This is a genomic window from Pseudomonas sp. stari2 (assembly GCF_040760005.1).
GTDB lineage: Bacteria > Pseudomonadota > Gammaproteobacteria > Pseudomonadales > Pseudomonadaceae > Aquipseudomonas.
In genome coordinates, this window is record NZ_CP099760.1 from 2,238,351 (window position 1) to 2,353,693 (window position 115,343).

Below are 115,343 nucleotides of genomic sequence, written 5' to 3' on the forward strand. Positions count from 1 at the left end.
CATGACCCTGGAAAACCTGCATTTCCCTCGGGAGCTCATTGCTCGTGCGGCGGAGTTGAGTGCCCGCTATGGCAAAACCATCCCGACCTGCCAGGCCATGCTGGTCGAGGGTGGCGAGGTCGGCGGGCATGAAGCGCGCGAGTGGACGCTGGTGCGCAAGGACGGCAGTCATTTGCCGGTGAACATGCTGGCCACCCCGGTACTCGACGAGCAAGGGCTGTGGGTCGGGCACCTGGCGATCTGCATCGACATCACCGAACGCAAGCGCGTGCACGAAGCCCTGGCGGCACGGGACGTGTTGTTGAAGAAGCTCAGCGCCCATGTTCCGGGCGGGATCTATCAGTTCAAGATGGAGTTCGACGGACGCTTCAGTGTGATCTACGCCAGCGACGGCATCCGCGAGATTTACGAGCTGGAGCCGGACGTGCTGTTGCTCAACGCCGAAGCGATCTTCACCCGCATTCATCCGCAGGATGTCAGCCGCGTGCGCAAGTCGATCCGCGCCTCGGCCGATAACCTCAGCCCGTGGCGCGAGGAATATCGCGTGCAATTACCCGAGCGTGGCCTGCGCTGGGTGCGCGGCGAAGCGACCCCCGAGGAACTGCCGGGCGGCGGCGTGCTATGGCATGGCTACATTTCGGACATTTCCGACTTGAAGCGGGTGGAGGAAGAACTGCGCGCCCTGTCGGTCACCGATGCGTTGACGGGTATCCACAACCGCCGTTATTTCCAGGAACGCCTTACCAGCGAAATGGCACGGGTCGAGCGCGGAGGTGGCGAATTGTCGGTGATCATGCTTGATATCGATCATTTCAAACGGATCAATGACCAGTATGGCCATGCGGTCGGCGACCGGGTGTTGCAGGCCGTGTGCGAGCGAATCGGTCATCGCCTTCGGCGTACCGACGTGTTTTGCCGTTTGGGCGGCGAGGAGTTCATGGTGTTGTGCCCGGACATCGACGGTGAGCACGCCTACATGTTGGCCAGAGAATTGTGGCAGGGCTTGCGCAGTGCGCCGGTAGATGTGGTCGGTGTGGTGACCGCGAGTTTCGGAATTGCCAGTTGGCGCCCGGGAGAGGGGGCTGATGCCTTGTTGCTGCGGGCTGACTCAGGGGTGTACGCGGCGAAGCAGGGCGGGCGGGATCGGGTCGAGCGGCAGATGAACTGAATCCATCTGCCGTTGACCCCCAGCGGGAGCGAGCTTGCTCGCGAATGAGTCAGCAAGGTCTGTGCATCTTCATCGACCGACTGGACGCCTTCGCGAGCAGGCTCGCTCGCACACTGTTTGTGGGGTGCTTACAGAACCGAAGCTGTCTGTGGCATTTTCGGCTGCTTATAGAGATCCAGCAGCACCTGATCCAGCACCGACGATGCACCGAACGGTGCCTTGTCGTTGAGGATCGCCACCACCGCCCAGGTATTGCCGTTGACGTCGCGGCTGAAGCCGGCGATGGCGCGCACGGTGTTCAGTGTGCCGGTCTTGACGTGGGCTTCACCACGCATCGCGGTAGTCTTCAGACGTTTGCGCATGGTGCCGTCGGTGCCGGCAATCGGCAGCGAACTGATGTATTCGGCGGCATACGGGCTGTGCCACGCGGCTTGCAGCATGGCGGCCATTTCCCGGGCGCTGACGCGTTCGGCACGGGACAGGCCGGAGCCGTTCTCCATCACCAGATGCGGCGCAGTGATGCCTTTCTTCGCCAGCCACTGACGGACCACGCGTTGCGCGGCCTTGGCGTCATCGCCGTCGGCGTCGTTGCGGAATTTCTGGCCCAGGCTCAGGAACAGCTGCTGAGCCATGGTGTTGTTACTGTATTTGTTGATGTCGCGGATGATTTCCGCCAGGTCCGGCGAGAACGCGCGGGCCAGCACTTTGGCGTTGCTCGGCGTCGGGGCCAGGCGATCCTTGCCCTGGATGCTGCCGCCCAGTTCCTTCCAGATCGCCCGCACGGCGCCGGCGGTGTAGGTCGCGTGGTCGAGCAGCGACAGATAAGTCTGCGAGCTGCAGCCTTCGCCCAACTGACCGGCAACGGTCACGGTGACGCTGCCATCGGCCTGCGGCACCGGGTTGTAGCGCACGCCACCGGTGCACTGTTTGGAGTTCAGCGCCTTGACGGTGTTTTCGATGTTGATGCTGGCAATCGGCGGTTCGACCGAGACCAATACCCGGCCATTGTCATTGCGGGCCACGAAGCGCAGGGCCTTGAGGTTGACCAGCAGCGAGTCGGGCTTGACCAGGAACGGCTTGTTCTCGTCGTTGCCGTCATCATTGAACTCAGGCAGTTGCGGCTGAATGAAGAAGCTGCGGTCCAGCACCAGGTCGCCGGTGATCTGAGTCACGCCGTTGGCGCGCAGGTCGCGCATCAGCAGCCAGAGTTTTTCCATGTTCAGCTTCGGATCGCCGCCACCCTTGAGGTAGAGGTTGCCGTTGAGGATGCCGCTGTTCAGGTCGCCGTCGGTGTAGAACTCGGTTTTCCACTGATGGTTGGGGCCGAGCATTTCCAGCGCCGCGTAGGTGGTGACCAGTTTCATGGTCGAGGCCGGGTTGACCGATACATCAGCGTTGTACACGGTCGGTGTGCCCGGGCCGTCCAGCGGCACCATCACCAGCGACAGGGCGCTGGGTTGCAGCTTGCTGGCCTTTAGGGCTTTTTCGACGTTGGGGGTCAGAGCGGTATTGATGGTGGCAGCTGAAACAGGCAGAGCCAGCGGCAGAAGAAGGCCGGCCAGGAGCAGAGGACGCAACGATTTGATCATATGAAATAAAACCCTACAGCCGAGGGGAAAAAGACGAGGACATGGATGAAAAGGCCCTCAGTGGTCATGAAAGTGTCGGCATTATGCCCCAAGGTGTAACAGCTTGTGCCTCTCGCAAGGGGGGCAATTCGTTATTTTTTTACGGGCGGTCGCACGCTCGTCCCGGATAGGCGGGCAATCGCCGCCTTAAACTGGTAAAGTGCCGGCCGTTATTACTTAAGAGGATTGTTCCAATGGCGACTAACCGTTCCCAGCGTCTGCGCAAAAAACTGTGCGTCGATGAATTTCAAGAGCTGGGTTTCGAACTGAACCTGGGCTTCAAAGAAGACCTGTCCGAAGAAGCCATTGACGCTTTCCTCGAAGCATTCATCAAAGAAGCCATGGAAGCCAACGGTCTGGGCTATGTCGGCGGCGACGACTTCGGTCTGGTTTGCCTGCAGAAGCGTGGTTCGGTTTCCGAAGAGCAGCGCGCTGCTGTTGAAGCCTGGCTGAAAACCCGCTCCGAGCTGACTTCTACTGAAATCAGCCCGCTGCTGGACGTTTGGTATCCGGAAAAGCCGATCAACGCGGCCAAGTGATACTGAAAAAAACGGCGACCTGAGGGTCGCCGTTTTTTTATGCCTGCGTTTTAACCAGGCCTCAGGCCTTGCGCCAGTTCAGAATCAGCAAGGTCAGCACCCCCGCGACAATCCCCCAGAAGGCCGAACCGATGGAAAACAGCGTCAGCCCCGACGCCGTGACCATGAAGGTGATCAGCGCCGCTTCCCGTTCCTTCACTTCGGTCATGGCAATGCTCAAGCCATTGATGATCGAGCCGAACAGCGCCAGCGCGGCGATCGACAGCACCAGCTCCTTGGGCAGAGCGGCAAACAACGCCGCCAGCGTGGCGCCGAACACCCCGGCAATCCCGTAGAAAACCCCGCACCACACCGCTGCCGTGTAGCGTTTGTTGCGATCCTCATGGGCATGGGGCCCGGTGCAGATCGCGGCGCTGATCGCTGCGAGGTTGATGCCGTGGGAACCGAACGGCGCCAACAGCAGCGAGGCAATGCCGGTGGTGGTGATCAAGGGCGAGGCCGGGACGTTGTAGCCGTCGGCGCGCAGCACGGCGACGCCAGGCATGTTCTGCGAGGTCATCGCTACCACAAACAACGGAATGCCGATGCTGATGGTCGCTGCGAGGGAGAAGTGCGGCGTGGTCCAGACCGGGGTTGCCACTTCCAGGTGAAAGCCGCTGAAATCCAACAATCCCATGAAGCCCGACAACGCAGTGCCGATCAGCAGCGCGGCAAGCACCGCATAACGCGGCGTCAGGCGTTTGACCAGCAGATAAGTGAAGAACATCCCCAGCACCAGGCCGGTGCGGTGCTGCGCGGCGACGAAAATTTCGCTGCCGATCTTGAACAGAATCCCCGCCAGCAACGCGGCCGCCAGAGAGGCCGGGATCTTTTTCACCAGACGTTCGAAGCTGCCGGTCAGGCCGCAGATCGTCACCAGCACCGCGCAGGTAATGTAGGCACCGATGGCTTCGCCGTAGGTGACGCCGCCCAGGCTGGTGATCAGCAGGGCTGCGCCGGGCGTCGACCAGGCAATGGTGATCGGCGTGCGATAGCGCAGCGACAGGCCGATCGAACACACCGCCATGCCGATGGAGATCGCCCAGATCCACGAGGAAATCTGCCCGCTGGTCAGGCCCGCGGCCTGCCCGGCCTGGAACATCAGCACCAGCGAACTGGTGTAACCGGTCATCATCGCGATGAATCCGGCGACGATGGCGGAGGGCGATGTGTCCGCGAAGGGGCGCAGTCGGGTGTGGGTGATTTCGTTCATGACAGCGGCGTTCCTTGTTCAAGCCACGGATTTCGGGTTTAAGCCTAAACTCAAACGTAACGATGCGTTGCAATACAGCCGAAGTCACAAACAGCCGTACAGTCGTGTTGCCACCTTCCATTGTGTACAATCGCGCTGTTTTTTACGCGATACTTGCCAGCGACCCACTGTGCCGTATTACAGTCACGGTCAATTCGCCGCAGTTCTTCCCGACTCGAGTGCCCATGAACGAACAGTTGCAACCCCTCAAGAAACAACCGCGAGCAGGCAAAGCCGGCCGCAGCGGAACCCAGGACGATATTGTCTATGCGCATATCTTCGAGGCTATCCTTGAACAGCGTCTGGCGCCCGGTACAAAGTTGAGCGAAGAAGCGCTGGGGGAAATTTTCGGGGTCAGCCGTACCATCATTCGCCGCGCACTCTCGCGCCTGGCCCATGAAGGCGTGGTGCTGTTGCGGCCGAACCGTGGCGCGGTGGTGGCGAGCCCGAGCGTCGAAGAGGCGCGTCAGGTGTTCCTTGCCCGGCGTCTGGTGGAGCGCGCTATCACTGAACTGGCGGTGCAGCACGCCACGGCCGAGCAGATCGCCGAACTGCGGCAGATGGTCAACGATGAACGCGACAGCTTCTCTCGTGGCGATCGCGGCGCTGGCATCCGCCTCTCGGGCGAGTTCCACCTGAAACTGGCCGAAGCGGCGAAGAACGCGCCGTTGATCAGCTTCCAGCGCAGCCTGGTTTCGCAGACGTCGCTGATCATCGCCCAATATGAAAGCGGCAACCGTTCGCACTGTTCCTACGACGAGCACACCCAATTGATCGACGCCATAGAAGCACGCAACGGCGAACTGGCGGTGGACCTGATGATGCATCACATGGATCACATCGACAGCAAGCTCAACCTCGACGAGGAAAGCGCTTCGGACGATCTGCATGCGGTGTTCTCGCATCTGTTGCAGACCAAGAAGCCGGGGCGCCCTGCGGCCAAGCTCTAAAGCGAATCGACAGGCAATAAAAATCCCCCGGACTGAAAAGTACCGGGGGGATTTTTTTGTCTGCAGAAAACTAACGCTGATGTACCAGCGCACCCGCCGCATAAGTCTGGGCAACGGTGCGGTCATCGCCCAGCGTCATCAGCACGAACAACGTCTCGGCAATATTGTTGGCCTGCTTCAAGCGGTAGCTCAGCAGCGGCGTGGCGTTGTAGTCCAGCACCAGGAAGTCGGCGTCGGAGCCCGGTTGCAGGTTGCCGATCTTGTCTTCCAGACGCAGCGCCCGCGCGCCGCCGAGGGTGGCCAGGTACAGCGACTTGAACGGGCTCAGGCGCGCACCTTGCAGCTGCATCACTTTGTAGGCTTCGTTCAGGGTCTGCAGCAGCGAGAAACTGGTGCCGCCACCGACGTCAGTCCCGAGGCCGACGTTCAGTTTGTGCTTCTCGGCCATCGGCAGGTTGAACAGGCCGCTGCCGAGGAAGAAGTTCGAGGTCGGGCAGAACGAAATCGCCGAGCCGGTTTCCGCCAGTCGTGCGCATTCGTCGTCGCACAGGTGCACGCCGTGGGCGAACACCGAGCGCTCGCCGAGCAACTGGTAGTGATCGTAGACGTCGAGGTAACCCTTGCGCTCCGGGAACAGCTCCTTGACCCACTCGATTTCCTTGAGGTTCTCGCTGATGTGGGTCTGCATGTACAGATCCGGATATTCGGTCAGCAACTGGCCGGCAAGGGTCAGTTGTTCCGGGGTACTGGTCGGAGCGAAACGTGGGGTGACGGCATAGTGCAGGCGACCCTTGCCGTGCCAGCGCTCGATCAGCGCCTTGCTGTCGACATAGCTGGATTCAGCGGTGTCGGTCAGGTAGTCCGGGGCGTTGCGGTCCATCATCACCTTGCCGGCGATCATCCGCAGGTCGAGCTTCTCGGCCGCTTCGAAGAACGAGTTCACCGATTGCGGGTGCACGCTGCCGAACACCAGTGCGGTAGTCGTGCCGTTGCGCAGCAGTTCCTTGATGAAAATGTCCGCCACTTCATCGGCGTGGGCCTTGTCGCCGAACTGGCTTTCGCACGGGAAGGTGTAGGTGTTCAGCCAGTCCAGCAGCTGTTCGCCGTAGGCGCCGACCATGCCGGTCTGCGGCAGGTGGATGTGGGTGTCGATGAAGCCCGGGGTGATCAGGGCATCCTTGTGATGCGTGATCTCGATGTCCGCCGGCAGGCTCGGCAGCAGTTCGCTGGCGTGGCCGAGGGCGCTGATCTTGCCGCCATCGACCACCAGCAGGCCGTCCTCGAAATACTCGTAGGAGGCTTCGATGCCAACCTCGGCAGGGTCGGCGATGCTGTGCAGGATGGCGGCGCGGTAGGCTTTGCGAGTCAGAGGCATGAGGGTTCTCTAATCAGTTTGAGGCTTTGAGTGTGGCGGCCTGACTGCGGCGCGAAACCGGCAGCAGTTTGGCAATCGGTTCGGCGCTGGCGGTGTGCTGGCCGAAATTGGCGTTATAGGTGGCGATGATCTCGCCGGCGATGGAGATGGCGATTTCCACAGGCAATTTGCCTTTGACTTCGCTGATGCCCATCGGGCAGCGCATGCGTTGCACGACGCTGGCGTCGAAGCCACGGTCACGCAGGCGGTGTTCGAACTTGGCGCGTTTGGTTTTCGAGCCGATCAGGCCGAACCAGGTGAAGTCGTTGCGCTTGAGGATCGCGGCGGTGAGTTCCAGATCCAACTGATGATTGTGGGTCATGACGATGCAGTAGCTGCCGGCGGGCAGGTCGTCGATTTCATCCGCAGGCTCCTCGGCGACGATTTTGCGCACGCCGTGGGGAATCTGCTCGGGGAATTCCTCTTCCCGGGAATCGATCCAGCGCACCCGGCAGGGCAGGCTGGCGAGCAAGGGTACCAGCGCGCGACCGACATGACCGGCGCCGAAAACGGCGATCTGCGCCTGCACCTGGCCCATCGGTTCGAACAACAGCACCGTGGCGCCGCCGCAGCACTGGCCCAGACTGGCGCCGAGGCTGAAGCGCTCAAGATGAGTGTCCTGCTTGCCGCTGGCGAGCATCTCGCGGGCGATCTGCATGGCTTTGTATTCCAGGTGCCCGCCACCGATGGTGTCGAACGTCTGGCGGGCGCTGACGACCATTTTCGAGCCGGCATTGCGCGGCGTCGAGCCGAGCTCTTCGATGATCGTCACCAGAACGCAGGGTTCGCCCTGGTTCTGCAGGTCGGCGAGGGCGTCGATCCAGTTGTACATATCTCACCTCTCAGATCGTTCCCACGCTCTGCGTGGGAATGCATCACTGGACGCTCCGCGTCCGCTGTTCAGGATGCGACGCAGAGCGTCGCGGGCTGCATTCCCACGCAGGCGTGGGAACGATCATCAAACAACCTCGGTTTCAGCTTCGACGGCCTTAACCGCCTTGAGCTGGCGCATCTGCTCGCAACCCCACAACACCCGCTCCGGGGTCGCCGGCGCGTCGATCTTCGGCTGATGCTTGTAGTCGCCGAGGCTGGCCACCGCATCCTTGATCGCGCACCACGCGGCGATACCGAGCATGAACGGCGGCTCACCCACAGCCTTGGAGTGAAACACTGTGTCTTCCGGGTTCTTGCGGTTTTCCACCAGTTTCACCCGCAGGTCGAGCGGCATGTCCGCCACGGCCGGGATCTTGTAGCTGGCCGGGCCGTTGGTCATCAGCTTGCCCTTGTTGTTCCAGACCAGTTCTTCCATGGTCAGCCAGCCCATGCCCTGGACAAAGCCGCCCTCGACCTGGCCGATGTCGATGGCCGGGTTCAGCGAGGCGCCGACGTCGTGGAGGATATCGGTGCGCAGCATCTTGTACTCGCCGGTCAGGGTGTCGACGATCACTTCGCAGCACGCCGCGCCAAACGCGAAGTAGTAGAAGGGCCGGCCACGGGCCTGGCTGCGGTCGTAGTAGATTTTCGGGGTCTTGTAGAACCCGGTGCTCGACAGCGAGACCTGATTGAAATACGCCAGCTGGATCAGCGCTTCGAAGGTCATGATGTGGTCGCGCACACGGACGTGGCCGTTGTGGAATTCCACGTCTTCTTCGCTGACCTTGTAATGCCGCGCCGCAAATTCAACGAGGCGTTGCTTGATGATTTCCGCCGCGTTCTGCGCGGCTTTACCGTTCAGGTCGGCACCGCTGGAAGCTGCCGTCGGCGAAGTGTTCGGCACTTTGTCGGTGTTGGTCGCGGTGATCTGCACGCGGTCCATTTCCACCTGGAACACTTCGGCCACGACCTGCGCGACTTTGGTGTTCAGGCCCTGGCCCATTTCCGTGCCGCCGTGGTTCAGGTGGATGCTGCCGTCGGTGTAGACGTGCACCAGCGCACCGGCCTGGTTGAGGAAGCTGGCGGTGAAGGAAATGCCGAATTTCACCGGGGTCAGCGCCAGGCCTTTTTTCAGGATCGGGCTGTTGGCGTTGTAGCGACGGATCGCTTCGCGGCGTTCGGCGTACTGGCTGCTTTCTTCAAGTTCGGCGGTCATTTCTTCGAGCATGTTGTGCTCGACAGTCTGGTAGTAATGGGTGACGTTGCGTTCTGTCTTGCCGTAGTAGTTGGCCTTGCGCACGGCCAGCGGATCGAGGTTCAGGTGACGGGCGATGGCGTCCATCACTTCTTCGATCGCGACCATCCCTTGCGGACCGCCGAAACCACGGTAGGCGGTGTTCGATGCGGTGTTGGTCTTGCAGCGGTGACCGTTGATGGTCGCATCGCCGAGGTAGTACGAGTTGTCCGAGTGGAACATCGCCCGGTCGACAATCGAGGCCGACAGGTCAGGTGAACATCCGCAGTTACCGGCCAGATCCATCGCAATCCCGTGCAGGCGCCCGGTGCTGTCGAAGCCGACGTCGTACTCGACATAGAACGGGTGACGCTTGCCGGTCATCAGCATGTCTTCGACCCGTGGCAGACGCATCTTGGTCGGCTGGCCGGTGAGGTGCGCGACCACTGCGCACAGGCATGCCGGGCTTGCGGCCTGGGTTTCCTTGCCGCCGAAACCACCGCCCATGCGGCGCATGTCGACCACGATCTTGTTCATGGATACGTCTAGGACCTCGGCCACCAGTTTCTGCACTTCGGTGGGGTTCTGGGTCGAGCAGTAGACGATCATGCCGCCATCTTCGGTTGGCATCACCGAAGAGATCTGGGTTTCCAGATAGAAGTGTTCCTGGCCGCCGATGTGCAGCGTGCCTTGGATTCGATGTTCAGCGGTGGCCAGGGCGTTGGCCGAATCGCCGCGCTGGTGGGTGTGGCTGTCGAGCACGAAGTGGCGTTTGCGCAGGGCTTCGACCACGTCGAGCACCGGTTCCAGATCTTCGTATTCGATGATCGCGGCCATCGCAGCCTTACGTGCGGTTTCCAGATCTTTCGCGGCCACGGCCAATACCGGTTGGCCGACGAACTGAACGTCATCGATGGCCAGCAGCGGATCGCCCGGCAGCAGCGGGCCGATGTCTTTCAGGCCCGGCACGTCTTCGTGGGTGATGGCGATGCGCACGCCTTCGAAGGCATAGCAGGGTTTGGTGTCGATGCTGATGATTTTCGCGTGGGCGCGATCCGACAACCGTGCGTAAACGTGCAACTGGTTGGGGAATTCCAGGCGGTCATCGATGTACTGCGCTTCACCGGACACATGCTTGGCGGCGCTGTCGTGCTTGACGCTGCGGCCGACACCGGTGGTCAGGTCCCTGGCGAACAATTCAGCCAGTTCAGCTTGTGTTTTCTCTACGCCGTGATGGTTAGACATAAGCGGTCACCCGAGTCTCGATGTGCGGTGTTTGCAGTTCGATGAAGTATTTGCGCAGCAGGTTCTGCGCGCTGAGCAGGCGATATTCCTTGCTGGCGCGGAAGTCCGAGAGCGGGGTGAAATCCTCGCCCAGCGCGGTGCAGGCGCGTTCGACGACAGCGTTGTTGAACGGCTGACCGAGCAACACGGCTTCGCAGTGAGCGGCGCGTTTCGGGATCGCGGCCATGCCGCCGAAGGCGACTCGGGCGTCGGTGATCACGCCGTTTTCGACGCGCAGGTTGAACGCGGCGCAGACGGCGGAGATGTCATCGTCCAGACGCTTGGAGACTTTGTAGGCGCGGAAGCGCTGCTCGGCCGTGGCACGAGGGACGATGATCGTCTCGATGAACTCGCTTTCCTGACGCGCGGTGACCCGGTAATCGATGAAGTAGTCTTCCAGGTTCAGCGTGCGGCGGGTTTCGCCCTTGCACAGCACGATCTGCGCGCCGAGGGCGATCAGCAGCGGTGGTGAGTCACCGATCGGCGAGGCGTTGCCGATGTTGCCACCAAGGGTGCCCTGGTTGCGGATCTGCAGGGAGGCGAAGCGGTGCAGCAGTTCGCCGAAGTCCGGGTACTCGGCGTTCAACGCTTCGTAGCAGTCGGAGAGGGCAGTGGCGGCGCCGATTTCAATGCGATCCTCGAAATGCTCGATGCGCTTCATTTCGGCGACGTTGCCGACGTAGATCATCACCGGCAGGGTGCGGTGGAACTGAGTGACTTCCAGCGCCAGATCGGTGCCGCCGGCCAGCAGGCGGGCTTGTGGATAAGCGTCATAGAGATCGGCCAGGTCGGCTACGGTCAGCGGCACCAGGCAGCGTTTGTCGCCGCTGTTGAGTTCGCCAATCGATGTCGGGGCAATGGCTTTGAGGCGGGCGATGGTTTCCGCTTCACGGGCGTCGAACTGATCCGGTTGCTTGCCGCAGCAGGATTGCTCGGCGGCGGCCAGAATCGGCCGGTAGCCGGTGCAGCGGCAGAGGTTGCCGGCCAGCGCTTCGTGGGCCTTGGCATGATCCGGTGCATCGCTGTTCTTTTGCAGGGCGAACAACGACATCACGAAGCCGGGGGTGCAGAAACCGCACTGCGAACCGTGGCACTCGACCATGGCTTTCTGCACGCTGTGCAGTTCGCCCTGGTGCTTGAGGTCTTCGACGCTGATCAATTGCTTGCCGTGCAGCGACGAAACGAAGGTCAGGCACGAGTTAAGGCTGCGATAGCGGATGTGCTCGCGGCCATCGTCATCCGTCTGCAACTCGCCGACCACCACCGTACAGGCGCCGCAGTCACCGCTGGCGCAGCCTTCTTTGGTGCCGGATTTGCCCACGTGTTCACGCAGGTAGTTGAGCACAGTCAGGTTCGGGTCCAGGGCGTGCTCGCTACGGAGTTCCTGGTTAAGTAAAAACTGGATCACGGAAGGCCTCGCAGACTCATTATTGTTGTTGAGCGACTTGAGCCGAATTTAGCAGGTCTGACTTTTCGGTCAATGGTTTTCTGACTTAAAGGTCAGGAAAAACTGTTTTGTCGCTCAACCACGTGTCTCTTCAGTATTGACCCTCATTGGATCAAGCGCTTTTTTGCGGGATTCGTGCCAAAAACCGCTGTGCGGGCACTCCGCCATGACCGCGCATTGCGCTACACTGCGCCGCTTGTGCAGATCGAAGAGTTTGAAGGACAACCATGACGTTCAAGGCGCCGGACAGCCTCGCCGAGCAAATCGCTCACCACCTCGCCGAACGGATCATTCGCGGCGAAATGAAGCCGGGTGAGCGCATTCAGGAACAGAAGGTCACGCTGGCGCTGAACGTCAGCCGCGGCTCGGTCCGCGAAGCCTTGCTGATCCTGGAGCGCCGTCATCTGATCGCGATCCTGCCGCGCCGCGGTGCCCACGTCACCGAGCTGACGGCGCACAAGGTGCAGAGCCTGTGCACGTTGATGAGCGAGCTGTACATCCTGCTCGGCAACGCAGTGGCCAATGGCTGGCAAGTCCAGGCCGACATGGCGCCGTTCGTGCAGATCCAGCAGCGTCTGACCGCCAGCTACGAGCGTCAGGACATCCGTACCTTCGTCGATGACAGCTTCAACGTGATGCGCGCCGCGTATCCGTTCGCCAACAACCCGTACCTGCAGGAAACCGTCGAAAACCTGCAACCGGCCATGAGCCGTGCATACTTCCTCGCGCTTGAACAGCGCAAGGCCGAGATGAGCGAGTTCCTCGAACTGTTCGAGCGCTTGCTGGCCGCCGTCCTCGCCCGTGACCTGCCGCAGATCCGCATCGTGCTGACGGCTTATGCCCAGCGCAGTTGCGATCTGGTGGTGTCCGCCCTGACGGTTGCCTGACCTTGCGCCTCAAGTGCATCAAACTGGCGGGGTTCAAATCCTTCGTCGACCCGACCACGGTGAACTTCCCCAGTAATATGGCGGCAGTCGTCGGGCCGAACGGTTGCGGCAAGTCGAACATCATCGACGCCGTGCGCTGGGTGATGGGCGAAAGCTCGGCCAAGAACCTGCGCGGCGAGTCGATGACCGACGTCATCTTCAACGGCTCGACCAGCCGCAAACCGGTGAGCCAGGCGAGCATCGAGCTGGTGTTCGACAACTCCGACGGCACGCTTTTGGGCGAGTGGGCGGCGTACGCGGAAATTTCGATCCGCCGCAAAGTGACCCGCGACAGCCAGACGACTTATTACCTCAACGGCGCCAAATGCCGTCGCCGCGACATCACTGACATCTTCCTCGGCACCGGCCTCGGCCCGCGCAGTTACTCGATCATCGAGCAGGGGATGATCTCCAAGCTGATCGAGTCTAAACCGGAAGACCTGCGTAACTTCATCGAAGAAGCTGCCGGCATCTCCAAGTACAAGGAGCGCCGGCGCGAGACCGAAAACCGCATCCGCCGTACCCACGAAAACCTTGCCCGTCTGACCGACCTGCGCGAAGAACTCGAGCGCCAGCTCGAACGCCTGCATCGTCAGGCTGAGGCGGCGAAGAAGTATCAGGAATTCAAGGCCGAAGAACGCCAGCTCAAGGCACAACTGTCGGCCCTGCGCTGGCAGGATCTGAACGATCAGGTCGGTCAGCGCGAGTCGATCATCGGCAACCAGGAAATCAGCTTCGAAGCCTTGGTCGCTGAGCAGCGAAATGCTGACGCAGCGATTGAGCGCCTGCGTGACGGTCACCATGACCTGTCCGAGCGCTTCAATCTGGTGCAGGGGCGCTTCTATTCGGTCGGCGGCGACATCGCCCGGGTCGAGCAGAGCATCCAGCACGGCCAGCAGCGTTTGCGCCAATTGCAGGACGATCTGAAAGAAGCAGAGCGCGCGCGCCTCGAAACCGAATCGCACCTGGGCCATGACCGCACCTTGCTGCTGACCCTCGGCGAAGAGCTCGATCAACTGACCCCCGAGCAGGAAATCACCAACGCCGCCGCCGAAGAGGCCGCCGCGGCGCTGGAAGATTCCGAAGCCGTCATGCACGGCTGGCAGGAGCAGTGGGACGCCTTCAACCTGACCGCCGCCGAACCCCGCCGTCAGGCCGAAGTGCAGCAGTCGCGCATCCAGCAGCTGGAAACCAGCATGGAGCGTCTGGCCGATCGGCAAAAGCGTCTGGGCGAAGAGCGGGCGTTGCTCTCGGCCGATCCGGAAGACGCGGCGATCATGGAGCTCAGCGAACAGCTCGCCGAGTCCGAAGCCACCCTTGAAGATTTGCAGACCAGCGAAGAAGCCCAAGTCGAAAAGCTTGAGCAACTGCGCCAGGAATTGCAGCAGGCGCTCACTGCACAGCAACAGGCGCAGGGCGATTTGCAGCGTTTGAACGGTCGCCTCGCATCCCTCGAAGCCTTACAGCAGGCCGCGCTCGATCCGGGTACTGGCACCGCCGAATGGCTGAAGGAGCACAACCTCGCCGAACGCCCGCGTCTGGCCGAAGGCCTGAAGGTCGAGGCCGGTTGGGAGCTGGCGGTGGAAACCGTGCTCGGCGCCGACCTGCAAGCGGTGTTGGTGGAAGACTTCGGCGGTTTCGATTTGTCCGGTTTTGCCCAGGGCGATCTGCGTTTGCTCAGCCCCGGCAACGACGGCGTGCGCGTGGCCGGCAGCCTGCTGGACAAGGTCGAGGCGCAGGTTGATCTGTCGCCATGGCTGGCTCAGGTCAAACCGGTCGACAGCCTTGAGCAGGCACTGGCCCTGCGTGGCCAACTGGCTGCCGGGCAGAGTTTGATCAGCCGTGACGGTTACTGGGTTGGCCGGCATTTCCTGCGGGTACGCCGCGCTAGCGAAGCCGAAAGCGGCATGCTCGCGCGCGGTCAGGAAATCGAAGCGCTGCATGCGGAACGCGAAGAGCGCGAAGCCACGGTCGAGGCCATGGAAACCCGTTTGCAGACTTTGCGCGCGCAACAGCGTCAGCAGGAAAACGGTCGCGAACATTTGCGTCGTTTGCTGCAAGACGAAGCTCGTCAGCAAGGCGAGCTGAAAGCTCAACTGTCCGCCGGTAAAGCCAAAGCCGAGCAGTTGAACCTGCGTCGCACCCGACTCGACGAAGAACTGGTCGAGCTCGCTGAGCAACGCGAACTGGAACACGAAAACATCGGCGAAGCGCGGATCCAGTTACAGGACGCCCTCGACGCCATGGCCCTCGATACCGAGCAGCGCGAGTTGCTGCTGGCCCAGCGTGACAGCCTGCGCGAACGCCTCGACCGCGTGCGTCAGGAAGCCCGTCAGCACAAGGATCATGCGCATCAGTTGGCCGTTCGCCTCGGCTCACTGCGGGCGCAACATGATTCGACACGACAGGCGCTTGAGCGTCTGGAAATGCAGGCCGAGCGTCTCACCGAAAAGCGTGAACAGCTCAGCCTCAATCTGGAGGAGGGTGAGGCACCGTTGGAAGAGCTGCGCCTCAAGCTCGAAGAGTTGCTCGACAAGCGCATGAGCGTCGACGACGAACTCAAGACCGCACAGATCGCCCTGGAAGACGCCGACCGCGAATTGCGCGACGCGGAAAAACGCCGGACCCAGGCCGAGCAGCAATCGCAATTGATCCGTGGCCAGCTCGAACAGCAACGCATGGAATGGCAAGCCCTGACCGTGCGCCGCAAGGCCCTGCAGGATCAACTGCTGGAAGACGGCTACGATTTGCACGGCGTGCTCAACACCCTGACCGCCGAGGCCAGCGAAAAGGAGGCCGAAGAAGAACTTGAACGCATCGCCGCGCGCATTCAGCGGCTGGGCGCGATCAACCTCGCGGCGATCGACGAATACACACAACAATCCGAACGTAAACGTTATCTGGATGCGCAGGACGCCGATCTGGTCGAAGCGCTGGAGACGCTGGAAAACGTCATCCGCAAGATCGACAAGGAAACCCGTAACCGTTTCAAAGATACCTTTGATCAGATCAATGGCGGTTTACAGGCGCTTTTCCCGAAAGTTTTCGGTGGCGGGCGCGCGTATTTGGAACTGACGGGCGAAGATCTACTCGATACAGGGGTGACGATCATGGCGCAGCCGCCCGGAAAGAAGAACAGCACCATCCATTTGCTCTCCGGCGGCGAAAAAGCCCTGACCGCACTGGCGCTGGTTTTTGCGATCTTCAAGTTGAACCCGGCGCCGTTCTGCATGCTCGATGAGGTTGACGCGCCACTGGATGACGCTAACGTTGGACGCTACGCACGATTGGTCAAAGAGATGTCGCAGACCGTACAGTTCATCTATATCACCCACAACAAGATCGCCATGGAAATGGCTGAGCAGTTGATGGGCGTAACGATGCACGAGCCGGGTTGTTCGCGACTGGTAGCCGTGGATGTCGAGGAGGCGATGGCGATGGTGGATGCCTGAGCCGGCGCTGTCGGAAAAGGTATTTGTAGTCTGTAGGACATATTTACCGGCTTCGGCTTGCTGGCCAATCGACATAATCGCGCAAGCCAATGAGACAGACGGTGTAAAGTTGTCTTTGGTCGTGCTAGTTTAATGTCAATTTTTCGTATACGTGGGCAAAACGCCTGTCAGAACATAGAGTTGGCGCCACGTTTTAAAGCGGTTTGCACATTGTAAACCCCTTATTTTTCAGCATTTTTTATAGAGGCACGGGATTACATGGAAATCGGTCTGCGCGAGTGGCTGATCGTCATCGGCATCATTGTGATAGCCGGTATTCTTTTCGATGGCTGGCGCCGTATGCGCGGCGGCAAGGGAAAACTGAAATTCCGTCTTGACCGAAGCCTGTCCAACCTGCCGGACGAGGACACCAGCGCTGAGCTGTTGGGCCCGGCCCGCGTGCTGGACACCCATAAAGAGCCGCAACTGGACGAACACGATCTGCCATCGGTGAGCATGCCGGCCCGCGAAGCACGAGAGCCTCGCGAATCCGGTTCCAAGCGCGGCAAGCGTGGCAGCAACGGTCCGGCCCAGGGCGACCTGAACCTCGATCTGGATCTGGACGGCGGTCCGAGCTTCAGCAGCCGCGATGATGATTTCGTCGAGCCTGCCGCCAAGTCGTCGCCGGCAGTGGCCGATAAAGATCAGCCGCAAGCCGAAGAAGTGCTGGTGATCAGCGTGATCTGCCGCGACCCGGCTGGCTTCAAAGGCCCGGCACTGTTGCAGAACATTCTGGAAAGCGGTCTGCGTTTCGGCGAGATGGACATTTTCCACCGTCACGAAAGCATGGCCGGCAACGGCGAAGTGCTGTTCTCCATGGCCAACGCGGTCAAGCCGGGCATCTTCGATCTGGACGACATCGACCATTTCAGCACCCCGGCGGTGAGCTTCTTCCTCGGCCTGCCAGGCCCGCGTCATCCGAAGCAGGCCTTCGACGTGATGGTCGCAGCAGCCCGCAAGCTGTCCCAGGAACTGAACGGCGAATTGAAAGATGACCAGCGCAGCGTCCTGACCGCGCAGACCATCGAGCACTACCGTCAGCGCATCGTCGAATTCGAACGTCGCGCCCTGACCCAGAAGCGTTGATTGAAAAGGTTGCCTCGCAATAAAGGGGCAATCGGCAAAATAGATTGAGCAGCCTCGGCTGCTCTTTTGCTTTATGAGAGAACACCCATGACTGCCGCCAAAGACCGCATTCTAGAGCTGCGCGCTGAACTCGATCAGCACAACTACCGTTACCACGTCCTCGATGAGCCGAGCATTCCGGATGCCGAGTACGACCGGTTGTTCCACGAGCTCAAGGCGCTGGAAGCGGCCAACCCTGAACTGATCACCAGCGACTCGCCGACCCAACGCGTCGGCAGCGTAGCATTGACCGCATTCACTCAGGTGCGTCACGAAGTGCCGATGCTCAGCCTCGGCAACGCCTTCGAAGAAAACGACATGCGCGAGTTCGACCGTCGGGTGACCGAAGGTCTGGACCTGCCGGCCGATGATCTGTTCGGCGGTGGCGCGGCGGTGGAATACAGCTGCGAGCCGAAACTCGATGGCCTGGCGGTCAGTCTGCTGTATCAGGATGGTGTGCTGGTACGCGGCGCCACGCGTGGCGACGGCACCACCGGCGAAGACATCAGCGTCAACGTGCGCACCGTGCGCAACATCCCGCTGAAGCTGCACGGCGAAGGCTGGCCGGCGACGCTGGAAGTGCGCGGCGAGGTGTTCATGTCCAAGGCCGGTTTCGAGCGTCTCAACGCCTCGCAACTGGAAATCGGCGGCAAGACCTTCGCCAACCCGCGCAACGCCGCCGCTGGCAGCTTGCGCCAGCTGGATTCGAAGATCACCGCCAACCGTCCGCTGGAGTTCTGCTGTTACGGCATCGGCCAGGTCTCTCACGATATTTCCGACACCCACATCGGCAACCTCAAGCAACTGCAAGCCTGGGGCATGCCGATCAGCCACGAACTGAAACTGGCCAAGGGCATTGGCGAATGCCTGGAGTACTACCGCGATATCGGTGAACGCCGTAACTCGCTGGCCTATGAAATCGACGGCGTGGTGTTCAAGGTCAACAGTATTGCCGACCAGCGCGAACTGGGCTTCCGCGCCCGCGAACCGCGCTGGGCCATCGCGCACAAATTCCCGGCCATGGAAGAGCTCACCGAACTGCTTGATGTGGAGTTTCAGGTCGGCCGCACCGGCGCCGTCACGCCTGTGGCGCGCTTGAAACCAGTGAAAGTTGCCGGCGTCACCGTGGCCAACGCCACGCTGCACAACATGGACGAAGTCGCCCGGCTGGGCCTCATGATCGGCGACACGGTGATCATTCGCCGCGCCGGTGACGTGATTCCGCAAGTGGTTCAAGTGGTCATCGAGCGCCGCCCGGAAGATGCGCGACCGGTGCAGATTCCCGAAAGCTGCCCGGTCTGCGGATCTCATGTCGAGCGCACGCAACTGGTCAAGCGCAGCAAGGGCAAGGAAACCATCAGCGAGGGCGCGGTGTATCGCTGTGTTGGCCGACTGGCCTGCGGTGCGCAGCTCAAGCAGGCGATCATTCACTTCGTTTCCCGTCGGGCGATGGACATTGAAGGCCTCGGTGACAAGAGCGTCGAGCAACTGGTGGACGAAGGTCTGGTAAGTTCACCTGCCGATCTTTACGCGCTGAAGTTCGACGACATCGTCGACCTCGAAGGCTTTGCCGAGGTGTCGAGCAACAAGTTGCTGGCCGCCATCGAAGACAGCAAGAAGCCGGGTCTGGCGCGGTTCATCTATGCGCTCGGCATTCCGGATGTTGGCGAGGAAACGGCCAAGGTGCTGGCGCGTTCGCTGGGTTCGCTGGAGCGCGTCCAGCAAGCCTTGCCGCAAGTGCTGACGTACTTGCCGGACATCGGCCTGGAGGTGGCGCACGAGATCCACAGCTTCTTTGAAGATGCGCACAACCAGCAGGTGATTACCGAATTGCTGGGCCATGGTTTGCAGATTCAGGATCAGGGCGAGCTGGGCGCCGAGTTTGCCGCAAGCACTACGCTGGGCGGCTTCCTCGACAAGTTGAACATTCCTTCGGTGGGCCCGGGCGGGGCGCAGAAACTGGCGGACAAGTTCGAATCGCTGGAAGGGGTGATGAACGCTGACTGGCTGGACATGCGCCAGGCATTGCCGGAGAAACAGGCCAACTCGGTTCGCGGGTTCTTCGCCTTGCCCGAGCATCGTCAACTGGCCGAAGACGCCGAGAAGCAGTTGCGTGATTTCGGCATGCACTGGCAGAGCGAAAAGAAAGTCGTCGAAGGCTTGCCGCTGGCCGGTGAGACCTGGGTGCTGACCGGCAAGGTCGAGCTGATGAGCCGCGACGTCGCCAAGGAGCATCTGGAAAGCCTCGGCGCCAAGGTCGCCGGTTCCGTGTCGGCCAAGACCCATTGCGTGGTCGCGGGGCCGGGCGCCGGGTCGAAACTGACCAAGGCCAACGAGCTGGGCGTGAAAGTGATGGATGAAGAGGCGTTTATCGCGTTCCTGAAAGGACACGGTATCAGCGCTTAACCGATGATCGTTCCCACGCAGAGCGTGGGAACGATCTGCGCGCAGGAATGATCTAGTCTTGGCAAGCCCCAGGGAGAGATCGCCATGTACCGCTTTTTCGAGCAGCTCAGTTCCCGCATCGTCGCGCCGTTCATGGGCGAATCCTCGCGCAACAGCAAAGTCTGGCCGTGCCGCTGCGGCCAGTCGCTGTTCTTTCGCAACAGCCAGTGCCTGGCCTGCAACGCGGCGCTGGGTTATCAACCGGAACACAGTCGGCTGACCTCGCTGCAACCCGGGCCGCAAGAGGGTACCTGGACGCTGGACGTCGATCCCGAAGCCGGGCTGTTTCGGCGTTGCGCCAACCTCGACACTCCGGCCGCCTGCAACTGGCTGCGGCCCGCCAACGATCACGACACCCTGTGCGCGGCCTGCGCTCTGAATCGCACCATTCCCGACTTGTCCGTCCCGGAAAACCCCGAGCGCTGGCGCAAGGTGGAAATCGCCAAGCGGCGACTGGTGGCGCAACTGATTGGCCTCGGCCTGCCGGTCATCCCGAAAACGGTCGATGAAGAAACCGGCCTGGCGTTCGATTTCATCGGTGTCGATCTGGAGGGCAATGCTCCCATGACCGGCCATGCCAATGGCTTGATCACCCTCGACATCGCAGAAGCCGACGACGCGCACCGCGAGCAGGTCCGGGCGCAGATGCACGAACCCTATCGCACGCTACTCGGGCATTTTCGCCATGAAGTCGGGCATTACTACTGGGATCGGTTGATCGCCAACGGCCCCTGGCTCGGTTCATTCCGGAACCTCTTCGGCGACGAACGCGCCAGTTATGCCGAGGCGCTGGAGCGGCATTATCAACAGGGCGCGCCGGCGGACTGGTCGCAGCATTACGTCAGCGCCTACGCCACCATGCACCCGTGGGAAGACTGGGCGGAAACCTGGGCGCATTACCTGCACATGATGGACGCGGTCGATACGGCGCTGAGTTTCGGCATGAGCGCCCGGGAGATGGATCTCGACTATCAGCCGTTTCCGTCGAGCACGCTGTACGACCCCGAGCATCCCGGCGGCGCTGCGTTCCTGTCGTTCGTCAATGCGTGGATCGAACTGGCGGGCATGCTCAACGAACTGTCGCGTAGCATGGGCCAGCCTGATTTCTATCCGTTCGTCCTGCCGCCAGCGGCAATCGCCAAGCTGCACTTCATTCATCTGGTGATCCAGCAAGAGGGCGGCCGTGCGGACGAGGTGCTTCAGGCGCAATAGCAAGTGCTTGAAGCCCTTCATATTTTTTATCTGCAACCAGCGGTTGTAACTTCGTCTCAGATAGGTACAATGGCGCGGCTCGCCGACAGGCGAGTGTCGTTATGGTGACCCTATCGGTCCCCCCGCAACGATTACCCGTGAACCTGGTCAGAGCCGGAAGGCAGCAGCCATAGCGGGAACATTGTGTGCCGGGGTGTGGCTGGTAGGGTTACCACCTTAACGAACGCCAAACGAATCAACACCGAACTGCATGGGTTTCGCCCACTGCGGTTTTTTTATGCCTGCGATTTGGCGTTCGAATCAGCACAACCTGTGGGAGCGAGCCTGCTCGCGATGACGCCGACACGGGGTAATCATTTGCTCTTCAATCCCGCATACTCGCAGCCACCGAACTAAATGAAGAGTCTGGCCAGGAACAACCTTGTAAGGTCTGCATCCTGACCGCGAGGTTTTATGCTCCCCGAACATTCCGATTTATCCAGCCCTGTGTTTTTGCCCGTCACGGATGAAACCTGCGCGAACCTGTTGCAGGCGAGTGGCACCAAAGCCCTCGAAGCCCTGACCGATCCGGAATTGGCGGCAGTGCTGGTCATCCAGAATCTGGTGCAGACGACAGAGCAGGATCTCGGCGCCGTGGCGGCAGAAAAAATTCTGGCCAAGCTCTTGTCCTGGGCTGCCGAAAAGCGGCAGTCAACAACGGCAGGCCTGCTGTCGGAAGCACAGCGACTGTTCGATCCGCGCAAACTGTATTTCGGCCTGAAAGTTCTCAAACCACTGAACCTGCGTTTCCTGCTGCCCGAAGAAGTGTCCGCACGCGACTACTTGTTGCCCGATGGTCAGTGGGATTTCGAATACAAAGTCCGGCGTCATCGCAGCCATGACCCGTTCAGCCAGCCGATAGTGACGCCCCGTTACCGCGAGCGCTGGTTGAGCCCGGCACAGGACAAACTGGTCAGAACCTTCCGCGCCAACCTGGACGAAGACCTCCACGTTCAAGGTTACGCGGGGATCGGCAAAAGCCATCTGCTGGTGGCGTTGCTGGAGCATCTACGCCCGGAAAAGACTCTGTTGCTGGCGCGCACCCCGGCCAAACTGGAGGTGCTTCGCCAGCGGATGGTGGGGCCGAGCGAGAAGAAGGCCGGCAAGACCTTCCTGGCGTTTGCGCAGTCGCTGATGCTCGGGCACAGACCTCAGGCGCAGGGAGGGCGAATCCCGACCCGGCAGGCGCTGGCGCAGGAACTGAATATCTTCGGTTTTCGTCATCACGACGGGCAGGCGACTCTTGAACTCTGCCTCAAAGTGATCGAACGCTACTGCCGCTTCCGCGATCACACCTTTTCGGCGAAGCATCTGCCGCATTTCAACCAGCCGCTCTCCAGCGTCGAAGCTCAGGTGTTGCTGGAGTATTCGAGCCGGGTGTGGGGCTACCTTGAGCTCAATCCGGCATGGGGCAGCCAGACCGGGTTCGAAGCGCTGCTGGTGATCAAACGGGCCTGCATTGCCGGTTGCGTGGTGCCGGCGCGCTATACCCATGTGCTGATCGACGAGAGTCAGGACATTCCCGGGTCGTTGTTGCAGATCATCGAACGTGGTCGCCAGGTGTTGATCACCCTCGGCGACGAGTATCAACAGGCCAGCGGCGTGCCAGTCAAGCGCCACCGAGAGGTTCGCCAAAGCGATATCAGCTATTCCGTGCGCTCGGGCCGCAATGTCGAACGGCTGGTCAACCCGCTGATCGCCCGGCACTCGCAGAAGGGCAAGATTCCGTTCGAAGGCGCCAGTGATGCTGACGTCGTTATCAAGGAATACCCGGAAGGCTTCGTGCCGTCAGAAGGTTGCGTGGTGCTGACGGCATCGCCGTGGGACACCATGATCTGGGCCATCCACCTGCACGATTCCAACTGCAAGTTCAGATTCCCGGACAAGCTAACTCAGGATGATCTGAAGCATTTCATGGCCACTGCCATCGAGTTGTTCAAACCGGAATTCTACCGTTCCGAATTCAGCGAAAACGGCGTGCATCCGTACTTCAGCGACTTGCCCGACTGGCAAGCGGTGTGCGACGCGAACCGGTTCGACGAGTCGTTTCTGCGGGTCAGGGCCAAGCTGGAAAACGGCTTCATGATTGCCGATCTGACACGCCTGAACCGAATGATCGACAACACTGGCAACGGCTGCATGCTGATGCTGGCGGAAGAGGCGGGGGGAATGGAGTTCGACAAGGTTCTGCTGACTCCCGGCCTGCTGACCAATGAGAAATTCAAGGATGCCTATGCGTTCGATCAGCGGATCTGCGCCGTGTACATCGCCATTTCCCGCGCCAGGCTGAAGCTTTACGTGCCGTACGATGTGGTTGCCTGGGTCGAATATCACGAATACCAGAAATTCCGCGATACGGCGGGGCACTGATTATTCGGCTCGTTTGCGCAGGGTCATGGGGCGCTTTCGGGGGCGCCGGTATACAACCGGATAATGTCATCAATCTCCCCCGACATTTTCATCCGCAGCAACGTTCTCAATATCCGCTGCACCGGCACGACCGGGTCGTTGCGGACGTAGCAACCGACCTGCTGCTCCTGCAACACCGCCACCCCTTGCAGTTGTTGCCCCGGCAGCAGGCGCTGGTTGAACCAGTCCAGTGTCCATTGGTTGCTCACGGCGTAGCGGTATCGGCCGGCCAGCAGCTTGTCCAGCACCTGTTCCTGGTTGCGCGCGTCTTCGCGCCATAAGCGGTCGGCGTCGAACAGTGGTTGCAAGGTAGGATAGCTGTAGCCGAGCACGGTGCCGATCGACTGGCGGGGCAGGTGGGCCGGATCGACGCTGGAGGGTTGATCCTGGCGGCTGATCAGCAGATCACGCTGGAAAAAAAGCGGAATGCTCCAGATGTAATCACCGGACTGGTTCGGCAGCCAGGATTGCGCGGCATAACAGCGCACGTCGACTTCGCCGTGTTCCATGGCGTTCTGCACCCGGGTGCGGGGCAGGACGTGAAACTCTGCTGGCATGCCGACCTGGGTCGCGAGGCTGAGCATCATGTCGTAAAGAATGCCTTGGGTCGGTCGGCCACGTTCATATTGCACCAGCGGCATCGCCCAGCTGTCGGCCATGGCAAAACGCAGCGGCGGCTGCGCGGCCATCGCGTTCAGGCTGATTCCCAGTATTGCCCCCACGGCCCACCGCATAAATGCTCCGGTAATTCCCGTTCCCGTGCCGACAAATGCCTCCGCCCATGCAGCTTAGCCAGAATAGAAGAGCGCACCGGATGCAATTTTGCCCTTGCTCCGCTAGCATTAGCCGCTTCTGCTTCCTTTGCCGCGACGGTTTTCGATGAGTTATCAGGTTCTTGCACGTAAATGGCGTCCGCGCTCGTTCCGCGAAATGGTCGGCCAGACCCATGTGCTCAAGGCTCTGATCAATGCCTTGGACAGCCAGCGCCTGCACCACGCCTACCTGTTCACCGGGACGCGGGGCGTCGGCAAGACGACGATTGCGCGGATCATCGCCAAATGTCTGAACTGTGAAACAGGTATCACTTCAAGCCCTTGTGGCGAGTGTTCGGTGTGCCGCGAGATCGATGAAGGCCGCTTCGTCGACCTGATCGAGATCGACGCCGCGAGCCGGACCAAGGTCGAGGACACCCGCGAGCTGCTCGATAACGTGCAGTACGCCCCGAGCCGCGGGCGCTTCAAGGTCTACCTGATCGACGAAGTGCACATGCTCTCCAGCCATTCCTTCAATGCGCTGCTGAAAACCCTCGAAGAGCCGCCGCCCTACGTCAAGTTCATCCTTGCGACCACCGACCCGCAGAAACTTCCGGCAACGATTTTGTCGCGATGCCTGCAGTTCTCCCTGAAGAACATGACGCCCGAGCGTGTGGTCGAGCATTTGACTCATGTCCTGACCGCCGAAAACGTACCGTTCGAAGACGACGCACTGTGGCTGCTCGGCCGCGCGGCCGACGGTTCGATGCGTGACGCCATGAGCCTGACCGACCAGGCCATCGCCTTCGGTGAAGGCAAGGTGCTGGCTACCGACGTACGGGCAATGCTCGGTACGCTGGATCACGGCCAGGTTTACGACGTGCTGCACGCACTGATCGAGGGCGACGCCAAGGCGTTGCTCGAAGCCGTGCGCCACTTGGCCGAACAAGGGCCGGACTGGAATGGCGTGCTCTCGGAAATTCTTAACGTGCTGCACCGCGTCGCCATCGCCCAGGCCTTGCCGGAAGGTGTCGACAATGGTCACGGCGACCGTGACCGGGTGTTGGCGCTGGCCCAAGCCTTGCCGGCCGAAGACGTGCAGTTCTATTACCAGATGGGCCTGATCGGCCGCCGCGACTTGCCACTGGCGCCGGACCCGCGAGGCGGTTTTGAAATGGTGCTGCTGCGGATGCTGGCCTTCCGGCCGGCGGACACGGCGGATGCCCCGAGGCAACCGCTAAAGCCAGTGGGGATCAGCCAGGCCACAGTTGATTCCGCAAACTCAGTGGCTGCCGCGCCGAAACCTGCGCCGGTAGTTGCTGCGGCTGTTGCGCCAGCGCCAGCGCCGGTGGTTGCACCTGCGCCTGCTCCCGAGCCTGCTCCCGAGCCTGCCCCGGTAGCCCCGGTGATTGCGCCTGAACCCGTACCTGAGCCGGAGCCCGAACCGGTCGCTGTCGAAGAAGTCGTCGATCTGCCGTGGAATGACCCGGTAGAACCAGCGTCTATCCAGCAGCCAGCGGTAGAGCCGGTTCTGGAAACCACCGCCGAGCAGCCTGATCTGCCGCCAATGCCGCTGCCGACCCCGGACAGCGTCGTGCCGGATGCGCCTGAATGGGCCGCTGCGCCGATCCCCGAGCCGTCCGTGGCCGAAGTCGATGCCTTTACGCCGGGCATGGACATGGACGACGAGCCGCCGCTCGACGAGGACTACATCGAGCCGGACATGGATTCGGCCTACAGTTACCTCGACGATCTGGCCAGCGAACAGGCGGCCGATCCGGTTCCGGAGCCCGAGCCGGAACCCGCCGCCGCGCCGGCCACCGGTCTGGCCCTGCAATGGCTGGAGCTGTTCCCGAAACTGCCGATTTCCGGCATGACCGGCAGCATCGCCGCCAACTGCACGCTGATCGCGGTCGATGGCGACAACTGGCTGATGCACCTGGACCCGGCCCACAGCGCCTTGTTCAACGCCACTCAGCAGCGTCGTCTGAACGATGCCTTGAACCAGTACCACGGTCGCACGATCAACCTGAGCATGGAGCTGATCAAGCCCGAGCAGGAAACCCCGGCCCAGGCTGCATCCCGGCGCCGTGCCAACCGTCAGCGCGAGGCGGAGGAGTCGATCCACGGCGATCCGTTCATCCAGCAGATGGTGCAGCAGTTCGGTGCGGTCGTGCGACACGATACTATTGAACCTGTCGACGCCCTGGTCAGCCAGGGCTAATAACTGAAGGCGTTTGGCGCAAGTCGCCGGGCGCTGTATTGATCCAAGTACTTTTGAGGTGATTACCATGATGAAAGGTGGCATGGCCGGCCTGATGAAGCAGGCGCAGCAGATGCAGGAAAAAATGGCCAAGATGCAGGAAGAACTGGCCAACGCAGAAGTCACCGGCAAGGCCGGCGGCGATCTGGTCACCGTGGTGATGACCGGCCGTCATGACGTGAAAAAAGTCAGCATCGACCCAAGCGTTCTGCCGGGCCTGGACGAAGACGACCGCGAAGTGGTCGAAGATCTGGTGGCCGCTGCCGTCAACGCCGCCGTGCGTCAGATCGAAGCCAACAGCCAGGCAAAAATGGGCAGCATGACCGCTGGCATGAACCTGCCGGCCGGTATGAAACTGCCGTTCTGATTCGCCTTCGGGTGGCAGATGAGCTACAAAAAATGCCAGGCATCGCGCCTGGCATTTTTGTTTCCGGCTGACGAAACATCGAACGCGCCATTGCTGCAACGGTCTGCTCCCTATACCTACGGATTCACTGCTCACAGGAGACGCTGACATGTCCGACCCTCTGACCCTCAATCAACGCTTCGTGCTGGCCTCGCGGCCGGTGGGCGCGCCGACGCCCGAGAATTTCCGTCTGGAGCGCGAGGCGTTGCCGGATCTTGAAGATGGCCAGATACTGCTCAAGACCCTGTACCTGTCGCTCGATCCCTACATGCGCGGACGCATGAGTGACGCACCGTCCTACGCAGCACCGGTACAAATCGGTGAGGTGATGACCGGTGGGGCTGTCAGTCGGGTCGAGCAATCGCGTCATCCGAAATTCCAGGTCGGCGATCTGGTGGTCGGCGCCACGGGCTGGCAAAGCCACAGCCTAAGCGACGGTCGCAACATCATCCCGATCCCTTCGGGGCTGCCGAGTCCGTCGATGGCCCTCGGTGTGCTGGGCATGCCGGGTATGACCGCTTACATGGGGCTGATGGATATTGGCCAGCCGAAAGCAGGGGAGACCCTGGTAGTCGCTGCTGCGTCGGGCGCGGTCGGCTCGGTGGTGGGTCAGGTCGCCAAGATCAAAGGCCTGCGCGCCGTCGGCGTGGCCGGTGGTGCCGAGAAGTGCAAGTACGTGGTCGAAGAGTTGGGTTTCGACGCCTGTATCGATCACAAGGCGCCGGACTTCGCCGAACAACTGGCCAAGGCATGCCCGAAAGGCATCGACATCTATTACGAAAACGTCGGCGGCCATGTCTTCGATGCGGTCGTGCCGCTGCTCAATCCCAAGGCGCGGATCCCGTTGTGCGGCCTGATCGCCGGCTACAACGCCACCGAAGTGCCGAAAGGCCCGGATCGCTTGCCTGCCTTGCAACGCACCCTGCTGACCAAGCGTGTACGCATTCAGGGCTTCATCGTGTTCGACGACTACGGCGACCGTCAGCCGGAATTCATCAGCGCCATGGTGCCGTGGGTGCGCGAGGGCAAGGTGAAATTCCGCGAAGACGTGGTCGATGGCCTGGAGCAGGCGCCGCAGGCGTTTATCGGTCTGCTGGAGGGGCGCAACTTCGGCAAACTGGTGGTGCGGGTCGCCCAGGACTGAGGATTTGACGCTGGCCGGAGGCGCGGGTATAAACCGCGTCTCGTTGTTTTGTCGGACTTTTTCCCCATGAGCTTCAGCCCTTTGATTCGCCAACTGATCGACGCCCTGCGAATTCTGCCGGGCGTGGGTCAGAAAACTGCCCAGCGTATGGCGTTGCAGTTGCTCGAACGTGACCGCAGCGGCGGCACGCGCCTGGCCCAGGCCTTGAGCCAGGCCATGGAAGGGGTCGGACACTGTCGCCAGTGCCGCACGCTGACCGAAGACGATTTGTGCCCGCAATGCGCCGACACCCGCCGCGACGACACGTTGCTGTGCGTGGTGGAAGGTCCGATGGACGTGTACGCGGTCGAGCAGACCGGGTTCCGCGGCCGCTTTTTTGTGCTCAAGGGGCACCTGTCGCCGCTGGACGGGCTCGGCCCGGAGGCCATCGGCATTCCGCAACTGATGGCGCGGATTGAAGAGGCGGGCACTTTCACCGAAGTCATCCTCGCCACCAACCCGACCGTGGAAGGTGAAGCGACCGCGCATTACATCGCGCAATTGCTCAACAACAAAGGCCTGATCGCCTCGCGTATCGCTCACGGCGTACCGTTGGGTGGTGAACTGGAACTGGTGGACGGCGGCACGCTGGCCCACTCGTTTGCCGGGCGCAAGCCGATTTCCCTCTGATCTACACAATCCGGTTGAAAACCAAGCAAGCGCTCGGTTAAGTTCGGCGAACCCTTCCATGGAGTTCGCCGATGCCCGCCTTCCAGGAATACTTCGACCCCAGCCACCAAATAGTCCGCGACAGCGTCAGACGTTTCGTCGAGCGCGAGATCCTGCCGGACATCGACGCGTGGGAAGAAGCCGAAAGCTTCCCTCGTGAGCTATACCTCAAGGCCGGTGCGGCCGGCATCCTCGGTATCGGTTATCCCGAAGCGCTGGGTGGCAGTCACGAAGGTGATCTGTTCGCCAAGATCGCCGCCAGCGAAGAACTCATGCGTTGCGGCTCCGGCGGGCTGGTGGCCGGGCTTGGTTCGCTGGATATCGGTTTGCCGCCCATCGTCAAATGGGCCCGGCCCGAAGTGCGTGAACGCGTTGTGCCTCTGGTACTCAGCGGCGAGAAAATCAGTGCGCTCGCGGTGACCGAGCCGGGCGGCGGTTCCGACGTCGCCAACCTGCAGACCCGCGCCGTACGTGATGGCGATCATTACCGGGTCAGCGGCAGTAAAACCTTCATCACCAGTGGCGTGCGCGCCGACTTCTACACCGTCGCGGTGCGTACCGGTGCGCCCGGTTTTGGCGGCATCAGCCTGCTGCTGATCGAGAAGGGCACGCCCGGTTTCTCCGTCGGCCGGCAGCTGAAGAAAATGGGCTGGTGGGCGTCGGACACGGCTGAATTGTTCTTCGACGATTGCCGGGTGCCTGTGGGAAACCTGATCGGCGCGGAGAACATGGGTTTTGCCTGCATCATGGGCAACTTCCAAAGCGAGCGTCTGGCCCTGGCATTGATGGCCAACATGACCGCGCAACTGGCGCTGGAAGAGGGCCTGAAGTGGGCGAAGGAGCGTGAGGCGTTCGGCAAACCCATCGGCAAGTTCCAGGTGATCAAACATCGCCTCGCCGAAATGGCCACGGCGCTGGAAGTCTCCCGGGAGTTCACCTACCGGCAGGCGGCGAAGATGGCGGCGGGTCAGGGCGTGATCAAGGAAATCTCCATGGCCAAGAACTTTGCCACGGACACCTCGGACCGCATTACCACCGAAGCGGTGCAGATTCTCGGCGGGCTGGGTTACATGCGCGAAAGCCTGGTGGAACGGCTGTATCGGGATAACCGCATCCTGTCGATTGGCGGCGGGACGCGGGAAGTGATGAACGAGATCATCAGCAAGCAGATGGGGCTTTGAATGATCGTTCCCACGCGAGCGGGAACGATCGGCGTCGCGGTGTTGCTTACTTATCGGTCAACGCAAACTGCGTCAGGCAGAACGTCGGAATCCCCATGTCCTCAAGGCGCTGCGAACCACCCAGCTCCGGCAGATCAATGATCGCCGCCGCTTCGTGAACGCGGGCGCCCATGCGGCGGATCAGGTTGGCCGCCGCGATCAGCGTGCCGCCGGTGGCGATCAGGTCATCGAACATCACCACCGAATCGCCTTCGCACAGACTGTCGGCATGCACTTCGAGGAACGCTTCGCCATATTCGGTCGCGTAGCCTTCAGCCAGCACGTCCGCCGGCAGTTTGCCTTGCTTGCGAAACAGCACCAGCGGCTTGTTCAGCTGATAGGCCAGCACCGAACCGATCAGGAAACCCCGCGCATCCATCGCGCCGATGTGGGTGAAGTCAGCTTCCACGTAACGGTGGGCGAAGCTGTCCATCACCAGGCGCAAAGCCTTGGGAGACTGGAACAGCGGGGTGATGTCGCGAAAGATCACGCCCGGTTTCGGGAAATCGATCACAGGGCGGATCAGGGATTTGATGTCGAAGGAGTCGAAGACCATCGTCGAGGTGTCCTGGCAGGGCTGCAAACGGCGCAGTATACCCGCGGCTGAAACGATACGCTCGGCCGCGGGTCGAGATCACACTTCGAGCGAGCCACCGGCCAGGGCGCAGAGCTGGATCGGGTCGAGGATATGGATTTCCTTGCCCTCGGCGGCGATCAGTTCGTTCTGCTGGAAGCGGGTGAAGACCCGGGACACGGTTTCCACCGCCAGCCCCAGATAATTGCCGATTTCATTGCGCGACATGCTCAGGCGGAACTGGTTGGCCGAGAACCCGCGAGCGCGGAAACGGGCCGACAGGTTGACCAGGAACGTGGCGATGCGCTCGTCGGCAGTCTTCTTCGACAGCAGCAGCATCATTTGCTGGTCGTCGCGGATTTCCCGGCTCATCACGCGCATTAACTGACGGCGCAGTTGCGGCAGTTGCAGGGCCAGTTCGTCGAGGCGTTCGAACGGAATCTCGCAGACCGAAGTGGTTTCCAGCGCCTGGGCGGAAACCGGGTGCTTCTCGGTGTCCATGCCGGACAGCCCGACCAGTTCGCTTGGCAGGTGGAAGCCTGTGAGTTGTTCTTCGCCGGTATCGCTCAGGCTGAAGGTCTTCAGGGCGCCGGAGCGTACTGCATAAACGGAATCGAAGGTGTCGCCCTGGCGGAACAGGAACTCACCCTTCTTCAACGGGCGGCCACGTTTAACGATTTCGTCCAGCGCATCCATGTCTTCCAGATTCAGCGAAAGTGGCAGGCAGAGAGGGGCCAGGCTGCAATCCTTGCAATTAGCCTGGTTGTGAGCGCGCAGTTTAACTGGCTCGGACATTTCTTAAATCCTTGTGGGAAAACACACATAAGCCGTAAGGGTAACCCAGGGGAGGACATTCAGGCCAGCCTGCGGCGAGATTGCTCCCACGGGCAAAAAGCCGCATGGCAAAGCGCAGACTTGTTGATATGGGTTGACCCGCAAGGAAATGGCTTGATGGTGCGCACGCAATTGACGACGGTTCAGATCACCCGCGAAAAACGCTGGCGGTTCTGCTGTTCCAGATACGCGTCGAACACCATGCACACCGAACGCACCAGCAGGCGCCCCGCGGGCAGCACGTTGATTCCTTCGCGATCCAGTTCGATCAACCCATCCTTTGCCATGTCTTGTAACTGCGGCCAGAGCGTACCGAAGTAACCCTGGAAATCGATGTTGAACGTGCGCTCGATCTCGGGGAAATCCAGACTGAAATTGCAGATCAGTTGCTGGATCACCGCGCGGCGCAAGCGATCATCGGCGTTGCACACCAAGCCACGACTGGTGGCCAGTTGCGCGCCAGCCAGGGTGTTCTGGTAGTGATTGAGGTCGCTGCTGTTCTGGCAGTACAGGTCGCCGATCTGGCTGATGGCCGACACACCCAACCCAATCAGGTCACAATGACCGTGGGTGGTGTAGCCCTGGAAGTTGCGTTGCAGGGTCGATTCTTCCTGAGCAATCGCCAATTCATCGTCGGGCAGGGCGAAGTGGTCCATGCCGATGTAGCGATAGCCGGCGGCGGTCAGTTGTTCGATGGTGCGTTGCAGCATTTCCAGTTTCTGCGTCGGGCTCGGCAGTTCGTTGCCGTTGATCCGTCGCTGTGGCATGAAGCGCTCCGGCAGGTGCGCATAGTTGAACACCGAGAGCCGATCCGGTTGCAGGCTGATGACTTCCTCGACGGTACGGGCGAAGTTGTCCGGGGTCTGCTTGGGCAGGCCGTAGATCAGGTCGATGTTGATCGAGCGAAATTGCAGGGTACGCGCCGCGTCGATCACCGCGCGGGTTTCTTCCAGGCTTTGCAGGCGATTGACCGCCCGTTGCACCGCCGGGTCGAGGTCTTGCAGGCCGATACTGACCCGGTTGAAGCCCAGTTCCCGCAGCAGGCCCATGGTCGACCAGTCGGCTTCACGTGGGTCGATCTCGATGCCGTAATCCCCGGAGTCATCGTCCAGCAGATTGAAATGTTTGCGCAGGTGCGCCATCAGTTGCCGCAATTCATCGTGGCTGAGAAAGGTCGGGGTGCCGCCGCCGAAATGCAGTTGCTCGACTTTCTGCGCCGGGTCGAGGTGGCAGGCGATCAACTGGATTTCCTGCTCGAGCCGTTGCAGATACGGCAGCGCGCGGCCGCGATCCTTGGTGATGACCTTGTTGCAGGCGCAGTAGTAGCAAATGTTCGCGCAAAACGGCACGTGCACATACAGCGACAATGGGCGCAGGGCCTTGCGGCTGTCGCGTAGGGCATGAAACAGGTCGAAGGTGCCGACCTGACTGTTGAATTGCACGGCCGTCGGGTACGAGGTGTAGCGTGGCCCCGCCAGGTCGTAGCGGCGGATCAAATCGGTGTCCCAACGAATGGCGTCGAGCATGCGGGCATTCCCCCGGATAGGCTGGCAGTGTGAGCGAGTCTAGGGGAGGGCGTGGCGGGGCATCTTGATTTGCATCAAGCCTGGGTCAGTGGCCCATCAGCCAGTGCTGGTGCGGCCCCGGCAGGGTCCAGATACCGAACAGGATCACCAGTAATCCCCCGGCCATGCGCACGCTGCGTTTGCGCAACAGTGCCGTGACCCGCTCGGCCGCGAGGCCGGTCGCCAGCAATACCGGCCATGTGCCGAGCCCGAAGGCGAGCATCAACAATGCGCTGTCGAACGCATTGCCCTGACTGGCCGACCACAGCAACGTGCTGTAAACCAGCCCGCAGGGCAACCAGCCCCACAACGCGCCGAGCAACAGGGCCCGGGGCAGGCTCGACACCGGCAGCAAGCGGTTGGCCACCGGTTGAATGTAGCGCCACAGTCCGCGCCCGAGGCTTTCGATGCGGGTCAGACCGCTCCACCAGCCCGCCAGGTACAAGCCCATGGCGATCAGTAGTAACCCGGCGAGCACGCGCATGAACAACGCCGCAGGGCTGTTGGCCACGGCCCATCCGGCCAATCCGATCAGCAATCCGGCCGTGGCATAACTGAGGATTCGCCCCAGGTTGTAGGCCAGCAGCAATCGAAAGCGTCGGCTGCGTTGTTCCTTGGGAATCGCCAGGGTCAGCGCGCCCATCAGGCCGCCGCACATACCCAGGCAATGCCCGCCACCGAGCAGGCCGAGAATCAACGCAGACACCAATAGCGGCGCCAGTTCAAGCATGGGGCGGCGCCTTGTCGTCCGGTCTGGTCGGGTTGGCTTCGTCCACCGCGGCGGTGTGGTTCGGGTCCTGGTCATCGAACAGGATGCTGTGGGCCGGGCCGTCGAGGTCGTCGTACTGGCCGCTGTCCACCGCCCAGAAGAAGATGTAGACGGCGATGGCCACGATCAGTAGCGCGGCCGGGATCATCACGTAGAGAGCTGGCATCTGTACTCCATGCCCGCGCGGCTCAGGCCGGCAGCGGGCGGGTTTCTGACGTGGCGTTGACGGTCGGCGCACTCGGCAGGCGAGTCAGGCGCAGGGCGTTGAGCACCACGGTCAGCGAACTGATCGACATGCCGACGGCGGCCCACACCGGAGTGATCCAGCCGAGGGCGGCGAACGGCAACATGAGGCCATTGTACAGCGCGGCCCACAACAGGTTCTCGATGATTACCCGGCGTGTGCGGCGGGCAAGCGAAAAGGCTTGCACCAACGCGTCGAGACGATTGGACAGCAGCACCGCGTCGGCACTGGTTTTCGCCAGATCAGTGGCCGAGCCCATGGCCACGCTGATGTCGGCAGCGGCCAGCACTGGCACGTCGTTGACCCCGTCACCGAGCATCAATACCTTGCGGCCGTTATTGTGCAGTTGTTGCAACACTTGCAGCTTGTCGTCCGGGCGCAGGCCGCCCCGGGCCTCGTCGATGCCCAGTTCGGCGGCGACACTGGCGACCATCGGCGAGCTGTCGCCCGACAGCAGCAGCGTGTGCCAGCCGCGCGCCTTGCACGCGGCGAGCAGGGCAGGGGCGTCGGCGCGCAGGCGATCATCAAGGACAAACCACGCCAGCGGCCCTTTGCTGTCGCCGAGCAACAACCATTGGCCCGGTTCGTCGGGCATAGAGGGCACAGGCGCACCGCTGAGGTCACAGACAAAATCCGCCTGGCCAATGCGCAATCGCTGTTCGCCGACCAAGCCTTCAAGCCCGACTCCCGGCGTGCTGTGAACCTCTTCGGCGGCCAGCGGCGCCCGGCCGAAAGCCCGGGCAATCGGGTGTTCGGAGCGGTTCTCCAGCGCGGCGGCCAGGCTCAGGCAATGATCGCTGTCGACAGCGCCGAGCGGGCGGATCGAACGCAGTACCAGACGTCCCTCGGTGAGGGTGCCGGTCTTGTCGAAAATCACGGTGTCGATCTGGTTCAGGCCTTCCAGCACATGGCCGCGCGTGAGCAACAGGCCAAGTTTGTGCAGGGTGCCGGTGGCGGCGGTGAGCGCGGTCGGTGTCGCCAGTGACAACGCGCACGGGCAAGTGGCGACCAACATGGCGAGGACGATCCAGAACGCCCGCGAAGAATCCAGTTCCCACCACAGCAGGCCGATGGCGGCTGCCGCGATCAACGACAGCAGCAGAAACCATTGCGCGGCACGGTCGGCGATTTCCGCCAGTCGTGGTTTCTCCGCCTGGGCGCGATCCAGCAGGCGAACGATGGCCGACAGCCGCGTGTCCTGACCCAGCGCCTGCACTTCGACGGTCAGCGCACCTTCCACGTTCAGCGTGCCGGCGGTGACCGCATCGCCCAGTGTGCGCGGCTGTGGCAGGTATTCGCCGGTCAGCAGCGATTCATCAATACTCGACTGGCCGTCGAGGATCTTGCCGTCCGCCGGCAGCACAGAACCCGGTTGCACCAGCACCCGGTCACCGAGGCGCAGTTCGCTTAGCAGGATGCGTTCGCTCTGGCCGGCGGCGTCGAGGCGCAGGCACGAGGCGGGCAACAGATTGACCAGTTGCGCGGTGGCGGCAGCGGTGCGTTCCCGGGCGCGGCGTTCCAGATAGCGCCCGGCCAACAGGAACAGGGCGAACATGCCCACCGCATCGAAATACAGCTCGCCGACTCCGGTGATCGACGTCCAGATCCCGGCGACATAAGCCGCTCCGATCGCCAGCGATGCCGAAACGTCCATGGTCAGGTGGCGAGTGCGCAAGTCGCGCATGGCGCCTTTGAAAAACGGTGCGCAGCTGTAGAACACGATCGGCGTGGTGAGGAACAGCGCGACCCAGCGCAGGATGGTGTGCAACTCCGGGCTGAGATCGATGTTGAATTCCGGCCAGGTGGCCATGGTCGCCATCATCGCCTGAAACCACAGCAGTCCGGCGACGCCGAGTTGGCGCAAGGCGAGGCGGTTTTCGCTGGCCAGTTGTTCGCTGGCACGGTCGGCCTGATACGGGTGCGCCGCGTAGCCTATGTGGCGCAGTTCGCCGAGGATCTGGCTCAGCGGCAACTGAGCGTCAGCCCAGCGCACATGCAGGCGATGATTGGACAGGTTCAGCCGCGCCTCGGCCACGGCGGGCAGGGTGCGCAAGTGTTTCTCGATCAGCCAGCCGCACGCGGCGCAACTGATGCCCTCCATCAACAACGTGGTCTCAGCCAGTTCACCTTCGTGACGGACGAAGGGTTGCTGCACGTCGGCGCGGTCATACAGCGCCAGTTCGTCCACCAGTTGCACCGGCAGTGCTTCAGGGTTGGCCGAGGCTTCGCTGCGGTGCTGGTAATAACTGTCCAGCCCGCCGGCGACGATGGCTTCGGCCACGGCTTGGCAACCCGGGCAGCAGAACTCGCGGGACTCCCCGAGCACGACAGCGGTGAAGCGGCTGCCCGCCGGAACGGGCAGGGCGCAGTGGTAGCAGGGGAGTGGGGTGGTCATCAGGAGAGTTGCTTACTTGTCCAGGTCTTCCGCGCCTTGCAGCGGTTCGTCACCGAGCAGCAGATCCTTGTCATGGCTGACCACTTCTTCCTCGAACATGCGCCACACCTGGTCACCTTGCGATCCGAGCAACTCAACAAAACGACGGCCTTCAACCTTGTCGTTCACCTGGCCAATGTAACGACCCTGCTCGGTTTCACTGCGGGTCAGGACAATCTTGCGATCCTTGTCTGGCTGGGTCGGCGAGATAAGGTTCAGTTCCAGGGTTTTCGGCTGGCTGTCGCCGCTCAGGCGCAGGTCGACTTCCCCGGTGATGTCGTCCAGATGAACGTTGGCGCGCATCTTCAGGTTCTGCGCCAGCAGTTCGCGATCCAGCGAGCGGTTGATGCCCTTGCCCGCCTCGTAGTAGTTGTCGTTGACCAGATTGTCCGGGTTGTTCACCGCAATGGTCACCATGGACAGCGTCAGGGTCACCGAGCAAGCGAGGATCCCGATGATGATCCACGGCCAGAGATGCTTGTACCAAGGGCTTGCGGCGTTTGCTGCGGGCATGTTCAGTTCTCTCAACGATTTTGTGGGCCGATGAACCGGCTCTTGGCTTCTACGTGGACGCTGTCGTCATCGGCATCCTTGAGGATGAATTTTACCTCGTTGGTGCTCGACGGCAGTTGTTCGGGCGCGCTCGACAACTCGACCGGCATGTTGAAGATTTCCCCGGCCGGTACCTTGATCTCGCGCTTGCCTTGCAGGCGCAGATCCGGCAGCCCGGCGGCTTCCAGCAAGTAGGTGTGGTCGCGCTGATCCTTGTTCATGATCTTCAGGCTGTAGACGTTTTCGATCCGGCCTTCCGCGTTTTCACGGTACAGCACGCGGTCCTTGCTGACATCGAAACCCACCAGCGAACGCATGAAGAATGCCGTCACCAAGAGACTGATCATCGCCAGCAGCACCACGGCATAGCCGATCAGGCGTGGACGCAGTTTATGGGTCTTCTGGCCGGACAGGTTGTGTTCGGTGGTGTAGCTGATCAGCCCGCGCGGGTAATCCATCTTGTCCATGATGCTGTCGCAGGCGTCGATGCAGGCGGCGCAACCGATGCACTCGATCTGCAGGCCATCGCGAATGTCGATGCCGGTCGGGCAGACCTGGACGCACATGGTGCAATCGATGCAGTCGCCCAGGCCCTGAGCCTTGTAGTCGACGCCTTTCTTGCGCGGGCCACGGCTTTCGCCGCGACGCGGATCATAGGAAACGATCAGGGTGTCCTTGTCGAACATCACGCTCTGGAAGCGCGCATACGGGCACATGTAGATGCATACCTGCTCACGCAACCAACCGGCGTTGCCGTACGTGGCGAGGGTGAAGAAACCGACCCAGAAATACGACCAGCCATCGGCCTGGCCTGTGAAGAAGTCGAACACCAGTTCACGGATCGGCGAGAAGTAGCCGACGAAGGTCATGCCGGTGACGAAACCGATCAGCAGCCACATGGCGTGCTTGGCGAACTTGCGCAGGAACTTGTTGGCACTCATTGGCGCCTTGTCGAGCTTGATGCGCTGGTTGCGGTCGCCTTCGGTGACCTTCTCGCACCACATGAAAATCCACGTCCACACGCTTTGCGGGCAGGTGTAGCCACACCAGACCCGGCCGGCATACACCGTGATGAAGAACAGGCCGAACGCGGCAATGATCAGCAGGCCCGAAAGCAGAATGAAATCCTGTGGCCAGAACGTGGCGCCGAAAATGAAGAACTTGCGCTCCGGCAGGTTCCACCACACGGCCTGGTGGCCGCCCCAGTTCAACCACACCGTACCGAAATACAGCAGGAACAGTGCCGTGCCGCCCATCATCCGCAGATTGCGGAACAGGCCGGTGAAAGCACGGGTGTAGATTTTTTCTCGAGAGGCGTAAAGGTCAACGCTGTTGTTCGCGTTCTTGTTGGGGGGCGTGACGTCGTGTACCGGAATCTGATTACTCATCATTGCATCCCACGGCAGTGGAAAAATGCCTCGGTCGATACGTGCCGGCCGGGGTCAGAAAGGGTGTTGCAGTGGCGCAATGATACGCCTGTGATGCCGACGAACGGGTGCGACCTTTGGTCGCGTTGGGGAAAAATCTTGAATGGTGTAGCGAATGTCGCAAAGCATGATGCAGATCAATTGACTATAGACGATCTCTGATCCTGCTTTCGCGAACGGCTCCCCGGATTGTGCCGACGTCACGTCAGCTTTCCACCACCAAGACTGTCCAGCCTGCTGTTTTGATTCTTCCCGGTACGTTCGACGGATTTCGTGTCGTCGTTGTGGTCTTTTGCTGGCGTATCTCCAACATCCCGATAGCCATAAGTGAAATCATCACGGGGCTGCACACAGTCGTGATCGGATTCTCGCATCGGTTTTCGTCCTTGAAATGAGTAGGTCGTTTGTCAGGCAGAGGAGCAAGCTACAGGGCACATCATTGATCGTCCATCGAGCATTCGTCTCAAATCATGAAGTGGCTGGAATGCAAAACGGCCCCGCCAGTTTTCACTGACGGGGCCGTTTTTTGCTTCAAGCGTCGGCCTTACTGAGCCTCGGCTTCCGGTGCTTTTTCACCATGGGACAGGCTGTAAACATACGCTGCCAACAAGTGAACCTTGTCGTTGCCTTGCAGTTGTTCCTGAGCAGGCATCTGGCCCTGACGGCCGTAACGGATGGTCTGCTGCAGTTGCGCGAAGCTCGAACCGTAGATGAACGCGGCCGGGTGGGTCAGGTTAGGGGCGCCCATTGCCGGGGTGCCTTTGCCTTCCGGACCGTGGCAGGCCACGCAGTTGGCCGCAAACAGTTTCTGGCCGTTGGCCGGATCTGCCTTGGTGCCTTCCGGCAGCTTGCGACCATCGAGGTTGGTCAGCACGAACGCAGCCACGTCGGCCACGCCTTGCTCACCGATCACTTCCGCCCAGGCCGGCATTACCGCGTGACGACCGCCCATGATGGTGGTCTTGATGGTTTCCGGCTCGCCGCCCCAGCGCCAGTCGGCGTCGGTCAGGTTAGGGAAACCATAAGCGCCCTTGGCGTCGGAGCCGTGGCAGACCGAGCAGTTGGAGGCGAACAGGCGGCCACCCATCTTCAGGGCTTGCGGATCCTTCGCCACTTCCTCGATCGGCATGGCCGCGAACTTGGCGAAGATCGGACCGAACTTGGCGTCCGAGCGAGCCATTTCCTTTTCCCACTCGTGCACGCCGGTCCAGCCGGTCTGGCCGTTGGCGAACGGGGTCTGCTTTTCGTTATCGAGGTAGTTGTAGCCCGGCAGCAGACCTTTCCAGCTGCCCAGGCCCGGGTACAGCACCAGATAACCCAGGGCGAACACGATGGTGCCCACGAACAGCATGAACCACCATTTCGGCAGCGGGTTGTCGTACTCCTCGATCCCGTCGAAGGAGTGGCCGACCGTCTCGTCGGTCTGCTCGGTGCGCTGGCCCTTGCGGGTCGACAGCAACAGCCAGGTCAGGGAAAAGATCGTACCGAGACTGAGGACTGTGACGTACAGACTCCAGAATGTAGTCATTCTTTGTTACTCCTAGAAGCTTGCTCGACGTGCTTGATGGCTTCGGGATCATCCGCGAAGGGCAGCAAGGTCGCGTCTTCAAACTCCGACTTGCGCTTGGGGCTGAACACCCACAACGCCAGGCCGATGAAGGCAACCATCACGACAACGGTGCCCAGGCCTCGAATCATCCCGATATCCATTAAGAATCACCGTTTGCTTTTGATGATGGTGCCCAGGCCTTGCAGATAGGCCACCAGCGCGTCCATTTCGGTTTTACCCTTCACAGCGTCTTTTGCACCGGCAATGTCTTCGTCGGTGTAAGGGACGCCGAGCGTGCGCAACACTTCCATTTTCTTGGCCGTGTCTTTGCCGTCGAGCTTGTTTTCCACGAGGAACGGGTAAGCCGGCATTTTCGATTCAGGCACGACGTTGCGCGGGTTGTACAAGTGCGCACGCTGCCAGTCATCGGAGTAACGACCGCCGACACGGGCCAGGTCAGGGCCGGTACGTTTGGAACCCCACAGGAACGGGTGATCCCAGACGCTTTCACCAGCGACCGAGTAGTGGCCGTAGCGTTCGGTTTCGGCACGGAACGGACGGATCATCTGCGAGTGGCAGCCGACACAGCCGTTGGCGATGTAAACGTCGCGGCCTTCCAGTTCAAGGGCGGTACGCGGCTTCATGCCTTCGACCGGCTTGTTGGTGACGTCCTGGAAAAACAGCGGAACGATTTGGGTCAGGCCACCGACGCTGACGGCGATGACCATGAAGAAGGCCAGCAGGCCAATATTCTTCTCGACAGCTTCATGCTTCATCAGTGAGCTCCAACTACGGCGATCTTGGCGGCGGCTTCAGCTTCAGCCGGGTCCGAGGCGCGAACGGTGCGCCACACGTTGTAGGCCATCAACAGCATGCCGCTGGCGAAGAACGCACCGCCCAGGGCACGGACGATGTAGCCAGGGTGGCTGGCCTGCAGCGCTTCGACGAACGAGTAGGTGAGGGTGCCGTCGTCGTTGATTGCACGCCACATCAGGCCTTGAGTGATGCCGTTTACCCACATCGAAGCGATGTACAGCACGGTGCCGATGGTCGCGAGCCAGAAGTGCGCGTTGATCAGACCCACGCTGTGCATCTGCGCGCGGCCGAACAGTTTCGGGATCATGTGGTAGATCGCGCCGATCGAGATCATTGCCACCCAGCCGAGCGCGCCGGCGTGTACGTGGCCGATGGTCCAGTCGGTGTAGTGCGAGAGCGAGTTGACGGTCTTGATCGCCATCATCGGACCTTCGAAGGTCGACATGCCGTAGAACGCCAGGGAGACCACGAGGAAGCGCAGGATCGGGTCAGTGCGCAGCTTATGCCAGGCGCCCGACAGGGTCATCATGCCGTTGATCATGCCGCCCCAGCTTGGTGCCAGCAGAATGATCGACATCGCCATGCCCAGCGATTGCGCCCAGTCCGGCAGAGCGGTGTAGTGCAGGTGGTGCGGGCCGGCCCAGATGTACAGGGTGATCAGTGCCCAGAAGTGCACGATCGACAGGCGATAGGAGTAGATCGGACGTTCGGCCTGTTTCGGCACGAAGTAGTACATCATCCCCAGGAAGCCGGTGGTCAGGAAGAAACCCACGGCGTTGTGGCCGTACCACCACTGGATCATCGCGTCGGTCGCACCGGCGTAGGCCGAGTAGGACTTGAAGAAGCTGACAGGCAGAGAGGCGTGGTTGACGATGTGCAGCATCGCGGTCACGACGATGAACGCGCCGTAGAACCAGTTACCGACGTAGATGTGTTTGGTCTTGCGCTTGGTGATGGTGCCGAAGAACACCAGACCGTAGGTGACCCAGACAATGGCCAGCAGAATGGCGAGAGGCCACTCCAGCTCCGCGTATTCCTTGGTGGTGGTGTAACCCAGCGGCAAGGTAATGATCGCGCCGACGATGACCGCTTGCCATCCCCAGAAGGTGAAGGCCGCGAGGCTGTCGGAAATCAGTCGCGTCTGGCAGGTTCGCTGCACGACATAGTAGGAAGTGGCAAACAGTGCACAACCACCGAAGGCGAAAATCACCAGGTTTGTGTGCAACGGGCGCAGGCGTCCAAAGCTCGTCCACGGCAGACCGAAGTTCAACTCCGGCCAGACCAGTTGCGAGGCAATGAAGACACCGAGCCCCATGCCAAGGATCCCCCAGACCACCGTCATGATGGCGAACTGGCGGACTACCTTATAGTTATAAGCAGTCGGACTGATTGCTGTGCTCATTCTAAGGTTCCACGGTTTGGGTGTTTTATTAGGATTAAAATCGGCCGCAAGTATGTAGAAAGCAGGGGGTCAATGCAACGCGCCATGACCTGGGTCAATGCTTTCCAACGCTGATTCTGCGGCCTTTCCATGCGCCGCGTAAGGACAAAATTGCCCTCGGGCAAAATGTCGCAGCGGACGAAAAAAGCGAGGGGTCCCGGTCGGATGTAACGGGGTGTGTTCGAACGCTCGGTTCGGGTGACGGACGGTAATCGGCACGACAGCCGGTATCTACCGGCCTTTGCGGCCATGTCACTCAGCCGATTCGTTCAACGCCTCGCTCAGGGTCGACCTGGAACCGGCACGGGCCAGTCCGCATCGAGCAAGCGTAGACCCGAATCCGGGTAACCGAAAGGAGAGGGTGTGAAGGGGTGCGACAATGCGTCGCAAAGAGGCTGGAAACTGCCGCACTGGAAACGTGCGGCAGTGTTGTACTCAATGATTACTATTTTTTGTCTTCTGTAATCAGTTTTTCTGTATTCAATCCATGGCTTAAGCTGTACACATAAGCGGCAAGCAATTGCACTTTATCGTTGCCCAGCAGCTCGTTCTGAGCCGGCATGTGACCCTGACGACCATGGCGAATGGTCTGCTCAAGCTGGGTCAGGCTGGTGCCATAGATAAATCCGGCCGGGTGCGTCAGATTCGGCGCACCCATGGCTTCAGTGCCCTGGCCGGTTGCCCCATGACAGGCTACACACATGGTGCTGAACGTTTGCTGTCCCGCTTGCAGGTCGGCCTTGTTGTCCGCCGGCAGTGGCAGCCCGGCCAGTTCGTGACGCACGTAAGCCGCAACGTTTTTCACGCCAACCTCACCGAGTGACTCGCCCCAGGCCGGCATCGCCGCGATCCGGCCACCCATGATGGTGGTCTTGATCGTCTCGGCACTGCCGCCCCAGCGCCAGTCCTGGTCGGCGAGGTTAGGGAAACCGAACGCGCCTTTGGCATCCGAGCCGTGGCACACCGAGCAGTTGGAGGCGAACAGACGGCCACCCATTTTCAGCGCCTGCGGATCCTTCGCCACTTCTTCCACCGGCATGGCGGCGAATTTGGCGAAGATCGGCCCGAACTTGGCGTCGGCCTTGCTCATTTCCTTTTCCCACTCGTGGACGCCGGTCCAGCCGTCCTCGTAGCCGGGCAGGATGCCTTTCCAGTTGCCCAGGCCCGGGTAAAGGATCAGATAGCCCACGGAAAACACCAGCGTGCCGGCGAACAGCATGAACCACCACTGCGGCAGCGGGTTGTCGTACTCCTCGATGCCGTCGAAGCTGTGGCCCATGGTCTGGTCGACGCTGCCCTTGGTCTCGCCCCGACGAGTGCCGACCAGCAGCCAGGTCAGGCCGATCAGGCTGCCGATGGTCAGTACGCAGATCCACGTACTCCAGAAGGTGGTCATGGCCGGGTACTCCTTGTTTCAGATGCTTGGGTTGGGTCGGGTTGCGGCTCGTCGGCAAACGGCAGCAGGCGCGCTTCGGCGAATTCCGGCGTGCGCTTGCGGTTGAACACCCACAGGGTCAGGCCGACGAAGGCCACGAACACCACGACCGTGCCGAGGCCGCGAATCAGCCCCGCGCTCATTTCTAAGGCCATCTCGATCACCTCTTGCTCTTGATCGCAGTGCCAAGCACTTGCAGGTAGGAGACGAGGGCGTCCATTTCGGTCTTGCCCTTGAGGCTGGCCACCGCACCGCTGATGTCGTCGTCGGTGTACGGCACGCCGAGGGTGCGCATGACCTTGAGCTTGGTTTCGGTGTGGCTGCTGTTGACCGGTTGGGTAACCAGCCACGGGTAGGCCGGCATTTTCGATTCCGGTACGACGTTGCGCGGGTTGTACAAGTGCGCACGGTGCCAGTCATCCGAGTAGCGCGCGCCAACGCGGGCCAGGTCCGGACCGGTACGCTTGGAACCCCACAGGAACGGGTGATCCCAGACGCTTTCACCGGCCACCGAGTAGTGGCCGTAGCGTTCGGTCTCGGCGCGGAACGGCCGGATCATCTGCGAGTGGCAACCCACGCAGCCTTCGCGGATGTAGATGTCGCGGCCTTCCAGTTGCAGCGCGGTATAGGGCTTCATGCCTTCCACCGGTTTGTTGGTCACGTCCTGGAAGAACAGCGGGACGATCTGGGTCAGGCCGCCGATGCTCACGGCAAACACCATCAGCAGCATCAGCAGGCCGACGTTCTTTTCAATCGTTTCGTGTTTCATGGCGGACTCCTCAGGCCATCTGCGCGGCAGCAACGACGTCAGCAGGCTGCGAGGCCCGCACGGTGCGCCAGGTGTTGTAAGCCATCAGGAACATGCCGCTGAGGAAGATCGCCCCGCCAATCAGCCGCACGACGAAGCCTGGGTGGCTGGCCACCAGGGTTTCGACGAAGGAGTAGGTCAGCGTGCCGTCCTCGTTCACCGCACGCCACATCAGGCCCTGGGCGATGCCGTTGACCCACATCGAGGCGATGTAGAGCACGGTGCCGATGGTCGCGAGCCAGAAGTGCGCGTTGATCAGGCCGATGCTGTGCATCTGCTCTTTGCCGAACACTTTCGGGATCATGTGGTACAGCGCGCCGATCGAGATCATCGCCACCCAGCCGAGCGCGCCGGCGTGTACGTGGCCGATGGTCCAGTCGGTGTAGTGGGAGAGAGCGTTCACCGTCTTGATCGCCATCATCGGACCTTCGAAGGTCGACATGCCGTAGAACGCCAGCGACACCACCAGGAAGCGCAGGATCGGGTCGCTGCGCAACTTATGCCAGGCGCCCGACAGGGTCATCATCCCGTTGATCATGCCGCCCCAGCTCGGCGCCAGCAGAATCAGCGACATCACCATGCCCAGCGACTGCGCCCAGTCCGGCAGCGCGGTGTAGTGCAAGTGGTGCGGACCGGCCCAGATGTACAGGGTGATCAGCGCCCAGAAGTGCACGATCGACAGGCGATACGAATACACCGGACGTTCGGCCTGTTTCGGCACGAAGTAGTACATCATCCCGAGGAACCCGGCGGTGAGGAAAAAGCCCACGGCGTTGTGGCCGTACCACCATTGCACCATCGCATCGGTTGCACCGGCGTACACCGAGTAGGACTTGGTGAAGCTCACCGGCAACTCAAGGTTGTTGACGATGTGCAGGATCGCCACGGTGATGATGAACGCGCCGAAAAACCAGTTGCCCACATAAATGTGCTTGGTCTTGCGCTGCATGATCGTGCCGAAGAACACGATGGCGTAGGCGACCCAGACGATGGTGATCAGGATGTCGATCGGCCATTCCAGTTCGGCGTATTCCTTGGAACTGGTGTAACCCAGCGGCAAGCTGATGGCCGCCAATAGAATCACAAGCTGCCAGCCCCAGAAGCAGAAGGCCGCAATTTTCGGCGCAAACAATTGCGTCTGGCAGGTGCGCTGCACCGAGTAGAACGAACTGGCGAACAAGGCACAGCCACCGAACGCGAAGATCACCGCGTTGGTGTGCAACGGGCGCAGGCGTCCGAAGCTGGTCCACGGCAGGTTGAAGTTGAGTTCGGGCCAGACCAATTGAGCCGCGAGAAAAACCCCGAGGCCCATGCCGACGATGCCCCACACCACCGTCATAATGGCGAATTGGCGGACCACCTTGTAGTTGTAGGCGGTACTGATAGAAGTGTTCATGGTTCCCCATCCACGGTTCAGCCGAAGTGAGCGCGCGCAGAAAACGCCGCGAATCCTTCGCCTGGAGTTATAGGCAGACTAAAAGCGAGGCAAGCATGGACAAACAGCACAAGGCCAGTATTGACGGGGATCAATGGGCGCAGTGCCTGCGGGATCATGGGTGGCTTTGGGATGCGGCTGTTGGTGAGGCTTCGGCGACGCTCATCCTCGCGCATGGGGCGGGGGCACCGATGGACAGTGAGTGGATGACGGATGTGGCTGGGCGCCTTGCTGGGCTTGGGGTGAATGTGTTGCGGTTTGAGTTTCCTTATATGGCGCAGCGGCGGGTTGATGGCAGCAAACGTCCGCCGAATCCGGCGCCGAAGTTGCTCGAATGTTGGCGCGAGGTTTATGGCTTGGTGCGACTTCATGTCGCTGGGGTTTTGGCGGTTGGCGGGAAGTCGATGGGGGGGCGGATGGCCAGTCTCCTGGCGGACGAGTTGGGTGCGGATGCGCTGGTATGTCTGGGGTATCCGTTTTATGCGGTTGGTAAACCTGAGAAACCGCGGGTCGAACATCTGGCTTCTTTGCGGACTCGGACGTTGATTGTTCAAGGCGAGCGGGATGCGCTTGGCAATCGGGACGCTGTTGAGGCTTACGATTTATCACCGAGTATTGAGGTGTTTTGGTTGGCTTCTGGGGATCATGATTTGAAGCCGCTCAAGGTTTCCGGGTTTACGCATGAGCAGCATTTGGCTTCGGCGGCGGAGAAGGTTGCCGGGTTTCTTTGTTGAGGCTTTCTGGGGGGGCATATCCGTTGCTGCGGTAACGGCTGCTTAGGGTTTCGCCCTTACGGCGACTCACTTTTTTGACAAACGCCTCAAAAAAGTAAGCAAAAAAAGGCTTGCTCCTACGTTCGGCCCGCTCGCTGAGGCTCGGGGTTCCTTCGCTCCGGGATTCATCCGGGGGGCATCGCCTACGGTTTGCTTCGCTGCACCTCCTCTCGATGTGTTTGGCTTCGCCAAACGGTCGCTGCGCTCCCACCCCCGGATAAATCCCTCCACTCAGCCTTCCGACGTCGCCCGTGGATCAAGATCAAAAGCGGTACTCGAGCTAACGCTCATCGTTTTGAGTGGTGAGAAGCCATGCGGATTGCAGCAGGGAAGTATCTGCTTGTTTTCTGTGCGTAAACGTAATTCCGAAACGGCGTTTAAAGTACACGAACCGTTACGCCATAAGGGCTACAACACCTTGCGTCGTTGCCTACGCGTACGCCAGAATCCGCCGGCTTACGCGGCTATGGGGTGGGCTATATCGTTTCCCTGTCACTGAAAAACAGTGATCGGGTTTGGTAGCCCGTCTGTAATAGCTGTATGGCAACACCGTATGCCGTCCCTTTTTGGGGCTCTGTTTTATGGTGGTCATGCGTGGGGCTCATTCGTGAGCGCCGGGTTCCTATTGCAGCCGGTCTACCAACCCGCGTATGGCCGCCACCCATCGTTTGGTAGCGTGGGTGATGGCTCCTTGAAGTCTGCGATAGGAGTTACATCTATGTTCAAAACCACACCCAACCCACCAGAAACCGATCCAACCTCCAACGACCCCGCGCTCGAGTCCCAAAAGACAAAAGAAGCCGCCGACCGCGCACTCGACTTTTATCTCGGCCCTGAAATCCCGAAGTACTTCCCACCCAAGGCCCGTCCGATCTACATGGTCGATCCCACGCTCGATGACGAAACGCTGCTCGTCGAAGCCAGCGAATCGCTGTCGTCAGCCAACGCCATGGCCGGCAATATCGCCAACTCGGTGAAAGGCCCGGAGCGCAAACCGCTGCTGGCGCTGCAGCAGCTGATCATGTTGAACGAGTTGCTGGTGAATCGGCTGCTGGACAAGCTGCGCTTGCCGCAGTAACGCCAGCTCTGACAGCGAGGTAGTTAAAAGCCCGGACGCTTACACGTTCCGGGCTTTCAACATTACGAGATTGATCCTCCTCGATAATCGGGAAGCAGTCGGCCAGTGATAAAAAATTTATCGAATGCTTTCTGCCCATCACGTGCCGCTCGCCGCACATCAAGGAATGTCAGTTCACCCCGGACTTCCTTTCTCACAGGTTTGTCGGTCGTGACCGTCGGATTCTGCGTAGGTGATGTATCCATGCTGGCTAGCTCGTGTGAATAGGTTTGGACGACAAAGTAGAGCCGGGCTTCATTGCGTGCCAGTCAGTTGGGTCTGATTCGGTTGTAGGCACTGTCCGCGCTTATCGAATGAGATTTTCGCCAGACGCTAGGGCCTCTTCGCGGGCAAGCCCCACAAGGATGGTGGTATTACGAGATCTTGTGGCCAATGCGAAACTCTATGGGAGTGGGCTTGCCCACGAAGAGGGCGGTGCTGGCCACATCCATTTCAGACAGGCAATAAAAAACCCGGAAGCTCTCACTATCCGGGTTTTTTGTATTGCCATTCCAATCAGCGGTTAAACCGCTCCACCAACGAATACTGCGTATTAGCCGTCTTCGTCAGCTCTTCACTCAGCAACGCCGAGTTATGCGCCTGTTCCGAGGTCTGGTCCGCCAGTTCCGAGATGTTGCTGATGTTGCGGCTGATTTCTTCAGCCACGGCACTTTGCTCTTCGGTCGCGGCGGCGATCTGGGTGGTCATGTCGGTGATGTTGGCCACCGCTTCGCTGATGCCGACCAGGGCCTGATCCGCTTCCAGAACCCGTGCCACACCTTCTTCCGCCTGGCGATGGCCGGCTTCCATGGTTTGTACGGCGCTGGATGCAGTCTGTTGCAGCTTGGCGATCAGGGCATGGATCTGGCCGGTGGATTCGCTGGTGCGTTGCGCCAGTTGGCGGACTTCGTCGGCGACTACGGCAAAACCACGGCCCATTTCGCCGGCACGCGCTGCTTCAATCGCAGCGTTGAGTGCGAGCAGGTTGGTCTGGTCGGCGATGCCTTTGATCACGTCGACCACGCCGCCGATTTCGTCGCTGTCCTTGGCCAGTTGGGTGACGGTCAGGCCGGTTTCGCCGACGACGACCGACAGGCGCTGGATGGCTTCGCGGGTTTCCCCGGCGATGTCGCGGCCGCGACCGGTCAGGCGGTTGGCTTCCTGGGTGGCATCGGCGGTGCGTTGAACGTGGCTCGCCACTTCTTGCGTTGTGGCGGCCATCTGGTTGACGGCGGTGGCGACCTGTTCGGTTTCCACGCGCTGACGTTCCAGACCGCTGGAGCTGTTGTGCGCCAGGGCGTCGGACTGCTTGGCCTGATCGGTCAGGTGCTCGGCGGTGTCCTGCAGACGGGTCAGGCAGGTTTTCAGGCGGGCTTCCTGGCTGAGGATCGACATTTCCAGACGCGCCTGGGCGCCACGGCTGTCGGTGTACATCTGCGCGATCAACGGGTCGGACGTGGTCTGCTCGGCCAGACGCAGCAGGCGCTTGAGCCCGCGTTGTTGCCATTGCAGGCCCAGCAGGCCCAGCGGCACCGACAGACCGGCAGCGAGGGCGAAGCCCCACTGCGAGTTCAGGGTGGCGCCGATCATGAAGCTCAACTGGCTGACCAGAATGAACGGCAGCCAGTCCTGCACGATCGGCAGCCATTTGTCGCTCGAAGGAATCGCCGACTTGCCCTGGTTGATGCGTTGGTAGAGCGCTTCGGCACGACGGATCTGTTCGGCGGTGGGTTTGACCCGCACCGACTCGTAACCGACCACCTGATTGCCATCGAACACCGGCGTTACATAGGCGTTCACCCAATAATGATCACCGGTCTTGCAGCGATTCTTGACAATGCCCATCCATGGCAAGCCTTGTTTCAGTGTGCCCCACATGTGCGCAAACACCGCAGCCGGGACGTCGGGGTGACGAACCAGGTTGTGCGGCGCACGGATCAGTTCCTCACGCGAAAACCCGCTGATTTCGACGAAAGCGTCGTTGCAGTAGGTGATCACGCCCTTGGCGTCGGTTGTGGAAATCAACCGTTGCTGAGCCGGGAAAGTCCGTTCGCGTTGTGTAATGGGCTGGTTATTACGCATGGTTTTTCAATCCGCAAGGCTTTGAAAGGTTGTCGGCGGGGTCGGCGATTTGTTGAAGTTTTTTTTCATTTATCAGTACGGCGTCGCAAAACGGCCCTTGCTTCAACCCGCGAGCATCGGATAGGTGAACAGGCCGAAATGCAGCAGGTTCAGACCAAAGTGCGTGGCGATCGCGGCAGCAAGCCCGCCAAATCGGTAGGCCAGACCATAGCCGAGCCCCGCCAGACCTGCCAGCAACACCCATTGCCAGCCGGCGCCCACATGCACCAGACCGAACAGCAGGGACGCGAGCAGCAGCGCGAGGTTTTCGCCGTAAGGCAGGTGTTTGAAACGCCGGCTGAGGCCGCCCTGTATATAGCCACGAAACAGCGCTTCTTCGACCAGCGTCACCAGCAGCAGATTGTTCAGCACCCACAGCCACGCTTGGTCGGGCCATTTCGGCGCCCAGGTGATCATGCCCAGCAACACCGCGCCGCCCAACGCCAGAATCACGCTCAACGTCAGTGCCAGTGCGGTGGCGTACACGGTCAGGCGCAACGAGCGCCGCGCAACAATCCATGGGCAGACCAGCAACAGCCAGAAGCCAATCAGTGGTTTGTCGAGATTCAGGTACATCGAGAACGGCACGGCGTTGTCGGTGAAGCGTTGCGCCGGGATGGCCCGGCCGTTATAGAAGCCCGGCAGCCAGTGCATGGCCAACGCCACGGCCAGCACGATAAACAGGCCATGGCCGAGATAACGCCCGACCGGCACGGTTTGCTGGCGCACGGCGTAACCGGCGAAAACCAGCAGTGCAATGGAGATCAGCGCCAGCCAGCCGAGCTGGCCGAAACTCAGCGCCAATCCGTAACCAAGGCTGAGAAGCCCGAGATAGAGCCATGGCAGAGCTGTCATGGAAAGTCCTTGTGCACGATTTGTGGACAGGCTTTCTACACGGGTGGGGGCGAGGGGACAAGTGAAGGTGTAGGGGAAAACCGGGACGCGGGCCCTGTGGGTTGATCCCCACAGGGCCTGTGCTGCGCACGAATCAGCGCAGATTGAGCTTCGCCGCCGCGCGCTCGGTGATTTCCCGGCGCAGTTTCAGCGAAGGCGCCGCACGCTTGCGCGCCTCATCGACAATCCCGCTCGGCGCAGTGTCCGGGCTGCCCGAATCAAACGGCGGCGCCGGCGCATATTCCAGCTGCAACTGCACCAATTGCGCCGTATCGACGCCGACCAGTTCCTGCGCCAGGGTCAGGGCAAAATCGATCCCGGCGGTGATACCGCCCCCGGTAAGCAGATTGCCGTCACGCACCACCCGATCCTTCACCGCAATTGCGCCCAGTGTTGGCAGCAGATCGTGATAAGCCCAATGCGTGGTCGCGCGCTTGCCTCGCAGCAGGCCCGCCGCGCCGAGCACCAGCGAACCGGTGCACACCGACGTCACGTAACGCGCCTGCGCGGCTTGCGCCTTGATGAACGCCAGCGTCTGCTCATCTTCCATCAACGCCCCGACCCCGGCGCCGCCGGGAACGCAGATCACGTCCAGATCCGGGCAGTCCTCGAAGGTGGTGGTCGGTTTCAGCAGCAGCCCGGTGCTGGAAGTCACCGGCACCAGATCCTTCCAGACCAGATGCACCTGCACGTCCGGCAGCGAGGCCAGCACGTCATACGGGCCGGTCAGGTCGAGTTGCTGCACCTGGGGAAACAACAGAAAACCGATCTGCAACGCCATGATTCTTCTCCGTGAAAGGGGGGTAGACGGCTTCACTGTAGGCGCGTAGGTTTTGGCGCATACGCCAATCAGCCCTCGAATTACGCCAAATGCCGAAAACCATCCACGTACTCGCGTTCGCCAATGTGCAATTGCTCGATGTCACCGGGCCGTTGCAGGTATTCGCCTCGGCCAACGACATTGCCCGCCAGCAGGGTTTGCCTGCGCCCTACGCGCCAACGGTCATCGCCAGTGGCGGCGGGGTGGTGAACTCTTCGGCACGGTTGGCGATGCTGGTCGAACCGCTGCCGGAACAGGCCAGCGATACCCTGATCATCGCCGGAGGCTGGGGCGTGTATGCAGCCTCTGAGGATGTCAAGTTGGTGAGTTGGGTGCGTGAACACGCCAACGGATGCCGGCGCGTGGCCTCGGTCTGCACCGGCGCATTTCTGCTGGCGGCCAGCGGCTGGCTCGACGGCCGCCGGGTCGTCACCCACTGGACCCGCTGCGAGCAACTGGCACAGAAACACCCGCGCTTGCAGGTCGAGCCCAATCCGATCTTCATCAATGACGGCCCGGTCTGGACCTCGGCGGGCGTCACCGCCGGCATCGACCTGGCGCTGGCCATGGTCGAAGACGACCTCGGTCGCGACATGGCCCTGGACGTCGCCCGGCAACTGGTGGTGTTCCTCAAGCGCCCGGGCGGGCAGTCGCAATTCAGCGTGACGCTGTCACTGCAAAAACAGGGCAACCGCTTCGACGACCTGCACGCGTGGATCGCCGAACACCTGACCTGCGATCTGGGCATCCCGACCCTCGCCGAACAGGCCGGTATGAGCGAACGCAGTTTCGTGCGCCACTACCGCGCCGACACCGGCCAGACCCCGGCCCGCGCCATTGAACTGATCCGCGTCGAAACCGCCCGCCGGTTGCTGAGCGATACGGGTTTGCCGATCAAACGGGTCGCGGCCAATTGTGGATTTGGCAGTGAAGAAACCCTGAGACGCAGTTTCCTGCGGGCCATGGGCGTGACGCCGCAGGCGTATCGGGAGCGGTTTTCGGTCAGCGCCGGAGCAGATCCAGTAATGCCTTGAGCGTTTCGACCGGCGCTTCCTCGGGAATGTTATGCCCGACACCGGCCAGCACCCGCCGCTCGTAAATCCCGGTGAAGTGGTGCGCATCTTCATCGTCTTCCGGCGCCGGGCCAACCCCATCATCGGCACCGCATAGCGAAATCGTCGGAACACCGATCGCCGGTTGTTTTTCCAGCGCCTGCTCCATCCACTCCAGCGCCGGATGGCCCGGCGCATACATGAAGCGATGGCGATAAGAGTGAATCACCACGTCAACAAAATCCGGGTTGTCGAACGCCGGTGCGCTCAGAGGAAAACGCTCGGCGTTCCGAAGCCAGGTCGGTGACCACAACTGCCACAGCAACTCGCACAGCGCCCGTCGATTCTGCGTAAGCCCTTCAACGCCACGGGGCGTGTGGAAGTAATACTGATACCAGAAGCGATGCTCGGTCTCGGGATCCAGCGGATGGATCGAATGCGGAATGTCTTGCAGGTTGTAGCCATCGCCCGTCACCAACCCGCGCACACGCTCGGGAAACAGCGCCGCCACAATGCACGCCGCCCGACCACCCCAGTCGTAACCGCACAACGTCGCTTGCTCGATACCCAGTGCGTCCATCAGCTCCAGCAGATCCTGAGCCAGCGCCGCTTGCTGGCCGGACCGCAGCGTGTCCGGGCGGTTGAAACGGGTCGGCCCGTAACCGCGCAGGTACGGCACGATCACCCGATAACCCTTGGCGGCGAGAGGCGGGGCGATTTCGTCGTAGGCGCGGGGGGAGTAGGGGAAGCCGTGAAGCAGGATGACCGGCGTGCCGTTTTCCGGGCCGTGATGCTCATAGGCGATGGTCAGACTTTCAGTCTTGCAAAACTGCATCACGGCTTGGGTCATACGGGATTCCTCAAGTTTCAGCGTCCGCCACCTGATTGAAATACTTGCTGCGATCCGGCGTAAACGTCACCACCATTTTCGTCCGCGAGCAGGTCATGACCCGTTCGGCACCCAGATCGATATCCAGATCTTCCCCGCGCAACCCCTGCCACTGGGCCAGGTACTTCAGCGATCCGTACTTTTCATTCTTCTTCAGGCTGCGACTCACGCCACCTTTCCAGCCCAGCACCGGCAGTTCATCGGCGCTGCAGCGTTGGGCCAGGTCGGGGAAGCGGGCGGCGCGCTGGCGGCCGATTTCCCAGCATTTGATCAGGCCCTTGTCGGCGGCTTCCCACAGTTCGTCGCGGGTCAGGCCCGTACGCAGAGGGGAATCGATGGGGCGGTGGATGCGTTGGCTCATTCTGGTTCCTTGAATCGGGTTTTTATTGGACAGCTCCGCTGTGCCCGTTGCGGTGGATGGTAGGGGGGGATGTAACCGCTGGCAACAAGGTATTTCGGGGTGTAAGTGCGAGTTGCGGGCCAGGCGTTACACGGGCTTGGCAGGTTTTTGTAGGCCGTGCCATCAACAAGTTGTATCGAAAGGAATCGATTGTGTGGGCCAGCCCTTCAACGACAAGGCTCGGGGGTGTTTGCCGCTCGTAGGTGGCCATCCTACAAGCGGCGATTGAGGTTGAGATCTTTCTTACAGGCTCTGGCGAATAAGGATGACTACGGCTGCCAGTAATTCTTCTCCCCACTCAACTTGCGATCAAGAAAACTCGCCGCACTGATCAGCGCCAGATGCGTCAACGCCTGCGGCGTATTGCCCAGATGCCGGCCACGGTTGTCGAATTCCTCCGCGTACAGCCCCAACGGATTGGCATAACGCAGCAGTTGCTCGAATTCCAGATGAGCCTTTTCCACTTGCCCTGCCCGGGCCAGGCATTCGACATACCAGAACGAGCACGCAGCGAAGGCGCCTTCAGTGCCGGACAATCCGTCAATGCCGGCATCGTCATTGCGATAGCGGTAAACCATGCCGTCACGCACCAGGTGTTTTTCGATAGCCTCCAGCGTCGCCAGCCATTTCGGGTCCTTGGCGCTGACGAAGCGCACCAGCGGCATCAACAACATCGAGCCATCCAGCGCGGTGCCGCCCTGGTACTGCACGAAATGCCCACGCTCTTGGTTCCAGAAGTTGTCCCAGATGTCGGCGTGGATCGCTTGGCGGGTCTGGTCCCAGCGGGCGAAGGGCGCCGGCAGCGAGCGTTTCGAGGCGAGGCGGATCGCCCGGTCCAGCGCCACCCAGCACATTAGTCGTGAGTGCAGGAAGTGATGTTGCTCACCGCGCATTTCCCAGATGCCTACATCCTTGGTCTGCCAGGTCTCACACACCTGATCGACCACTTCCATCACGTGTTTCCAGCCTTCGTGGGAAATCGCGTCGCCGTACTTGTTGACCAGATAAACGGCATCCATCAGTTCGCCGAAGATATCCAGTTGAATCTGGTCGTAGGCGCCATTGCCGATCCGCACCGGTTTTGCGCCGCCATGCCCGGACAAGTGCGTGAGTTCGGTTTCCGGCAGTTCCTGGCGGCCGTCGATGGCGTAGAGGATGTTGAGTTTCATCGGCTGACCGCTGCAATCACTGACCCGCCCGCGCAGCCAGCGCATGTAGCCGTTGGCTTCGTCGACAAAACCCAGGCGCATGAAGGCGTAGACGGTGAAGGAGGCGTCGCGGATCCAGGTGTAGCGATAGTCCCAGTTGCGCTCGCCGCCGGGTGTTTCCGGCAGGCCGAAGGTGGCGGCGGCGAGGATTGCGCCGTGCTGACGTGAGGTCAGCAGCTTCAGGGCCAGGGCGGAGCGGTTGACCATTTCCCGCCAGCGACCGCGATAGTTGGACTGGCCGATCCAGTCGCGCCAGAACTTCAGGGTGCGTTCGATGCACAACTGCGCGGCGCCTTCGGCAAAACGCGGATCATCGCTGTCGCCGAGCATGAACGCGGCGGTTTGATCCTGTTTGAGAGTGAATTGCCCGACTGCCGCATCGTGATCGACGCTCAAGGCTTGATCCGAGGCCAGCCGCAATGTCGGCTGCCCGCTGGCGCTGAACAGCACATCCTTCTTGTCGATTACGGCGCGCGTTTCAGCGCGGGCGTAGTCATGCCGAACGGCGCAGCGCAGATGAAACGTCGCCTCTCCACTGACCACTCGCACTCGGCGGATCAACAGCGGCAACGCTTCATCGTTGTCGCCAATGGGCAACAGGTCGGTGATTTCCACCACGGCGTGATCGCTGAGCCAGCGGGTTTGCAGAACGTTGGTGTCCGGCAGGTAAATCTGTTCGCGTCGGGCATCAGGCAAGTCCGGGGCGAGCTGGAAAATCCCGGCATCGGGTGTGTCCAGCAGCGAACTGAAGATCGACGGGCTGTCGAACTCCGGCCAGCAGAAGAAATCCACACTGCCCTTGTCATTGACCAGCGCGGCGCTGCGCATGTCGCCAATGATGCCGTGGGCGTCGATGGGGCTTTGTCGTTCGGAAAGATGCTCAGCCATTGCCACGGAACTCCGGATAGAGGCTCATGCCGCCGTCAATGAACAAGGTGGTGCCGACGATGTAGTCGGAGGCATCGGAGGCGAGGAACACCACCGCGTTGGCCACGTCCTCGACATCGCCGATGCGCCCGTAAGGAATGAGTTTGAGCAGGGCCTGGCCGGCGTCGCCTTCGGTGGCGTCCTTATTGATCGCCGTGCGAATCGCTCCCGGTGCGATGCCGTTGATGCGGATGCGCTGGTGGCTGACTTCCTGGGCCAGGGTCTGCATCAGTTGATCGACGCCGCCCTTGGACGCTGCGTAATTGACGTGCCCGGCCCAGGGAATGCGCTGGTGCACCGAACTCATGTGGATGATCTTGCCGGCAGCCCGCGACACGCCTTCGCGCACGCCCTGGCGGTTGAATATCCGCAGCGCGGCGCGGGCGCAAAGGAACTGGCCGGTGAGGTTGACGCCGATCACCGTGTTCCAGTCGGCCAGCGACATATCCACAGCGGCCGCGTCTTTTTGCAGACCGGAATTGGCTACCAGAATGTCCAGCGTGCCGAAGGCGTCGAGGGTCTGCCGGAACAGTCGCTCCACATCCTCTTCCTTCGAAACATCGGCGCCGATGGCGATGGCCTGACCACCGTCGGCGACGATCTGTCGGGCCAGCGCTTCGGCCGGCTCGGCCTGGCGGTTGTAATTGATGACGACGGCGGCACCGGCAGCGGCCAGCGCTTTGGCGGCACCGTGGCCGATGCCGGAACTGGCACCGGTGACAAGAGCAACTTGGCGGGCGAGGGAAATCTGCATGCAGGGTCGCGCCTTGGGTTGGGGCTTACTTAGCTGACTGATGGCTGGCGACGAGAGTTCATCCGCAGACATGAAAAGATCGACAGTTTCGTGCCACAGCGATTGGCCCTGCACGCCACAGGGACTTCACACTCCACCAACAATTCCTCGCTTTCCCGCCCGTCAGGCTTTGTGGCAAGTTGGCCGCCCCTGATGAGGCTGTATCCGATGGCAAACCCTTACCGCGAACTGTTCAACGCCCCCGGCGCCCGGGCCTTTGTGATGGCCGGGATGATCGCGCGCATGCCGATTTCCATGACCGGCATCGGCGTGATCACCATGCTCTCGCAATTGACCGGCGGCTATGCGCTGGCCGGTGGCGTGGCGGCAACTTTTGCCTTGGCCACCGCATTCTGCGCGCCGCAGGTGTCGCGGCTGGTGGACCGTTACGGTCAGGGGCGGATTCTGCCGGTGTCGGCGCTGATCGGTGGCGGGGCGTTGCTGATGTTGCTGCTGTGCACCCGTTTGCAGGCGCCGAACTGGACGCTGTTCGTCTGTGCCGCTTTGGCCGGTTGCATGCCGAGCATGTCGGCGATGGTGCGGGCGCGCTGGACGGAAATCTATCGCGGCCAGCCGCAATTGCAGACCGCTTACGCGCTGGAATCGGTGCTCGATGAGGTCTGTTTCATCGTCGGCCCGCCGCTGTCGGTAGGCCTGGGCGTCGCCGTGTTTCCCGAAGCCGGGCCGCTGGCGGCGCTGATAATGCTGGCGATTGGCGTGACGGCATTCGTTGCCCAGCGCGGCACCGAGCCGCCGGTGCATCCTCACGAATCGCATCATCAAGGTTCGATCATTCGTTCCACCGACGTGCAATGGCTGCTGCTGTTGATGGTCGCCATGGGCATGATCGTCGGCGTGGTCGATGTGGTCAGCGTCGCGTTCGCCCAGCAGCAAGGGCAACCGGCAGCGGCGAGCATCGTGTTGTCGGTGTACGCCATCGGTTCCTGCCTGGCCGGCATCGCGTTCGGGGCTATGCGCTCGAAGCTGCCGTTGCCACGCCTGTTCCTTTATGGCGGTCTGGCGACCGCATTGACCACGCTGCCGCTGTTGCTGGCGACCAACATCTTCGGCTTGGCTGTGGCGGTGTTCATCGCCGGGCTGTTTTTCTCGCCGACCTTGATTGTGGCGATGGCGTTGATCGAACGCATCGTGCCGCCGGCCAAACTCACCGAAGGCCTGACCTGGCTGGTGACTGGCCTGAGCATTGGCGTGGCCATCGGCGCCGCCGGTTCCGGCGCGCTGGTGGATGCGTTCGGTGCCCGCAGCGGGTTCTGGCTGGCGATAGTGGCCGGGGCGGTGGTGTTGTGTTCGGCGGTGCAGAGCTTCCGCCACCTCAAGTGATCGGGTTACCAGCCCCGGCCCGAATTCACCCAGAAGTTCACCGAGAGCGAGGTCGACACCGACTCCACCTGATGGAACCAGCCTTCGGGCAGGAACAACAGGTCGCCGGCCTCCAGCGTCACCCGCAGAAAGGTCACGTCGCGGGCCTTGGGGAAGCGTTCGTAGTCCGGCGCATCCGGGTTGAAATCGCAGCCGTCCAGGCCACCCTCGGGTACGGTGGACCAAGTGCCCAACGCTTCACGATGATGAGGCGCGGCGAGGGTGAACTTCTTTTGGCCCCAGACCTGGGCGAACAGGTTATCGGTGTCGTCGCGGTGCAACGGGGTCAGCGTGCCTTTGGGGCCGATCCAGATGCGCGGCGGGATGAACAAAGAAGCGTCGAAGTAGGGCGGGTATTGAATCTGCTGCATCAACGCCGCCGGCAGAATGTTGTTGCCCATGTAGGCCGGTGGCTCTCCGTCCGCGCCTTTGACCGCCGGGCTGTCCAGCGAGGCGATGAAATCGGCCATCGAGGTGGAGCGGAAATCCCGTTCGGTCGAGAACGTCTTCTTCACGTAATCGCCGTGGCGGGTGATGCCTTGCAGTTCGGCGAAGTGCACCAGTGATTCTTCGCGGCTGAGCTTGAACAGCGGCCAGTCGTGCAAGGCATTGCTGATCACCACCGGAATACCGTTGGGCAGGTAGCGGCTCTCGAATTCGATCAGCGACAACTCGCTGCGCGGTCTGCGCTCGACGACGGTTTGCGCTGGCAGGCTGGCGGTGAGTTTTTCGCTGAAGCGCGGTGGCGTCGGATAGCGCTTGTTCATGTCGACCTTTTCTACCGGCGCTGCACCCCGGCGAGCGTGGTCGATGATTTGCGGCAGCATTGTCGCCAGGCCCATGTTGCCGCTGATCTTCAGGCGACCGCTGGCAAATAGTTCCTCGACGTTGGCGATACCGGCCATGATTGCGAGAAAGTCCTGCTCGGCGACTTCGATGGTCACGTCGGGGCTGGCATGGCGACCGGCCTCGGTGCGGCTGCTCGCGCTGACCTCGGACCAGAACGCCTGTGAACCCAACACGAATTGGAAAACGCCTTCGATACCGACCGCGCCGGCATTGGCGAACAGCTTGCCCAGGATGGTCTGCAGGTCCACGGTGAATCCTCGTTGTTGTTTTGGTCTGAACGGTTAACGAGCATTTGTATCGGAAATTTACAAACTGCCGACTAATTTGCCCGGGCAGCAATCCGTACCCCTTGAAGAGACTTTTTTCGAGGGATGCGTGTTGACCAAGTTGACCCTGCTGTGCCTGCCGTATTCCGGCGCCAGTGCCATGGTCTACAGCCGCTGGCGGCCGAAGCTGCCGCAGTGGCTGCAATTGCAACCGGTGGAATTGCCGGGGCGCGGCGCCCGGTTCGGCGAACCGTTGCACACCGACATGCGTGCACTGGCGATGCAATTGGCCCGGGAATTGCGCCCGACACTCAAGGCCCCTTACGCACTGTTCGGCCATAGTCTGGGCGCCTTGCTGGCCTGCGAAATCGCTCACGCCTTGCGCGCACTGGGTTGCCCGGAACCGGTGGCGCTGTTTGCCTCTGGCACCGCGGCGCCGACGTTGCGCGCCGACTACGACCGCGGTTTTGCCGAGCCCAAGACGGACGCCGAGCTGATCGATCAACTGCGCACGCTCAACGGCACCAGTGAGGAAGTGCTGGCTAATAAAGAGTTGATGAGCCTGACGCTGCCGATCCTGCGCGCCGACTTCCTGCTCTGCGGCAAATTCCAGCCGTTGCAGCGGCCGCCTCTCAACTGCCCGGTGCATGTGCTCGGCGGCAAGGCCGACAAGGCGACCACCGAGCAGTTGATCGGCTGGAGCAAGGAAACCCGTGGCAGTTTCTCGGTGGACATGCTGGCCGGCGGGCACTTCTTTATTCATGAACACGAAGCCAAGGTGCTGCGGGTAATCAAGGATCAGCTCGACGTGCATCATCGTCGGCACGGCTTGATGGCCGCCGTTTAACCCGAATTCATCGCTGTCCAGAACCCTGTGAGGAGCGAGCAGGCTTGCTCCCGCAGGGTTTTTTATCGCCCGTAAATTCTCGCTGCACCTCCATTCTGATAGTTCTTCTCAATCGCTAATTTTTGCGCTTTGCATTCGTTTTATAGGGACGACGTGCCTTTGTGCTGCCAGCCTACTGACTCGGATACCAAGAAATGAATGCTGAAGACTCCTTGAAACTTGCTCGCCGGTTTATCGGGTTGCCCCTGGAAAAGCGCCAGATGTTCCTCGCGGCCCTGCACAAGGAGGGCGTGGATTTTGCCCGTTTTCCGATTCCTCAAGGGGTCGAGGCCGATGATCGGCAGGCGCTGTCCTACGCGCAGCAGCGCATGTGGTTTCTCTGGCAACTGGACCCGCACAGCGGCGCCTACAACTTGCCGGGCGCGGTGCGCCTGACGGGGCGCCTGAGCCTGGCCGCCCTTGACGCGGCATTTGCCAGCCTGGTGGCGCGTCACGAAACCCTGCGCACGGTGTTCCAGCGACAGGCCGACGACAGCCTGCTGCAAGTGCCGGCCGATGCTCCGCTGGTAATCGAACACGTGGATTTCAGCGGTCTCGCCGCACCCGAGCGCGAAGTCGCGGTGGCCGACGCCGCTCAGCAACAATCCCTACAGCCATTCGATCTGGCTGTCGGCCCGCTGCTGCGGGTCAAGCTGCTCAAGCTCGACGAGCAGGAACATGTGCTGCTGCTGACCCTGCACCACATCGTTTCCGATGGCTGGTCGATGAACGTGCTGATCGACGAATTCATTCGTTGCTATGACGCCCATGAAGCCGGGCAGTCGCCGCAACTGACACCGTTGCCGATCCAGTACAGCGACTACGCGCTGTGGCAGCGCCGCTGGCTGGAAGCGGGCGAGCAGGCGCGGCAGCTGGAGTACTGGCAGGCGCAGTTGGGCAATGAGCACCCGGTGCTGGAATTGCCAACCGATCACCCGCGCCCGGCGATGCCGAGCTACCGCGGCACGCGGTATGAATTCACCATCGACGGCGCGCTGGCGGAGCAACTGCGCAGCAGTGCCCAGCAACACAACATCACCTTGTTCATGTTGCTGCTCGGCGCTTTCAACGTGCTGCTGCATCGCTACACCGGGCAGTCGGACATCCGCGTCGGCGTGCCGATCGCCAACCGCAACCGGGGTGAGATCGAAGGCCTGATCGGCTTCTTCGTCAACACCCAGGTATTGCGTACCGAACTGGACGGGCAGACGCGCGTAGGCGACCTGCTGCGCGCCGTCAAAGAAACCGCGCTCGGTGCCCAGGCTCATCAGGACTTGCCGTTCGAACGGCTGGTCGAAGCGCTGAAGCTGGAACGCAGCCTCAGCCACACGCCGCTGTTTCAGGTGATGTACAACCATCAGCCGCAAGTTGCCGACATCAGCACCGTGAGCACCGCTTCCGGGCTGGAACTGGGCGTCATCGAATGGCAGGGTCGCACCACGCAATTCGATCTGACCCTGGACACCTACGAGAAGGGCGGCCGGCTGCACGCCGCGCTGACCTATGCCAACGATCTGTTTGACCCGCAGAGCATCACGCGCATGGCGCAGCACTGGTTGAACCTGCTGTGTGGCATGGTGCAGAACAGCAATCAGCGCATCAGCGATTTGCCGCTGCTGGAAGCGGCCGAATACCAACGCATGGTATTCGACTGGAACAGCATGGAAGCCGGCACTGCCGATGCGTCGAGCATCCATCGCTTGATCGAGCAGCAGGCTGCCGCCCAGCCGGACGCGCTGGCCGTGACCTTTGGCGAGCAAGCCTTCACCTACGCCGAGATCGATGCGCGGGCCAATGCGCTGGCGCACAAACTGATCGAATGCGGCGTTGGCCCGGAAGTCCGGGTCGGCGTTGCCATGCAGCGCTCCGACAGCTTGCTGGTGGCATTGCTGGCGGTGCTCAAGGCCGGCGGCGCATACGTGCCGCTGGACCCGGATTACCCGGCGGATCGCGTCGCCTACATGCTTGAGGACAGTCGCGCGCTGGTGCTGCTGACCGAGCACGATGTGGCCGCGACGCTTTCCGTCAGCGCCGAAACCCAAGTCCTGTTGCTGGACCGGATCGCTGCAGAACTGGCGGCGTATCCGTCCAGCGCACCCGTCACGGCGGTGACGCCGGACAACCTCGCCTACGTGATCTACACCTCGGGCTCCACCGGCAAACCCAAAGGCGTGGCCATCGCGCACCGCAACGTGCAGGCTCTGATCGACTGGTCGCGCAAGGTCTACAGCCGTGATGACATTCAAGGTGTGCTGGCGTCGACGTCGGTGTGTTTCGACCTGTCGGTGTGGGAGCTGTTTGTCACCCTCGCCAACGGCGGCTCGGTGATCCTCGCGCGCAACGCCCTGGAGTTGCCGCAACTGCCGGCGCGCGATCAGGTGCGGTTGATCAACACCGTGCCTTCGGCGATCAATGCCTTGCAGCGCGACGGTGCGATTCCGTCGAGCGTGCGCATCATCAACCTTGCGGGTGAACCGCTGAAACAAAGCCTGGTGGAATCGCTGTATCAGCAGGCCAGCGTCGAACACGTTTACGACCTGTACGGCCCTTCGGAAGACACCACCTATTCCACCTGGACCCGTCGTGCGGCGGGCGGCACGCCGAGCATCGGTCGACCACTGACCGGCACCGCCAGCTATCTGCTGGACGCCGATCTGCAACCGGTGCCGCAAGGCGCAGCGGCCGAGCTGTATCTGGCGGGTGCCGGTATTACCCGTGGCTATCTGGGCCGCGCGGCGATGACCGCCGAGAAGTACGTGCCCAATCCATTCGCCCAAAACGGCGAGCGTCTGTACCGCACCGGCGACCTGACGCGTTATCAGGCCGATGGCGCGCTGCAATATGTCGGGCGGATCGACCATCAAGTGAAGGTGCGGGGTTTCCGCATCGAACTCGGCGAAATCGAAGCGCGGCTGTTGCAGCAAGAGACCGTGCGCGAGCTGGCGGTACTGGCTCAGGAAGGCGCCAGCGGCCAACAATTGGTGGCCTACATCGTGCCGACCGACGCGGCCGTGCTGGAGGCGGATGCCGATGCCCAGGCGAGCCTGCGCGAAACCCTGAAAGCGGCGCTGCGCCAACATTTGCCGGACTACATGGTGCCGGCCTACCTGCTGTTCCTCGAGCAATTGCCGCTGACGCCCAACGGCAAACTCGATCGCAAAGCGCTGCCGGCCGTCGATGGCAGCCAGCAACAACGCGAACACGTGGCGCCACGCAGCGCTCTGGAAAAATCCCTGGCAGCGATCTGGCAGGACGTGTTGTCGATTGAAAACGTCGGCCTCGAAGACAACTTCTTTGAACTGGGCGGCGACTCCATCGTGTCGATGCAAGTGGTCAGCCGCGCCCGTCAGGCCGGGATCGTGCTGAGCCCCAAGGAACTGTTCCAGCACCAGACCATTCGCAGCCTCGCGCAAGTCGCCCGTCAGGGCCAACAGACCTTGATCGACCAAGGCCCGGCCGTGGGTGCCGTGGCGCTGGCGCCGGTGCAGCAGTGGTTCTTCGAGCAAGACATTCCTCAGCGTCAGCACTGGAACCAGTCGCTGTTGCTGACGGCGCAACAGCCTGTGGACGCTGGCGCGCTGGATCGCGCGCTGAGCCAGTTGCTCAATCATCACGATGCGCTGCGCCTGCGCTACGCATCGACCGCCGAGGGTTGGCAGCAGGCGTATGCCGCGCCAACCGGCGAGTCGGTGTTGTGGCAACGCAACGCGCAATCGCTGGAAGACCTCAAGGCCTTGTGCGATGAAGCCCAGCGCAGCCTGGACCTGAGCAATGGCCCTTTGCTGCGCGCGTTGCTGGTGAATATGGCCGATGGCGGCCAGCGTTTGCTGCTGGTCGCGCATCACCTGGTGATCGACGGCGTGTCGTGGCGCGTTTTGCTGGAGGACTTGCAAGCCGCTTACATCCAGGCCCTGAGCGGCGCGGTTGGCGCCTTGCCAGGCAAAACCAGTTCGTATCAGCAGTGGGTCGCTCGCCTGCAAGGGCACCTGCCGACTTTCGCCGAAAGCCTCGATTACTGGCAGGCGCAACTGCGTGACGCACCGCGTACCGAACTGCCTTGCGAGCGTCCTGACGGCGCACTGGAAAACCGTTTCGAAGGCAAGGTCGAGCTCAAGCTCAGTGCCGAACAGACCCGTAAGTTGTTGCAACAGGCGCCGGCGGCCTATCGCACCCAGGTCAACGACCTGCTGCTGACGGCGCTGGCCCGCGTAATCTGCCGCTGGAGCGGCCAGGCCAGTACCCTGATTCAACTGGAAGGTCACGGTCGCGAAGACCTGTTCGATGACATCGACCTGACCCGAACCCTCGGCTGGTTCACCAGCCTGTTCCCGGTCAATCTTCGCCCGGCGGACAATCTCGGTGCCTCGATCAAAGCGATCAAGGAACAGCTGCGTGCTGTCCCGGACAAAGGCCTGAGCTACGGCGCACTGCGTTATCTGGCGGATGCGCAAACGGCGGCGTCGCTGGACAGCGACGTCAAACCGCGTATCACCTTCAACTACCTTGGCCAGTTCGACCGTCAGTTCGATGAGGCGGCACTTTTTGTGCCGTCCGGTGAAGGTGGCGGTGCGGCGCAAGATTCTTCGGCGCCGCTGGCCAACTGGTTGACGGTCGAAGGTCAGGTGTACGGCGGCGAGCTGTCGCTGAACTGGGGCTTCAGCCGTGAGATGTTCGACACAGCGACCGTGCAGCAACTGGCGGATCAATACGCCCTCGAACTCAATGCCTTGATCGATCACTGCTGTGCGCTTGAAGCGCCGCAGGCGACACCGTCGGACTTCCCGCTGGCGCGCGTGACGCAGGCGCAACTCGATGCGCTGCCGGTGCCGGCCGGTGAGCTGGACGATCTCTATCCGCTGTCGCCGATGCAGCAGGGTCTGCTGTTCCATACCCTGTACGAGCAATCGGCGGGCGAGTACATCAACCAGATGCGCGTCGACGTTCAAGGCATCGATCCACAGCGTTTCCGCGATGCGTGGCAGGCCACCGTCGATGCCCAGGACATCCTGCGCAGCGGGTTTGTCTGGCAGGGCGAGCTGGCCGAACCGGTGCAAATCGTCCACAAGCAAGTGCAATTGCCGTTCACCGCGCTGGACTGGCGCTCCCGTGACGATCAGCCACAAGCCCTCGCGGCGCTGGCCGATGACGAGCGCCAACAAGGGTTCGACCTGACCTGCGCGCCGTTGCTGCGTCTGGTGCTGGTGCAGACCGGCGCCGAGCAGTGGCATCTGATCTACACCCATCACCACATCCTGATGGATGGCTGGAGCAACTCGCAGTTGCTCGGCGAAGTGCTGCAGCGTTACAGCGGGCAGATTCCGGTGAATGCCGGCGGACGCTATCGCGACTACATCGCCTGGCTGCAACGTCAGGACGCTCAACTCAGCGAAAACTTCTGGGGCGAGCAACTGGCTGCCCTGCAAGAGCCGACCCGTCTGGCCCGCGTGGCCTCGACCAGCGACAGCCAGAGCGGTCACGGCGATCACTTCCAGACCCTCGACGTGGCGCACACCCGTGTGCTGGAAACTTTCGCCCGCCAACAGAAGGTCACCGTCAACACGCTGATCCAGGCGGCGTGGCTGCTGTTGCTGCAACGCTATACCGGTCACGAAGCGGTGGCGTTCGGGGCCACGGTCGCCGGGCGTCCGGCGGACCTGCCTGGCATCGAGCAGCAAGTTGGACTGTTCATCAACACCTTGCCGGTGATCGGTGCGCCGCGTCCCGATCAGAGCGTTGGCAGCTGGCTGCAAGCCGTGCAGGGGCAGAACCTCAGCCTGCGCGATTTCGAGCACACGCCGCTGGCGGACATTCAGCGTTGGGCCGGGCAGGGTGGTGAAGCGCTGTTCGACAACATTCTGGTGTTTGAAAACTATCCGATTGCCCAGGCCCTGAAACAAGGTGTCGATCAGGGCGTGGTGTTCGGCGAAGTCGCCAACCTGGAACAGACCCACTATGCGTTGAGCGTCGCCGTCACCCTCGGCGAACAACTGGCGCTGCACTACAGTTTCGATCGTGGCCATTTCGCCGGCGCTGCCATCGAAGGGATCAGCGCGCATCTGCTGCAATTGCTTGAACAGTTTGCCGTGTCCGCCGAGCGCAGCCTCGGTGAAATCGCCCTGGCCGACGCCGGTGAACACGCCCGTCAACTAGCCGATAACCACCCGCAGCCGTACCCGGTGGACGTCGCTGTACACCAGCGGATCAGCACCCTGGCCGCCGAGCGTCCGCAGCGCACCGCGGTGATTTTCAATGGCCAGCACTTCAGCTATGGCGAGATCGATCAGCGCGCCAATCAACTGGCCCACGCGCTGATCGCCCGCGGTGTCGGTGCCGAAACCCGGGTCGGTGTGGCCTTGCCGCGCAGCGAAGCGGTGATCATCGCCTTGCTGGCCGTGCTCAAGGCGGGCGGTGCCTATGTGCCGCTGGACACCAGTTATCCGCGCGAGCGCCTGGCGTACCTGATCGAGGATTCGGGGCTGGCGTTGTTGATCAGCGATTCGTCGGTGTCGGCGCAATTGCCGGTCGCCGAATCGGTGCCGGTGCTGGAACTCGACCGCCTCGACTTGCGCGAGTGGCCGATCAAGGCACCGCAGGTGCAGATCGATCCGGACAACCTCGCTTACGTGATCTACACCTCCGGCTCCACCGGCAATCCGAAGGGCGTCAGCGTTGCCCACGGCCCGCTGGCGATGCACTGTCAGGCCATCGGTCAGCGCTATGAAATGTGTGACAGCGACTGCGAATTCCACTTCATGTCGTTCGCCTTCGACGGTGCTCACGAGCGCTGGCTGACCAGCCTGACCCACGGTGCCTCGCTTTTGATCCGCGACGACACGCTGTGGACCCCGGAACAGACTTACAACGCGATGCGCGAACACGGCGTGACCGTGGTCGCGTTCCCGCCGGTTTACTTGCAACAACTGGCCGAACACGCTGAGCGTGAGGGCAACCCACCCAAGGTGCGCATCTACTGCTTTGGCGGTGACGCGGTGCCGAGCGCCAGTTTCGAACGGGTCAAACGTGCCCTCGATCCGGACTACATCATCAACGGTTACGGGCCGACCGAAACCGTGGTCACGCCGCTGATCTGGAAGGCCGGTCGCGAAGTGCCGTGCGGTGCGGCCTACGCGCCGATCGGCAGCCGTATCGGTGATCGCAGCGCCTATGTTCTCGATGCCGATCTGAACTTGCTGCCGCAAGGCATGGCCGGTGAGTTGTACCTCGGCGGCACGGGGCTGGCGCGGGGTTATCTGAACCGTCCGGGGCTGACGGCCGAGCGTTTTGTCGCGGATCCGTTCAGCCACACCGGTGGCTTGCTGTACCGCACTGGCGACCTGGTGCGCCAGCGTGCCGACGGTACGTTCGACTACCTGGATCGCATCGACAATCAGGTGAAGATCCGTGGTTTCCGTATCGAACTGGGGGAAATCGAAGCCTGCCTGCAAGCCCTCGACGGTGTGCGCGAAGCGGTGGTCGTGGCGCAGGAAGGCAGCGCCGGCAGCGGCAAGCGTCTGGTGGCCTACGTGGTCGGTGATTCGGCGCGCAAAGATTTCGCCGAAGACCTGCGCGAGCAACTCAAAGCCACACTGCCGACGCACATGGTGCCGGCCTACGTGCTGCGTCTGGAGCGCATGCCGCTGACACCGAACGGCAAACTCGATCGCAAGAACCTGCCGAAACCGGATGTCAGCCAACTGCAACAAGCCTACGTCGCGCCGCAAACCGTACTGGAGCAGCAACTGGCGACGATCTGGCAGGACGTGCTGAAACTTCAGCAGGTCGGTGTCAGCGATAACTTCTTTGAACTCGGTGGCGATTCGATCATCTCGATCCAGGTGGTCAGCCGTGCGCGGCAGGCCGCAATCCGCTTCACCCCGAAAGACTTGTTCCAGCACCAGACCATCGCCGCACTGGCGGCGGTGGCCAAGGTGGGCGAGCAGACGCAAGCCATCAATCAGGGCCCGGTGACCGGTGCGCTGCCGTTGCTGGCGGTGCAACAGGCCTTCTTCGAACAGGACATTCCTGAGCGTCAGCACTGGAACCAGGCGGTGATGCTCAAGCCGACTCAGCCATTGGAAGCGGCGACACTGGAGCAGGCGCTCGATGCGCTGGTCGCGCACCATGATGGTTTGCGTCTGAGTTTCGTTGAGCAGGCCGATGGCTGGCACGCCGAGTACCGTGGCGTCGACAGCCGTAATGACGCTCTGTTGTGGAGTGTCGATGTCGCCGATGCCGCCTCGCTGGAAGCGGTGGCCAACGAGGCGCAACGCAGCCTCGATCTGCAAGCCGGCCCGCTGCTGCGAGCAGTGCTGGCGAACCTCGACGACGGCAGCCAGCGGTTGCTGCTGGCGATCCATCACCTGGTGGTGGACGGCGTGTCGTGGCGGATTCTGTTCGATGATCTGCAAAGCGCTTACCGGCAGATCGCAGCGGGCGAGCCCCTGCGATTGCCGGCCAAAACCAGTGCCGCCAGGGCCTGGGCCGAGCACCTGCAAACCTACGCCCGCAGCAGCGAGCTGCGCTCTGAACTGGCGTACTGGCAGGAGCAGCTTCAGGGTGCCGATGTCGCGCTGCCGCTGGACAACGCCGACGGTGGTCTGCAAAACCGTCATGCGCTGACCGTGCGTACCCGTCTGGACAAGGCCCAGACCCGCCAGTTGCTGCAAGACGCTCCGGCGGCCTATCGCACCCAGGTCAATGACTTGCTGCTGACTGCACTGGCCCGCGTGATGGTGCGCTGGACCGGCGCCGACAGTGCGTTGATTCAATTCGAAGGCCATGGCCGTGAAGAGCTGTTCGACAGCATCGATCTGACCCGCACCGTGGGCTGGTTCACCACGGCGTACCCGGCCAAACTGACGCCGGTTGCAGAGCTGGGAGCGTCGCTGAAACAGATCAAGGAACAACTGCGCGCGATCCCCAACAAAGGCATTGGTTTTGGAGCGCTGGCATATCTGGGCGAGGACGCCGATCGCGCCTCTCTCGCGCAGCTGCCGGTTCCGCGCCTGACCTTCAACTACCTGGGCCAGTTCGACGGCAGCTTCGATGCCGCCGATGGCGCGCTGTTTGTGCCATCCAGCGAAGCGGCGGGCGATGAGCTGGATGCCAATGCGCCGCTGGCCAACCACTTGGCGCTCAACGGCCAGGTGTATGGCGGCGAACTGAACCTGGGCTGGACGTTCAGCCACGAGATGTTCGATGAGGCAACGATTCAGCGTCTGGCCGATGATTACACCCAGGAGTTGCAAGCGCTGATCGCGCATTGCTGTCAGGCCGATCATCACGGTGTCACGCCGTCTGACTTCCCGTTGGCGCGCTTGAGCCAGGCTCAACTGGACGGTTTGCCGCTGGCGCCGCAGTTGATCGAAGACGTTTATCCGCTGTCGCCGATGCAGCAGGGCATGCTGTTCCACGCAGTCTATGAAGAATCCACCGGTAACTACATCAACCAGATGCGCCTGGACGTCGAAGGCCTCGACCCCGAGCGTTTCCATCAGGCCTGGCAGGCCGCCGTCGATGCGCACGACATTCTGCGCACGCGATTCGTCTGGCAAGGTGAGCTGGATGCGCCGGTGCAAGTGGTCAGCAAGCACGCGCAAATGCCTTACAGCCTGCACGACTGGCGCGCGCAGCCGCATCTGGAAGACGCGTTGCAGACCCTGGCCGACGCCGAGCGTCAGAGCCTCGATCTGAATGCGTCGACCCTGCTGCGTCTGGTGATCGTGCGCATCGATGACCAGCGTCATCACTTGATCTACACCAACCACCACATCCTGATGGATGGCTGGAGCAACTCGCAGTTGCTCGGTGAAGTGCTGCAGCGCTACAGCGGCAAGTTCAGTGCCGCGCACGCCGGTCGCTACGGCGATTACATCGGCTGGTTGCAGCGTCAGGACGCGGCGGCGAGCGAAGCGTTCTGGCTGCCGGCGTTGCGCACGCTGGACGAGCCGACGCGTCTGGCTCACGCCATTGCCCGGCCGAAAGATGCGCCGGCGGTGCAAGGCTACGGCGACCATTATCGCGTGCTCGACAGCGAGCAGACCGCGCGCCTGGGCGAGTTTGCCCGCGCTTCCAAAGTCACCGTCAACACTCTCGTCCAGGCCGCATGGCTGCTGGTGCTGCAACGCTACACCGGCAAGGCCAGCGTCGCGTTCGGCGCCACCGTGGCGGGGCGTCCGGCGGACTTGCCGGGGATCGAGCAACAGATCGGTCTGTTCATCAACACCTTGCCGGTGATCGCCAGCCCACGGCCCGAGCAATCGCTCGGCAGCTGGCTGCAAGCGGTGCAGGCGCAAAACCTCGCGCTGCGCGAGTTCGAACACACCGCGCTGTTCGATATCCAGCGCTGGGCCGGGCAGGGCGGTGAAGCGCTGTTCGACAACATTCTGGTGTTCGAAAACTACCCGATTGCCCAGGCGCTGGAGCAGGGCGCACCGCAAGGTCTGCGCTTCGGCCCGGTGGCCAACCACGAACAGACCAACTATCCGCTGACCCTGGGCGTAAGCCTTGAAGGCACGCTGGAAGTGCATTACAGCTTTGACCGCTTGCACTTTGCCGACGCCACCGTCGAGCAACTGGGCGCTCAGTTGAACCATGTGCTGATGCAGATGGCCGGCGGTTCCGATCAACGTTGCCTGGGCGACCTGCAACTGCTCGATGCGGCCGCACGGGAGCTGGCGCTCAACGATTGGGGCTATTGCGCAGGGCACTACCCAACTGCGCTGCACGTGCATCAATTGTTCGAACAGCAAGTGCAACGCGCACCAGATCAGGTCGCGCTGTACTTTGCCGATCAGCGTCTGACGTACGCCGAACTCAATCAGCAGGCCAACCGTCTGGCGCACACCTTGCGTCAACGCGGCGTTGGCCCAGACGTACTGGTGGGAATCGCGGTCGAGCGTTCGCTGGAGATGATCATCAGCCTGCTGGCGGTGCTCAAGGCCGGCGGTGCGTATGTGCCGCTGGACCCGCAATACCCGGGTGATCGACTGACCTGCATGATCGAAGACAGTGGTCTGCTGCTGTTGCTGAGCCAGAGCCATTTGCTTGAGCGTCTGCCGCAGATCGCAGGCGTCGAGGTGCTGTGCGTTGAACGTCTACCGGAGCAGCTCGAAAGCGCTGATCTGCCGAATCTGACCCTGGCCGATAACCTCGCTTACGTGATGTTCACTTCGGGCTCAACTGGACGTCCGAAAGGCGTGGGGATCAATCAGGCCTCGCTGACCAAGCACGCCTACGTGACCGTGGATTTGATGGCGTTGACCGCGCAGGACTGCGTGCTGCAATTCTCGACGTTCAACTTCGACGGTTTCGTCGAGCAGCTGTACCCGGCGCTGATCACCGGTGCTTCGGTCGTGCTGCGCGGCACCGAGATCTGGGACAGCGAAACCCTTTACCGTGAGATGCTCGACAAGCGCATCAGCGTGATCGACCTGACCACCGCCTACTGGGGCATGCTGGCCAAGGACTTCGCCGAAGTCGGCCCGCGTGACTACGGCGTGTTGCGTCAGGTGCATGCCGGCGGTGAAGCGATGCCGCCCGAAGGCATGGCGGCCTGGAACAAGGCCGGTCTGGCCCACGTTCGTTTGCTCAACACCTACGGCCCGACCGAAGCCACCGTGACCGCCACGTCGCTGGATTGCGGCGACTACGTGACCGGTGTCGAGCCAACGCCATCGACCTTGCCGATCGGTTCGGCGTTGCCGGGTCGTTCCATCTACCTGCTGGACATCGCCGGCCAACCGGTGCCGGTGGGCGCGGTGGGCGAGCTGATGATCGGCGGCGAATTGCTTGCTCGCGGTTACTTCAACCGTCCGGACTTGAGCGCCGAGCGCTTCATGCCGGACCCGTTCTCGGTGCAACCGGGGGCACGTCTGTATCGCACCGGTGACCTGGCGCGGTTCCGTGCCGACGGGGTGATCGAGTACATCGGCCGTGTCGACCATCAGGTGAAGATTCGCGGTTTCCGTATCGAACTGGGGGAAATCGAAGCGCGTCTGCTGGATGCCCAGACTGTCCGCGAAACGCTGGTGATGGCGGTGGCCGGGCCAAGCGGTCAGCAACTGGTGGCCTATGTGGTGCCGACCGACGCCGAGTCGGTCATGGCCGACAGCGATCTGCAAAGTGAGCTGCGCCGTGCATTGCGCGAGCAGCTTCAACAAACCCTGCCGGACTACATGGTGCCGACGCACCTGTTGTTCCTGGCGAAAATGCCGCTGTCGCCCAACGGCAAACTCGATCGTCATGCGTTGCCGAAACCCGATGCGGCGCAAGCGCAGCAGGATTATCTGGCCGCTACCAATGCCACCGAGCAAACGCTGGTGGACATCTGGCAAGCGGTGCTGGGCCTGGCGCAAGTCGGTGTAACCGACAACTTCTTCGAACTGGGCGGTGACTCGATCGTCTCGATTCAAGTGGTCAGCCGCGCCCGTCAGGCGGGTATTCATTTCAGTCCGAAAGACCTGTTCCAGCACCAGACCATTCAAGGTCTGGCCAGTGTCGCGCGGGTCGGCGACGGCGGTTTTGTCATCGACCAGTCGCCGGTCACCGGTGCATCGCTGTTGCTGCCGGCGCAGTTGCAGTTCTTCGAAGAAGGCGTGGTCGAGCCACATCACTGGAACCAGTCGGTGCTGCTCAACACCTCGCAGACCCTGGAGGCCGGGCATCTGAAGGCCGCCCTAGGCGCGTTGATCGAACACCACGATGCACTGCGCTTGTCGTTTGCGTCTGTCGATGGCCAATGGGTCGCGCAACACCAGGAAGTCGGCGAGCAGCCGGAGGACCTGCTGTGGCAAGCCCAGGTCGCAAACGCCGCAGAACTCGAAGCGCTGGGCCTTGAAGCGCAACGCAGCCTCGTCCTCGGCGGGCCGTTGTTGCGCGCCGTACTGGCGACACTGGCGGACGGTACTCAGCGGCTGTTGCTGGTGATTCATCACCTGGTGGTCGACGGCGTTTCGTGGCGTGTTCTGCTGGAAGACCTGCAAGGGCTTTACCAGCAAATCAGCAGCGCTCAGCCGGTGAAACTGCCGGCCCGGACCAGCGCGTTCAAAACCTGGGCCGAGCGCCTGCATGCCTATGCGAACAGTGAAGTGCTGCTGGCCGAGCAACTTTACTGGTTCGAACAGCTGCAAAACGTGTCCAGCCAGTTGCCGGTGGATCACGCCGAGGGCAGCTTGCAGAGCCGTTATGAACACACGGTACAGACCCGCCTCGGCGCCGAGCTGACCCGCCAATTGCTGCAAGACGCGCCAGCGGCCTATCGCACCCAGGTCAACGACCTGTTGCTGACCGCACTGGCACGGGTGATCAGCCGTTGGACCGGTGAGGATTCGGCGCTGATTCAACTCGAAGGCCATGGCCGCGAAGATCTGTTCGCCGACATCGACCTGAGCCGCAGCGTCGGCTGGTTCACCAGTCTGTTCCCGGTCAAGCTGACTGCCGGCGCCGAGCTCGGCGCATCGCTCAAAGCGGTCAAGGAACAACTGCGCGCCATTCCGAACAAAGGCATCGGCTTCGGCGTGTTGCGTTATCTGGGCAGCGACGCGGTACGCGAAACCCTGCGTGCCTTGCCGCAACCGGCGATCACCTTCAACTACCTCGGGCAGTTCGACAGCAGCTTCAATGCTGGGCAGGCCACTCTGTTCACGCCGTCCAGTGAAGCACGCGGTGCCGAGCAAAGCCTGGACGCCTTGCTCAGCAGCCCGTTGACCCTCAACGGCGGCATTTACGGTGGCGAATTCAGCCTCGGCTGGACCTTCAGTGAGCGCATGTTCGAGCGCGGCACCGTTCAGGCCCTGGCCGATGATTACGCCCAGGAACTGACGGCGCTGATCGAACATTGCTGCCGCGACGGCGTGCACGGTGTGACGCCGTCGGACTTCCCGCTGGCGCCGCTGAGCCAGGCACAACTCGATGGATTGCCGTTGCCGGCGTCGTTGATCGAAGACATCTACCCGCTGTCGCCGATGCAGCAAGGCATGCTGTTCCACACGTTGTACGAGGAGGAGGCGGGCGATTACATCAACCAGACCCGCGCCGATGTGCAGGGTCTGGATGTCGAGCGCTTCCGGGCCGCCTGGCAGGCGGCGTTGCAGGCGCACGACGTGCTGCGCAGCGGTTTCCTGTGGCAGGGCGAGCGTCCGGTGCAAGTGGTGCAAAAACAGGTCGAACTGCCGTTCAGCGTGCAGGACTGGCGTGGTCGCCGTAACTATCAGGCCGACCTCGACGCACTCGCCGCGCAGGAGCGCAAACACGGCTTCGAGCTGACGGCCGCGCCGTTGCTGCGCCTGTGTCTGGTGCGCATCGACGATGACACGTATCACCTGATTTACACCAACCATCACATCCTGATGGATGGCTGGGGCAACTCGCAGTTGATGGGCGAAGTGCTGCACCGCTACAGCGGTCAGCCGCTGGCGCAATCGGTGGGGCGTTATCGCGACTACATCGCCTGGCTGCAACGTCAGGACGGCAGCATCAGCGAGTCCTTCTGGAAAACCCAGTTGGCCGACCTGCAAGAGCCGACTCGCCTGACGCAAGCCATCGCCCGTCGTGATGACCTGATGGACGTCGCAGGGTATGCCGATCATCAGCGCGTCCTGAATGCCGCTGCGACCCGGCAACTGGCCGAGTTCGCCCGTGAACAGAAAGTCACCCTCAACACCCTGGTGCAAGCGGCGTGGCTGCTGTTGCTGCAACGCTACAGCGGTCAGGACACGGTCGCGTTCGGTGCGACGGTGGCCGGGCGTCCGGCGGATCTCAAAGGCATCGAGCAGCAGATCGGGCTGTTCATCAACACCTTGCCGGTGATCGGCACCCCGCGCGCCGAGCAGAGTGTTGGCCAGTGGCTGCACACCGTGCAGACGCAAAACCTGAGCCTGCGCGAGCACGAACACACGCCGCTGTTCGAGATCCAGCGCTGGGCCGGCAAGGGCGGCGATGCCCTGTTCGACAGCATTCTGGTGTTCGAGAACTACCCGGTGTCCGAGGCCATGCAACAAGGCGCGCCGGCCGGATTGCGCTTCACCGACGTCACCAACCACGAACAGACCAACTACCCGTTGACCCTCGCCGTGAGCATGGGCGACACCCTGTCGCTGCACTTCAGCTACGGCCGTGCGTACTTCGCCGAAGTCGACATTGCGCGACTGGGCGAACACTTGCACAACCTGCTGACGCAGATGATGCAGGGTGGTGCTCTGGCGTTGGGCCAACTGGAATTGCTCTCCGGCGAGGAGCACCAGCAGCAGGTCGAACAATGGAACGCCACGGCCACCGAATACCCGCTGTCGCGCAGCGTGCATTCGCTGATCGAGGATCAGGTGCGTGCCACACCGGACGCCTTGGCGTTGGTGTTTGGCGAGCAACGCCTGACTTACGCCCAGCTCAATGCTCGCGCCAACCAGTTGGCAGCGGTACTGATCGAACACGGTGTTGGCCCGGAAGTCTTGGTCGGCATCTCGGTCGAGCGTTCGCTGGAAATGGTTGTCGGCCTGTTGGCGATTCTCAAGGCCGGCGGTGCTTACTTGCCGCTTGATCCTGAGTACCCGCAGGATCGTCTGGCCTACATGTTCGAGGACAGTGGCATCGCCTTGCTGCTGACCCAAAGTCATCTGCTGGCGCAACTGCCGGTCCCAGCGGGGCTGCGCAGTCTGGTGCTGGATCAGGACGGTGACTGGCTGGAAGGTCGCAGCGAAGCCAACCCGGAGCTGAACATCGATCCGGAAAACCTCGCCTACGTGATCTACACCTCCGGTTCGACCGGCAAACCGAAAGGCGCGGGCAACCGCCATTCGGCGCTGGTCAACCGTTTGTGCTGGATGCAGCAGGCGTATCAGCTGACGGCTGAAGACAGCGTGCTGCAAAAGACCCCGTTCAGTTTCGACGTGTCGGTGTGGGAATTCTTCTGGCCGCTGATGACCGGTTCGTCGTTGGTGGTAGCGGCTCCGGGCGCGCACCGTGATCCGGCGCAGTTGATTCAGGTGATCACCGAACAACGCATCACCACGCTGCACTTCGTGCCGTCGATGTTGCAGGCGTTCCTGCAGGATCCGGCGGTGGCTGAATGCACCAGCCTGACCCGGATCGTGTGCAGCGGTGAAGCGTTGCAGGTCGATGCGCAGCAGCAGGTGTTTGCCAAACTGCCGAACGCCGGGTTGTTCAACCTCTACGGCCCGACCGAAGCGGCGATCGACGTCACCCATTGGACTTGCCGCGACGAAGGCCGTGACAGCGTGCCGATCGGTCAGCCGATCGCGAATCTGAGCACCTACATCCTCGACAACAGCCTGGCGCCGTTGCCGGTGGGTGTGATCGGTGAGTTGTACTTGGGCGGCGAAGGCCTGGCCCGTGGTTACCACCGTCGTCCGGCGCTGACGGCAGAGCGTTTCGTCACCAGTCCGTTCGGTGACGGCCAGCGCCTTTACCGCACCGGCGACCTGGCGCGCTACCGCGCTGACGGCGTGATCGAGTACGCCGGGCGTATGGACCATCAGGTGAAAATCCGTGGCCTGCGTATCGAGCTGGGTGAAATCGAAGCGCGCCTGGCCGAGCACGATGACGTGCGCGAGACCGTGGTCATCGCTCAGGACGGCTCGTTGCTGGTGGGTTATGTGGTGCCGAACAACGCCCGTCTGGTGGAGGCCGACGAGGCCAGCCGCAGCGAACTGATCCAGCGGCTTAAAGAACACCTCGCCCGGAACGTTCCTGACTATATGGTTCCGCTGCACTGGGTGCTGCTGGCGAAAATGCCGGTCAGCCCGAACGGCAAACTCGAACGCAAGGCACTGCCCAAGTTCGATGCCAGCCAGGCGCAGCAGGCCTTTGTCGCGCCGTCCACCGAACTGCAACAACAAGTGGCGGCTATCTGGCAGGACGTGCTGCAACTGGAGCGCATCGGCCTCAACGACAACTTCTTCGAACTGGGCGGCCACTCTTTGCTGGCCGTCACCGTGGTTTCGCGCCTGCAACTGGAACTGGGCCTGAAGCTGACACCGCAATTGATTTTCCAGTACCCCGCGCTTGGCGATTTCGTCAGCCAGCTGGATGCCGCCGATGAGCAAGTCGATATGTTGAAACTGAGCAAGCTGGAATCCCTGCTTGATGAAATGGAGGAGGCTTGATGGATAGGAATGTCGCACTGAAGATTGCCAGGCGGTTCATTTGTCTGCCCCTGGAAAAGCGCACGCTCTATCTTGAAAAGATGCTCCAGGAAGGGGTTTCCCCCGCGAACCTGCCGATCCCGCAGACCCGCGAGGAGTTCACCGCGATCCCGTTGTCGTTCGCTCAGGACCGGCAATGGTTTATCTGGCAGATGGACCCGCACAGTGCGGCCTACAACATTCCGACCGCGCTGCAGTTGCGCGGCGCCCTGGACGTGCCGGCGCTGGAGCGTGCGTTCAACGCCGTGATCGCCCGTCACGACAGCCTGCGCACCACTTTCGGTCAGGACGACGAGGGTGCTGTGCAGGTAATTCACGCGCAGTTGCCGCTGACCATCTCGGTGGATGCGCTGGAAGTCGCGGCGGATCCGGCGCAACGGGAGCAGCAGGTTCAGGCCTACATCAACGAACGGTTGCACCTTCCGTTCGATCTGCAGACCGGCCCGCTGATGCGCGCGAGTCTGCTGCGCATGGCGGATGACGACCATGTGCTGGCCGTCACCGTGCACCACATTGCGGCCGACGGCTGGTCGATGCGGGTCATGGTCGAAGAGCTGGTGCAGTTGTATTCCGGTTATGCACAGGGGCGCGACGTCAGTCTCGCCGAATTGCCGATCCAGTACGCCGACTACGCCATCTGGCAGCGGCACTGGATGGAGGCGGGCGAGCGCGCGCGGCAACTGGCTTACTGGCAGGAACAACTGGGCACCGACCATTCGGTGCTGCAACTGCCGACCGATTTTCCTCGGCCGTCGGTGCAGAGTTTCCGTGGCCAGCGGCTCGACGTGACCCTCGACCATCAATTGGCCACCGGTTTGAAAACCCTTGCCCAGCGCGAAGGCATGACCGTGTTCATGGTCTTGCTGGCCTCGTTCCAGGCCTTGTTGCACCGTTACAGCGGCCAGAACGAAATCAGCGTCGGCGTGCCCAACGCCAACCGCAACCGGGTCGAGACCGAGCGCTTGATCGGCTTCTTCGTCAACACTCAGGTTCTCAAGGCACGCATTGACCCGCAGGCGAGTTTTCGCAGCCTGCTGCAACAGGTCAAGCAATCGGCGATGGGCGCACAAGCGCATCAGGAACTGCCGTTCGAACAATTGGTGGAAGCCCTACAACCGGAACGCAGCCTGAGCCACAGCCCGCTGTTCCAGGTGATGTTCAACCACCAGAACCTCGCGACCGGCGAGTCCCAGCAAGGCGCGCGCTTGCCGGGGCTGCAAATCGATCCGCTGAGCATGGACAGCCAGACCGCCCAGTTCGACCTGAGCCTGGACACCTTCGAGACCCCGCAAGGCCTCGGCGCACAGCTGACTTTCGCCACCGACCTGTTCAGCGCCGCGACCATCGAACGGATGGCCGCGCATTGGCAAAACCTGCTGGCAGCGGTTGTAGCCGACGCGAGTTGCCCGCTGGCCGAACTGGTGTTGCTCGACGCCGCGGAACGCGAGCTGATTGTTGAAGGCTGGAACGCCACGGCCACCGAATACCCGCTGTCGCGCAGCGTGCATTCGCTGATCGAGGATCAGGTACGTGCCACACCGGACGCCTTGGCGCTGGTGTTTGGCGAACAACGCCTGACTTACGCCCAGCTCAATGCTCGCGCCAACCAGTTGGCAGCGGTACTGATCGAACACGGTGTTGGCCCGGAAGTCTTGGTCGGCATCTCGGTCGAGCGTTCGCTGGAAATGGTTGTCGGCCTGTTGGCGATTCTCAAGGCCGGCGGTGCTTACTTGCCGCTTGATCCTGAGTACCCGCAGGATCGTCTGGCCTACATGTTCGAGGACAGTGGCATCGCCTTGCTGCTGACCCAAAGTCATCTGCTGGCGCAACTGCCGGTCCCAGCGGGGCTGCGCAGTCTGGTGCTGGATCAGGACGGTGACTGGCTGGAAGGTCGCAGCGAAGCCAACCCGGAGCTGAACATCGATCCGGAAAACCTCGCCTACGTGATCTACACCTCCGGTTCGACCGGCAAACCGAAAGGCGCGGGCAACCGCCATTCGGCGCTGGTCAACCGTTTGTGCTGGATGCAGCAGGCGTATCAGCTGACGGCTGAAGACAGCGTGCTGCAAAAGACCCCGTTCAGTTTCGACGTGTCGGTGTGGGAATTCTTCTGGCCGCTGATGACCGGTTCGTCGTTGGTGGTAGCGGCTCCGGGCGCGCACCGTGATCCGGCGCAGTTGATTCAGGTGATCACCGAACAACGCATCACCACGCTGCACTTCGTGCCGTCGATGTTGCAGGCGTTCCTGCAAGACCCGGCGGTGGCGGAGTGCACCAGCCTGACCCGGATCGTGTGCAGCGGTGAAGCGTTGCAGGTCGATGCGCAGCAGCAGGTGTTTGCCAAACTGCCGAACGCCGGGTTGTTCAACCTCTACGGCCCGACCGAAGCGGCGATCGACGTGACCCATTGGACTTGCCGCGACGAAGGCCGTGACAGCGTGCCGATCGGTCAGCCGATCGCGAATCTGAGCACCTACATCCTCGACAACAGCCTGGCGCCGTTGCCGGTGGGTGTGATCGGTGAGTTGTACCTGGGCGGCGAAGGCCTGGCCCGTGGTTACCACCGTCGTCCGGCGCTGACGGCAGAGCGTTTCGTCACCAGTCCGTTCGGTGACGGCCAGCGGCTGTACCGCACCGGTGACCTGGCGCGCTATCGCGCCGACGGTGTGATCGAGTACGCCGGGCGCATGGACCATCAGGTGAAAATCCGTGGCCTGCGTATCGAGCTGGGTGAAATCGAAGCGCGTCTGGCCGAACACGATGATGTGCGCGAGACCGTGGTCATCGCTCAGGACGGTTCGTTGCTGGTGGCCTACGTGGTGCCCGATGACGAAGCGCTGTTGAGTGCCGATGACGCCACGCGCAGCGCGAAAAACCTCGAGCTCAAGGCGCATCTGGGGCAGAGCCTGCCGGAGTTCATGGTGCCGCAATACTGGGTCTGGCTGGAGAAAATGCCGGTCAGCCCCAACGGCAAACTCGAACGCAAGGCGTTGCCGAAGTTTGATGCCAGCACCCTGCAAAACACCTTTGTCGCGCCGCAGACCGAGCTGCAAAAACACGTCGCGGTGATCTGGCAGGACGTGCTCAAGCTTGAGCGCGTCGGCCTGACCGACAACTTCTTCGAACTGGGCGGGCATTCGCTGCTGGTGACCCAGGTGATCTCGCGCATTCGCCGCACGCTGGATATTCAGGTGCCGCTGCGCACGCTGTTCGAACACAGCAGCCTGGAAGCGTTTGTCCGCGTTCTCGATGCCGATCAACAGACTACGCAAACCCCGATTCCACAGGTCAGCCGCGAGCAACCGCTGGCGTTGTCCTACGCCCAGGAGCGTCAATGGTTCCTGTGGCAGATGGACCCGCAAAGCGCCGCCTACAACATTCCCACCGCGCTACGCCTGTGCGGCGAACTCGATCGCGCGGCACTGGAGCAAAGCTTCCAGGCGCTGATCCAGCGCCACGAAAGCCTGCGCACGGCGTTTGTCGATACCGACGGACGCGTACAACAAGTAATCCGGCCAAGCGGGCAGGTGGCGTTGCATGAGCAAACGCTGGCCAACGCCACGGATGAACAGATCCAAGCCTTTGTCGAACAACAGACCCAACAGGCGTTCGACCTGTTGGCGGGCGAGTTGCTGCGGGTAGCCTTGCTGCGCATCAGCGACACCGACCATGTGTTGGTCCTGACCCTGCACCACATCGTCTCCGATGGCTGGTCGATGCAGGTGATGATCGAAGACCTGATCGCCTGTTATGCCGCGTTCAGTCAGGGCCGTGCAGCCGAATTGCCGGCGCTGGCGGTGCAGTACGCCGATTACGCGGTGTGGCAGCGCGAGTGGATGGATAACGGTGAGCGCGAACGCCAGCTGACATACTGGAAAACTCAGTTGGGCAGCGAACAACCGCTTTTGGAAATGCCGGCCGACCACCCGCGTCCCGCCGTGCAGAGCTTCCGCGGTGCGCGCCTGAACGTGACCATCGAACCGGCACTGAGTGACGCACTCAAGGCGCTGGCGCGACGTGAAGGCGTGACCGTGTTCATGTTGCTGCTGGCCTCGTTCCAGGCCCTGTTGCACCGTTACAGCGGTCAGTCGGATATCCGCGTCGGGGTGCCGATTGCCAACCGCAATCGTCTGGAAATCGAGCGACTGATCGGCTTCTTCGTCAACACCCAAGTGTTGCGGGCCGAGTTCGATCCGGCGCTGGATTTCGCCCGGTTGCTGCAACAGGTCAAGCACACCGCGATTGCCGCGCAAATGCATCAGGATCTGCCGTTCGAGCAACTGGTCGACGCCTTGCAGCCTGAGCGCAATCTGAGCCACAGCCCGTTGTTCCAGGCGATGTTCAACCACCGCACGGAAGCCGAGTCCGATCTGGTCGCGCAATTGCCGGGGCTGAACCTGCAAAGCCTGAGTTGGGAACACCGGACCGCGCAGTTCGATCTGGCGCTGGACACCGGCGACAGCCCGGAAGGCCTGGATGCGTCCTTTACGTACGCCACCGATCTGTTCGAAGCGAGCAGCATCCAGCGCCTCGCCGGGCATTGGCTGAACCTGCTCAAAGCCGTCGTGGCTGACGCGAAGCGCCCGCTGGCCGAACTGGTGTTGCTCGACGCCGCGGAACGCGAGCTGATTGTTGAAGGCTGGAACGCCACGGCCACCGAATACCCGCTGTCGCGCAGCGTGCATTCGCTGATCGAGGATCAGGTGCGTGCCACGCCGGACGCCTTGGCGCTGGTGTTTGGCGAACAACGCCTGACTTACGCCCAGCTCAACGCCCGCGCCAACCAGTTGGCAGCGGTACTGATCGAACACGGTGTTGGCCCGGAAGTCTTGGTCGGCATCTCGGTCGAGCGTTCGCTGGAAATGGTTGTCGGCCTGCTGGCGATTCTCAAGGCCGGCGGTGCTTACTTGCCGCTTGATCCTGAGTACCCGCAGGATCGTCTGGCCTACATGTTCGAGGACAGTGGCATCGCCTTGCTGCTGACCCAAAGTCATCTGCTGGCGCAACTGCCGGTCCCAGCCGGGCTGCGCAGTCTGGTGCTGGATCAGGACGGTGACTGGCTGGAAGGTCGCAGCGAAGCCAACCCGGAGCTGAACATCGATCCGGAAAACCTCGCCTACGTGATCTACACCTCCGGTTCGACCGGCAAACCGAAAGGCGCGGGCAACCGTCATTCAGCACTGGTCAACCGCTTGTGCTGGATGCAGCAGGCGTATCAGCTGACGGCTGAAGACAGCGTGCTGCAGAAGACCCCGTTCAGTTTCGACGTGTCGGTGTGGGAATTCTTCTGGCCGCTGATGACCGGTTCGTCGTTGGTGGTAGCGGCGCCGGGCGCGCACCGTGATCCGGCGCAGTTGATTCAGGTGATCACCGAACAACGCATCACCACGCTGCACTTCGTGCCGTCGATGTTGCAGGCCTTCCTGCAGGATCCAGCAGTGGCGGAGTGCACCAGCCTGACCCGGATCGTGTGCAGCGGTGAAGCGTTGCAGGTCGATGCGCAGCAGCAGGTGTTTGCCAAACTGCCGAACGCCGGGTTGTTCAACCTCTACGGCCCGACCGAAGCGGCGATCGACGTGACCCATTGGACTTGCCGCGACGAAGGCCGTGACAGCGTGCCGATCGGTCAGCCGATAGCGAATCTGAGCACCTACATCCTCGACAACAGCCTGGCGCCGTTGCCGGTGGGTGTGATCGGTGAGTTGTACCTGGGCGGCGAAGGCCTGGCCCGTGGTTACCACCGTCGTCCGGCGCTGACGGCAGAGCGTTTCGTCACCAGTCCGTTCGGTGACGGCCAGCGTCTGTACCGCACCGGCGACCTGGCGCGCTACCGCGCTGACGGCGTGATCGAGTACGCCGGGCGTATGGACCATCAGGTGAAAATCCGTGGCCTGCGTATCGAGCTGGGTGAAATCGAAGCGCGTCTGGCCGAGCACGATGACGTGCGCGAGACCGTGGTCATCGCTCAGGATGGCTCGTTGCTGGTGGGTTATGTGGTGCCGAACGACGAATCGCTGCTTGAAGCGGATGAAGATCGTCGTCAGGCCTTCCAGCGCCGTCTCAAGGAACACCTGAGCCAGAACCTGCCGGAATACATGATCCCGCAACACTGGCTGTTGCTGGCGAAGATGCCGGTCAGCCCCAACGGCAAACTCGAACGCAAAGCCCTGCCGAAGGCCGATCTGAGTGTCAGCCAGAAAGCCTACAGCGCGCCGACCAGTGAGATCGAGCAAGCGCTGGCGGCGATCTGGCAGAACGTGCTGGGCCTGGAGCAGGTAGGCATTCACGACAACTTCTTCGAGCTGGGCGGTGACTCGATCATCTCGATTCAGGTGGTCAGCCGCGCGCGTCAGGCCGGGATTCATTTCAGTCCCAAGGATCTGTTCCTGCACCAGAACGTGCAGAGTCTGGCGGTGGTGGCCAAGGTCGGTGTGGCCGGTCCGAGCATCGATCAGGGCCCGGTGGTGGGCGACAGTCCGTTGCTGCCGTTCCAGCAATTGTTCTTCGACAGCGCAATGGCGGAGCCGCATCACTGGAACCAGTCGGTGTTGCTTAAACCGCGGGAAACACTGGATGCCGCCCATGTCGAACAAGCGTTGCAGGCGCTGCTGGTGCAGCACGATGCCTTGCGACTGGCGTTCAGTCAGCGTGATGGGCAGTGGTCAGCAACTCACCGTGTTCCGGGCACCGAACCGCTGCTCTGGCAACACACGGTGGCGGATGATGCCGCGCTGGAACAACTGGGCGAACAGGCACAACGCAGCCTCGACCTGACAAACGGCCCGTTACTGCGGGCACTGCTGGCGACGCTGGCCGATGGCAGCCAGCGCTTGCTGCTGGTGATCCATCACCTGGCGGTCGACGGGGTATCGTGGCGGATTCTGCTGGAAGACCTGCAACAGGCGTATCAGCAGTTGCAGGCCGGTCAGGCACTCAAGTTGCCGGCCAAGACCAGCGCTGCGAAAACCTGGGTGCAACGTTTGCAAACCTACGCCGCCAGCCCGGCCCTGCAAGCGGAGCTGAGTTTCTGGCAGGCGCAGTTGCAAGGTGCGAAGGTTGAACTGCCGCTGGATCACGCTGACGGCGCGCTACAAAACCGTTACGCCGCGAGCGTCGAAACCCGCCTCGACAAAGAGCAGACCCGCCAACTGCTGCAACAGGCACCGGCGGCCTATCGCACGCAGGTCAACGACCTGTTGCTGACCGCGCTGGCACGGGTCATTTCCCGCTGGACCGCCAGCGAATCGACCCTGATTCAGCTCGAAGGCCACGGCCGTGAAGACCTGTTCGATGAGCTGGACCTGAGCCGCACCGTGGGCTGGTTCACCAGCCTGTTCCCGGTCCGGTTGACGCCGACTGTCGACCTCGCCGGGTCGATCAAGGCAATCAAGGAGCAACTGCGCGAGATTCCGGCCAAAGGCATCGGTTTCGGTGCCTTGCGTTATCTGGGCGACGACGCGGCGCGTCAGACCCTGCAAGCACTGCCGATGCCGCGCATCACCTTCAACTACCTCGGGCAGTTCGACGCCGGTTTTGCGGAAGATGGCGGCGCGCTGTTCAGCCCGGCCAATGAACCGGCCGGCGCCGAACAGAGCCCGTTGGCGACGCTGGGTAACTGGCTGACCCTCAACGGTCAGGTGTATGGCGGTGAGTTGAGTGTCGGCTGGACGTTCAGTTCGCAGATGTTCGATATCGCGACCATTCAGACGCTGGCCGATGCCTACGCGCAGGAATTGAAGGCGTTGCTGGAGCATTGCTGCCAGAGCGATAGCCATGGCGTAACACCGTCGGACTTCCCGCTGGCGCACCTGACTCAGCAGCAGCTCGATTCGCTGGCGCTGGCGCCGCAACAGATCGAAGACATCTATCCACTGTCGCCGATGCAGCAGGGCATGTTGTTCCACACCCTGTACGAGCAACAGGCCGGCGATTACATCAATCAGATGTGCGTCGACGTTCAAGGCCTGGACATCGAACGCTTCCGTGCGGCGTGGCAAGACGCGCTGGATGCCCACGATGTGCTGCGCAGCAGTTTTGTCTGGGACGGTGAGTTCCAGCGTCCGGTGCAAGTCATCCACAAGCACCTGACCGTGCCGTTCAGCGTGCTCGACTGGCGCGAACGCGCGGACCTGCCGCAAGCCATCGCCGCCCTGGCGCTGGCCGAACGGCAACAAGGTTTCGAACTGGGTGCCGCGCCGTTGTTGCGTCTGCGGGTGGTGCGTACCGCGGCCGATGCCTGCCGCCTTATCTACACCAGCCATCACATCCTGATGGATGGCTGGAGCAATTCGCAGTTGCTCGGCGAAGTGCTGCAACGCTACAGCGGTCAGCCACCGGCCAGCGGCGCGGGTCGTTATCGCGATTACATTCAGTGGCTGTCGCGACAGGACGCGCACGTCAGCGAAGCGTTCTGGAACACGCAGCTGGCCGATCTGCAGGAGCCGACCCGACTGGCGCGCGCGTTTGTCGCAGTGCAACCGGTCAAGGGCCGTGGCGAGCGTTTCCATGTGCTGGACGAGGTGCGCACGCGCCAGCTCAACGAGTTTGCCCGTGGCCACAAAGTCACCCTCAACACGCTGGTGCAAAGTGCCTGGCTGCTGCTGTTGCAACGCTTCACCGGGCTCGACACCGTCAGCTTCGGTGCGACCGTGTCCGGGCGTCCGGCGCAACTGGCCGGCGTCGAGCAACAGATCGGCCTGTTCATCAACACCTTGCCGGTGATCGCCAGTCCGCGTGCCGAGCAAACGCTGAGTGCCTGGTTGCAACAGGTGCAGGCGCAAAACCTCGCACTGCGCGAGCAGGAACATACGCCGCTGTTCGAGATCCAGCGCTGGGCCGGGCAGGGCGGTGAAGCGCTGTTCGACAACATTCTGGTGTTCGAAAACTACCCGGTGTCCAAAGCGCTGCAACAAGGTGCGCCGCAGGATCTGCGCTTTGGCGAAGTGGCCAATCACGAACAGACCAACTACCCGCTGACCCTGGCGGTCAGCCTTGACGACCAGCTGTCGCTGCACCTGAGTTTTGACCGTGAGCAGTTCGACGGGCGTTCGGTCGAACAACTGGCGAACCAGCTCGATCACCTGCTGCTGCAGATGGTGCAGGCACAGTCCTCGACCTGTCTCGGCGAACTGGCCCTGGCGGCCGGGCCGATGCTTGCCGCCATCGACGCACCGGCCAGCGAACATTGCGTACATCAGTGGTTTGAACGGCAAGTGGCACAAACCCCGGACGCCATTGCCCTGATGTTCGAAGACCGGCAACTGACTTACGCCGAGCTCAATGCGGCCGCCAACCGTGTGGCCCACGGTTTGTTGCAACACAACGTCGGCTGCGATGTGCTGGTGGGGATTGCGGTTGATCGTTCGATGGACATGATCATCAGTCTGTTGGCCGTGCTCAAGGCGGGTGGTGCCTATGTGCCGCTGGACCCTGGCTACCCTGCCGACCGTCTGCTGGCAATGATCGAAGACAGCGGCCTGCGCCTGATGCTCAGTCAGCAACACCTGCTGCAGCGGCTGCCCTCGGTGGCCGGTGTGCGCACGCTGACCGTGGACGGCGATGCATGGCCGTTGCTCGACAGCAACCCGACACCCGTCGTGCACGGGCAGAGCCTGGCTTACGTGATGTTCACCTCCGGCTCGACCGGGCGCCCGAAAGGCGTGGGCATCAGCCGCGCCACGCTGGCGCGACACACCCGTGTGTCCGAAGCCTACAAAGGCCTGTCGGCCAGTGATCGGGTGCTGCAATTTGCCACGTTCAACTTCGACAGTTTTGTCGAGCAGGTCTACCCGGCGCTGATCTGCGGCGCGGCGGTGGTGTTGCGCGGCAACGAGGTGTGGGACAGCGAAACCCTGTATCAGCAAATTATCGACCGGGACATCAGCATCGCCGACCTGACCACGGCGTACTGGAACGTGGTGGTGCAGGACTTCGCCGACCACGGCCCGCGTGACTACGGCCGTCTGCGCCAGATGGTGGTGGGCGGTGAAGCCATGCCGCCGCAAGGCATCGCGGCGTACCAGCGTGCCGGGCTTGAGCAGGTGCAACTGATCAACGCCTATGGCCCGACTGAAGCGACGGTCACCAGCACCGTACTCGACTGCGTCGACTACGTGCAGGGCGGCCAGCCGCTGCCGGTGGCATTGCCGATCGGTCATGGTCTGGCAGGGCGCACGATTCATATCCTCGACAGCGCCGGACAGCCGGTGCCGCAAGGTGTGGTGGGCGAGTTGCTGATCGGTGGCGAGCTGTTGGCGCGGGGCTATTTCCAGCGTCCTGAGCTGACGGCTGATCGCTTCCTGCCTGATCCGTTCAGCACGGTGGGCGGACGGCTGTATCGCACCGGCGATCTGGCGCGGGTCAACGCCGATGGATTGATCGAATACGTCGGGCGTCTCGATCATCAGGTCAAGGTGCGCGGTTTCCGCATCGAACTGGGCGAGATCGAGACTTGCCTGTTGCATCAGGACGGTGTGCGTCAGGCGCTGGTGCTGGCACAGCCGGGGGCGGGTGGTCAGCAACTGGTGGCTTATGTCGTGCCGCACGACGAATCACTGGCCAGCAACGCTGATGCGACATGGCTGCAAGCATTGCGCGACGGGCTGAAAAACCGCCTGCCGGACTACATGCAACCAAGCCATGTCCTGCTGCTGACGCAATTGCCAATCGGCCCGAGCGGCAAGCTGGATCGCAAGGCCTTGCCACTGCCGGACAGCCAGGTGTCGAGCGAAGATTTCGTCGCGCCACAGGGCCAGCTGGAGCAACAGATCGCTCAGGTCTGGCAGGACGTGCTGGAGCGCGGGCAGATCGGGCGCAACGAGCATTTCTTCGAAGCCGGCGGTCATTCGTTGCTGGCGACCCAGGCCGTCTCGCGCTTGCGCAAGGTCACCGGTCTGACGCTGAGCCTGCGCGATTTGTTCGGCGCGCCGGTGCTCAAGGATCTGGCGGTGGTCATGCAGGCCAACGTCGGGGCGGAGCTGGCGGCGTTCGATTCGCGTCAGGTCGAGCTCAAGGCTCATGGCACCAAGAGCAGCGCGCCGTTGTCGCTGGTGCAGCGCCGCTTGTGGATTGCCGAGCAGTTGTCCGGCGGCACGTCCGCTTATGGCATGCCGATGGCGTTGCGCTTGCGCGGTGATTTGTCGGTACAGCGTCTGCTGGCGAGTTTCGCCGAAGTGGTGCGGCGCCATGAGGTGTTGCGCACCGCCTATGTGCAGGACGACGAAGGCGATCCGATTGCCGTGATCGTCGATGAGGTCGAGCTGGATTTCCCGCTGGTCGATCTGTCCGGCCTGTCGCGCAGCGATCAGGAAGAACAGGTGGCGCAAGCCGTCCTCGACAACGCCAACACGCCGATCGACATGGAGCAGGCGCCGCTGTTGCGCGGACGCATCCTGCACCTGAGTGCGAGCGAACATGTGTTGCTGTATTCGATGCACCACATCATTTCCGATGGTTGGTCGATGGGCGTGTTGATCAACGAACTGGTGGAGATCTACGACCGTGCCAGCGCTGGCGAACCGCATGCCTTGCCGGCACTCGCCGTGCAGTATTCAGACTTTGCCTTGTGGCAACAGGCGCTGGAACAGCAAGGCGTGCTCGGTCAGCAGGCGACGTTCTGGAAAGAACAACTGGCGGGCTACAACGGCCAGCTCGGCCTGCCGCTGGACAATCCGCGCGGTGCGACGCCGTCCTACGCTGGCGACGCGGTGCAGTTTGCCCTCGGAGCTCAGTTGAGTCGCGACGTCCGGGCGCTGGCCTCACGGGCCGGTGTCACGCTGTACAGCACGTTGCTGGCGTCGTTCCAGGTATTGCTGCACCGCGTCAGCGAAGGCACCGACGTGTTGGTTGGTGCCGACGTGGCCGGGCGCGAGCGGGCGGAGCTGGAGCACTTGATCGGCTTCTTCGTCAACGTGCTGCCGCTGCGTTCGCGGTTTGCGAGTGAGGCCTCGTTCCGCGGCTTCCTGACGCAGACCCAGGACACGCTGTTGCAAGCGCTGGAGCACCAGGACCTGCCGTTCGACATGATCGTCGATGCGTCGGGCGTGCCGCGTCACAAGGGCATGAACCCACTGGTGCAGGTGCTGTTCGTGATGAACAACCTGCCGGGACGCACCCAGGCCATGGGCGGTTTGAACGTCGAAGCGCTGCCGTCGCTGGAGACCCATTCTAAATTCGACATGGCATTGTTCGTTGACGAAGAAGAAGGGCAATTGCTGGGTAATTGGCAATTCGCCACAAGCTTGTTCGGACATGAGCGCATTCAGTACCTGGTCAAGGCCTGGATAGCCCTGTTGGAACAGATCGTCGCTGATCAGGACATTCAATTGGGAGCTATCAGCATGCCAGTCGACAATTTAGCAGCGGCCACCCGGCCGACTGCCCCCGGACCCAAGGCCGACAAACTGGGCAAATTCCTCAAGCGCGGCGCCGCCCCGGTGGCCAAGGTACGCCCGGCGCCGGTGCGTGAAACGTTGATGGCGGCGCCACAACCGTTCCCGCTGCTGGTGGAACCGAACGAGCCGCAGCTGGACCTGATCGAGTGGATCAAGAACAACCGGCCGCTGATCGAGTCGAAGCTCGCCACCCACGCCGGCATTCTGTTCCGCGGTTTCGAACTCGACGGCATTCAGGGTTTTGAAGCTTTCGCCGAAGCGATCCAGCCCGGTCTGTACGGCCAATACGGCGATCTGCCGAAGAAGGAGGGCGGCAAGAACACTTACCGCTCCACGCCGTACCCGGAACGCAAGATGATTCTGTTCCACAACGAGAGCTCCCATCAGGACCGCTGGCCGCGCAAGCAGATGTTCTATTGCGAAGTGGCGGCACCGATTGGCGGCGCGACACCGGTGGTGGATTGCCGCTTGATGTACGAAAAACTGCCGGCGGATCTGCGCGACAAGTTCGAGGAAAAAGGCCTGCTGTATGTGCGCACCTTCACCGACAAACTGGACGTGTCGTGGCAGCACTTCTTCAAGACCGAAGATCGCGCCGAAGTCGAGGCTCGTTGCCGGGCTGGCGGTATCGAATGGCGCTGGCTGGACAATGACGAACTGCAAACCCGCACCCCGGCCCCGGCGATCATTCGCCACCCGGTGACCGGTGCGAAATCGTTCTTCAATCAGGTGCAACTGCACCACATCTACTGGCTGGAGCCGGATGTGCGTGAAGATCTGTTGTCGATGTTCGGTCTGGAGCGCATGCCGCGCCATGTTTACTACGGGGATGGCACGCCGATCGAAGACGAGGTGATGCGGCGTATCGGCGAGCTCTACGAAGCGTGCGCGGTGCGGTTCGACTGGCAGAAGGGCGACGCCATTCTGCTCGACAACATGCTGGTTGCGCATGCCCGCGATCCGTTCGAAGGCCCACGCAAGATTGTCGTGGCCATGGGTGACATGTTCGACCACAGCGACTTGCAAGGCGCCCGTGGCGAGCCGGTCCGCGCAACCGAAGGAACAGAGGCATGAACGAGGTGGTGATGGAACAACAGGACGTGGGGCAAGCGTTGACCCCCGAGCAGCAGATGCTCTGCGATCAACTGCCGGGTGCTGCGTGCTGGGCCGATGCCGCACGTTTCCTGCGCATCGATGTTGCTGGCGAACTCGACGTGGCGCGCCTGCAAGCGGCCTTCGACCACGTGCTGGCGCAGCAACCGATGTTGTTGGCCCGGCTGGCCAAGGCTCCGGGTTTTCATGGCCTGCGTCAGTTCACCGTTGTCACCGAGAGCTTTCCGCTGACGGTACAAAACGCACCGGCCAGCGAAGCCGAGATTCAGGCGCAATTGACCGAATGGGCACAGCGCGCCTTTGTGCCCGGCGAATCCGCCGGCGTGCAAGCGGTGTTGTACGCGCTGCCCGAACAGCGTTGGACGCTGCTGCTGGGCGCGGCCCGTCACAGCCTGGACGACAACGCGCTGACACTGGTCTATCAGCAGTTGCTGCGCGCGTATGAACAGCCTGAATGGCCTGAGGACGAAGAGGCGGGTGAGTTTGGTCAGTATCTGGAATGGCGTAGCGAAGTGATCCTCGACGAGGATGCCGCGACCGCCCGGGCGTATTGGCAGGCACAACTCAATGGCGTCGATGCGAGCTTGTCGACGCCTTGGCTGGCGGCGCGCGAATCCACGGTGTCGGGCACTGATTCGGCAACCCTCAATAACCCACTCGACGCAGCATTGATCGCCGGGCTTGAGCGTCTGGCGCAGACCGTTGCACAACCGGTTACGGTGCTGATGCAAAGCGCCTGGTGGTTGTTGCTGGCGCGTTTGAGCGGTCGTGACGAAGTGTTGATGGGGTGGCGCCACGATGGTCGTGAAGACTATGAGTATTTCTCTGGCGCGCTTGGCGTGTTCGAGAAAACCTTGCCGCTGAATCTGCCTGTGGATGCCGATCAGTCGTTCACGCAATGGCTGCCGACAGTCGCCGCGCGCCTGGAAGAACATCGGCTCTGGCAGGAATACTGGGGCCCTGAACTGCAACCGGCGGCTGCGCGCCCGGCCTATGGTTTTGCGTTGCATCGTCAGGCACAGCCGGTGGCGATCGGCGCGACCCGCTGCACAGCGCAACGGGTGGAAACCGGGCGTGGTGGCGTATTCGAGTTGCTGCTGAAAGTGCAGTTGAACGCGGAAAACGTGGCCAGCGCGGTGGCGCTTGAATATGCCGCGCAGCGCTACAGCGTGGCGTCGATGCAGGTGCTGCTGGGTCAATACGTCACGCTGCTGGGTCAGCTCGTTGCCGACGCACACGCGCCGTTGAATGCGATCAGCCTGCTGACCGAGGCCGAGCGTCAGCGCTTGCTGTCGATCAATCCGTCGGCACGTGTCTGGGCCGATACCCCGTTGCTGCCACAACGCATCGCCAAATGGGCGCAGTCCACGCCAGAGGCGCTGGCACTGACCGATGAGGCCGGCCGCCTGAATTACGCGCAGTTACAGGCGCAGGTCGAGCGACTGGCGGCAGGCTTGCATGCCGAGGGTGTGGGCAGTGATTCGGTCGTCGCACTGGCGTTGCCGCGTTCAGCGGCACTGGTGGTGGCGATGCTCGCGATCTGGCGGGTCGGCGCGGCGTATCTGCCGCTGGATCGCCAATGGCCGCTGGCACGTCAGCAACTGATGATCGAGCAAGCGCGTGCAGGCCTGTTGCTGACCGATGCCACGCAGATCGCTGAATGGCACGACAGCACGCTGCCGGTGCGTTCCATCGATCAATTGCTGGCAGCGGAAGCTGTACCGGCGCCGGCCCATGAGGCCCAGGGCAGTGATCTCGCCTACGTGCTGTTCACTTCGGGTTCTACCGGCATGCCGAAAGGCGTGTTGATCGAACATCGGCACCTGCTCAATTACACCGCCAGTGTCAGCACGGCACTGGGGCTGGACAGTCACCGGCACTTCGGTCTGACCTCCACGGTGGCGGCAGATCTGGGCAACACCACGTTGTTCGGTGCGCTGTTCAACGGGGCGGCGCTGCACGTGGCCAGCGATGAATGCATGCAGGACGCACAGGCATTCGCCGGTTATCTGCAAGAGCGTGCCATCGACTGCCTGAAAATCGTGCCGTCGCATCTGGCGGCGCTGCTCGACAGCGACACGCCGCGTTTGCCGCGAACCCTGGTACTGGGCGGGGAAGCCATTGCCGCACCGCTGATCCAGCGAATCGCGCAGGTGCGCAGCGACTGTCAGGTGTTCAACCACTACGGCCCGACCGAAACCACGGTCGGCGTGATGGTGCACAAGCTTGCGCCGGGGCAGGGCGCCGGTCTGCTGAGCCAGATGCTCGACAACAATCAGGTGTACGTGCTCGACGCGCAGCAGCAATTGGCACCGGTCGGTGTCGTTGGCGAGTTGTATGTTGGCGGTGCGCAGCTGTTTCGCGGCTACGTCAATGTCGACGCCGAGGCGGGATTGTTGATCGATAACCCGTTCATCAACGGCGAACGCCTGTATCGCACGGGCGATCTTGCGCGCTACTCACCTGAAGGCGCGATTGTCCTGCACGGGCGGCGCGATCATCAGATCAAGGTGCGCGGTTTCCGCATCGAACTGACCGAAGTCGAGGCGCAACTGCTTCGCCTGCCATCCGTGCAGGAGGCGGTGGTGATTGCCGGGGACAGTCCCGAGCAAGGCTTGCAGGCATTTGTCGTGGCGCGTGAATCGCTGGCGGCGGACAGTCTGCGTGAGCAATTGGCGCAACAACTGCCGGCGGTGATGGTGCCGCAGCAGATTCGCTTCATCGAGCGCCTGCCACGGCTGGCCAACGGCAAGATCGACCGCAAGGCTTTGCAGCAACTGGCCGATCAAGGCGTCGACGGCGATTACGTCGCGCCGCGAGACGCCCTCGAAATCTTGCTGGCCGGGCGCATGGCGCAACTGCTCGGTCAGGATCGCCTGAGCATCGAACGCGACTTTTTCGCCGCCGGTGGCCACTCGTTGCTGGTGATCAAACTGGTCGCGGGTATTCGCAAGCTGTTGCAGTGCGAAATCCATCCCGGCGTGGTCTTCGACCATCCGACCGTGGCCGGGCTCGCGCAGGCGTTGCGCGGTCAGGAAGCGAGTCCCGGGCAACTGGACAAACTGGCTCAGGCGCGGCTGCGTCTTGAATCGATGAGTCCCGAGGAAAAAGCCCTGCTGACCGAAAAGGCCCGGCAGCTGCAAGCCGCCAAGGTGGCCCAGGACGTTTAACCGTCCGGCCAGGAAAAACCGTCGCCTCAGTGCGACGGTTTTTTTTAATTTATTTCACAAATGATAAACAAACGCATTCCGGTTTTTCCGGTCTGCTCCGTCTTACTTACGTAAGCGCGTGAAATGACTCGAAAAAGGGCCTTTTCAGTCAGGTTTTCACGCGGCAACAAACGGATTTCTTACGCAACCCATGACCGGCTCGCGCCACTGCGCGGGCGACTGCTGCCCGGGGAGGGGCCAGTCGATCGATTCACATGATTGAACGATCCCGGCGCGCGGATGTGCATTTCGAGGGGCGCTCGGCGGCCCGCAGGCTTTTCCACTTCGACCAATAATAGAGAGCACAATGTCCGCAATTCACGAATTGAAACCCCTGTTCAAGGCCCTGGTGATTTCCCGAACGTTGCGCTCGCGCTCTGTGCTGGCGGGGATGGGCATGGCGTGCCTGCTGCCGCTCAGCGCTCAGGTCCAGGCCGAAGACAAAGCCTTCAATATCGCGGCACAGTCCCTGCCACAGGCGCTGCAAGCGTTTGGCGAGCAGAGCAACATGCAAGTCATCTACAGCGCCGATGATCTGGCGGGCCTCAAGAGCTTTGCAGTCAAAGGCAACATGACGCCGGAGTCGGCCATCGGCCAGCTCCTGCGCGGCACCGATGTGCGTTTCACCGTGGAAGGCAACACCCTGATGCTGGTGCGCAGTGGCAGCGCCAAAGGTCTGGAACTGGGTGCCACCACGATCAACGCCACCTCGCTGGGCACCACCACCGAAGGCACCAATTCCTACACCACCGGTGCCGTGACCATCGGCAAGGGCCAGCAGAAACTCAAGGACATCCCGCAGTCAGTCAGCGTCCTGACCCGCAAGCGCATGGATGACCAGAACATCAGCAATCTGACCCAGGCCGTCGAGGCCACCACTGGCCTGACCGCGCTGAAGTCACCGGGCCCGGGTATCTTCATTTACTCCCGTGGTTTCGACATCGAAGCGATCCAGTACGACGGCGTGCCGATCCCGCGCAACGTGTATGCGCTGGGCAGCTACATCACCGAAAACATGGCGATCTACGACCGCATGGAAGTAATCCGTGGCGCGGCCGGCCTGCTGCAAGGCGCGAACAGCCCGGGCGGCGCGATCAACATGGTGCGCAAGCGCGGCCAGGCCGAACCGACCGTAACCCTCACCGCCAAGGCGGGCAGCTGGGATCGTTATGGCTCACAGGCTGACGTGGGCGGCCCGTTGAACGATGCCGGCACCATTCGTGGTCGCGCAGTGGTCAACTATGAAAAAGACCACTCGTTCACCGACTACGCCTGGAACTGGGAACAGACCGTGTACGGCGCCCTGGACTTCGACCTGGACGAAGACACCGTGCTCGGCATCGGTTTCAGCAACAAGAAGAGCCACGGCCGTCCGTACCTGCTGGGCCTGCCGCGCTACGCCGACGCCAGCAACATCAACCTGCCGCGCTCGACCTACACCGGTGCAACCTGGAACCGTTCGATGAACGACCAGACCGCGGTGTACGCCGACCTTGAACATCACTTCAACGACAGCTGGAAAATCAAGGCCTCGGCCATCGCCATGAATGAGTCGAACGAGGCGACCTACCAGTTCATCGCCGGCGTGGTACCGGTCGGTGGCAGCACCGGTCCGCGTTTCTCCGACTACGCGACCGACTTTTCCAACAAGAACCGTGCGTTCGACATCTACCTCGACGGCCAGTTTGAAGGCTTCGGCTTCAAGCAAGGCCTGACCGTTGGCGCCAACTACTCCAAGTTCACCAGCGATGATCAATACGCTCGCCAGTTCACCCCGGGCGTAGACATCTTTGACATCGATCACAACCGTCCGCAGAAGTCGTTCGACATGATCGCCGACGCCGCCAACCTGGCCGTGAGCACCTACGATGTTCGCCAGAAAGGTCTTTACGGCAGTTACCGGATCAACCTGACCGACCCACTGACCCTGATTCTCGGTGCGCGTACCAGCTGGTACGACTACTCCTTCGACCAGGACAACTACTTCGCCCGCGAACTGCAGGAAGGCGGCGAGAAGAACTCGATCAAGAGCACCGGCCGCGTAACGCCTTACGTCGGCATGGTGTATGCGCTGAACGAACAGTGGTCGGCCTACGGCAGTGTTGCCGAGGTGTTCATTCCGCAAACCCAGCTGACCAAAGAGAAGACCGCGCTCAAGCCGATCGAAGGCACCAACTACGAGCTGGGTATCAAGGGCGAGCTGATGGATGGCCGCTTCAACACCTCCCTGGCGTTGTTCCGCTACATCCAGAAAAACCGCGCCGTGTCTGACCTGACCACCGACATCGAAGGGCCGGAGGCCTGCAACGGCTGGTACTGCTCGACAGCGTCGGGCAAGGTTCGCAGCCAGGGCCTGGAAGCGGAAATCGCCGGTGAACTGTTCGATGGCATGCAGATCTCCAGCGGCTATACCTACAACACCACCAAGTTCCTCGAAGACTCCGACCTCAAGGGCAAGCGTTTCGCCACCGGTACGCCGATGCACATGTTCCGCCTGTGGGGCGACTACACCCTGCCGGGTGATTTCCACAAGGTCAGCGTCGGTGCCGGCGTGAATGCCCAGAGCAGCACGCTCAGCTTCGACCGCAGCTTCGATCTGCCGGGCTTTGCCATCTGGGGTTCGCGCGTTGCCTACCAGGCCACCGACGAGGTCAACCTGGCCGTCAACCTGAACAACATGTTCGACAAGCGCTACATCATTCCGGCGTTCGCCCAGATCAACAGCAACAGCTACTACGGCGACCCGCGTAACGTGATGTTCAGCGTGACGTACAAACCGCAGTTCTGATCCATCGGTCATACCCAAACCCGGTCTGCCATTGCAGGCCGGGTTTTTTATTGCCCTGAATAAATCGGCGGCGCCTGGCTTCAGGGTGGATGCACGAAAGGCCTCCAAAGAAAAACCCCGTCAATCAAGGACTGACGGGGTTTTTGGGGCTTGCGCGGAGGGCTCAGCGCACTCGACTGTTGCTCAGGAACGTATCGATCAGGGGGGCAAGCAATTCATCCTGAAAGATCATGCTGCGGTGTTCCAGCGGTGACAGCTGCGAGCAGTTCAGTTCGCCCGTTTGGCTGTAGCGCTGGATCAGCGCCTGGCTGAAGACCAGTTCTTCTGCGGTTTTTTCCGGTACCGCCCACCAGCAACTCGGTTTGACCCGAAGTGGCTTGTAGGTGAAGGTCTCGAAGGCTTCCACCAGACGCTCGTGCACCGAGAACGCCTGGGCGTTCATGACTTCACTCTTGATGTTCTGCACGGTGGCCAGCAAGTCACCTTGACCCGGTTCGACCTGACCGGCTGCCCAGTCATAGAAGTCTTTGACGCTGCCGTGCGGCGTCGTTTGCAGGTAGGCGGTGGTGCGCAGTGCCAGGGTCGGGAACAACAGGTTGAAGTAGTGCACGGCGTCGAGCACTTCTTCCGAGGTGATGCCGAGCGCTTCGTCGTCCGGTCGCTGGAAGCGTGACAGGTCGGCGGGGAAGGCCGAAGCCGGCACGGTGCCGTCGACCAGCCCGAGGAACGCCACTTCATGACCCTGAGACTCCAGCGTCGCAGCCACGTCCATGGCCAGCGGGCCACCCAGCGACCAGCCCATCAGGTGATAAGGCCCCTGCGGTTGAGTGTTGACGATTTCACGGCTGTAGTCGGCGATCATCTCCGACCAGGTTTGCGCGTCGTTGTGTTGTTGCGAGAAGCCGCGATGCATCACGCCGTAAACTTTCGCCCGATTGTTCAAGCGTTTGGCCAGCGGCTGATAGCAGAATACGATGCCACCGCTGGGGTGCAGGCAGAACAGCGCCGGTGCATCGGCCGGTGCGTTGTTGAGTTCGATCACGCATTGCGCGGTTGCGAAATGCTGGCGGGCGACGAAAGCGGACAGTTCGCCGATGGTCGGGTTAGCCAGCAGCTCTTGCAAACGTACTTCGATGTCGAGCTGCGCCTTCAGTTGAGCGATCAACTGGATCGCGAGAATCGAATGGCCGCCTAACTCGAAGAAGTTGTCGGTGATCCCCACGCGTTCGATGTTCAACGACTGCTGCCAAAGACTGGCCAGCGCTTCTTCCAGCGGATTGCCCGGCGCCACGTAGCTGCGTTGCCAGAGGCTGGCGTCCGGTTCCGGCAGTGCCTTGCGGTCAAGTTTGCCGTTGGCGTTCAACGGGAAGCGCTCAAGGAACAACAGGTGCGCAGGCACCATGTAATCGGGCAATTGCGCACGCAGTGCGGTGATCAGGGTGTCGCGCAGTTCCGTCGAATCCGCAGCGATGACGTAGGCCACCAATTGCAGGCCGCTCGGACCTTCGTGGGTCAGCACCGCGCAATCCTGCACCTGCGGCTGATCGAGCAGACGCGCTTCGATCTCGCCCAGTTCGATGCGGAAACCACGGATTTTTACTTGATGGTCGATTCGCCCGACGTATTCGATGCTGCCGTCGTTGCAGTACTTCGCGAGGTCGCCGGTACGGTACAGACGCCCACCCTGAACACTGTCGAACGGGTCGGGGATGAAACGTGTGGCGGTCAGGTCGGTGCGGTTCAGGTAGCCTCGGGCGAGCCCGGCGCGACCGATGTACAGCTCGCCGGTGCAGCCTTTGGCGACCGGGTTGAGGCCTTCATCCAGCAGATACCAGGACAGGTCGGCAATCGGCACGCCGATGGGGCTGGCGGATTCGGTCTCCAGGTCAGCCAGTGACAGCGGCCGGTAGGTTACGTGAACGGTGGTTTCGGTGATGCCGTACATGTTGATCAGTTGCGGGGCCTGATCGCCGAAGCGCTCGAACCAGGGGCGCAGGCTTTTCACCTCGATCGCCTCTCCGCCGAAAATCACGTAGCGCAGTTGCTGGGTCAACGGCTGGTCAGGTTCGCAGGCTACTTTCATCAGTTGTTTGAACGCCGACGGCGTCTGGTTCAGCACGCTGACGTTCTCTTCGCAGAGCAGCGTGTAGACGTCTTGCGGAGAGCGGCTGACTGCGTGCGGCACGATGACCAGGCGACCTCCGTACAGCAGCGCACCAAAGATCTCCCAGACCGAGAAGTCGAAGGCATAAGAGTGGAACAGGCTCCAGACATCGTTCTGATTGAAGCCGAACCAACCGCTGGTGGCTTCGAACAGGCGCACCACATTGTGATGCGGCAGCAGGGCGCCCTTGGGTTTTCCGGTCGAGCCGGAGGTGTAGATCACGTACGCCAGATTGTCCGGCCCCACGGCCACTTCGGGGTTGTGCTCGGCGACGTCGGTCAGGCTCGTGGCATCGTCGAGCAGCACGCAGCGTACGTGGGCGGGCAATGGCAATTGCTCGCGCAGATGGCTCTGGGTCAGGACCCAATCGATGCGGCTGTCCTCGATCATGTAGGCCAGACGATCAGCCGGGTAGGCCGGGTCCAGTGGCACATAGGCGCCGCCGGCCTTGAGAACCGCCAGCAGGCCGATCAGCATCTGCGGCGAGCGCTCGGCGGCGATGCCCACCAGCACATCCGGGCCGACACCGTTGGCGATCAAGCGGTGGGCCAGACGGTTGGCCTGGCGGTTGAGCTCGGCGTAACTGACCTGTTGTTCGCCGAAGGTCAGGGCGATGGCGGTGCCATTGCGCGCGACCTGGGCTTCGATCAACTGGTGCAGGCACAGCGACGGGGCGATTCGAGCCTGTTGCGGGTTCCATTCGGCGAGGGTCTGCCGCTGCTCTTCGGCATCAAGCAGTTGCAATTCGTCCAGGCGCCAATCGGGACGGGCGATCAGTTGCAGCAGCAGTTGCTGCCAGTGCCGGGCCATGCGCTCGATGGTGGCGGGGGTGTAGAGGTCGCGGCTGTATTCGAACGTGGCTTGCAGGTTCTGCGGGCTGAAGTCGACGTCCAGCGACAGATCAAACTTGGCCTGGCTTTCGCCGGCATCCAGAAACTGCAGGTTCAGCCCGCCCCATTCCACGGCCGCCGGCTCGCCGCCGTCCGTGCGCCAGTTGAACAACACCTGGAACAGCGGATTGAGCGAGGTGGCACTGCCGCGTTGCAGTTGATCGAACAACAACTCCAGCGGGTAATCGGCGTGTTCCAGCGTCGCCAGCGAATGCGCGCGCAAGGCTTGCAGGAAGTCCCGCACCGATTGCTGGCCGTCGAGCGTCGCCTTGTACACCTGACTGCTGACAAAAAAGCCCACCAGTTCCTGGCTGTCACTGCGGTTGCGGCTGGCATTGGGCACGCCGACGGTGAATTCGCGCTGCTGACTGTAACGGCCGAGCAGCAGTTGCCACGCGCCCATCGCCAGCACGAACGGGGTCAGGCCCTCGTTTTGGCAGAAACGGTTGAGGGCTTGCAGCGCTGTGGGCGCAAGGCTCAGGGAATGACGCCAGGCCAAATGTTGCTGGCCTTCGACGCGGGCATAATCGACCGGCAGCTCAAGCGCTGGCAGTTCGCGGCCCAGATACTGACGCCAGTAATGGTCGGCGCGCTTGCAGGCCACGCTGTCGATGTACTCGCCGCGTTGCCACTGCGCGTAGTCGCTGTACTGGATCGGCAACTGGCTCAGCACCGGGCTGAGGCCGGCACTGGCTTGCGCATAGGCGCGCGCCAGATCCTGCATGAGGATTGCGTTGGACCAGGCGTCGGACACGATGTGGTGCATGTTCAGCAGCAACACGTGTTCACGCTCGGCTGTCTTGATCAGGGTGGTGCGGATCAGCGGTGCGCGGCTCAGGTCGAACGGTTGCAGGGCCTGGGTTTGCAGGCGTTGTTCGAGGTGCAGGCTACGGGTGTCCTCATCCAGCAAGGAAAGGTCCTGGCGCTTTAGGTTCAGGCGTGCCTGGCGCTCGACCACCTGGGTCGGCACGCCGTCGATTTCGCGAAAGGCAGTGCGCAGGATGTCGTGGCGGTCGATCACCGCGTTGAGCGCGGTTTCCAGCGCCTGCGGATCGAGGTCGCCGTCCAGGCGCAAGGCGCGTGGCAAGTTGTAGGCGGCATTCGCCGGCGCCTGTTGCTGCACCAGCCACAGACGTTGCTGGGCGTACGACAGCGGCGCCCGATCCAGGCGCGCGCGGCGGTTGTCTACCGGGTCTGGCTCGACGGCGTCGGCATCGGCCAACAGCAGTGCCAGCAGGTCATCATCAAGAAGTTCGTTCATGGCTTTCTCTTAACACTCGACAGGGGCGGGCCGGTCAGCAGACGGCTGCCGGGGCTTTTTCGCTGATGACCTGGCCGCCTTGCATGCGCACCAGTTGGTCGGCGACGTCGAAATAACGGTCGTCGTGGGAGATCACGATGATGGTCTTGCCCAGGTATTTGAGTTCCGGCAGCAGCTCGGTGTAGAAAATTCGCCGGAACACCGGGTCCTGATCGGCCGCCCATTCGTCGAACACCAGCACCGGACGTTCCTCCAGCCAGGCGTTGAGCAGGGCCAGTCGCTTGCGCTGGCCGGTGGACAGATCGGTGGTGCTGAACGCGCCATCGCGAATGCTGACCTTGTGCGAAATCTCCAGGCGTTCGAGGTAGCGGTTGGCGTCCTCGGGTACTTGCTGATCGCCCTGCACCAGTTCGTCAAACAGGTAGTAGTCGGCAAAAATCGTGGTGAACAATTGACGGTAATCGTCACGGTTCTCGGCCACCACGGGCGCACCGTTGAGCAGGATTTCCCCGCCCTTTGGCGCGTACAGCCCCAACAGCAATTTGATCAGGGTGGTTTTGCCGCCGCCGTTCTCGCCGACGATGAACACGATTTCACCCTGACGGATCGACAGATTGACCGGGCCGAGGGTGAACGGTTTGTTGTTGTCCACGGCGGCGAATGCGTAGTGAACGTCACGCAGTTCCAGATGCTCGACCACCGGTTTGGCGCTGGCGGTGTCGCTCAGCAGCAGGTGGGGTTCCGGGGAGGAAAACTGCTCCGCCAGATCGGCAATGCGTTTGAAGGCGATGTTGGCGCGACTGACCACCGGCAGGGTGGTCACCAGGTATTCCAGCGGGCCTTTCATGTACAGCAGCACCAGCACGAAACCGCTGAGCACCGCTTTGTCGGTACCCAGCCAGAAGGATTGCAGGGCGAGTGCCAGGCCGATCACCACGAAGAACAGCATCGAGCCAAACGTCTTGGCGACCACGAAGGTGTTGATCGAACGGATGTGGGTGTTGCAGATGTAATCGGCGGTGCCTTCGATGCGCTGACTGAACATGCGCTGACGGCGCGGGCGATGGATGCGCAGTTCCTTGGCGCCGGCCGCGATGGCGCTGTAATGCTTTTGCAGTTCGTCTTCGGCTTCACGGGCCGCTTCGAAACCCTTGATGCCTTTGGCCCGGGCGACGTATTGCACGACGGTGCCGATGATGATCGCCACCAGCAGCAGCGCGAACATCGGCACCGAGAGGTAAGCCAGGTAACCCAGGCAACCGAGGGTGACGGTGAAGGCGATGGCCAGTGGCGCGAAGGAAAACGCGAAGTCGCTGACGGTGTCGACGTCATGGGTCAGCACCGGGATCAGGCGATGGCTGCGGAAGCGTTCGATCTGTTCGATCGGCGCCAGCAGGACTTTTTCGCCAAGGGATTTTCGCAGTCCGGCAATGATGTGCTGGCCGACATGGTTGGTGCCGATGTCGGACAGGATCGAGCTCAACAGCGCCAGTGCACAGAGCCCGGCGAAACTGGCGAGCACACCCAGCGACGGGCTGCCGTTGGCGTTCAGGGCGTCATTGATGGTCGCCAGCAGCGCCGTGACGCTGAGGCCGCCGACCATGCCGAGCATGATCGAGATCATGACCACCAGCCAATAGGGCTTGAGCAGGCTGAGAACTTCGCTGATGGCGCCACGGGATTTAGTGGTCATGAGGGATTCCGCTTTTGGAGGCCGCTGGGGCGATGATTCGAGAAAAACCGGGAGGGCGTCGATCCGATGGCCGACGCCGGGGTGGATCAGAGGTCGCGGGCTACACGAAAGCCCAGCCAGTCGCCACGCACTTTGGGGTAGACCGCGTTGCGGTTGCCGGAACGCGAGAACACCGGCGCTTCGCCCCAGTCATTGCCACGGATGCGCTGGATGGTGCAGTCGCCGCTCCGCCACGCACTGCCGTCACTCGGAGCGCCGACGTAGTTTTCGTTGTAGCAGTCGGCGGTCCATTCGTAGACGTTGCCGTGCATGTCATAGACGCCAAAGGCGTTGGCCGGGAAGCTGCCGGCCGGTGCGGTGAAGTTAAAGCCATCTGCGGCGCCATAGGTGTTGGCATGTTTGGCGATGCTGTATTCCTTGCCCTCATCGAACGGGAACGGGAAGGGCCCGGTGCTGCCGGCACGCGCGGCGTATTCGCGCAGGGACTCACTGACCAGACGGTATTGCTTGCCAGTCTTTTTCGAGAGCCACGCCACGTACGCGTTGACCTCGGCGAAGTCCATGCACACGGCCGGATGCCTGTCGGTGTACTGCTTGCGCGGGTCGCTGCCCGCGTAATCCGGAATCCCGGCCTTGCACGCTCGGCCCTCGCGATCATCACCGTCGGGCATCTGATAACCGGTGTCCTTGAGGTAGGCGTCCCACTGCCCCCGAAGGACCTGGAAGCGGCTGATGGCCAGCGGTTTGGCGAACGTCACCGGGTGCATCGGACCTTCGTCCGGCTCGCGACCGACTTCGTCTTCCGGGGTGCCCATGGTGAAGGTGCCGGTGGGCAGCACGACCATTTCCGGGCAGTCCTTGCAATCTTTGAACACCTTGCCCGGCTGCAGCGGTTCAGCCGCCTGCGCCAGCCCCGGCAACAGGCTGGCGAGCAGGGCGGCGAGGGTCAGCGCCGGGAGCGACTTGATGGAAAAACTACGTAGCTCACTGTTCATCATTTCTCTCGATAACAGGTTTAAAGGAGTTCGCGGTGCTCAGATCTGGCTGACGAGCACGGTCATGAAGCGGTCGATTTCTTGTTCGTTGTTCAGCAGGCCCGGTGCGCTGCGAATGACCGGCCCGACGTCGCGGTCGACGGCGTCGGCGATCACCTTGTTCTGCATCAGGTAGGCGGCGATCTTGTCGCAGTCCTTGCCCTTGACCCGGAAGAAGGTGAAACCGGCGGAGAGCTCGGGGCTCAGCGGCGTGACCAGTTCGATCTGCGGGTGTTCCTGCAGGCGCTTTTTCAGGTAGCTGTTCAAGGCGTGAATGCGCGCCTGGACGTCGGCCTTACCCAGTTGCAGGTGCAATTTGAACGCTTCGTTCAGGGCCCAGCGGTGCTCGAAGGCGTGATAGCCGCCGGGGGTCATGGTGGTGGAAAACGCGGTGGCTTCGGAGAAGGTCGGAATGATCGGCGTGACGTACCTGACCTGATCGAAACGGCTGCAGACGATGCCGGTGCCACGCGGGCCGAACATCCATTTGTGGGTGCCGGCAATAAAGAAGTCGCAGTTCATCGCCGGAAAACTCAAATCATCGACGCCGAAGCCGTGCACGCCGTCCACCAGATAGATGATCCGGTTGTCGTCCGAACGGCCCTTGTTGTGCTTGTCGACCAGTGCGCCGATTTCAGCGATCGGCAGTTTCACGCCGCTGCCCGAATGCACCCAGCACATGCCCAACACACGGGTTTCGGGGCGGATGTTGCTGTCGATGGCCGCGAGGATTTCGGTCTTGGTTGCCGTGTGCGGATCCTTGAACAGACGGATCTTGCGCAGCTTGGTGCCTTCACGCTGTGTGCGCAGCGCGAGGATGGTGTGGGTGGCGTAGTGTTCGTGTTGAGTGGTGAGGATTTCCTGATCGGCACGCACATGGGCGCCGCCGTAAATCATCGCCAGGCCCTCGGTGGTGCTGCCGGTCAGGGCGATCTGTCTGGCGTCGGCTTGCAGATAGCGTCCGGCCCAGACGCGCACCTCTTCTTCACGCTGCTCGATCACGCCCAGGTCCCAGTCCATCGCCAGCCCTGGATTTTTGTCGAGGGCAGCGCGGTGCAGGGCGATGGCGTCACGCACCGGTTTGGGGTGTGAGGTGATCAGGAAGTTGGAGAAGTGCAGGCAGTCCGGGTCTTGCTCGAACAGCGTGCGCAACTGCGCCCATTTGTCCTGTGCCGGCGCTGCTGGCACAACGTTCGCGGTGTTGGCGGGGCTGGCGCCCTGGACGATACCCGAGGCCAGTGGCAGGCCGGCGGCGAGAATCCCCGCCTGCTTGAGAAACGTACGACGATCACTCATGGCGTGGTCTTGTCCTGCTGTGAAATCAACGCAGGTCGGGCGGCTTTCTGCACCTGATCCCAGACCCGCAGGAAGTTGCCGCCCCAGAGCTTGGCGATGTCGGCTTCGGAGTAGCCGCGCGAAATCAGCTCGGCGGTGACGTTGGGGATGTCGCCGACGTTATCCCAGCCTTTGACGCCGCCGCCTTCGTTGAAGTCGGAGCTGATGCCGACATGATCGATGCCGATCTTGCGTACGGTGTAATCGATGGCGTCGCCGTAATCCTTGAGCGTGGCTTTGGGTTCTTCATCGAGGATCGCGTAGAGACGGCTGGCGTACTGGCCGAACTTGGCCTCGGGCCACGCGGCGATGATCGGGTCGCCCGGCATCAGCGCCACGGCCAGATTGGGCAGGGGCGGCAGGTCGAAGCTCTTGCGCAGTTCGTTGAGTTTGTCCTGGGTGGTCTGGGTCAGCGGGCGCAAGTACTGCGAGAAGCCCACCACCTGCACCACGCCGCCGCTGTTCTTGATCAGTTGCAGTTCTTTGTCGCTGAGGTTGCGGGGGATATCGACCATCGCCCGTGGCGCCGAGTGCGAGGCCACCATCGGCGTACGGCTCAGTTGTGCGACTTGCTCCAGGGCTTTGGTCGACATCTGCGACACGTCGATGATCACGCCCAGATCGTTGAGACGCTTGACTGCTTGCTTGCCGATGTCGGAGAGGCCGTCGAGTGCATCCGGAGAATCATTGAAGAACGGCAGCGGCCGGGACGAATCGGCCCAGTCGTTGTTGCCGATGTAGCTGAAGCCGAACATGCGCATGCCGCGCGCCGTCCACAAGTCCAGCAGGTTCAGGTCGTGGCCCAGCGGGTAGGCGTTGAGCATGCTGATGAAGATCGCGAACTTGCCTTCGCCATGCAGGCGGCGGAAATCATCGGGCGTGTAGGCAATCCCGACCTGATTGGGAAAATCGCGGACCATGCCGGAGATGATCTTGTAGCGGATCTCCTGCTGGTTGCGCGCCTCTTCAACGAAACCCGCGGTCGGCTTGTGCGGCGCATTGGCGCCGTTCCACAGTTCCGGCCAACCGAAAATAGTCAGCGCCGCACCGGACAGTTGCCCGCGATTGGCCTTGATCAGATCGAACTGCCCGGGGCCGTCCTTGTCGGCTTCATTGCCGTGGGTGCCGAAGTCCTGGAGGACGGTGATGTGGCTGTCGAACGACAGCAGGTGCTGGTGCATCTCGCGGGCCTGCTCCATCACCTTGGCCGGATAGCCGGGATTGTCGTTGAGCCAGTAATCCCAGGCTGCGAAGCCTGCTGCGGCACTGATCGCCAAGGCCAGTGGCAGGCCAATGAAAAGAGCCTTTTTCGAACGTGGTTTTGTCATTGCCATCTCAGTCAGGTTCGCCGTCGAGGTGCTGGCGCAGGGGCCATTGCTATCTGGAAAGAACGAGTGATTGGCAACGAAATTTAGTCGCATCGCCCTGTGGCGAGGGCGCCCTTAAATTTGTCGGGGCAGCGTACGTTCTAGCTTGGATAAAGCCTGCTTCATGGCTGACACAGGTAGGGCAATGAAGATTTCTCGACGATGGTTCATGGCAGGCCTGGCGCTGACTGGCGCTGCGGTGCCTGCGGCTTATTTTGGTCATCGTGAATGGACCAGACCGGACCCCACGATCACCCCCGGCGAAGCGTCGTTCGACGTGGCCGACATGGCTGGTCAGCGTTTGGCGAACAAACTGCGCGGAGTCTGGGACATCCGTTTCGAGGGCCGCGACGCCGGCGTCGAAGGGCTGCCGGCAAACGGTCTGCAAGTGTTTCTCGACATCGGCCAGAAGGGGCGCGGTGTCTGCGGTTTTCTGGATACACCCGAGCGTCTGCGCTCTGGCGAAACACCGCGTTACCGAATAATCGGTGATCTGGCCGAGGGTGACGCGGCGAAGTTGAGCTGGCGGCTGATCAGTGCAGGCGGCCATATCGACTACGAACTGCAAATGATCCTCGACGAAGTCTGGGCCGATTTCGGCAACGCCGGCAGCGGCAGCCTCAGCGGTCGGGTGTCACGCCTGGATCGGCCGTTGGCACTGCCGATGCAGGACAACCGCTTCATTGCCGTCAAACATCTGTTCCCCGAAGCACGGCAGCGCACGCCGCTGAACCCGACGCTGCTGGCGTGGCTGATCTCTCCCGAGCATCGGTTGTTTCACCAGGTCTGGCACGCCACGCGAGACAAATGGCACACCTTGGCTGAAGACAAGCGCAACGCGTTGCGCGGTCTCGGCTGGCAGCCCGGCCCGCGCGACAACGAGCGCGATGCTCGTGGCGACCGTAAGGATCGCAACGGTTCGGGCGTCGACTTTTTCTTCATGCACCGGCACATGCTGGGCACGGCGCGTTCGATGCAGGATCTGCCGTCGTGGGAGTATTTCCCGCTCCCGCAGCCTGAATTGATCCGCGACCGGATCGGCTTCGCCCGTTACTTCGATAACCACGACGGCACGGCACTGCCGCCGACCTGGCTGGCCGACGGCGACAACGAGTACAGCCAATGGGTCAGCGACCTGAAAACCGCTGAGACCTACGAAAGCAACTTTCAGGTCTGGGAGTCGCAGTACCGCGATCCGGCTTATCTGGCCAAACTCACGCTGGGGCAGTTCGGTTCTGAAGTCGAACTGGGGCTGCATGACTGGTTGCACATGCGCTGGGCCTCGGTGCCGCGCGATCCGTCCAACGGCCAACCGGTACCGTTTGCCCGGGATCCGGCGGATTTCGCCGCACGCTGGTTTGCGGCGGAAAACGACTTCCTCGGCGATCCGTTTTCATCCCACGTCAATCCGGTGTTCTGGCGTTTTCACGGCTGGATCGATGACCGCATCGAAGACTGGTTCCGCGCTCACGAGCGTTTCCACCCGGGTGAAGTCACGCGGCAAGTGGTCAACGGTGTGCAGTGGTTTGCGCCTGGGCGCTGGAACGAAGTCGCGGATCCGTGGCTGGGGCCGACCACCCACGGTTGCAGCACTACGCCGGGGTTGCAGGTGGGCAAGTCAGTGGAGATGGATCCGGAGACCATGAAACTGGCGCTGCGCATCACCTTCATCGGCGACGAGAAGAAGCTCGCCGCGCTGTTCCGCCGCGTGCCGCAACGGCCGTGGTATGCGCGTCATTTGAAAGCCAAGGTTTGAAGCAAAAGATCGCAGCTTGCGATCTTTTGTTTTTCAGCGCGTCTCCCAACCCCCACCCAACGCTTTGTACAACGCAATGCTCGCCTGCATCCGTGCCAGTCGCAGTTGCACGTTGAGATCCTGCGCGGCGTACAGCGTGCGCTGGGTTTCCAGCACGGTCAGCAAGTCTTCGGCGCCGGCCTGGTAACGGCTTTGCGAAAGGTTGAACGCCGTCTGTGCCTGATTCAGCTCTTCGGTCTGCCATTGCCGCTGCTGATCCAGACCTTGAATGCTGTTCAGGGCTTTTTCCACGTCAGCGAAGCCATTGATGATCGCGCTGCGATAGGTTTCCAGCAGTTCTTCCTGGCGGGCGATTGCCTTGTCGCGTTCTGCGGACAGCCGACCGTTATTGAAGATCGGTGTGATCAGCCCGGCGGTGAAATTGTAGAACGGGCTACGCATTACATCGTCGAAGCGGTTGGCGCCGGAGCCCAACTGTGCGCTCAGGGTGACCTTGGGTAGCATGGCGGCGCGGGCGACGTTGACGTCTGCCTGGGCGGCTGCCAGTTGCGCTTCGGCGCGGGCGATGTCCGGGCGCCGGGTCAGCAGGTCGCTAGGCAATCCGGCAGCGATTTGTGGCCATTGCAGTTGATCGAACGATTCGAGGCTCGGCGGCAACTCCTGCACTGGTCGCCCGAGCAGAGCCGCAAGACCGATTCGCGCGTCCTCGGCCTGTTGCTGCACTGTCGGCAGTTGCCGCTGTTGCGCGGCCACCAGACTTTTCTGTTGGGCCAGTTCCAGCGCAGTGGCGGAACCGGCGTTGAAGCGAGTCTGCACCAGTTGCAAAACACTCTGCGCGTTGGTCAGGTTCAACGCGGCAATGCGGCTTTGTTCCTGCAATGACAACGCCTGGGTGTAGCGGTTGGCGACGTCGCTGAGCAGGGTCAATTCCACGGTGGCCTGATCGAACTCACTGGCGCGCAAACCCTGACGGGCGCTTTCGCGGGTGGCGGCCTGACCGCCCCAGAAGTCGATTTCATAACTGGCGCTGAGGTTGGCGTCGAAGTAATCCACGGCCTTGTTGCTGCTGTCGGCATCCAGTTGGCTGTAGCCGTTGCCGCGCAGCAGTTTCTGGCGGTTGGCGTTCAGGCCGGCGGTTATTTCCGGCAATTGCGAACCGCCGGCGATGATCGTGCTGGCGCGAGCCTGACGCACGCGGGCGATGGCGGCGGCGAGGTCGTGGCTGCCGCTTTGCGCCTGTCCGATCAGTTGGTTCAGGTGCGGGCTGGCGAAGTGCGTCCACCATTGCTGGTTGGTCTGCGCCACCGATTGACCGGTAGGCGATTGCCACGCGGCGGGGGCGGTCACGCCACTTTCCGGGCGTGGAGCGGGGCTGCCGCAGCCGCTCAGCATCAGGCAAAGGGTCAACAGGCTCAGTTGCGGTTTCATAGATCGATCATTCACTGGTGAGGGCCGTGACCGGGTCGAGCCGGGCAGCTTTGCGGGCGGGCATGAAGCCGAAAACGACCCCGGTGATCAGTGCGCAGGCGAAAGCGCCGGCGATTGCCACCAGGGAAAATGCGACGGCGACTTCGCTGAGTATCAACACGCCGCCCACGAGCAGCGCCAGGCCAATACCGGCAATGCCGCCAACCACCGACAGCATCACCGCTTCGGTCAGGAACTGACGCAGGATGTCGCGCTGACGGGCGCCGGTAGCCATGCGGATACCGATTTCGCGAGTGCGTTCGCGCACCGTCATGAGCATGATGTTCATCACCCCGATGCCGCCGACCAGCAGCGAAATCGCGGCAATGGAACCGAGCATCAGCGACAGGGTGTTTTGCGTGCGGGCTTCGGCCTGAATCATCGCGGCATTGTTGGTCAGTTCGAAATCCTTCTTGCCGTTGTGCAACTGCAACATCAATTGCTCGATGGCCATTTCGGTTTCATGGACCTTGCGCGCATCGGCGGCGGCGATCACCACGTACTCGGGGTTATGCGTGCCGAACAACCGCACGCTCGCGGCGGAGTAGGGGATGGCGATGCGATTGTCGCTGTCCTGATCGCCGGAGCTGGCGCCTTTACCGGCGAGTACACCGACCACCTGGAACGGCACATTCTCGATCAGGATGTATTGGCCGATGGGGTTGCTCACGTTCTTGAGCAACTTGTCGCGGACCTTTTTGCCGATCACCGCGACGGCCGCACCGTTGCGCTCGTCGGCCTCGGTGAAGTAGCTGCCTTCAACCACCGGCCAGTTGAAGATGTCGGGGAAATTGGTGTCATTGCCGCCGATGTAACTCATGTGGTCGAGGTTGCCGAAGCGCACCCCGGCTTCGGCGCCGTTGACCGGCATGATGCGAGTGATCTGCGGCAGGCTGGCCAGTGCGGAGACTTCATCGAGGGTGACGATGCCCGGCGGCGTGCGCGGGTTCGGCGCGGCGCCGCTGAGGTAAATGATGTTGGAGCCGAAGGCGCCCATCTGCGCCATGACCTGGCGCTTGCTGCCTTCACCGACCGCGAGCATGACCACCACCGACGCCACGCCGATGATGATCCCCAGCAGCGTCAGCGCGGTACGGAAGCGGTTGATCCACATGACGCGCCACGCCGCCTGTACCGCATCGATCAGCTCACCTTTCCAGGCGCCGCTCGCTTCGCTGCCCTCGCTCAGGCGCTTGCGCAGATCCACTGCCTGCAAGGCACCGGGGTTGGCGCTGGCCTGCACGGTGGGGTGTTCCTTGGCGCTGTCGCGGATGATCAGGCCGTCGCTGATTTCAATGATGCGCTTGGCCCGGGCCGCCACTTCACGGTCGTGGGTGATGAGGATGACCACATGGCCCTGGCTCGCCAGCTCGTCGAGCAGCGCCATGACTTCCTTGCCGCTGTGGCTGTCGAGGGCGCCGGTCGGTTCGTCCGCCAGAATGATATGACCGCCGTTCATCAAGGCGCGGGCAATCGACACCCGTTGTTGCTGGCCACCGGAAAGTTGATGGGGGCGATTGCCAGTGCGCGAGGCCAGGCCGAGGCGCTCGAGCAGGACGGCGGCCCGTGCATGGCGCTCGGCGGCAGGAGTGCCGGCATAGATGGCCGGCATCTCGACGTTTTCCTGGGCGGAGCCGGACGGAATCAGGTGGTAACCCTGAAACACAAAACCGAAGGCCTCGCGACGCAGCCAGGCCAGTTCATCGGTGTCCAGGCCCGCGACGTTTTCCCCGGCAAACCGGTATTCGCCGGACGTGGGCCGGTCGAGGCAGCCGAGGATGTTCATCAGCGTCGATTTGCCGGAGCCGGACGCGCCGACGATCGCCACGAACTCGCCGGCATGGATCGACAGGTCGATGCCGCGCAGCACGTGAACTTCGGGCGCGTCACCGCCGCCGTAGGATTTGCGGATGTCCTGCAGGTCGATCAGGGGCGTTTGCATTCAACCTCCGCTACCGTCGGCCGGGCCGATCAACAGATGATCGCCCTCGCTTAGGCCATCGAGGATCTGCACTTTCAAGCGATCGCTGATGCCGGTGCGCACGGTGCGCTGCTCGATGTCGCCGTTCTGCGCCACGACCCGGGCGACCTGGCTGTCGGGTTTGGCGCTGCCATGCAGGGCGGCAATCGGTGCGGTGAGGACGTTTTTTGCCTCGTTGGAGACGAAAAACACTTGCGTGGTCATCTCCGCCATCAACGCGTTGTCGGCGTTGTCGACATCCAGCAACACGGTGTACAGCACCACGCGGCCGGCACCGCTTTTACTGGTGCTGGTCGGGCTGCCGCCGCCCTGGCTGGTTTGATCCAGCGGTTTGGGTGGCACCGGCAGGATCTGCCGCACGGTGCTGCTCCAGCGCCGGTTGCCGCCGCTGAGGGTGGTGAAATAAGCGGTCATGCCCGGTTTGACGTGGCCGATGTCGGCCTCGGAAACTTCAGCCCAGACCGTCATTGGCGACAGCTTGGCGATCCGCAGGATCAGTGGCGTCTGTTGTTGCGCGTTGAGTGTCTGGCCCTCACGAGCGTCCAGCGCAACCACGGTGCCGGCCATCGGCGCGAAGATCCGGGTGTAGCCGAGTTCGGCCTGATCGCTGCGCAGGCTCGCCTGTGCCTGACGGATCTGCGCCTGGAACATGTCGATGCGCGCTTGCGTGGCTTTCAGCTCGGCGCGGGCGGTCTGCACGTCTTCTTCACGGGTGGCGCCGCCGGCGGCCAGATTCTGCTGGCGCTGATATTTCTGGCGCGCCAGTTCGTGTTGGGCCTGTTGTTCCTGCAACTGCGCCTTGAGGTTTTCGATGGAAAACTGGCTGGCGTCGAGCTTGGCCTTTTGCGTGGCCGGGTCGATCTCCACCAGCAACTGGCCTTCCTTGACCACGTCGCCGACTTCCACGTGGATCTTGCGAATCTGCCCCGAAGCCTGGGCGCCGACGTCCACATAGCGCCGTGGTTGAAGGGTGCCGAGTGCGGTCACGCTGCTTTCTATATCGCCACGGGAGACTTGTACGGTGGCGAATTTGTCCCGGCCGGGCGGCAAGACTTGCCAGGCGGCAACGGCAATAACGGGAATCAGACAAAGGGCGATGAGCAGGGCGCGTCGGGCGGGGCGGGGACGTTTCATGCAGGGTTCCGGCCAGTGGAAATCGGCCCGTCGTTCAGCAGGCACCGCGAACGGGCCACGGTCGAACGCTGTCGCAGGGCGCGACAGATACGGGGGGCTGTCCTTTAAACGAGAGACGAGGTGGGGAATTTAAGCGCTGAAAAACGCGGTAACAGGTATAGCTGGCAACAATTTGTCGGGCAAATGGAAACAGCGCTTTAAATCTATATGAGAATTACTATAAATTACGTGTCTGAATTTGCCACCATCGTGCCACTGCCTGTTTTGGCAGATCGCCGGTCTGGCTCAAGGATCGAAACCGCACCCTGCGGCCGGGAGTCATGTTGGAAAACTACTATCGCGAGCTGGTGTGTTTCCTGAACGCCAAGCTAGGCAACCGCCAGGTGGCCGAAGATGTAGTGCATGACGCTTATCTGCGGGTACTGGAGCGGTCCAGCGACACGCCGATCGAGCAGCCCCGCGCGTTTCTCTACCGCACGGCTCTCAACCTGGTGATCGATGACCATCGGCGCAATGCCTCGCGTCAGGTCGAATCCCTTGATGTGCTCGATAGCGAAGAGCGCTATTTCAGTCCTTCTCCTCATCACAGCCTCGATCATGGCCAGCGCCTGGCGCTGTTGCAGCGTGCACTGGCCGAGTTGCCGGCGCTGTGCCGCGAGAGCTTTTTACTGCGCAAGATAGAAGGGCTGTCGCACCCGGAAATCGCCGAACACCTTGGCATTTCCAAGGCACTGGTTGAAAAACACATCGTCAACGCCATGAAACATTGCCGGGTGCGCATCAAGCAATGGGATGGACATTGATCGTTCCCGGTTAAATTTTTTTTCACCGTCCTCGTTCCTACTCAACAGACGATCTGCTGTCCTGCACAAGGCCGGTCAGGTCACCCAGGCTTCATCCCCGCTGTTGAGGGGTTCATCCAGAGGACACTGGAAATGACACAGGCAATTGCATCGCCCATCGTTCACGACCTGATCGGCGTCGGTTTCGGCCCTTCGAACCTGGCGCTGGCCATCGCTCTGCAGGAGCGAGCCCCGACCCTGGGCGAACTGGATGTGCTGTTTCTCGACAAGCAACCGACCTACAGCTGGCACGGCAACACCCTGTCGACCCAGAGCGAGTTGCAGATTTCCTTCCTCAAGGATCTGGTGACCCTGCGCAACCCGACCAGCCCGTATTCGTTCGTCAATTACCTCAAGCACCACGGTCGTCTGGTGGACTTCATCAACCTCGGCACCTTTTACCCGTGCCGCATGGAGTACAACGACTACCTGCGCTGGGTCGCCGCGCAGTTCACCGAGCAGAGCCGTTATGGCGAAGAAGTGCTGACCATCGAGCCAGTCCTGCACAACCATCAGGTTGAAGCGTTGCGAGTGATTTCCCGTGGTGTGGACGGCCAGCAATTCGTGCGCACCGCGCGCTCGGTGGTGGTCAGCGCCGGTGGCACGCCGCGTATTCCTGAGGCGTTCAAGGCGCTGAAAGGCGATGCCCGGGTGTTCCACCACTCGCAGTATCTGGCCGAGATGGCCAAACAACCGTGCGTCAACAACCAGCCGATGAGCATCGCGATCATCGGCGCCGGCCAGAGCGCGGCGGAAGCCTTCATCGATCTGAACGATTCGTTCCCGTCGGTGCAGGTCGACATGATCCTGCGCGGCTCGGCGCTGAAGCCGGCGGACGACAGCCCGTTCGTCAACGAAGTGTTCTCGCCGGAATTCACCGACCTGATCTTCCAGCAGAAGAGCAGCGAGCGTGAGCGTCTGGTCAACGAGTACCACAACACCAATTACTCGGTGGTCGATATCGACCTGATCGAGCGCATCTACGGCATCTTCTATCGGCAGAAAGTCTCCGGCGTGGCACGCCATGCGTTCCGCACCCTGACCACTGTCGAGAAAACCACTGCTACCGAGCACGGCATCGAACTGACCGTGCGCAACAACGCCACCGGCGAAGTCACCGTGCGTGCCTACGATGCAGTCGTGCTGGCCACCGGTTATGAGCGTCAGATGCACCGCAAACTGTTGGCGCCGCTGGAAGAGTACTTGGGTGATTTCGAGGTCGATCGCAACTACAAACTGATCACCGACGAGCGCTGCAAGGCCGGTCTGTACATGCAGGGCTTCTGCCAGGCCAGCCACGGCCTGAGCGATACGCTGCTGTCGATCCTGCCGATTCGTGCGGACGAGATTGCCGGCTCGCTGTATGAGCATGGCAAGAGTCGCGGGCACAGCCGTTCGGTGTTGGATCTGTTGTTGGCGACTGCCAGCTAATGACTTCCTGACGACTCCCGCGCCGAGCGCGGGAGTCGTTTCGAGGTCAATCCTGAACCCTTCCTGAATGGCCCTGCATTTGCCCGACACACTTCTTTTTG

Annotated in this window: 66 protein-coding genes and 1 other RNA gene (1 of these 67 only partly in view); 27 read left to right on the forward strand and 40 right to left on the reverse strand. The window is 61.9% G+C overall.

Features of this window, described 5'->3' with window-relative positions; translation table 11 throughout:
* Nucleotides 1-1,168, forward strand: the 3' portion of a protein-coding gene (locus tag NH234_RS10325; protein WP_085732404.1) for a diguanylate cyclase. It extends 1,217 nt beyond the left edge of the window; 1,168 of the gene's 2,385 nt are visible here — the last part of the coding sequence; the start codon falls outside the window, past its left edge; the stop codon is at nucleotides 1,166-1,168.
* Nucleotides 1,169-1,296: 128 nt separating this feature from the next.
* On the opposite strand, the gene dacB is transcribed toward NH234_RS10325, so the two are convergent.
* Nucleotides 1,297-2,757, reverse strand: coding sequence for a D-alanyl-D-alanine carboxypeptidase/D-alanyl-D-alanine-endopeptidase (dacB, locus tag NH234_RS10330; protein ID WP_085732405.1), 1,461 nt, complete (start codon nucleotides 2,755-2,757; stop codon nucleotides 1,297-1,299).
* 233 nt (nucleotides 2,758-2,990) lie between these two features.
* Here dacB and NH234_RS10335 point away from each other — a divergent pair, with 233 nt between their 5' ends.
* Nucleotides 2,991-3,335 carry a YggL family protein gene (locus tag NH234_RS10335; RefSeq protein ID WP_007952029.1) on the forward strand — a complete coding sequence of 115 codons (345 nt, stop codon included), beginning with the start codon at nucleotides 2,991-2,993 and terminating at the stop codon, nucleotides 3,333-3,335.
* 61 nt (nucleotides 3,336-3,396) lie between these two features.
* On the opposite strand, the gene NH234_RS10340 is transcribed toward NH234_RS10335, so the two are convergent.
* Complete coding sequence (locus NH234_RS10340; RefSeq protein WP_367256425.1) at nucleotides 3,397-4,587, reverse strand: benzoate/H(+) symporter BenE family transporter; 1,191 nt, start codon at nucleotides 4,585-4,587, stop codon at nucleotides 3,397-3,399.
* Nucleotides 4,588-4,811: 224 nt separating this feature from the next.
* On the opposite strand from NH234_RS10340, the gene NH234_RS10345 reads away from it, so the two are divergent.
* Complete coding sequence (locus NH234_RS10345; RefSeq protein WP_064378756.1) at nucleotides 4,812-5,576, forward strand: GntR family transcriptional regulator; 765 nt, start codon at nucleotides 4,812-4,814, stop codon at nucleotides 5,574-5,576.
* 70 nt (nucleotides 5,577-5,646) lie between these two features.
* Here NH234_RS10345 and guaD read toward each other — a convergent pair whose 3' ends face one another.
* The 4 genes from guaD to xdhA all read right to left on the reverse strand — a co-directional run bounded on the left by guaD (nucleotide 5,647) and on the right by xdhA (nucleotide 11,789).
* A complete protein-coding gene (gene guaD, locus NH234_RS10350) occupies nucleotides 5,647-6,951 on the reverse strand; it encodes a guanine deaminase (RefSeq protein ID WP_367256426.1) in 1,305 nt (434 codons plus the stop codon).
* Nucleotides 6,952-6,964: 13 nt separating this feature from the next.
* Nucleotides 6,965-7,822, reverse strand: coding sequence for a xanthine dehydrogenase accessory protein XdhC (xdhC, locus tag NH234_RS10355; protein ID WP_085732408.1), 858 nt, complete (start codon nucleotides 7,820-7,822; stop codon nucleotides 6,965-6,967).
* Nucleotides 7,823-7,948: 126 nt separating this feature from the next.
* Nucleotides 7,949-10,342, reverse strand: a complete 2,394-nt coding sequence (gene xdhB, locus NH234_RS10360; protein WP_085732409.1) for a xanthine dehydrogenase molybdopterin binding subunit — start codon at nucleotides 10,340-10,342, stop codon at nucleotides 7,949-7,951.
* Nucleotides 10,335-11,789 carry a xanthine dehydrogenase small subunit gene (gene xdhA / locus NH234_RS10365; protein WP_085732410.1) on the reverse strand — a complete coding sequence of 485 codons (1,455 nt, stop codon included), beginning with the start codon at nucleotides 11,787-11,789 and terminating at the stop codon, nucleotides 10,335-10,337. The genes xdhB and xdhA overlap by 8 nt, the downstream gene beginning before the upstream one ends.
* A gap of 266 nt (nucleotides 11,790-12,055) precedes the next feature.
* On the opposite strand from xdhA, the gene NH234_RS10370 reads away from it, so the two are divergent.
* The 7 genes from NH234_RS10370 to NH234_RS10400 all read left to right on the forward strand — a co-directional run bounded on the left by NH234_RS10370 (nucleotide 12,056) and on the right by NH234_RS10400 (nucleotide 23,436).
* Complete coding sequence (locus NH234_RS10370; RefSeq protein ID WP_065259722.1) at nucleotides 12,056-12,715, forward strand: GntR family transcriptional regulator; 660 nt, start codon at nucleotides 12,056-12,058, stop codon at nucleotides 12,713-12,715.
* Between the two features lie 2 nt (nucleotides 12,716-12,717).
* A complete protein-coding gene (gene smc / locus NH234_RS10375; RefSeq protein WP_085732411.1) occupies nucleotides 12,718-16,206 on the forward strand; it encodes a chromosome segregation protein SMC in 3,489 nt (1,162 codons plus the stop codon).
* 258 nt (nucleotides 16,207-16,464) lie between these two features.
* Complete coding sequence (gene zipA / locus NH234_RS10380; protein WP_064378762.1) at nucleotides 16,465-17,331, forward strand: cell division protein ZipA; 867 nt, start codon at nucleotides 16,465-16,467, stop codon at nucleotides 17,329-17,331.
* 87 nt (nucleotides 17,332-17,418) lie between these two features.
* Nucleotides 17,419-19,776: an NAD-dependent DNA ligase LigA gene (ligA, locus tag NH234_RS10385; RefSeq protein ID WP_367256427.1), complete on the forward strand. Its 2,358-nt coding sequence runs from the start codon at nucleotides 17,419-17,421 to the stop codon at nucleotides 19,774-19,776.
* Nucleotides 19,777-19,860: 84 nt separating this feature from the next.
* Nucleotides 19,861-21,027, forward strand: a complete 1,167-nt coding sequence (locus tag NH234_RS10390; RefSeq protein WP_367256428.1) for a putative zinc-binding metallopeptidase — start codon at nucleotides 19,861-19,863, stop codon at nucleotides 21,025-21,027.
* Between the two features lie 111 nt (nucleotides 21,028-21,138).
* An RNA gene (gene ffs, locus NH234_RS10395) (signal recognition particle sRNA small type) lies at nucleotides 21,139-21,235 on the forward strand.
* A 245-nt stretch (nucleotides 21,236-21,480) separates the two neighbouring features.
* Nucleotides 21,481-23,436 carry a hypothetical protein gene (locus tag NH234_RS10400; RefSeq protein WP_367256429.1) on the forward strand — a complete coding sequence of 652 codons (1,956 nt, stop codon included), beginning with the start codon at nucleotides 21,481-21,483 and terminating at the stop codon, nucleotides 23,434-23,436.
* A gap of 23 nt (nucleotides 23,437-23,459) precedes the next feature.
* On the opposite strand, the gene NH234_RS10405 is transcribed toward NH234_RS10400, so the two are convergent.
* Complete coding sequence (locus tag NH234_RS10405) at nucleotides 23,460-24,209, reverse strand: ABC transporter substrate-binding protein (RefSeq protein ID WP_085732415.1); 750 nt, start codon at nucleotides 24,207-24,209, stop codon at nucleotides 23,460-23,462.
* Between the two features lie 145 nt (nucleotides 24,210-24,354).
* Here NH234_RS10405 and dnaX point away from each other — a divergent pair, with 145 nt between their 5' ends.
* The 5 genes from dnaX (at nucleotide 24,355) to NH234_RS10430 (ending at nucleotide 29,929) form a co-directional block, all read left to right on the forward strand.
* A complete protein-coding gene (dnaX, locus tag NH234_RS10410; RefSeq protein WP_085732416.1) occupies nucleotides 24,355-26,451 on the forward strand; it encodes a DNA polymerase III subunit gamma/tau in 2,097 nt (698 codons plus the stop codon).
* A 67-nt stretch (nucleotides 26,452-26,518) separates the two neighbouring features.
* Nucleotides 26,519-26,857, forward strand: coding sequence for a YbaB/EbfC family nucleoid-associated protein (locus NH234_RS10415; RefSeq protein WP_007951650.1), 339 nt, complete (start codon nucleotides 26,519-26,521; stop codon nucleotides 26,855-26,857).
* Between the two features lie 148 nt (nucleotides 26,858-27,005).
* Complete coding sequence (locus tag NH234_RS10420; protein ID WP_367256430.1) at nucleotides 27,006-28,040, forward strand: NADP-dependent oxidoreductase; 1,035 nt, start codon at nucleotides 27,006-27,008, stop codon at nucleotides 28,038-28,040.
* Nucleotides 28,041-28,106: 66 nt separating this feature from the next.
* Nucleotides 28,107-28,709 (forward strand): recombination mediator RecR, encoded by a 603-nt coding sequence (gene recR, locus NH234_RS10425; RefSeq protein WP_367256431.1) that lies wholly within the window; start codon nucleotides 28,107-28,109, stop codon nucleotides 28,707-28,709.
* Nucleotides 28,710-28,780: 71 nt separating this feature from the next.
* Nucleotides 28,781-29,929, forward strand: a complete 1,149-nt coding sequence (locus NH234_RS10430; protein ID WP_367256432.1) for an acyl-CoA dehydrogenase family protein — start codon at nucleotides 28,781-28,783, stop codon at nucleotides 29,927-29,929.
* Between the two features lie 46 nt (nucleotides 29,930-29,975).
* On the opposite strand, the gene NH234_RS10435 is transcribed toward NH234_RS10430, so the two are convergent.
* The 17 genes from NH234_RS10435 to ccoN (NH234_RS10515) all read right to left on the reverse strand — a co-directional run bounded on the left by NH234_RS10435 (nucleotide 29,976) and on the right by ccoN (NH234_RS10515) (nucleotide 45,812).
* Nucleotides 29,976-30,524, reverse strand: coding sequence for an adenine phosphoribosyltransferase (locus tag NH234_RS10435; RefSeq protein ID WP_003223345.1), 549 nt, complete (start codon nucleotides 30,522-30,524; stop codon nucleotides 29,976-29,978).
* Nucleotides 30,525-30,602: 78 nt separating this feature from the next.
* On the reverse strand, nucleotides 30,603-31,337 hold the full coding sequence (gene fnr / locus NH234_RS10440) for a fumarate/nitrate reduction transcriptional regulator Fnr (protein WP_007951654.1): 735 nt from the start codon (nucleotides 31,335-31,337) through the stop codon (nucleotides 30,603-30,605).
* Between the two features lie 182 nt (nucleotides 31,338-31,519).
* Nucleotides 31,520-32,902, reverse strand: a complete 1,383-nt coding sequence (gene hemN / locus NH234_RS10445) for an oxygen-independent coproporphyrinogen III oxidase (protein ID WP_367256433.1) — start codon at nucleotides 32,900-32,902, stop codon at nucleotides 31,520-31,522.
* 85 nt (nucleotides 32,903-32,987) lie between these two features.
* Entirely contained in the window at nucleotides 32,988-33,671 is a 684-nt protein-coding gene (locus tag NH234_RS10450) for a sulfite exporter TauE/SafE family protein (protein WP_085711936.1), read from the reverse strand.
* Nucleotides 33,664-33,876: a cbb3-type cytochrome oxidase assembly protein CcoS gene (ccoS, locus tag NH234_RS10455; protein WP_085732420.1), complete on the reverse strand. Its 213-nt coding sequence runs from the start codon at nucleotides 33,874-33,876 to the stop codon at nucleotides 33,664-33,666. The genes NH234_RS10450 and ccoS overlap by 8 nt, the downstream gene beginning before the upstream one ends.
* Nucleotides 33,877-33,898: 22 nt before the next feature.
* On the reverse strand, nucleotides 33,899-36,349 hold the full coding sequence (locus NH234_RS10460) for a heavy metal translocating P-type ATPase (protein ID WP_367256435.1): 2,451 nt from the start codon (nucleotides 36,347-36,349) through the stop codon (nucleotides 33,899-33,901).
* A gap of 12 nt (nucleotides 36,350-36,361) precedes the next feature.
* The gene (locus NH234_RS10465; RefSeq protein ID WP_085732422.1) at nucleotides 36,362-36,901 is read right to left on the reverse strand and encodes a FixH family protein; all 540 of its coding nucleotides are present in this window, start codon (nucleotides 36,899-36,901) and stop codon (nucleotides 36,362-36,364) included.
* A gap of 11 nt (nucleotides 36,902-36,912) precedes the next feature.
* On the reverse strand, nucleotides 36,913-38,328 hold the full coding sequence (ccoG, locus tag NH234_RS10470; protein ID WP_085732423.1) for a cytochrome c oxidase accessory protein CcoG: 1,416 nt from the start codon (nucleotides 38,326-38,328) through the stop codon (nucleotides 36,913-36,915).
* 239 nt (nucleotides 38,329-38,567) lie between these two features.
* Nucleotides 38,568-38,741, reverse strand: coding sequence for a hypothetical protein (locus NH234_RS10475; protein ID WP_170929628.1), 174 nt, complete (start codon nucleotides 38,739-38,741; stop codon nucleotides 38,568-38,570).
* Between the two features lie 170 nt (nucleotides 38,742-38,911).
* Nucleotides 38,912-39,895, reverse strand: a complete 984-nt coding sequence (ccoP, locus tag NH234_RS10480) for a cytochrome-c oxidase, cbb3-type subunit III (RefSeq protein ID WP_085711941.1) — start codon at nucleotides 39,893-39,895, stop codon at nucleotides 38,912-38,914.
* Entirely contained in the window at nucleotides 39,892-40,077 is a 186-nt protein-coding gene (locus tag NH234_RS10485) for a CcoQ/FixQ family Cbb3-type cytochrome c oxidase assembly chaperone (protein WP_003175465.1), read from the reverse strand. The genes ccoP (NH234_RS10480) and NH234_RS10485 overlap by 4 nt, the downstream gene beginning before the upstream one ends.
* Before the next feature lie 6 nt (nucleotides 40,078-40,083).
* Nucleotides 40,084-40,692, reverse strand: a complete 609-nt coding sequence (gene ccoO, locus NH234_RS10490; RefSeq protein WP_007905434.1) for a cytochrome-c oxidase, cbb3-type subunit II — start codon at nucleotides 40,690-40,692, stop codon at nucleotides 40,084-40,086.
* A complete protein-coding gene (gene ccoN / locus NH234_RS10495; protein ID WP_085732424.1) occupies nucleotides 40,692-42,134 on the reverse strand; it encodes a cytochrome-c oxidase, cbb3-type subunit I in 1,443 nt (480 codons plus the stop codon). The genes ccoO (NH234_RS10490) and ccoN (NH234_RS10495) overlap by 1 nt, the downstream gene beginning before the upstream one ends.
* Nucleotides 42,135-42,618: 484 nt before the next feature.
* Complete coding sequence (gene ccoP, locus NH234_RS10500; RefSeq protein ID WP_367256436.1) at nucleotides 42,619-43,569, reverse strand: cytochrome-c oxidase, cbb3-type subunit III; 951 nt, start codon at nucleotides 43,567-43,569, stop codon at nucleotides 42,619-42,621.
* On the reverse strand, nucleotides 43,566-43,763 hold the full coding sequence (locus NH234_RS10505; RefSeq protein WP_085690240.1) for a cbb3-type cytochrome c oxidase subunit 3: 198 nt from the start codon (nucleotides 43,761-43,763) through the stop codon (nucleotides 43,566-43,568). Before NH234_RS10505 ends, ccoP (NH234_RS10500) begins: the two co-directional genes overlap by 4 nt.
* Before the next feature lie 5 nt (nucleotides 43,764-43,768).
* Nucleotides 43,769-44,377 (reverse strand): cytochrome-c oxidase, cbb3-type subunit II, encoded by a 609-nt coding sequence (gene ccoO, locus NH234_RS10510; RefSeq protein WP_367256437.1) that lies wholly within the window; start codon nucleotides 44,375-44,377, stop codon nucleotides 43,769-43,771.
* Nucleotides 44,378-44,387: 10 nt separating this feature from the next.
* Nucleotides 44,388-45,812, reverse strand: coding sequence for a cytochrome-c oxidase, cbb3-type subunit I (ccoN, locus tag NH234_RS10515; RefSeq protein ID WP_007969190.1), 1,425 nt, complete (start codon nucleotides 45,810-45,812; stop codon nucleotides 44,388-44,390).
* A 95-nt stretch (nucleotides 45,813-45,907) separates the two neighbouring features.
* Between ccoN (NH234_RS10515) and NH234_RS10520 the strand changes: the two genes are divergently transcribed.
* Together NH234_RS10520 and NH234_RS10525 are read left to right on the forward strand one after the other, a co-directional pair.
* On the forward strand, nucleotides 45,908-46,585 hold the full coding sequence (locus NH234_RS10520; protein ID WP_367256438.1) for an alpha/beta family hydrolase: 678 nt from the start codon (nucleotides 45,908-45,910) through the stop codon (nucleotides 46,583-46,585).
* Between the two features lie 757 nt (nucleotides 46,586-47,342).
* Nucleotides 47,343-47,702, forward strand: coding sequence for a hypothetical protein (locus tag NH234_RS10525; RefSeq protein ID WP_367256439.1), 360 nt, complete (start codon nucleotides 47,343-47,345; stop codon nucleotides 47,700-47,702).
* A gap of 555 nt (nucleotides 47,703-48,257) precedes the next feature.
* On the opposite strand, the gene NH234_RS10530 is transcribed toward NH234_RS10525, so the two are convergent.
* The 3 genes from NH234_RS10530 to inhA all read right to left on the reverse strand — a co-directional run bounded on the left by NH234_RS10530 (nucleotide 48,258) and on the right by inhA (nucleotide 51,537).
* Complete coding sequence (locus tag NH234_RS10530) at nucleotides 48,258-49,823, reverse strand: PAS domain-containing methyl-accepting chemotaxis protein (protein ID WP_085732428.1); 1,566 nt, start codon at nucleotides 49,821-49,823, stop codon at nucleotides 48,258-48,260.
* Between the two features lie 102 nt (nucleotides 49,824-49,925).
* Nucleotides 49,926-50,717, reverse strand: coding sequence for a CPBP family intramembrane glutamic endopeptidase (locus NH234_RS10535; protein WP_085732429.1), 792 nt, complete (start codon nucleotides 50,715-50,717; stop codon nucleotides 49,926-49,928).
* 133 nt (nucleotides 50,718-50,850) lie between these two features.
* Nucleotides 50,851-51,537, reverse strand: coding sequence for an isonitrile hydratase (gene inhA / locus NH234_RS10540; protein ID WP_367256440.1), 687 nt, complete (start codon nucleotides 51,535-51,537; stop codon nucleotides 50,851-50,853).
* An 89-nt stretch (nucleotides 51,538-51,626) separates the two neighbouring features.
* Between inhA and NH234_RS10545 the strand changes: the two genes are divergently transcribed.
* Nucleotides 51,627-52,610 carry a GlxA family transcriptional regulator gene (locus NH234_RS10545; RefSeq protein ID WP_367256441.1) on the forward strand — a complete coding sequence of 328 codons (984 nt, stop codon included), beginning with the start codon at nucleotides 51,627-51,629 and terminating at the stop codon, nucleotides 52,608-52,610.
* Here NH234_RS10545 and NH234_RS10550 read toward each other — a convergent pair.
* The 4 genes from NH234_RS10550 to NH234_RS10565 all read right to left on the reverse strand — a co-directional run bounded on the left by NH234_RS10550 (nucleotide 52,579) and on the right by NH234_RS10565 (nucleotide 56,806).
* The gene (locus NH234_RS10550) at nucleotides 52,579-53,478 is read right to left on the reverse strand and encodes an alpha/beta fold hydrolase (protein ID WP_367256443.1); all 900 of its coding nucleotides are present in this window, start codon (nucleotides 53,476-53,478) and stop codon (nucleotides 52,579-52,581) included. The two genes, NH234_RS10545 and NH234_RS10550, sit on opposite strands and share 32 nt — an antisense overlap.
* A gap of 10 nt (nucleotides 53,479-53,488) precedes the next feature.
* Nucleotides 53,489-53,878 (reverse strand): hypothetical protein, encoded by a 390-nt coding sequence (locus tag NH234_RS10555; protein ID WP_085732433.1) that lies wholly within the window; start codon nucleotides 53,876-53,878, stop codon nucleotides 53,489-53,491.
* Nucleotides 53,879-54,186: 308 nt separating this feature from the next.
* On the reverse strand, nucleotides 54,187-56,013 hold the full coding sequence (locus NH234_RS10560) for a glycoside hydrolase family 15 protein (RefSeq protein ID WP_367256444.1): 1,827 nt from the start codon (nucleotides 56,011-56,013) through the stop codon (nucleotides 54,187-54,189).
* A complete protein-coding gene (locus NH234_RS10565) occupies nucleotides 56,006-56,806 on the reverse strand; it encodes a glucose 1-dehydrogenase (RefSeq protein WP_085732435.1) in 801 nt (266 codons plus the stop codon). The genes NH234_RS10560 and NH234_RS10565 overlap by 8 nt, the downstream gene beginning before the upstream one ends.
* Before the next feature lie 207 nt (nucleotides 56,807-57,013).
* Here NH234_RS10565 and NH234_RS10570 point away from each other — a divergent pair, with 207 nt between their 5' ends.
* Nucleotides 57,014-58,186: an MFS transporter gene (locus NH234_RS10570; protein ID WP_367256445.1), complete on the forward strand. Its 1,173-nt coding sequence runs from the start codon at nucleotides 57,014-57,016 to the stop codon at nucleotides 58,184-58,186.
* Between the two features lie 5 nt (nucleotides 58,187-58,191).
* On the opposite strand, the gene NH234_RS10575 is transcribed toward NH234_RS10570, so the two are convergent.
* Nucleotides 58,192-59,322: a cupin-like domain-containing protein gene (locus tag NH234_RS10575; RefSeq protein ID WP_367256446.1), complete on the reverse strand. Its 1,131-nt coding sequence runs from the start codon at nucleotides 59,320-59,322 to the stop codon at nucleotides 58,192-58,194.
* A 127-nt stretch (nucleotides 59,323-59,449) separates the two neighbouring features.
* Between NH234_RS10575 and NH234_RS10580 the strand changes: the two genes are divergently transcribed.
* The 5 genes from NH234_RS10580 (at nucleotide 59,450) to NH234_RS10600 (ending at nucleotide 96,887) form a co-directional block, all read left to right on the forward strand.
* Nucleotides 59,450-60,187: a thioesterase II family protein gene (locus tag NH234_RS10580; protein WP_367256447.1), complete on the forward strand. Its 738-nt coding sequence runs from the start codon at nucleotides 59,450-59,452 to the stop codon at nucleotides 60,185-60,187.
* Nucleotides 60,188-60,381: 194 nt separating this feature from the next.
* Nucleotides 60,382-77,346 (forward strand): non-ribosomal peptide synthase/polyketide synthase, encoded by a 16,965-nt coding sequence (locus tag NH234_RS10585; RefSeq protein WP_367256448.1) that lies wholly within the window; start codon nucleotides 60,382-60,384, stop codon nucleotides 77,344-77,346.
* A complete protein-coding gene (locus tag NH234_RS10590; RefSeq protein ID WP_367256449.1) occupies nucleotides 77,346-90,851 on the forward strand; it encodes a non-ribosomal peptide synthase/polyketide synthase in 13,506 nt (4,501 codons plus the stop codon). Before NH234_RS10585 ends, NH234_RS10590 begins: the two co-directional genes overlap by 1 nt.
* A complete protein-coding gene (locus tag NH234_RS10595) occupies nucleotides 90,848-94,060 on the forward strand; it encodes an amino acid adenylation domain-containing protein (protein ID WP_367256450.1) in 3,213 nt (1,070 codons plus the stop codon). Before NH234_RS10590 ends, NH234_RS10595 begins: the two co-directional genes overlap by 4 nt.
* A 346-nt stretch (nucleotides 94,061-94,406) precedes the next feature.
* Nucleotides 94,407-96,887, forward strand: a complete 2,481-nt coding sequence (locus NH234_RS10600; protein ID WP_367256451.1) for a TonB-dependent siderophore receptor — start codon at nucleotides 94,407-94,409, stop codon at nucleotides 96,885-96,887.
* A gap of 163 nt (nucleotides 96,888-97,050) precedes the next feature.
* On the opposite strand, the gene NH234_RS10605 is transcribed toward NH234_RS10600, so the two are convergent.
* From NH234_RS10605 to pvdM, 5 genes are all read right to left on the reverse strand, one after another.
* A complete protein-coding gene (locus NH234_RS10605) occupies nucleotides 97,051-101,202 on the reverse strand; it encodes an amino acid adenylation domain-containing protein (protein WP_367256452.1) in 4,152 nt (1,383 codons plus the stop codon).
* Nucleotides 101,203-101,236: 34 nt separating this feature from the next.
* Nucleotides 101,237-102,895 carry a cyclic peptide export ABC transporter gene (locus tag NH234_RS10610; protein ID WP_085732444.1) on the reverse strand — a complete coding sequence of 553 codons (1,659 nt, stop codon included), beginning with the start codon at nucleotides 102,893-102,895 and terminating at the stop codon, nucleotides 101,237-101,239.
* Between the two features lie 86 nt (nucleotides 102,896-102,981).
* A complete protein-coding gene (locus tag NH234_RS10615) occupies nucleotides 102,982-103,890 on the reverse strand; it encodes a formylglycine-generating enzyme family protein (RefSeq protein ID WP_367256453.1) in 909 nt (302 codons plus the stop codon).
* Nucleotides 103,891-103,929: 39 nt separating this feature from the next.
* Nucleotides 103,930-105,225, reverse strand: a complete 1,296-nt coding sequence (locus tag NH234_RS10620) for an aminotransferase class V-fold PLP-dependent enzyme (RefSeq protein ID WP_367256454.1) — start codon at nucleotides 105,223-105,225, stop codon at nucleotides 103,930-103,932.
* Nucleotides 105,222-106,592: a pyoverdine-tailoring dipeptidase-like protein PvdM gene (gene pvdM, locus NH234_RS10625; RefSeq protein WP_367256455.1), complete on the reverse strand. Its 1,371-nt coding sequence runs from the start codon at nucleotides 106,590-106,592 to the stop codon at nucleotides 105,222-105,224. Before pvdM ends, NH234_RS10620 begins: the two co-directional genes overlap by 4 nt.
* Before the next feature lie 184 nt (nucleotides 106,593-106,776).
* On the opposite strand from pvdM, the gene NH234_RS10630 reads away from it, so the two are divergent.
* Nucleotides 106,777-108,387 (forward strand): PvdJ/PvdD/PvdP-like protein, encoded by a 1,611-nt coding sequence (locus NH234_RS10630; protein ID WP_085732448.1) that lies wholly within the window; start codon nucleotides 106,777-106,779, stop codon nucleotides 108,385-108,387.
* 33 nt (nucleotides 108,388-108,420) lie between these two features.
* Here the strand turns inward: NH234_RS10630 and NH234_RS10635 are convergent, their stop codons facing one another.
* Genes NH234_RS10635 through NH234_RS10645 form a run of 3 tightly spaced genes read right to left on the reverse strand, consistent with a single transcriptional unit; the run spans nucleotide 108,421 to nucleotide 112,969 of the window.
* Nucleotides 108,421-109,815: an efflux transporter outer membrane subunit gene (locus NH234_RS10635; protein ID WP_367256456.1), complete on the reverse strand. Its 1,395-nt coding sequence runs from the start codon at nucleotides 109,813-109,815 to the stop codon at nucleotides 108,421-108,423.
* Nucleotides 109,816-109,822: 7 nt separating this feature from the next.
* A complete protein-coding gene (locus tag NH234_RS10640; protein WP_085732450.1) occupies nucleotides 109,823-111,796 on the reverse strand; it encodes a MacB family efflux pump subunit in 1,974 nt (657 codons plus the stop codon).
* Nucleotides 111,797-112,969, reverse strand: a complete 1,173-nt coding sequence (locus tag NH234_RS10645) for an efflux RND transporter periplasmic adaptor subunit (protein WP_085732451.1) — start codon at nucleotides 112,967-112,969, stop codon at nucleotides 111,797-111,799.
* A gap of 320 nt (nucleotides 112,970-113,289) precedes the next feature.
* On the opposite strand from NH234_RS10645, the gene NH234_RS10650 reads away from it, so the two are divergent.
* Both NH234_RS10650 and NH234_RS10655 read left to right on the forward strand, forming a co-directional pair.
* Nucleotides 113,290-113,772 (forward strand): sigma-70 family RNA polymerase sigma factor, encoded by a 483-nt coding sequence (locus tag NH234_RS10650; protein WP_085732452.1) that lies wholly within the window; start codon nucleotides 113,290-113,292, stop codon nucleotides 113,770-113,772.
* 132 nt (nucleotides 113,773-113,904) lie between these two features.
* On the forward strand, nucleotides 113,905-115,242 hold the full coding sequence (locus NH234_RS10655; protein WP_367256457.1) for a lysine N(6)-hydroxylase/L-ornithine N(5)-oxygenase family protein: 1,338 nt from the start codon (nucleotides 113,905-113,907) through the stop codon (nucleotides 115,240-115,242).
* Nucleotides 115,243-115,343 lie beyond the last annotated feature (101 nt).

What these genes read in the sequence shown, in the direction of transcription:
- dacB (WP_085732405.1), bottom strand. Translation starts at nt 2,757, where the DNA reads ATGATCAAATCGTTGCGTCCTCTGCTCCTGGCCGGCCTTCTTCTGCCG.
- NH234_RS10335 (WP_007952029.1), top strand. Translation starts at nt 2,991, where the DNA reads ATGGCGACTAACCGTTCCCAGCGTCTGCGCAAAAAACTGTGCGTCGAT.
- NH234_RS10340 (WP_367256425.1), bottom strand. Translation starts at nt 4,587, where the DNA reads ATGAACGAAATCACCCACACCCGACTGCGCCCCTTCGCGGACACATCG.
- NH234_RS10345 (WP_064378756.1), top strand. Translation starts at nt 4,812, where the DNA reads ATGAACGAACAGTTGCAACCCCTCAAGAAACAACCGCGAGCAGGCAAA.
- guaD (WP_367256426.1), bottom strand. Translation starts at nt 6,951, where the DNA reads ATGCCTCTGACTCGCAAAGCCTACCGCGCCGCCATCCTGCACAGCATC.
- xdhC (WP_085732408.1), bottom strand. Translation starts at nt 7,822, where the DNA reads ATGTACAACTGGATCGACGCCCTCGCCGACCTGCAGAACCAGGGCGAA.
- xdhB (WP_085732409.1), bottom strand. Translation starts at nt 10,342, where the DNA reads ATGTCTAACCATCACGGCGTAGAGAAAACACAAGCTGAACTGGCTGAA.
- NH234_RS10370 (WP_065259722.1), top strand. Translation starts at nt 12,056, where the DNA reads ATGACGTTCAAGGCGCCGGACAGCCTCGCCGAGCAAATCGCTCACCAC.
- zipA (WP_064378762.1), top strand. Translation starts at nt 16,465, where the DNA reads ATGGAAATCGGTCTGCGCGAGTGGCTGATCGTCATCGGCATCATTGTG.
- ligA (WP_367256427.1), top strand. Translation starts at nt 17,419, where the DNA reads ATGACTGCCGCCAAAGACCGCATTCTAGAGCTGCGCGCTGAACTCGAT.
- NH234_RS10390 (WP_367256428.1), top strand. Translation starts at nt 19,861, where the DNA reads ATGTACCGCTTTTTCGAGCAGCTCAGTTCCCGCATCGTCGCGCCGTTC.
- NH234_RS10400 (WP_367256429.1), top strand. Translation starts at nt 21,481, where the DNA reads ATGCTCCCCGAACATTCCGATTTATCCAGCCCTGTGTTTTTGCCCGTC.
- NH234_RS10405 (WP_085732415.1), bottom strand. Translation starts at nt 24,209, where the DNA reads ATGCGGTGGGCCGTGGGGGCAATACTGGGAATCAGCCTGAACGCGATG.
- dnaX (WP_085732416.1), top strand. Translation starts at nt 24,355, where the DNA reads ATGAGTTATCAGGTTCTTGCACGTAAATGGCGTCCGCGCTCGTTCCGC.
- NH234_RS10415 (WP_007951650.1), top strand. Translation starts at nt 26,519, where the DNA reads ATGATGAAAGGTGGCATGGCCGGCCTGATGAAGCAGGCGCAGCAGATG.
- NH234_RS10420 (WP_367256430.1), top strand. Translation starts at nt 27,006, where the DNA reads ATGTCCGACCCTCTGACCCTCAATCAACGCTTCGTGCTGGCCTCGCGG.
- recR (WP_367256431.1), top strand. Translation starts at nt 28,107, where the DNA reads ATGAGCTTCAGCCCTTTGATTCGCCAACTGATCGACGCCCTGCGAATT.
- NH234_RS10430 (WP_367256432.1), top strand. Translation starts at nt 28,781, where the DNA reads ATGCCCGCCTTCCAGGAATACTTCGACCCCAGCCACCAAATAGTCCGC.
- NH234_RS10435 (WP_003223345.1), bottom strand. Translation starts at nt 30,524, where the DNA reads ATGGTCTTCGACTCCTTCGACATCAAATCCCTGATCCGCCCTGTGATC.
- fnr (WP_007951654.1), bottom strand. Translation starts at nt 31,337, where the DNA reads ATGTCCGAGCCAGTTAAACTGCGCGCTCACAACCAGGCTAATTGCAAG.
- hemN (WP_367256433.1), bottom strand. Translation starts at nt 32,902, where the DNA reads ATGCTCGACGCCATTCGTTGGGACACCGATTTGATCCGCCGCTACGAC.
- NH234_RS10450 (WP_085711936.1), bottom strand. Translation starts at nt 33,671, where the DNA reads ATGCTTGAACTGGCGCCGCTATTGGTGTCTGCGTTGATTCTCGGCCTG.
- ccoS (WP_085732420.1), bottom strand. Translation starts at nt 33,876, where the DNA reads ATGCCAGCTCTCTACGTGATGATCCCGGCCGCGCTACTGATCGTGGCC.
- NH234_RS10460 (WP_367256435.1), bottom strand. Translation starts at nt 36,349, where the DNA reads ATGACCACCCCACTCCCCTGCTACCACTGCGCCCTGCCCGTTCCGGCG.
- NH234_RS10465 (WP_085732422.1), bottom strand. Translation starts at nt 36,901, where the DNA reads ATGCCCGCAGCAAACGCCGCAAGCCCTTGGTACAAGCATCTCTGGCCG.
- ccoG (WP_085732423.1), bottom strand. Translation starts at nt 38,328, where the DNA reads ATGAGTAATCAGATTCCGGTACACGACGTCACGCCCCCCAACAAGAAC.
- NH234_RS10475 (WP_170929628.1), bottom strand. Translation starts at nt 38,741, where the DNA reads ATGCGAGAATCCGATCACGACTGTGTGCAGCCCCGTGATGATTTCACT.
- ccoP (WP_085711941.1), bottom strand. Translation starts at nt 39,895, where the DNA reads ATGACTACATTCTGGAGTCTGTACGTCACAGTCCTCAGTCTCGGTACG.
- NH234_RS10485 (WP_003175465.1), bottom strand. Translation starts at nt 40,077, where the DNA reads ATGGATATCGGGATGATTCGAGGCCTGGGCACCGTTGTCGTGATGGTT.
- ccoO (WP_007905434.1), bottom strand. Translation starts at nt 40,692, where the DNA reads ATGAAGCATGAAGCTGTCGAGAAGAATATTGGCCTGCTGGCCTTCTTC.
- ccoN (WP_085732424.1), bottom strand. Translation starts at nt 42,134, where the DNA reads ATGAGCACAGCAATCAGTCCGACTGCTTATAACTATAAGGTAGTCCGC.
- ccoP (WP_367256436.1), bottom strand. Translation starts at nt 43,569, where the DNA reads ATGACCACCTTCTGGAGTACGTGGATCTGCGTACTGACCATCGGCAGC.
- NH234_RS10505 (WP_085690240.1), bottom strand. Translation starts at nt 43,763, where the DNA reads ATGGCCTTAGAAATGAGCGCGGGGCTGATTCGCGGCCTCGGCACGGTC.
- ccoO (WP_367256437.1), bottom strand. Translation starts at nt 44,377, where the DNA reads ATGAAACACGAAACGATTGAAAAGAACGTCGGCCTGCTGATGCTGCTG.
- ccoN (WP_007969190.1), bottom strand. Translation starts at nt 45,812, where the DNA reads ATGAACACTTCTATCAGTACCGCCTACAACTACAAGGTGGTCCGCCAA.
- NH234_RS10520 (WP_367256438.1), top strand. Translation starts at nt 45,908, where the DNA reads ATGGACAAACAGCACAAGGCCAGTATTGACGGGGATCAATGGGCGCAG.
- NH234_RS10525 (WP_367256439.1), top strand. Translation starts at nt 47,343, where the DNA reads ATGTTCAAAACCACACCCAACCCACCAGAAACCGATCCAACCTCCAAC.
- NH234_RS10530 (WP_085732428.1), bottom strand. Translation starts at nt 49,823, where the DNA reads ATGCGTAATAACCAGCCCATTACACAACGCGAACGGACTTTCCCGGCT.
- NH234_RS10535 (WP_085732429.1), bottom strand. Translation starts at nt 50,717, where the DNA reads ATGACAGCTCTGCCATGGCTCTATCTCGGGCTTCTCAGCCTTGGTTAC.
- inhA (WP_367256440.1), bottom strand. Translation starts at nt 51,537, where the DNA reads ATGGCGTTGCAGATCGGTTTTCTGTTGTTTCCCCAGGTGCAGCAACTC.
- NH234_RS10545 (WP_367256441.1), top strand. Translation starts at nt 51,627, where the DNA reads ATGCCGAAAACCATCCACGTACTCGCGTTCGCCAATGTGCAATTGCTC.
- NH234_RS10550 (WP_367256443.1), bottom strand. Translation starts at nt 53,478, where the DNA reads ATGACCCAAGCCGTGATGCAGTTTTGCAAGACTGAAAGTCTGACCATC.
- NH234_RS10555 (WP_085732433.1), bottom strand. Translation starts at nt 53,878, where the DNA reads ATGAGCCAACGCATCCACCGCCCCATCGATTCCCCTCTGCGTACGGGC.
- NH234_RS10560 (WP_367256444.1), bottom strand. Translation starts at nt 56,013, where the DNA reads ATGGCTGAGCATCTTTCCGAACGACAAAGCCCCATCGACGCCCACGGC.
- NH234_RS10565 (WP_085732435.1), bottom strand. Translation starts at nt 56,806, where the DNA reads ATGCAGATTTCCCTCGCCCGCCAAGTTGCTCTTGTCACCGGTGCCAGT.
- NH234_RS10570 (WP_367256445.1), top strand. Translation starts at nt 57,014, where the DNA reads ATGGCAAACCCTTACCGCGAACTGTTCAACGCCCCCGGCGCCCGGGCC.
- NH234_RS10585 (WP_367256448.1), top strand. Translation starts at nt 60,382, where the DNA reads ATGAATGCTGAAGACTCCTTGAAACTTGCTCGCCGGTTTATCGGGTTG.
- NH234_RS10590 (WP_367256449.1), top strand. Translation starts at nt 77,346, where the DNA reads ATGGATAGGAATGTCGCACTGAAGATTGCCAGGCGGTTCATTTGTCTG.
- NH234_RS10595 (WP_367256450.1), top strand. Translation starts at nt 90,848, where the DNA reads ATGAACGAGGTGGTGATGGAACAACAGGACGTGGGGCAAGCGTTGACC.
- NH234_RS10600 (WP_367256451.1), top strand. Translation starts at nt 94,407, where the DNA reads ATGTCCGCAATTCACGAATTGAAACCCCTGTTCAAGGCCCTGGTGATT.
- NH234_RS10605 (WP_367256452.1), bottom strand. Translation starts at nt 101,202, where the DNA reads ATGAACGAACTTCTTGATGATGACCTGCTGGCACTGCTGTTGGCCGAT.
- NH234_RS10610 (WP_085732444.1), bottom strand. Translation starts at nt 102,895, where the DNA reads ATGACCACTAAATCCCGTGGCGCCATCAGCGAAGTTCTCAGCCTGCTC.
- NH234_RS10615 (WP_367256453.1), bottom strand. Translation starts at nt 103,890, where the DNA reads ATGAACAGTGAGCTACGTAGTTTTTCCATCAAGTCGCTCCCGGCGCTG.
- NH234_RS10620 (WP_367256454.1), bottom strand. Translation starts at nt 105,225, where the DNA reads ATGAGTGATCGTCGTACGTTTCTCAAGCAGGCGGGGATTCTCGCCGCC.
- pvdM (WP_367256455.1), bottom strand. Translation starts at nt 106,592, where the DNA reads ATGACAAAACCACGTTCGAAAAAGGCTCTTTTCATTGGCCTGCCACTG.
- NH234_RS10630 (WP_085732448.1), top strand. Translation starts at nt 106,777, where the DNA reads ATGAAGATTTCTCGACGATGGTTCATGGCAGGCCTGGCGCTGACTGGC.
- NH234_RS10635 (WP_367256456.1), bottom strand. Translation starts at nt 109,815, where the DNA reads ATGAAACCGCAACTGAGCCTGTTGACCCTTTGCCTGATGCTGAGCGGC.
- NH234_RS10640 (WP_085732450.1), bottom strand. Translation starts at nt 111,796, where the DNA reads ATGCAAACGCCCCTGATCGACCTGCAGGACATCCGCAAATCCTACGGC.
- NH234_RS10645 (WP_085732451.1), bottom strand. Translation starts at nt 112,969, where the DNA reads ATGAAACGTCCCCGCCCCGCCCGACGCGCCCTGCTCATCGCCCTTTGT.
- NH234_RS10650 (WP_085732452.1), top strand. Translation starts at nt 113,290, where the DNA reads ATGTTGGAAAACTACTATCGCGAGCTGGTGTGTTTCCTGAACGCCAAG.
- NH234_RS10655 (WP_367256457.1), top strand. Translation starts at nt 113,905, where the DNA reads ATGACACAGGCAATTGCATCGCCCATCGTTCACGACCTGATCGGCGTC.